Genomic DNA, 108,139 nt, shown 5'->3' with positions numbered 1-108,139 from the left:
TCCCCTGCCACGGCCACCGCCCGTCGATCTCGACCTCGAGACTGAAGCTCAAAAACGTCCGGATCAGCACGATCAGCCCGAGCACGAGGACGCTCTGCAGCGTCGGCTCGACCGCCACCGTGCGGATGATGTCGGCCGCCACCAGCAATTCGAGCCCGGTCAGGATCGACCGCCCCAGCGTCTTGCGGAACGCCGGCACGACATCGCGCTCGCCCGCCGCGCCGCCATCACCCAGCCCGCGCGCGACCATCGCGCCCGCCTTGGCAAAGGCGATCAGCGTGCCGATCACGATCACCGCGATCCCGGCGAATTCGAAGCCTTTGGCGACCATTTGCGCGATTGCCAGCATCGTCGCATCGGTCAGCATGATCGGCGCACCGCGCTTGTCCGGGGAATAGCCTGGATCACCATCTTCGCTCCTCTGTCCGCACCGCTGCCACGCTAGGGTGCCGCACCGCTTGGCGCGACCCCTTGAAAAAATGACTCAAAAGGGAACTATCATCACTGATGTAAGTTGTTTAGGTCCAAGTAACCACGCCAAACCTCGTCGAAGGAGTTCGTTGTGCCTGTCCGTGTCCTGATCGTCGAAGACGAATGTTTCGTCGCCGCCGATATCTGTGAAACCATCGAAGACGGCGGCTATGTCTGCGCCGGAATCGCTGACGACACCGCTTCGGCAATGCAGCTGGCATCGCCCGACATCGATATCGCACTCGTCGACGTCAACCTGTGCGACGGCGCGACCGGCCCGATGATCGGTGAACTCCTCTCGCGCGAATACGGTATCAAGGTGATCTTCGTGACCGCCAACCCGGCCCAGCTCGGCGGCGGCATTCCCGGCACGCTCGGTGTCGTGACCAAGCCTGCCGACGTCCGCCTGATCGACCAGGTGCTCGATTATGCGCTGCGCCGCGATTCGTCCCCGACCCCGACCCCGCCGCCAGGCTTCGTCGCCTTCGCCCACGCCGCCTGATCCGCCGCGCCGGCCCGCTTCGGGCTGGCTTCGTCCTTACCGCAGGCTGGTCTGGACCTTATCCTTCCGACACCGTCCAGGTAAACACACCGCCCTGGACCACTTCCGCGCCGGGCTGCGACGCCGAACGCCCGTCAACCGTCTGGATCGACAGTGTATGCACGCCGACCCGCGCCTGGACCGTGCAGAAAAGTCCCGCCAGCGCACGGCATCCATAATCGCCGTCGACATAGAAATCGGCGGCGGCCGTTGTCCGGTTTTCAAAGCTGATCTGCCCCCAGCCCTCCTGCGCGTCGGTCGCGACAGGGGTGGCAAGCACCATCGCGGCGATCAGGATCTGCGTCATACGCATGCCCGTTCTCCCGTATCCGCTCGGCCAGATCATAGCACTTTGCGCCGGCCGCAGCCATCGTGCGGCATCGCGCCGCGCTAGAGCAGGACCATCGCGCATTCGTACATGTTTTCGCGCGCCTCCGCGATCGTCCCGACGTCGAAATCCGCCGCCACGCCGAGCTCGGGCAGCTCGAGCCCGATCACAGTCCGGTTCGCTAGGCCCTCGATCACGCTGTCGGCGATCGGCACGCTGACCAGCAGCTCGCCCTCGGATTGCGACAGGTTTGCGCTCGATGTCGTTGCCTGCCCGCCGATCGTGACATGCGCCGGGGTCGACCCGGTCCGCAGCGGCCATCCCCGCCGCATGAACAGCATGCGATCGCTGCCGTCCTCGAGCAGTTGGAACTCGATGCCCTGCTGGCCGTCGCCGGTGGCGCGCACCATGAAGCACCGGTCGCTATCGTAATCGACTTTCCAGCCATCGATCATGAATGGCCCAATCGACTGGGCGGCGGCGGCCGGCGTCATGCCGATCAGCACCAGTCCGGTAAAAAAACATGTCAGAAGCCACGTCACACCAGCGTCAGGATAAGCTTTCATGCCATCCTCCCGTGTCACCGCCCACAGGCGCTGCCATACGCTTTTTTTCGTCGTCGCGCCATCGCCCTGCGGCGACCGGATCGGCTAGGTCGTCAGGCGCACCCGCTTGGCGCGGATCGTCATGTGCAGCCCCTCGCGCGGCCATTCGCGGTCGAAACTCCCGCCGAGCTGCTGCCTGACCGCCAGCTCGGTCAGCTTCGATCCGAAGCCTTCGTGGCTCGGCGCCTGTTCGATCGGCGGCCCGTCGCTCTCGGTCCACTCACACACCACCTCGTCGCCGACGCTCGCGACGGTAATCGCGACGCGTCCGTCGTCGTTCGACAGCGCGCCATATTTCATCGAGTTGGTCGCCAGCTCGTGGAACACCAGAGAGATCGGCGTCGCGCCGCGGTCGCTGATCTCGAAATCGTCGCCGTCGATGCTCAGCCGCCCCTCGATGAACGCGGGATAGGCAGCGAAAATCTCCCTGAGCATCCCATGCAGCGTCACCGCGACCATCTCGGGCCGCGAAAACTCGCTGTGCGGCCGGACGAACTCGTGCGCCCGGCCGAGCGCCGCGATGCGGCTCTGCAGGTCGCGCGCAGGGGCGCGAAATTCGGTGTTCGATCGTGCAGTCATCCCGATCAGCCCCGATATCACCGCAAAGATGTTCTTGATCCGGTGGCTCAGCTCGCGGCTCAACACATCGTTGTGCTGCGATATCGCCTTGGCCTCGTCGATATCGGTGCACGTCCCCATCCAGCGCAGGATCGTGCCGTCGGCATCGACGATCGGCGATGCCCGGCCGAGCACCCAGCGATAACCGCCGCTATGGTGGCGCAGGCGATACTCGACTTCATAGGGCTCGCCCGTCGCCAGGCTGTGGGTCCAGCGTTTCCACGCTTCGGGCTGGTCGTCCTCGTGGAACATCCCGGCCCAGCCTTCGCCGTCGGTCGAATCCATCGGCGCACCGGTAAACTCGTACCAGCGCGCATTGTAATAATCGTGATGCCCGTCGGCCAGCGTCGACCAGACCATCTGCGGCACCGAATCGGCGAGCGCGCGGAACGCGTCGCCGCCTTGCTGCAACGCGCCGACCTCGCCGAGCCGCCGCGCGAAGCTGCCGTCACCCAGCGTATCGGCACGCGTCGTCGCGTTGGTCGCGGTGTCATTTGTCGTCGTCATCGTTATCCGCCAGTCCGTCGCATCTGCGCCGCTGGGAAAGCGGCCTTGCGACAATTACTGGCAAACAAGCCCTTGCGATAGACGATTAATCCAACAATCGCGGTGCGCGGTCATAGCGGCCGCACGCGCGCCTCGCCTCTCCCGTTCCCGGCCAGCTCGCTGACCGCCCAGACGAGCGCGTCGGCGCGATCGGGCGAACGGCCCGGCCCGGCATAGCCGCCCGCGATCAGCATCCCGCACAATTGGTCCTCGAGCTCGGCAAAGCCGCCGACATGGACGACGCGTCCGGTTTCATAGAGCGCCGATACCGGCTCGGCGCGCGCCACCTTGCCGCGGCTCGCATGGACCAGCCGCACCGGCAGGTTCGCGTGCACCGCCTGCAGGACCGACTTCACCATGTCGCCGCCCTGGTTCGCCTCGGCCACCACCCGGTCGGCGCCGTGTCGCGCCGCGCACAGCGCAACCGCATTGGCCCATCCCTCGGGACTCAGGCCGCCTACGCTCGCATCCTCGATCACCGCGATCCGTCCGTCGCGCAACAGCGCGGCGGCAACGATCCCGCAGGCATCACCGCCCGCGCTCGCCGGCGGATCGACCGCAACGGCGACACGGGTTATGTCGATTATGACATTTGAACCAATTCGGCACTTCTCGATCATCGCGCGCGTCCATAACGCGCCTTCGACATCCTCGATCAGCTCGCCCAGCAGCTCCTGCCGCCCCAGCCGCGTGCCGCCGTAATCGCTCGCCAGCCCCGCAAGATAGGTCGGCGGCAAATTGGCCCGGTTCGCCCAGCTCGCGCCGCGCGTCACGATCGTCCGCCCGTCGCCTCTGGCCGCTTCGGCAACCAGCCGCCGGATCAGCGCCACCGGGCGCGGCGTGGTCGTCGCGACCGCCTGCGGATCGCGCCCCAGGCGCAGCGCCATCTTGAGGTTGTCCCACGCCGCTTCGGCTCCCGACCGCCCCTCGGCGTCGCATCCGCCCGCCCATTTGCCGATCTCGTCGGCCCAGGCATAGTGAAACTCGGCCCCGCGCAGGCTGTCGGGTTCGCCCGCCGAATAGAGCATTGCGGTCGCGCCCGACGGCCAGCTCAGGCGGCGAAGCGACGGTTCGTAACGCGGTTCTTCGCCCGGTGCGGCGATCCCCAATATGCCGCTGCGCCCTTCGACCATCACCGCGCGCGCCTCGTCGAGGCTGGCCGCGACCAGCGCGATGCGAAGGTCGCTCGACCGGCCGAACGCGCCGCGCCGCTCGGCCAGCGCGCGAACCCATTCGGCGCCCGCGCGCGTCTTGCCGAAACCGCGCCCCGCCATGATCAGCCAGGTCGCCCATGCCCCGTCGGGTGCCATCTGTTCGGGACGGGCATTATAGTCCCACAGGTTGAGCAGCCGCAGCATCCCGTCGCGGCCGAGCGCGTCGGCATACACCTTGTGTTGCGCCTCGCCGCGGATCGCGATGCCTTCGATGGTCGACCGCGTCGCGGCTTCACCGCGCAACGTCACCCCGTTCAGCTGCATCGCCGCACCCGCTGCGCAATCATGCCCCACCCGTTAGGCGATCGTGGATCTCCTGCAGCCGTGCGAGGAAGCGCGCGCATAGCTCGGCCTCGTCTTCGCATGCGCGCACCCTCGCCGCCTCGATCCGGTCGTGCGCCTCGCCATGCCGCTTGAGCAGTGCCAGCCCGACCGCGTCCGAATATTGGCGCACCGAACCGACCTGTTTCGCCCCGCGCCAGACGGGCTTTTCGACGCCTTCGATCGCGCGCCTGAGCAACTCGGCCTCGAGCACCGCATAACCCTGGTGAAGCGCCGCCGCCCATGCATCGCGAAACGCGCGATGGCTCTCGCGCCGGGCATAGATCGTGCTCGTCGCCAGCCCCGCTGCGCGCGCCGATGCCGATACGTTGGCGCTGTGCGCAAGACCCGACAGGAATATCCGTTCGGCCGTCTTGCTCCATGCGCGGTGGCGGCGCGGCGACACCACCGCGCGCGCCGAATGCTCGCCCGCGTCCTCCTCGCCGTCCACCGTGTCCGTCTCGTTCACCATAGGCCCCCGCCTGCTCCTCGCCCGTTCGCGCCGTCGCCGCACAGCCAAATGCGAACGGGCCGGACGTTGCCGCCCGACCCGTTCGCACCGCTTCAATGACTGCCCCCCGGCGACTCGCTTTTTCCCGATGTTCCTCTTATGTACCCAAACAGCGTGACGATGTCAACCTGTTTTTACCAGATAGGTTATATATTCCCTCTCCCCGATGGGGAGAGGCAACGTCGCCTTGGCAGCTTGCTGCCTAGGCAAGTGGAGAGGGGCCGCGACAACCACGCCCCTTCACCCCGCCCGGCCGGAACCGTTACGCCGCCGTTCCGTTATTCCCGCATGGACAACCACGATGCCAAGAACGGCAATCAGCTCGCCGCCGATCGCACCGATCTGGCCGAGGACCGCACGATCCTCGCCAACGAGCGGACCTTTGCCGGCTGGATGCGCACCGGCCTTGCCTGCATCGGCATCGGCGTCGGCTTCAACGTCCTGTTCGACACGCTCGCACCGACCTGGGTGCCAAAGGCGGTCGCGACCGCGTTCATCCTGATCGGCGTGTTCATCTTCTGGGCGGCCGAGCGCCGCGCCTGCAAGGTCCTCGCGCGCCTCGACACACACCATGTCAGCGAGTTCGGCGGCATCGACCTGCGCGCCATCGCCACCGTCCTCAGCGCCGGCGCACTCGTCGTCGCGATCGGCCTATGGCTGCTCAACTAGCGCGTTCGGCAATGCGAGCCGCCGCCTGAAGGCGCCCTTGCGCGGCACCAGGTCGGCCAGCACATAGCTGTCGAGCCGCTTGAGAAAATCCCCGAGCGCGAGCGTCAGCGCGCCCTGCAACCCGCACACCCCGGCGACCGGGCAGCCGTTTGCGCCCGCGTCGAAACATTCGACGAAGCCGCCCAGGCTCTCCATCTCGCGGACCAGCGCGCCGACGTTGATGGCTCCCGGGTCCTGCGCCAGCGAGATCCCCCCGCCGCGCCCGCGCCGCGCCTCGACCAGCCCCAGCTCGCCCAGCCGCCGCGCCACCTTGACGAGATGGTTGTGCGAAACGCCGTAGGCGCGCGCGATCTCGTCGACCGACGCCTGCCGCTCTTCGGCCGCCAGGAACATCAGCACGCGCAGCGCATAATCGGTGTGGAGGCTCAATCGCATAAAACATGCATATCATATATTGCTATTAACGCCAGCGCGGTTTAATTAGGTATCTCCAATACCACTTAACGAGTCGCCGCCATGTCCGCCACGCTCCCGTCCCCCAGGCCCGCCCATACCGACGCGCACCGCCACGCGCTCGCCGCGCGCACCGCCAAGCGCGACGCAGCGCTCGCGATCGGCATCGACGCGGCCTTCATCTCCGACCTCGTCGATCGCTTCTACGCCGCCGTCCGCGACGATGCGCTGCTCGGCCCGATCTTCGCGACACGGATCGCCGACTGGCCGACGCATCTCGGGCGTATGAAGGCGTTCTGGAGCTCGGTGCTGCACAACAGCGGCACCTATTCGGGCAGCCCGATGCGCAAACACCTCGCCATCCCCGGCCTCGACCGAACGCATTTCGATCGCTGGCTCACTTTGTTTCGCGCCACGCTCGATGGTCTCGCGCGCGATCCCGCAGCCGCCCCGCATGTCGAGGAGCGCGCCCGGATGATCGCGACCAGCCTGCTCAACGCCATCGTCATCAACCGCGACGGTCTTGCCGCCGCCCAAGGCCTGGAGGATTTCTGACATGCTCTACGAACACGATATCGCCGCGCTCACCCGCGACCATGGCGAGGTCGATTGCGCCCCGCCCGCCGATTTCACTGCGGCCGTCGCGCCCGCTCCCCGCATGGGCGAAGGCAGCAGCTTCGGCCTGCCCGGCTGGATCTGGGTCCTGCTGTTCGGCGCCTACGCCACGTTCTTCGGCGCGCTCGCGCTCGCCACCGCGCACGACGGCAGCACGGTCTTCGCGATCGTCGTCAGCGTCCTCTACACGATGATGTTCTTCGGCACTGCCGCCGTTCTCCAGGGCCTCGGCAAGCGCGGACGCCAGGGTTTCGAACGCGGCGATGCGGTGCTCGAAACCTGTACCGGCCCGATGGGCACCGCCAGCGTCGCGGCACAGGTGCTCACCGTGCCGGTATTGTTCGCGCTCTTCGCCATCGCGCTCGTCGTGATGCGCGCCAGCATCGGCTTCTGATATGACCCAGCCCGCTCCCGCCCCCGCGCCCGCACCCACGCCCGCTCCCGTGCCTTATGCCAGCTCGCCGGTGTTCGACGAGACCGACCTGCCCGCCAGCCTGCGCGCCGAACACCGGACGAAGCCCGGCACCTGGGGCGTCGCGCGCGTCATCTCGGGCAGCGTCGTCATGGTCTATGACGACAGCGGCGATCGCCTGACCCTCACCCCCGGCACCCCCGCCCTGCTCGCCCCCGACCAGCCGCACCACGTCGAACTCACCGGCCCCATGCAAATGCAGATCGACTTCTACCGCGAGCGCCCGGAGCTTTAGCGGGGGCGCCGCCAAACCCCTTGCCCCCGCCCCCCGCCATCGGGCAGGAGTACGCCAATACGGCGGAAAACTTCATTTCGATCTTCAAGCGCGGCGTGATCCGCACCTATCACCACGTGAGTGAAGCGCACCTTGCCCGCTACACCGCAGAGTTCGACTTTCGTTATAACACTCGCACAATCAGCGATTCGGAGCGCGCCGACCAAGCCCTTAGCGGCATCATCCGCAAGCGCCTGACCTATCGGCGGACTGACAGGCTCGCCGCCTGATTGGTTTGACCCGCCCCGTCAAATCGGCCAGCCTCGTAAGCGTTGGAGCCGCTAGGGAGCCATTATGCAGGTCATGGAAGCCACGCTTGCTTTTGTAGGCGGCAATAAGATCTTCAAATGCGATGTCGTGCGCCACGAAGGCGACTTGTGGCTCGTTCCAGAATGGCTCGACAACACCAGCGAAGGATGGAGCAAGCCAGCCCGAATAATTCGCCTACCTCACCCGCGACAGGAGAGCGGGAAAGGCCGCTATACGATACAGAGGCCAATACCCAAATGGTATCTGGACGGCCCTTGGCCGGAAGAATTAGCTGACAAACTGGTCGTCCATGATCCACCAATCCGGATCGTGGGCGGAACGGCATAGTCAGGCCGGTTTCTTCGGTTCGGTTTGAGGTGGCGGCCTATCTTTCGCCTTGTGCGGCGTTGGCGGTGTCGCCAGCATCCGCTTTAGAACCTCGTCCATCTCTTTTTGATCGGTGTCTGTCATGGAAATCCCTGTCGATGAAAACGACGCTCGCGACCAGTTCTTTATTGCCAGGGCAGAAGCGCTCAACGCCTACGCATTGATGGAAAAGGGCCTTACCTTCTTATTCGCACGAACCCTAGGCACCAACCCTCGCTATGCGACCCTGATCATATCCAAGATCAACAGTGCGCGCACCCGCAATGAGATTGTCCAGCGAGTGACGGACGATCACACCGCAAAAACCTTCCGACCATTCACAAATTCGATGTTCAAAATGATCGGAACAGTGGACGAACTCCGCAACCACTTGGTTCACTGGCATGTGGGAGAGCGGAACTCAGAGTTAATGCTGGTTCCGTCTGACGTTCTTACGAAATCAGAGGCTTGCATGACGGAAAATGAAATCGACGCGCTGAGAGCGAAATGCCTATTCATCGCTAACGCGCTCTCGGAGTTTGGTAACCACCTCGAAAATTGGGGCGCATCGCCAGCATTGCATGAAAGATTTCTTCTACCGTTAGTATATCCGCCGGAACCTGATGATCCACTAGGCCAGATGCATAAAGCACTCTTAGCCCCGCAGAAGCCATCTGCGGAGTAACCTCGATCTCAGTAAGCGCCGGCCTGTCGCTGCAAGATGTGGTCACGAGTCGCTCCTACGTGAAGTACATAACCCCATCCCCTCGACACGCGCGCCCTAACCCGCCACAACCCCCTATGCGCGAAACCCCCGAAAAACCCGTCTTCGGACCCGAGACGGCAAAGCTCGATCCGCCCAACCCGCCGCGCATCAAGTGGTGGCGCTCGGTCGCCAAGGCGATTTCGTGGCGCACCGTCGGCACGCTCGACACGCTCGTCCTGTCGTACCTGCTGATCACCTATCTCGGGCCGCTGCTCGGGCTCGCGGTGGCTCAGGGTGACGCGATACAGACCGCGAGCTATATCGCGCTGACCGAAGTCGTGACCAAGATGGTGTTCTATTACCTCCACGAGCGCGGCTGGGCGGCGGTCGCCTGGGGCAGCTTCATCGGCCCCGCCGGGCGCCGCCGCGAAACGCTGCGCCGGACGACGACCAAGACCGTGTCGTGGCGGACGATCGCCTCGCTCGACACGATCGCGCTCGCCTGGTTCTACACCGGCAATATCGGCACCGCGCTGTCGATCGGCGGGCTCGAGATCTTTACCAAGATGCTGCTCTATTTCGTCCATGAGCGGGTCTGGGGGCGGCTGCCCTTCGGCATTACCCACCGCCCGCCGGTGCCGCCGCCGCCGCATGCGCTCGCCGATGCCGCAGTGAAGAAAGCGGCCCCGCGCTCGGTCATGGCTGGCAGGCCCGCCTAGCCAGCCAGGATCGCATATTCCTTCGCGGTCCATTTGGCGAAGCTCGGGCGCGCCTTGATCCGCTCGAAATAGGCCTTCACCGCGTCGTGGCCGTCGCACCATTTCGCGCCGGCATGGTCCATGTTGTGCAGGCTCGACACGACCGCGAGGTCGGCGAGCGTGAGGGCTTCACCGACGAGGAATTCGCGCCCGTCCGCCAGCTCGCCCTGCAGGTAATCGCAGATCTTGGGCCATTGCTCGGCCTCGGCGGCATCGGCGGCTTCGCTGTCGCCCGCGCGGCCGAGGAATTTGGGCGCGACGATGCGGTTGAAGAACATCGCCCCGACGCAGGCGCCCATCACCGTGTCGGCGAACTCCTCGAACCAGATCGTCCGGCCGCGCGCCTGTGGCTCGGTCGGGATCAGCGCGGCGCCGTCCCTGGCCTCGAGATAATGGATGATCGCGCTCGAATCGGCGAGGCAGTAGCCGTCGTCGTTGATCGCGGGCATCTTCTTCAGCGGGCTCGCCGCGGCATAGCCCGGATCGGGGTCGCCGATGCCGACCGACTTCAGCTCGAACGCAATCCCCCGCTCCTCGCAATAGGCCAGCAACTTGCGCACAAAAGGCGAAAAACTCGAACCGTATATGATCATGGCAATACTCCCCGATAGGCGCGCGACGCTACCGTACAAGTTTTCTTTTGCAACTCTTTTCTAGCGATTGCGCGCGCGCTACGCGCCCTCTAATCCCGCGCGATGACCGAAGCGCCCTTCATCTCGCACAATCCGCCCGGCTTCCTGCGCCGCATCTATAACTGGACGCTCGAAAAGGCCGAACATCGCCACGCGGTGTGGTGGCTCGCGCTGATCAGCTTCATCGAATCGAGCTTCTTCCCGATCCCGCCACACCCTTTGCTCGGCCTGATGTGCCTCGCGCGCCCCGAACGCGCGGTCCGCTATGGTATCGTCTGCACGATCGCCTCGGTGCTCGGCGGGCTGTTCGGCTATGCCATCGGCTATTTCGTGTTCGAGGCGGTCGGCACGCAGATCCTGGGCGCGCTCGGCCTCGCGTCGAGCTTCCCGAGCGCAGCCTGCTATCTGCGCGAATATGGCTGGGAGCTCATCCTGATCAAGGGCGCGACGCCGATCCCGTTCAAGCTGATCACGCTGACCGCGGGCTTCATCCACCTCAACCTGTTCACCTTCCTGTGGGCGAGCATCGCCAGCCGCGGCTTCCAGTTCCTCCTCGTCGGCGTGCTGTTCCGGCTGTTCGGCGCGCCGATCAAGATATTCATCGACAAGTATCTCGGCTGGGTCGCGGGCGGCTTCATCGTCATCGTCGTCGGCGGCTTCTTCCTCGCCAGCGCGCTTACCGGCGGCAGCGGCGCAGCCGACACATGCAGCCGCGTCACCAGCATCGAACAACTCGACGCGATGAAGTAACGCCGTCTCCCGCCTGCGGGAGGGTCAGCACCCCTTGTCGGCGTGCAACCGGCAGCGCAGCTCGTCGCACTCGACCTGCAGCGTCGCATGCGCGATGCCGAAACGGTCGTGCAGCATGTCGGATGCCGCGCACAGGAAGGCATCGTCGCTCGCCCCATCGCCCCTCGCGCCGGGCCGGACGAGATGCGCGGTCAGCGCGGTCTCGGTCGTGCTCATCGGCCAGATATGGAGGTCGTGGACGCGCGCGACGCCAGGCATGGCGAGCAACGCCGCCTCGACTTCGCCGGTGTCGATATTGGCGGGCACCGCGTCGAGCGACATCGTGATCGCATCGCGCAGCAGGCCCCAGGTGCTCCACAATATGACCGCGACGATCGCGAGGCTGGTCACCGGGTCGATCCACGTCGCGCCGGTATAGACGATCCCCAGTCCGGCAATCACCACGCCGGCCGACACCACCGCATCGGCGGCCATGTGGAGGAACGCGCCCTTGATGTTGATGTCGCTCTTGCGCCCGCGCACGAACAACAGGGCGGTCGCGGTGTTGATCGCGATACCGATCCCCGCAACGATCATGATCGTCGCTCCGGGCACCGGCTGCGGATCGCCGAAACGCTGCACCGCCTCGAGCGCGATCGCACCCGCGGCAACGAGCAACAACACCCCGTTGAACAGCGCCGACAGGATCGAGCTGCGGCGATAGCCGTAAGTGAAGCGATCGGTCGCCGCCTTCTTGCCAAGCACGACCGCGCCCCAGGCGACAACCAGGCCGAGCACGTCGGACAGATTGTGCCCGGCATCGGCGAGCAGCGCGAGCGACCCGCTGAAGAATCCGTAGCCCGCCTCGATCGCGACGAAAACGATGTTGAGCGCGATGCCCAGCGCAAAAGCGCGCCCGAAACTGTCGGGCGCGCCATGCGCGTGGCTATGTCCGTGGTTGCCGCTCATGCCCCTCGCCCCACTTTGCGTTGCATCACACCCTCATCCAGCTCCGGCTAGGCGCACTGCGTGCGCCAACCCTCCACATCCTTCTCCCGCCTGCGGGAGAAGGATACGAAGCGTTCGAGCGAAGCGAGTTACGCGAAGTTGGATGAGGGGAAAAGCGCAACGCGATTCCGCATCCCGATCACGGCGCCTCGATGGCGATCCACACCTCATTGCGGCGCAGCGGTCCAGGCACGATCGGCGCGTTGTAATAGGCGTATTCGGGATCGCCGATGCTCTTGTAACCGCGTTCGGCAACCCAGGCCTTGAGCTCGCTGCGCTTGGCCGCGACGAGGTCTGCATCGCTGCCACGCCCGGCAAAACGGATGGCCGCGATGTGCCGCTTGGGCTGTTTGGCGAGGGCAACGCCGGCCGCGGGCTGCGGCAGCGTTTCGCGTGTATGCGCCTCGGGCATGACAAAGCGGACGCGCCATGACCCGTTGTCTTCGCTTGCCGCGCTCACCGGCACCGTCATCGCGATCTTTTCGTCGCTCTCCTCGCTCGGCGCGCGACCGCCGGGCTTGGCAAAGATATAGTTGGCCAGTGCACGGAAGCCTGAACCAAGCGCCTCGTCGCGACTGCCCGGCTGGACCGTCTCGGCAACGAGGTGGGCCTTGTAGCGGCGCAATTCGAAATCGCCGTCCTTGGCGAGCAGGTCGAAATCGGCCTCCTCCTGGTTGCGCTCGCGCCAGTAATAGAGGGCAAGCGCACCCGCCGCGATCGTTGCGGCACCGGCGAGAAACAGGCCGGCACCGACACCGGTCTTGGCGGCCGGGCTGCGCGACGGGGAAAGGCTCCCGGCCTTGACCCCCTTGGCCCTGGTGACCAGCCGGTCGGTGAAACCGTCGTCGATCTGGTTGAACAGCGTGCCGACCTTGTCGGCGGCGATCGCGGCATAGGCGCTCGCGGTTTCGCCGACCGTCCCGGCAATCTGGCCGGCGGTCTCGGTGGCGCTCTCGGTTAATTCGGATATCGTCTGTTTCGTGCTGCGGGTCATCGTCGCGCTCCTTGGCTTCGGTTGGAAAAAATCCTTCACCTCACCAATGGTTTGACCCGGCTATTCGTTCCGTAGCCTGGCTTCAGTCGACGGCGAACAGCGCCGCATCGTCGGCGAACGCCTTGAACTCGAGCGCATTGCCCGCCGGATCGCGCAGGAACATCGTGTGCTGCTCGCCGGCCTTGCCGGCAAAACGCACCGTCGGCGGGATGACAAAAGCCAGCCCCGCGCCGACCAGGCGTTCGGCGAGCGCCCGGAAATCCTCGAGCGTCAGCACGACCCCGAAATGCGGCACCGGCACGTCGTGTCCGTCAACCGGGTTGGCGATAGGGTCCCCCGTGTCTCCCAGGTGCGCAACGATCTGGTGGCCGAACATGTCGAAATCGATCCAGCTATCGCTCGATCGTCCCTCGCCGCAGCCGATGACATCGCGATAGAATGTGCGTGCCGCGTCGAGGTCATCGACGACGAAAGCATAATGGAAAGGTCGTAGGGTCATGACGCGCCTATGCCACCGACGGCGCGTCTTCGCCACACCCTCATCGACAGAAACACCTCCCCATTGCACCGCGCCCGTGAACCCGTCAAAAGCGCAGCGATGATCACCCCCACAAGCCAGGCCGCCGGCCCCACTTTGCTCACCCGCGCGGCGACCGCGATCCTCGCCCGCGCGCGCAGCGCCGCGCTCGTTGCGGGCGTGATCTCGGCGACCGGCTTCGCGCCGCTGTCGCTTTGGCCGCTGACGATCGCGGCTTATGCCCTGCTCATCGCCTTGATCGCCGATGCTAAAACCTGGCAACGCGCCTTGCTGGTCGGCTGGCTGTTCGGCCTCGGCCAGTTCACCCTCGGCAACAACTGGATCGCCACCGCCTTTACCTATCAGGCAGCGATGCCTGCCTGGCTCGGCTGGGTCGCGGTCGTCGCGCTCGCCATCTACCTTGCCATCTATCCCGCGCTCGCCACGCTCGGCGCATGGTCGATCGAACGCCGGTTCGGCGGCCTGCGGGTTCAGCGCGGCTGGCCGCTTGTGTTCGCCTTTGCCGCGATGTGGATCATCACCGAATGGCTGCGCAGCTGGGTCTTTACCGGCTTCGTCTGGAATCCGCTCGGCGTCGCGCTCGTCACGCCAGGACTTGCCGATGCCAGCGCGCTGCTCGGGACCTACGGGCTGGGCGGCGTCTTCGTCCTCGCCAGCGGCGGCTTCTGGCTGCTCGGTCGCGGTCGCGGGCGCGACGCGCTCGCACCCGGGCTGCTCGCCGCCGCGCTCATGATCGGCGGCTTCGCCTACCGCGTCTCGGCGGCGGACCTGCCGTCCCGCGCACCTGGCGGACAGCCCGTCGCCGTCACCGTCGTCCAGCCCGACATTCCTCAGGAAACCAAGGCGGACCAGAGCTTCGACGCGCTCAACTGGAGCAAGCTGGCAGCGCTCAGCGTCCGAAACCCCGACGCGCCGCCGCGCCTCCTCCTGTGGCCCGAGGCCGCGATCCCCGACTTCCTCGAAGGCGGCTATCCGGCGCGCTATTACGACATGGTCAATCTCGGCGGGAGCAGCGCAGCGCAATCGCGCGACCGTCTCGCCGCGCTGCTCGGTCCCCAGGACCTGCTCGTCACCGGTAGCGAGGATCTCGAGATCGGCGGCGGCCCGGGCGGCGCGCATGCGATCGGCGCGCGCAACAGCGTCACCGTCCTGACCCCCGATGCGCGCGTCATCGGCAGCTACGACAAGGCGCATCTCGTCCCCTATGGCGAGTATCTCCCGATTCGCCCGATCCTGTCGGCGATCGGCCTGTCGCGGCTCGTCCCCGGCGCGCTCGATTTCTGGCCGGGTCCCGGCGCGCGCACGATCGACCTGCCCGGCTTCGGCCGCATGGGCGTCCAGATCTGCTACGAGATGATCTTCTCGGGCCGTGTCGTCGATCGCGCCAACCGTCCCGATTTCATCTTCAACCCGTCGAACGACGCTTGGTTCGGCGCCTCGGGTCCGCCGCAGCATTTCGCCCAGGCCCGCCTGCGCGCGATCGAGGAAGGCCTGCCTGTCATCCGTTCGACCCCGACCGGCGTCAGCGGCATCATCGACGCGCACGGTCGGGTCGTTCACAAGCTCGCAATGGGCAACGCCGGCCGCATCGACGAGGTCATCCCGCCCGCGCGCACCGCGACGCCGTTCGCCCTCTTCGGCAATATCATCCCGCTGCTGTTCGCCGGCCTGTTGTTGCTGCTCGCGCTCGTGCCGACCATGCGACGGACTGCGACAAAAAACCCCTAGCCGTCATATAAAGCTTTCTTTATATGACGCGTGACCGGCTCGCCGACGGGCCGCACGATCAGCCAGACAGGACGGTTTTCCCAGCATGCGCGACAATTATCTCTTCACCTCCGAATCGGTTTCCGAAGGCCATCCAGACAAGGTGTCGGACCAGATCAGCGACGCGATCGTCGACCTGATGCTCGCCAAGGATCCCGAATCGCGCATCGCCTGCGAAACCATGACCACCACGCAGCGCGTCGTGCTCGCCGGCGAAATCCGCTGCAAGCCGATCTACGACACCGCCCGCTGGCCCGAAACGCACGGCTGGGCGCCCGGCGCACGCGACGAGATCGAGGCGACGGTACGCAACGTCGTGCGCGACATCGGCTATGAACAGGACGGCTTCCACTGGGAGACGCTCGAGTTCGAAAACCACCTCCACGGCCAGTCCGACCATATCGCCCAGGGCGTCGATGCCAACGGCAACAAGGACGAAGGCGCGGGCGACCAGGGCATCATGTTCGGCTTCGCCTGCGACGAGACCGAGGAACTGATGCCCGCCGCGCTGCACTACAGCCACCGCATCCTCAAACGCCTTGCCGACGATCGAAAGTCGGGCGCCGCGCCCTTCCTAGAGCCCGATGCCAAGAGCCAGGTTTCGCTGCGCTACCAGGACGGCAAGCCCGCCGCGGCGACCGCGATCGTCGTCTCGACGCAGCACGCCAAGGGTTACGACACCGGCGCCAAGGAAACCGAACTCAAGGATTACGTAAAGCGCGTCGTCGGTGAGATCCTTCCCGACGGCCTCATCTCCGACGAGACCGTCTGGCACATCAACCCGACCGGCAGCTTCGAAATCGGCGGCCCCGACGGCGACGCCGGCCTGACCGGGCGCAAGATCATCGTCGACACCTATGGCGGCGCCGCTCCGCACGGCGGTGGCGCGTTTTCGGGCAAGGACCCGACCAAGGTCGATCGTTCGGCCGCCTACGCTTCGCGCTATCTCGCCAAGAACATCGTCGCCGCCGGCCTCGCCAAGCGCTGCACGATCCAATTGAGCTACGCGATCGGCGTGTCCGAACCGCTGTCGCTCTATGTCGACACGCACGGCACCGGCACGGTCGACGATGCTGCGCTTGAAACTGCAATCGGCAAGATTACCCGCCTCGGCGGCCTGACCCCGCGCGGCATCCGGACGTTGCTCGGCCTCAACAAGCCGATCTACCGCAAAACCGCCGCCTACGGCCATTTCGGGCGCAAGGCCGAAGGCGACTTCTTCCCGTGGGAAAAGACCGACCTGATCGACGATTTGAAGGCGGCCTTGGGTTAAGCGCCCTACGCGGTCCCCTTATCCAGCTACGGCTAAGGCTCCTCCGTCGCCAAGCCTCGACATCCTTCTCCCGCTTGCGGGAAGTGTGTCTGGCTCTGGCACCCGACAGTGCCCCGCACTGTCGGCAAACATGCCGGGGGCATGTTTGGCCTGACGCTAGCCACACTGATACGAAGACTGTGAGCGAAGCGAACTAGTCGAAGTTGGATGAGGGGAAATGCGCAACGCCAGATTGATGTCAACCGCTACCCCTTGCGTCGCCCGCCGCGCTTGTGACCTGCGGTCATCGGATCGGGCTTCGCCGGCGGCGTCCAGCCATCGGGCGGGGTGCGTTTCGGCACCTGGCTACCGATCCCCATTTTGCCCGGCTCCTGTCGGCTGAGCCCGGCGAAATCGGCTTCACCTTCGGGCGCGCCCGCTAACCCGGCCTCAGCGGCGGCCATCCCCGCCTGTTTGGCGATCTGGATCGCGTTACGCAGCCGCGCAGCCTCCTCGTAATTTTCTGCCGCCGCGGCCTCGGCCATCGCGATCTCGAGATCGCTGAGCTGGCCGGGAAGCCCCGCGCTTGGGGGCGCCGCCTGCGGTGCTGGGGTCTTGGCCATGGGAATATCCTCTTGAACGATGGACTGCGCGGCGATCCGCCACGCGTCGCTAGGGCAACCATCGATGAGAACAATTGGGTCCGTGCGCCCCGCCTTAATATGACACCCGCCGACGTTATCGATGCGCGATGTCAGGCGACGGCGCGCAGTTCGAGCAAGCCATGGCGTCGCTCGACCTCGAAAGCACAATTCCGTCCCGCAGCCTTGGCGTGGTACATCGCCAGATCGGCCGCGCGCAGCGTGTCAGAAAGCGGCTGGTCGATTTCGCGAAACGCCAGGCCGACACTCGCAGTCACCTCGATCTGGTCGTGCGGATCGGGCAAGCGAACGCTGGCGATCGCCTGCCGTGCCGACAGGGCCAAAGCCGGTCCCGCCGCAACATTTTCATTCGTCAACAGCACCGCAAACTCTTCGCCGCCCATCCGCGTGACGGTGCCGAATCGTGACAGCTTGGCATCAAGCTCGCGCGCCGCGGCGATCAGGATCTTGTCGCCGACATCGTGCCCGTGATGGTCGTTGATCCGCTTGAAATGGTCGAGATCGACGACCAGCACCGCGCCATATCCTCCGACGCTGTTGGCATCGGTCAACTGGCGGTTGAGCGCACGGCGATTGCGAATTCCGGTCAGCGCATCGATCTCGCTGTCGAGCCGGTGCCGCTGGACGATATCGGTCCCGATCGCGAGCAGCAGAGCCATCGAGAATGCGACACCCAATATCCCGACCATCGTGAAGATCAGGAGCATATATTGCGACACCAGTTGGCCGCCCGGTGTCGCTTCGGGTGGGAACCAGAAATAGACCGCCATGCGAAACGGATAGAGCAACAGGACGACGACGATGATGCTCCGCATGATCTTGTCGAACGCGTCGATCGGTCCGCGCAAGCAGACCACCAGCGCTAAGGCAAAAATCGCAAACGCGCCCGAGTTGACGGCCAATATCCGCACCGGCGGCACATCGCCGATCCAGATCGACCACAGATGGATCGGCACCAGCAGCGCGAAAATGGAGATCAGGTAGATGCGTGGCAGCGACCGCTCATGGCGAACGAGCATCGCCTGCAGCATGCAGCCCGCTGCGACCCAGTGGCCAACACCTGCGACCCACAAGCTCAGTTCAGTCGAATCGGGTTTGGCGAGATCGGCGCTGATCGCGACAGCCAGCGCGACGACCCCCGCCGTCGCCCATCGCGGCGCGACCTCCGACTTGTACGCCATCGCAATCGTCGCGAAGGTAACCCCGAACAAAACGGAGAACGCGGGAATAAGCCACAAGATCGCCGAAACGCCCAACATCACCCCCTGCTAGAGTAAACAGACGAACTTTTGGTAAAAATTCGTCTGTTTTGTTCATTTTAGCCGCTGGCGGTCGCGCCTTCGGCCTTGCGCAAGTCATTATGGATTGTCGTTGCGGCGATGGCCGCCTGGCCCATCGCTACGCTGATCTGGTCAAGTGCGACGACGATGTCGCCCGCGGCATAAAGCCCCTTCATCCCCAGCCGCTGATGCTTGTCGGTCATGAGGCAGCGATCATCGTCGAGGTCGAGGCCGAGCTGCTCGGCAAGCTCGCTGTTCGCGTTCGAACCCAGCGCGGGATAAAGCGTATCGAACCGCTGCTCTTCGCCGTCGTCGAGCGTCACGGTGACCCATTGTTCTTCGAAGGCGAAGCCGGACGCGGGGCGCGTCTCCCACGTCACACCCGCATGACGCAGGTCGGCGCGATCATGTTCATCGAGGTCGCAGGCGATCAACGTCATCAGCGTCACCTGATCGGAATAGGTCTTGAGGAACAACGCTTCGGCGACCCCGTGGCCATCGGCGCCGACCACCGCGATGCGCCGCTCGCCGCCGATCTCGGACTCCCAGCCGCCCGCCTCATAGCCGTCACAGATCGGGCAGTAGCGCAGCGTTCCCGCTGCCAACGCGGCGTCGTGCGCCTCATCGTCGATCGGCGGCCGGCGATTGACCACACCGGTGGCGATCAGAACGGCACGCGCCGCGACCGAGTCGCCTTCGGCCAGCGTCAGGACGAAGCCGCCGTCGTTGCCGTTGTCATCCCCGCTGGCAATCTTCGCGACGCACCCGTTACGCAATTCGGCACCGAACTGCGCCGCCTGCAGCGCCATGCGCCTGAGCAGCTCGACGCCTTCAATGCCGTCGGGATGGCCCGAATGGTTGTGGCTGCGCGGGATCATTGCTGCGCGGCTCTTGCCTGCATCGATCAGGAGGACGCGTCGGCGATAGCGCGCAAGGTAGGTCGCGGCGGTCAGCCCGGCCGGTCCGCCGCCGACGATGATACAGTCATATGTCTGGGTCACTCGACCGTTATAGCTCACGCTCGCTTCGGCGACAGCGTTTTCGCCACCCGATCAGTCCTCGTCGCGATCCTCGTCTTCGCCGCCGACGAGGCGCTTGGCCAGCCGCTCGGCGAGCCAGCCGATCGCGGCCCCCATCAGGAAGTCGCTGATTGCGTTGGCCTTGCGCGGCGTGTTTTGCCCGGTGATCGCCATGCCCGCGAGCCGCGCAGGGATATAGGGAATAGGCGTTGTCGCTGACACCGCGCGCGCCACCGCGACCGTCGCCGCCCCGCTTCCCGTTGCGACCCCCTCGCCGTCGTCTTCGCCAGGACCTTTGGCCGACTTGGCGCCATGCTGCGACGCCTCTTCGGCCGTCTCCTCGCCGTGCGCGTGCACACCTTGCGAAAACAGCGTCCGCGCCCCGAATGCCAGGCCCTGCGCAATCACCATCCTGACGCCGGTGCGCGTCAGTTTCGCATTGCGCGTAACGAGCCCGAGGCCGAGCACCGCGCCATTGACCATCAGCAGCCGGGCATGATCGCCGCCATCGGCTATGGCTTCGGCGGTCTCGCCGACATCGGTATCTTCGGGTTCCACGTGCGAAGTGGCGACGCGGCTGGGCGTCGCCGTCGTTGCTGCTCGGTTATTGTGCGTGCGCGTTGCTGTTCTGGTCATGTATTCTCCTTACACGTTCAACGGATCGTCGTCCCGGCGCGTTCCCTTGCTATCCGTTTATTCCTCGACCTCGTCGCTGCGCCACGCTACCCGCGCGCCCCATGAGTGCAAACAAACCCGGTGATCCGACCACCCTGAGCCGCCTTTACGGGCGCGCCAAGGGAAAGAAGCTACGCGACCGGCAGCAACAGCTGGTCGACGAGCTGCTTCCCGCGATCGCCGTTCCTGCCGATGGCCCCGTCACCGCGACCGCCTTGTTCGGCCGCGACTGCCCGCTCCATTTCGAAATCGGCTTCGGCGGCGGAGAGCATATGGCGGGCCGCGCCGACCTGCTGCCCGATCATGGCTTTATCGGTGCCGAGCCCTTCATCAACGGCGTCGCGCAGGCGCTTGGCCATATCCGCGACGGCCGCGATGTCGGCACGCACGGCAATGTCCGCATCCATCACGGCGACGCGCTCGAGATTCTCGCGCGCATCCCCGACGGCAGCTTGAGCTTCGTCTACCTGCTCCACCCCGACCCCTGGCCCAAGGCGCGCCACGCCAAGCGCCGGATGATGAACCCCGGCCCGCTCGACATGATCGCGCGCAAGCTCAGGCCCGGCGGCGAATTTCGCTTCGGCACCGATCATCCCGTCTATCTTCGCTGGGCGCTGATGCAGATGCAGCCGCGAATTGGCGAAGACGGCGCCTTCGAATGGCTGGCGAACACACCGCAGGATTTCCTGCGTCGCCCCGGCGGCTGGCCCGAAACCCGCTACGAAGCCAAGGCGCGGCGGTTAGGGCACGAGGTCTGGTATTTCCGCTATCGGCGGCGTTGAGAGGGACTGGGCGGGGAAGCTGGGCCAAAAGGCTGACCGAACGAAAAAGAGCCGGCCACCCTCTCGGATGACCGGCCCTCGCCCCCAAAAAGGCTTGATTCGATGATGCAACGCTTCAGTTCGCTGCCTTGCTCATGTCGATCTTGTCGACCCAGGCGGGAAAGAAGGTGGGTTCGCGGTTCGACCAGCCGGGCGCGGTTGCGGCGGCCTCGCTGATCGACTGGAGCAGCGCGCGGCGCCGCTCGGGGTGGATGTGCGGCAAGGCGGCGGCGGCGCAGAATGCTCCGGGCAACCATGGCCGTGCCGCGGCACCGATCAGGCGCTCGTAGAGAAAGCGGAATGCCGCGAAATTGTCGATCCGGTTCTGGCCGAGGTCGAACGCGGCGACCGACACCAGCGGCGCCATGAAGGTCTCGACGGTCTCGATGCCGCTGTCGTCTGGGATCTCGCCGCGGATGCGGTCGAGCTTGCGATAGACGCGCGCCTGGACCTTGATGCTGGTTTCCTCGATGACGTCGCGCGACCACAAGGCGATCGCGTCGTCACGGTCGAGCCCGACGTCGAGCGCGCGGCGGATATAGCGCTGGGTTCCCTTCGGAAAACTCGCGAATTCCTTCATTTCCTCGAGGGCTCGGTTGCCCATCGCCGGCCTTGAACTGGTGGTCATCGTCGTACTCCCGCTCGTCTCACGTCCATCCCCATCGCCTAACAACCATGGCACGACGATGGTTAGCAAGCCGTTAACGTGATGTTTTCTGTCGGTTCAGGATAAGTTTGCGACATGTTGTTTCGATGCAACAGCGTTCCGACGCCTTGCATTGCCAGTGACAGGCTGCACGGTTAACGCGGGCGCATGCCCCATTCGACTCCCCGCCCCGTGATCAGCGCGACCGGCCTGTTCACCCCGCCCGACAGCATTTCGAACGAAGAGCTGGTCGCCAGTTTCAACGCCTGGGTTACAGCCGACAACGCCGCCCATGCCGACGCCATCGCGGCGCGCACGCGCCAGCCGCTCGCGCCAAGCTCGGTCGAGTTCATCGAAAAGGCGAGCGGGATCAAGGCGCGGCACGTCCTGTCGAAGGACGCGATCCTCGATCCCGAACGCATGTGTCCCGCCTTTCCCAGGCGTCCCGACGACGCGCTCTCGGTCCTTGCCGAGATCGGCGTCGCGGCAGCCCGCGATGCGCTCGCGCGCGCCGGCCGCGACGCCGGCGACGTGGGCGCGGTATTGTGCGCCGCTTCGAACATGCAGCGCGCCTATCCGGCGATGGCGGTCGAGATCCAGGACGCGCTCGGCATCGGCGAAAAGGCTGGCGGCGGTTTCGGCTTCGACATGAACGTCGCCTGCTCGTCGGCGACCTTCGCGATCCAGGTCGCGGCCGATTTCATCCGCGCCGGGACCGTTCGTTCGGTGCTGATCGTCAATCCCGAAATCTGCTCTGGCCATCTCAACTGGCGCGACCGCGACAGCCACTTCATCTTCGGCGACGTCGTCACCGCGATCCTCGTCGAGGCCGCCGACATCGCGCCAGCGGGTCACTGGGAGATCGTCGGGACCAGATTGATCACGCAGTACTCGAACAACATTCGCAACAATTTCGGCTTCTTGAACCGTGCCGAACCACCTCAGGAGGACCGCGACGACGGCGCCACCGACCGGCTCTTCGTCCAGGAAGGGCGCAAGGTGTTCAAGGAAGTCATCCCGATGGTCGCGCAGATGATCGCCGACGAACTCGATGTCCACGGTCTCGCCGCAACCGATATTCGCCGGATGTGGCTCCACCAGGCCAATGCAGGGATGAACCGGCTGATCGCCCAGCGCGTGCTCGGTCACGAGGCGAGCGACGATGAAAGCCCGACGGTGCTCGACCGCTATGCCAATACCAGCTCGGCGGGATCGATCATCGCCTTCCACGAACACAATGCCGACCTTGCGCCCGGCGATACCGGGATCATCTGCTCGTTCGGCGCGGGCTATTCAGCGGGTTGCGTCACGCTGCGCAAGTCGGTCTGACCGGCCAGGCGCTTTACGATCCCTATTGCGGCACCGGCTCGGGGTGCGGATCGGTCATCATCACCGGCGGCGGCTCCCGCCCAGCCTTTCTTGCGGCCTCGGCAGCGCGCTCGGCCGGGGTCTTCGCGGGGCTGTCTATCGCCTGCTGATTGGCGGGCTTCGGAGCATCGTCGCTGGCTGTCGCGGCCCGATCGTCAGGAGTTGCGACCCGGGCCACTGTCTGCGCATTCGCATCGGCGTCTTGCGGCGGCACCGTACCGCAGGCCGCCAGCGCGCCCGCCATTGTCAGCGCCGCGCAATAGTGCCTCGTCGCCGTCATCCGCATCAGTCGTCCTTCCGCTCGCTGTTATCGTCGAGGAGCAACTGGCTGCCCTTGGCCGCGACCGCCTTACGGATAATGTCACCGAAAAAGCCGAGCATCGGCGGCAAGTCGATCGTCACGTCGAGTGCATTGTCGAGTACGACGATCCGCGCCTTGACGTCCTGCCCCATCGCCGCGACGTTGAGCTGCATGACATCCTCGCCCGCCCAGTCGCTCGACACCGTCGCCATGCCACCGGGGATATGCCCCGGCAGTTCGCCGACGCGCGACTTTAAGCGTCGACGCGCCTCGTCCTTGCCGAGCTTGTGGGGGATCGCGACATGAACGGGGGCGCTCATCGGGCCACCTCCCGATTCTGGACAACACCGGCGCGATCGAGCTCGGACGCCAGCCGGCCGGTCAACCACAGGCCCCACATCCGGTAATCCGCCGCGAGCGACCACAAGGGATAGGTAAAGGTCGCCGGACGGTTCTTCTCGACTCCGAAATGCGCGCCCCAGGCAAAGCCGTAACCGACGACGGGCAGCGCGATCAGCCACAGGTAATGGCCGGTTATCGCAACATAGACGACCAACGCGATCGTCAGCGTCGTGCCTGCATAATGCAGCGCACGCGTTGCCGGGCGCGCATGCTCGCGCAGATAGAACGGCCAGAAATCGCTGAAACTGTCATATTCGCGCGCGCTCATCGCTTTCTCCCGACCTGTGGTGTCGGCAGGCTAGCCGCAATCGCCACGCCAGGAAAGCCGCAGGGCCAAATCGTGCATGCTACCGCATGGCGGTCGCGGCATCAGGCGCAATGGCGACTACGGCCTGATCCACCGTCTAAGGCTGGGTCGACGAGGGCGGATCGGATGCGTCCATCGAATCCTCGATGCCCTCTTCCAGATTCTCCTCGTCACGATCGGCGTCTTTGAGCTCGTCCTTGGGCGTCTGCGCCATGCCGTCGTCGTCGGCGCGCGTCGGCGCTTCGCCCTTCTCGCGTCGCGTCGCGGGTTCACCGGGCGCGACAGCCATGTCGGCCATCCGTTTTTCTTCGATCAGTTGCGTGTCCTTGGACTGCGTCGTGTCGGTCATGCTCGTCTCCTCTTGCAGGTACCAACCCGCCAAAGGCAGCGCAGTTCCGATTTTGCCCTGATGGCGCGAGTTGGGCGCTGCACTTGCATCGCGGCGTCAGTCCCCTTACCCCCGCGCTCCATGGAAAACGGTACAGTCATCTCGCTCGTCGGTTATTTCGCACTGATGCTCGCCATCGGCGTCTACGCCTGGCGCAAGTCCACCGCCAACGCATCGGAATATATGTTGGGCGGGCGCCGTCTCGGTCCCGGCGTCGCCGCCTTGAGCGCGGGTGCCAGCGACATGTCGGGCTGGCTGCTCATGGGCCTGCCCGGCGCGATCTACCTCGCGGGACTGTCGCAGGCGTGGATCGGCATCGGCCTCGTCATCGGCGCCTACGCCAATTACCGCCTCGTCGCCCCGCGCCTCAGGACCTATACCGAAGTCGCCAACGACGCGATCACCATCCCCGATTTCCTTGAGGAACGCTTCGCCGACAAGAGCCACGCCCTGCGCATCCTCTCGGCGGTCGTCATCATCGTTTTCTTCACGCTCTACACCTCGGCCGGCATGGTATCGGGCGGCAAGCTCGCGGCCTCGGCATTCGGCATGGATTACACCACCGGCGTCGCGATGACCGCCGCGGTGGTCGTCGCCTATACATTGTTCGGCGGTTTTCTGGCGGTCAGCCTGACCGACTTCGTCCAGGGCTGCATCATGTTCGTCGCGCTGGTCCTCGTGCCGGTCGTCGCCTTCGATCAGTTTGGAACGTTCGCCGACCTTGCCGCCTCGATCGGTCGGGTCGAAGCCGACAAGGGCATGGCGCCCGGCGCCTTTTCGAGCCTGTTTACCGGCACCACGGTAATCGGCATCATCAGCGCGGCAGCCTGGGGCCTGGGTTATTTCGGCCAGCCGCACATCATCGTGCGCTTCATGGCGGTCCGTTCGGTCCGCGACGTTCCGACGATGCGCCGGATCGGCATGGGCTGGATGATCGTCGCTCTGTTCGGTGCGCTCGGCACCGGCTTCGTCGGGGCCGCCTATGTCCGCAACACCGGCGGCAGCATCTTCGATTCCGAAACGATCTTCATCTATCTCAGCCAGGTATTGTTCAGCCCGCTCATCACCGGCTTCCTGCTCGCCGCGATCCTCGCCGCGATCATGTCGACGATTTCGAGCCAGTTGCTCGTCTCGTCGAGCTCGCTGACCGAAGATATCTATACGCTGATCAAGCGCACGCCCGCGTCGGATCGCGAACTGGTAACGATCGGGCGCGGCGCAGTGTTCGTCGTCGCCGTCGTCGCAGCCTTGCTCTCGTTCGATCCCGACAGCTCGATCCTCGGCCTCGTATCGAATGCCTGGGCAGGTTTCGGTGCCGCCTTTGGTCCACTGATCCTCGCCTGCTTGCTGTGGCGTCGCACGACGATGGCCGGCGCGCTCGCGGGCATCGTCGTCGGCGCGATCGTCGTCATCGCGTGGATCGCGCTCGGCCTGAGCGACACGATGTACGAGATCGTTCCGGGCTTCATCGCTTCGGGCTTCGCTATCTGGCTCGTCAGCCGCGCCACGCCTGCGCCATCGCCAGCAATCGACGCGACCTTCGACCGCGCGCGGCTCTATGCCGAAACCGGTGAGCTGCCCCATGCGCCGGGCGTGTCGGGCCATGCCGCGGTCGCCGCCCCGCCCGAGGCCATGAAGGACGCATGAAGAACCGACCGCTGCACCAGCGCACATTGTTCGGTATCGCCGGACTGTGCGATGGCTGGCGGCGCGAAAAGGCGTTCCGCAGCCAGGCGATTGCACTCGGCCTTGCGATCATCGTGCTGATCATCCTGCAACCTCCAGCCTGGGCGGCGGCGTTGCTGATCGCAGGGCTTGTCGTCGCGCTCGCAATGGAAACGATGAACGGCGCGGTCGAAGCGCTCGCCGATCGCCTTCATCCCGATCGCCACGAGGCGATCCGGATTGCCAAGGACATGTCGAGCGCCGCGGTCCTCATTCTCAATATCGCCAATGCGGTCCTTGCCGCGTGGCTGGTTCTCGAAAATATTACGCTTGGTTAACGGATTGGACACGCTTAGAAATTTCTGATAGCGCGCAAGATTGCGATGACTGGAGACTCCTCCGCAGACGAATCGATCACTGGCGGCCATGATGCTGCATGATCCGGTCTTGCGCCAGGTCATGGCCTATCTGCTGATAGCGTTGGTTTTTGCCGGAATGATCGCCTGGATCGTCGTCCACAATCGCCGCAAGCGCGAACGGCGGCGGACTCGCCGCTATTTTGATATCGATGACCGCACCGGACGTTAGCCGAAGATCGACCAGCCGGTCTTTTCGGCGATCAGCCTGAGCGCCGCCGATCCGAGCAGCGAGGTTCCTGCATCGCCCAGCCCGGGCGACCAGACCGCGATCGATGCGCGGTTGGGCACCACCGCCAATATCCCGCCGCCGACGCCCGACTTGCCGCAAAAGCCAACCTCGTAAGCGAACTGGCCCGAATTGTCGTAATGGCCGCAGGTCAGCATCAGCGCGTTGATCCGGCGGCAGCGCTCGGATGACACGACCGTCTGGCCGGTCACCGGGTCGGTCCCGTCGCAAGCGAGGAACAGGCCCGCTTCGGCAAGGTTGCGGCAGCTCAGCGCCAGCGCGCATTGCCGGAAATAGCCGTTGAGGATATCGGGCACCGCGTTGTTGAGGACGTCGAAGCTGGCCATGAAATACGCGAGGCTGCGGTTGCGGTCGCCGGCGGTCGATTCGGACATCGCGACCTCGCCATCGATCATGATCGTGTCGTCGCGGGCGATCGTGCGCAGCAGGGCGAGCAGCTCGGCGATCGCCTCGTCGACCGGGCGGTCATCGATCAGGTGGTCGGTGGTGACGATCGCGCCGGCGTTGATGAAGGGATTGCGCGGGATACCGTGATCGCGTTCGAGCTGGACGATCGAGTTGAACGGGTCACCCGACGGTTCGCGGCCGACGCGCTCGAACAGTTTCGGGCCGTGCCGGTCGAGCGCCAAAGCGAGGACGAAGACCTTCGAAATGCTCTGGATAGAGAACGGCTCGGCGGCATCGCCAGCGCAGTGCGTCTGCCCGTCGGGGGTGGCGAGCGCGATGCCGAACTTGGTCGGGTCGACGCGGGCCAGCGCGGGAATATAGTCGGCGACCTGTCCGGCGCCGCGGCGCGCCGCCAGCTCGGCCCAGGTCTCGTGTATGATTGCGGCAAGGTCCATCCCCGCCTGCTAGCCGTCCGCGACCCCCATTCCAACCCGTCGCCGCGCCCGGTGAGGCGATGCAGCGTGGTTCAGGCCGCCTGTCCGGGCCGTTCGACGATCCGAAACGGCGCGGTGCCGCGCGGCGGCGCGTCGGGGACGAATGGCGCACCGTCGATCCACTGCGCGGTCGCGACGACGAGCGCGGCGCCTTCGCTCTTGGCCTGGTACATCAGCGTGTCGGCAATGCGCAGCTCGGCGTCGAGCGCGACGGGGCCGGGCGGCAGCAACAGCACGCCGAGGCTGCAGCGCATTGCCCCGCTGCCCGCGCGCGGCACCGCGTTCATGCGCAGGTGGAGCCGCTGCGCGACCGATCGCGCGTCGGCTTCGCTGGCGGTCTGGAGATAGATGACGAACTCGTCGCCGCCGATCCGGGCGAACAGGTCGCCGTCGCGAATCGCGCGGCGGACATCGTCGGCAAAGGCCTTGAGCACGGCGTCGCCGGCGGCATGGCCGTGAATGTCGTTGAGCGCCTTGAACCCGTCGATATCGGCATAGGCGAGCAGGCTCCAGCTATCGGTCCGCGCCACCTTGGGGACGATTTCGAAGAACGCCTGGCGGTTGAGCGCGCCGGTCAGCGGGTCGGTCCGCGCGAGCAGCCATTCCTGGGCGTGCGATCGCCGCAAGCGGACGAGCAACAGGGTGATGAAGCTGATCGCGAGGATACGCATCGCGACGTTCCAGGCGACCGTCATGCCGCCCGAAGGATAGATTTGACCGCCGTTGATGACGAAACCCGCGCCGAGGAAGCCGAAACCGAGGACGAACGCCTGGCGCCCGCCGATGGTCAGCGCGGTGATTCCGATCAGGACGAGGTAAATCGGCCCGAACCACACCTGCGTGCCGGTCAGCGCATCGGCGGTGACGGCGAGCACGCTGCCCGCGCCGACGATCGCCCAGCCCTGCAAACGGGTCAATCGACCCGGCGAACCCAGACGCGTTGCGATCGCGTCGTGGAACCCGCTCCTGCGTTCGAATGCCGTTGTCATGCCGGCGCGATAGCACGCGGTACCTAAACATGGGTTAATCGCACGAAACGATTTTGCCGCGCGAAAGTTCGCAGGACAGCGCTAAACTGGACCGGTCCCCTGTGGCACCGCCCGCTCGCTGCGGTAATAGGCGAACAGCAGCCACAGCGAGAGCGCGCCGAGCAGGTGCCAGACGGCGTGGCCCTGGACCAGGCTGTGCGGCGCGCAGAGCGTCCCGTTCTGGTCGAGGATCCAGATCACGAAGGCGACGGTCATCGCGAGCAGGCCATAGAGGAACAGCCGCAAGCGCACGCCGGGGCGCAGCGGCCTCGCAAAGACCAGCTCGACGCATATCGCGACGAGCAGCAGCACCGCGAACAGCCAGCGGCGCACTTCGGGCGCAACGATCAGCAGCGCGATCAGCACGACGCACAGCGACGCGAACAAGGCTATCGCCCGCCCCTCGCGAATCCGCCGCCAGCGCGCCAGCGCCCAGACCAGCTCGAACGACCCGATCAGGTACATGCCGACGACGTCGAGGAACTGCCCCCACAAGGTCAAAGTCGCGTGCATCAGCGCCGACCCGACGCCGACGATGATCGCGGTCACGCCCAGGGCTCGCATCGCCAGCGGAGGCATCGCCGACCCCGCCTCCCGCGCGCCAGCCGCCCCGAAGGCCCCCGCCGACCCGATCATCAGCCAGCCAACCAGCACATAGGCAAACGAAGACCACGTCGCCGCCGGCTGGACGACGAGCGCGCCGGGGCGCGGGAATTCACAGAAACAATGCGTCGCGGTGCACGAAGCGGGAAGATAGCGCGCCCAGTCGGGGCCAAGTGCGATCAGCGCGGCGTATGTCGCGAGGGCGGAGAGGCCGGTGAAAATGAGGGCGATCGTTAACGACCGCCGTGTAATTCCGTACATCTTGCCCGCTCCCCTGCTGTGTGGAAAGCTAGCGCCACGACAGCGACTTAACAACGGTCGATAGTAAGGCGAGCGCTCAACTGCCTGGAAGCCAAAGCGACGAACTGACCACGTATCTTTTTACAGCGTTATGACCGCGATTGGGTCGCCAGCTGAAAAGGCTGCTTCGAACACATAATGTGCTCGAATCCGGCGGTCGACACCAAATGATTGCAGCAACCATTTCTGGAAAAGCGTGATGGAACCTGTCAGTTTGAGCGTCGGAAATACGGGAGCCAAAGAAATGACTGGCGACAACAGGAAGAGTGCGCTTTCGCGGTGGGATGACGAGGGTGGCGCGACGCCTTGCGGTCCTCAGGAAAACTTGGCCGCGGCGTGCGATAAATGGGATATCCCGCCGCTTTCGGATGCCGAGCTAATCCAACTGCGGATACGGGTCATCGCTTTGGAGAACATCCTGATTAGCCTGCTGTCGACCGCGTCAGAGGACCAACTGGGGCAGATTGCCCAGATGGCCGAATTCATTTCGCCGCGTCCTGAAAACACACAGCATCCCTTGACCATTCACGCGGCGACGCAAATGACCCAGCTTGTGGAACGGACCAGGCATTTTCGGCCGTAATGGAAAGACAGAGACGAACGGTCGCGGCGGTTTAGAGGGGCGCCGTGAATTGGCCCCAACATTCCGGCGATCTGAGTGCCCATCTTTGTCGTCGACGGGGCACGATATTTGAGGTTTCGAGCGAAAACGGGCATTTGGCTAAACGCAAACGGAACAAATCCGGGCACAAAATGGCTGCTTCTGGGCCGCCAGCTGCTGTGCGCCTAACGATCCAGATCCGGTCATCCAACGCCCGCAAAAAGCATAAGATTAGTTGGCCACGCAGTCCTTCTTGCTATCTTCGAAACAGCAGAGCGATTGCGGCGACCAGTTCGTCATCGCCCAAGGTCAGGCTTGATGTGCCCATGGAAAGTTCGGTTCGCATCGCCGTCTCCCCATCGATCTGCTTCAGATTACCAAAAAGCCAAATGCCCAATTCTCGCGCAACGCGGTCACGAGCCTCCAGTAGCTCATCCTCCTCGCCTTCCAGCCTGAGATGAAACATGCTCGTTTGCGGAGCGTCAGGTATCACGCATGCGCGCGCATGGACGCTAAAGAGCGCCGCGACCTTTCGGGCACGTTCAATCAACAGCGGCATACGTTCGAGGCAATCGGCAAGGTGCATGCGTGCAGAAACGATGTTGGCCACAGCCGTGTATAATGTTCCGCCCTGCCGTCTCTGCCAGGTTGCTGCCTCGTCGATAAAGTCCTGGGACCCGAGCAGCATCGCACCAGGAAGCGCGCCAACGTCCTTGTAAAAAGAGATATAAACGGAATCGAAAAGAGCGGCGATCCCAGACAGGCTGCGCCCGTAAGCTGGCCCTGCTTGCCACACGCGCGCACCATCAAGGTGCAGGCGAATGCCCTGGTCTCGACAAAGCTCACTTAGCTCGACCAATTCTTCCCACGTCGGCAATTGGCCGCCGATTTCGCGGGCTGGAAGCTCGACTAGCAGGCTAGCGAGGCCTGTTTCGTGAGCAGCACCGCCGGGAGCGAGGACTGCTTGCACATCGGCTGCTGTCGTTGGTCGGCCTGGATCGCCAATCAAGTGCGCGCTGAGGCCATGGAGATATCGGTAACCGAGCTCTTCGTGCAACTGGAGGTGCGAGGTCGGATGGAAGGCTGTGGTTGGGTTACCTGCCCGCTCGCTCCAGATGCGAAGAGCGATCGGCTGAGCCATGCATCCCGAAGGCATGAAGCGCGCGGCCGGCATGCCAAAGAGCGCAGCGACTTCCGCCTCGAAGTCTTCAACAAGCGCGCCCTTCCCGTACACGTCTGGCTGCACCCCAGGCGTCAGGTCTTCCTTGGAGCCCTGGTCGCCATGTTCGCGCAGCCACGCAGCGATCGCGTCGAATTCGTCGGCTGGATGTGTTGGCCCGCCACCAGAAAGATGGCGGCAGGTGAGACGCAAGCGCGTGCGCTCTGTCTCCAGTGTCTTGATTTGGTCCATCGGCAGGTCCTTGCGGCTCGCCAGCGCTGACCGCAAGACCTCGCTCTCTTTTAGCTCAAGCTCTGTACGCTTTTGCTCAACCTCGTGCGGGATGGGTCGCGCTTCCCCTTCGCCGCGCTAGCGACCGGGGCGTCCTTCCGATGCCGCCGCGCTCGGCGGCGGTGCAGCGAAGGGAGATGCCCGCCTAGACAGCATTCATCACCGGCATCGGGTCAGCGCCGGTAATGCTGGGGATCTCATGGACGATGAGGACGCTGGTGCCCGGTTGCCGGTCGGTCATGACGATCCGCGCCTGGAGCTGGCGTGACAGGGCCTCGATGATGCTCGTGCCGAGGCCCGCCCTGGCCGGGCCCTTCTTCTTGCGCATGCCAACGCCGTCGTCTGCAACCTCCAGACTCCAGCAGCCGTTCGCGACCGTGTAGCGGACGGTGATCGTGCCGCCCGAATCGATCGGATAGGCGTGCTTGAGCGAATTGATGACCAGTTCGGTGACGATCAGGCCAAGGCTGACCGATATCGCCGCGGGAACGCTGACGTCGTCGACATCGGTCTCGATCGAGAGCAGCTCCGGATCGGCGATCATCGACGCCCCGAGGCTGAGGCAGAGCTGGGCAAGATAGGGCCGCAGCGCCACATCGTCGGCGCCCTTTTGCGACAATTGCTCCTGGATCGCAGCGATCGACAGCACGCGATTCTGCGCCATCTGCAAATGGCTGCGAGTTTCGTCATTGGTCACCCGGCGCGCCGACTGCATCAACACCGAGGCGATGATCTGTAGGCTGTTGGCAACCCTGTGCTGGACTTCCTGCAACAGGAGCAGGTTATCGGCGACCAGCAGCTTCAGCTCCTTCGCAGAGGCGCGGGCGACGGTCGTGTCGGCAACCGAGAGCAGCATGCGGATGGTGTCGGTCTTGCCGTAATCGAGTTTATGCGCCGACAGTTCGAGACTGCGCGCCTCGCCACCGTCGCGACCCTTCAGGTCCATCTCGTATTTATCGACATCGGCGCCGCCCGAACTGGTCGCGGTGAGCAGCGATTCGAGGCGCGGCAAGGCCCATTCGCCGTCGCCCATCGCGAGCACCGAATTGCCCACGACCCGTGCCGCTTCGAGCCCGAACGCACGGCAAAACGTGCTGCTGGCGGCAAGCACTGTCAGATCGCCGTCGAGCATCAGCAACGGCGTATCGGACGTCGTCACCATGGCCTGGGCGAGGCTGACCGCCGGGTCGAGAAATGGCGTGAGATCGGAAGGCATAACAGCCTCTCTGGGGCGGGCCGGGGGACCGCGGTGCGCGGAAAAGTCCGGGTGGGTCGGCAAGATCGGAGTGGCGCAAAATTGGGTTTTTGCTTCAGGCGCAGGACGTTCTCTGCTGGCGCCTGTCGTAGCTACCACACTTAAGGTCAGGTCTTGCGCGAAATCGCCGCGATGCCGGATTAAACCGACGTGGAATGCCTCGCATGCGCGGTTCGCTCGAAGGCAGGTGGTCCAGCCGGGCGGCGCGGATTACCCGTACCACCCCCTTCCCCGATCCCCCTCCCCCTGCTAGAGCGCGGGCAACTCACGAATCCCTTGCTTTCGTGCCGGATGGGTCGCCCTTCCCTTCGCTGAAACAGCGACCGGGTCGCGTTGCCGATGCCACCGCGTGCGACGGCCCAACGAAGACAGGTGGCCCCTCATGACCGATACCCTCAACACCCGCGACACCCTCACCGTCGGCGACGCATCCTACGGCTATTACAGCTTCGCCAGGGCCGCCGCGGCTCTGGGCGGAAACGCACAGGCCAATATCGACCGCCTGCCCTTCTCGATGAAGGTGCTGCTCGAAAACATGCTGCGCTTCGAAGACGGCGGCGCGACGGTTTCCACCGAAGACGCCGCCGCGGTCGTCGCCTGGGCCGCCGATCCCAAGAGCACGAAAGAGATCCAGTATCGCCCCGCGCGCGTGCTGATGCAGGATTTCACCGGCGTACCGTGCGTCGTCGATCTGGCAGCGATGCGCGATGCGATCACCGCGCTTGGCGGCGATCCGGCCAAGATCAACCCGCAGGTCCCCGTTCACCTTGTCATCGATCACTCGGTCATGGTCGACGAATTCGGCACGCCCAAGGCCTTCGAAGACAACGTCATCCGCGAATATGAACGCAACATCGAACGCTATGAGTTCCTCAAATGGGGATCGAAGGCGCTCGACGATTTCGCCGTCGTGCCCCCGGGCACCGGCATCTGCCACCAGGTCAATCTCGAGCACGTCGCGCAATCGGTATGGACCGGCAAGGACAGCGCGGGCGCGGCGATCGCCTATCCCGACACCTGCGTCGGCACCGACAGCCACACGACGATGGTCAATGGTCTGGGCGTGCTCGGCTGGGGCGTCGGCGGGATCGAGGCCGAGGCCGCGATGCTCGGCCAGCCGGTATCGATGCTGATTCCCGAAGTCGTCGGCTTCCGCCTGACCGGCGCGATGGCAGAGGGCATCACCGCGACCGACCTCGTGCTGACCGTCACGCAGATGCTGCGCGCGCACGGCGTCGTCGGGCGCTTCGTCGAATTCCACGGCCCCGGGCTCGACGTCCTCAGCCTCGCCGATCGCGCTACGATTTCGAACATGGCACCCGAATATGGCGCGACCTGCGGCTTCTTCCCGGTCGATGCCAAGACGATCGAGTACATGCGCCTGACCGGCCGCTCGGAGGAACAGATCGCACTGGTCGAGGCCTATTGCCGCGCACAGGGCATGTGGCGCGAAGCCGGCGAGGACCGCGACTTCGTCTTCACCGACAGCCTCGAGCTCGACATGACCGACGTCGTCCCCAGCCTTGCCGGACCCAAGCGGCCACAGGACAAGGTCGCGCTGACCGGCGTCGATGACCTGTTCAACCGCGATCTCGCCAGCGTCTACAACCGCGAGAAGGCGGTCCGCGTCCCCGTCGAAGCGGGCGCGGCGGCCGATGGCGCCAACAGCGGCGCCGATCCCTATGGCGCATCGACGCACGACCGTGTCGCGCCTGCCGGACAGGAAGGCACGATCGGCGACGGCGACGTCGTCATCGCCGCGATCACCAGCTGCACCAACACCTCGAACCCCACCGTCCTGATCGCTGCGGGCCTCGTTGCCCAAAAGGCCAACGCGCTCGGCCTCACCGCCAAGCCGTGGGTCAAGACGAGCCTCGCGCCGGGATCGCAGGTCGTCACCGATTACCTCGACAAGGCGGGATTGTCGGAAGAGCTCAACACGCTCGGTTTCAACCTCGTCGGCTATGGCTGCACGACGTGCATCGGCAATTCGGGGCCGCTCGCGCCGCCGCTGTCGAAGGCGATCAACGACAACAACCTCGTCGTCGCATCGGTCCTGTCGGGCAACCGCAACTTCGAAGGCCGCGTTTCACAGGACGTCCGCGCGAATTTCCTCGCCTCGCCGCCGCTCGTCGTCGCCTATGCGTTGAAGGGTTCGGTGACCACCGACATGGTCTCGACGCCTCTCGGGCAGGACCGCGACGGCAACGACGTCTTCCTCGCCGACATCTGGCCGACCAATGCCGAAGTCCGCGCCAAGGTCGACCAGTTCGTCAACCGCGACATGTTCATGGCGCGCTATGCCGAGGTTTACACCGGCGACGACAAATGGCGCGCGATCGACGTTGCGGGATCGGCGACCTACGCCTGGCGCGCGGGTTCGACCTACATCGCCAACCCGCCCTATTTCGACGGCATGGAAATGACCCCCGCGCCCGTCGGCGACATCCGCGATGCCAGGTGCCTTGCGCTGCTCGGCGATTCGATCACCACCGACCACATCTCGCCCGCCGGCGCGATCAAGGTCGCCAGCCCCGCGGGCCGCTACCTCATGGAGCACCAGGTCGCGCGAACCGACTTCAACAGCTACGGTTCGCGCCGCGGCAACCACGAGGTCATGATGCGCGGCACCTTTGCCAACATCCGCATCAAGAACGAAATGGTCCCCGGCGTCGAAGGCGGCATGACCAGATACGACGGCGAGACGATGGCGATCTATGACGCCGCGATGAAGCATAAGGCCGATGGCACGCCTCTCGTGGTCGTCGCCGGCAAGGAATACGGCACCGGCTCGAGCCGCGACTGGGCCGCCAAGGGCACGATCCTGCTCGGCGTGCGCGCGGTCGTTGCCGAAAGCTTCGAGCGTATCCACCGGTCGAACCTCGTTGGCATGGGCGTGCTGCCGTTGCAGTTCGCCGAGGGCGTGACGCGCACAACGCTCGGCCTGACCGGCGACGAGAGCTTCACGATCGAAGGCGTCGCCGATCTAAAGCCGCGCCAGACGCTCAACGTACGCGTGACCCGCGCCGACGGCACGAGCGAAGTGTTCGAGACGCTATGCCGGATCGATACCGCCAACGAGCTCGAATATTACTATAACGGCGGCATCCTGCAGTATGTGCTGAGGAAGCTTGCGGCTCAGTAAAATGGGGGGGCGGATTCGAACGACTCTGTTTGGACCGGAGGCATGGGCTGCTATCGCGCCTCTCGTTATCATCAATCTTATAAATGAGATTGGTAGCCGGACGGGCATGTTTGAATTTTACGAGACAACAGGTCTCACATATTTGCTCGCCGCTGTATACGTCATCGGTGTCGTTTTCGGTATGTTAAACGACTGGCGTGACCATCGTCGTAACGACGATGGTGGGCGCTGACGGGCTCGAACCGCCGACCCTCTCGGTGTAAACGAGATGCTCTACCAACTGAGCTAAGCGCCCCTATCGGGAAGCGCCGATTAGCCGTGCGGCGCGCGCCGCGCAAGGCTTACGCGGGCAGCAGCGATCCGATTGCCAGCATGTCGGCGAAATAGGCATGCATGGCCTGCGCGGTTTCGTCGCTCAGCGCGATGAACACCCGCCGCCCGTCGCTCGGGTCGCTGCGCCGTTCGAACAATCCGGCCTCGGTCATCGTCTTGATCCAGCGCAGCGCGGTCGTCGCGGGCACCGCCGATGCGATGCACAGGCTCGACACCGAAACCGGCAAGCGGTCGATCCGCGCGACCATCAGGTCTAGCAGCATGTCCCACGCCGGATCGCCGAACAGGTCGCTGGGGAAATGCTTGTCGCGCAGGCGGCGCATCCGGATCATCTTGCGGATATCGAGCGAGGTGACCCCCGCCCGACGCTGACCGCTGAATGAATCGAGGGCGGGCTGATAGCCATAGCCGCGCGCGGGATCGGCGACGCTGCCGTTGCCATTGCCGGCGAGACCGGACCCATCGGCCGATGCGCCGGTCGGTCCCGCGCCATCTCCCGCCATGCGATCGGCCGCCGCGTCGGTCAGATTGGCCAGCGCATGGGCGATCCGGCCGACTTCGTCGCGCAGGCGCGCCAGCTCGTTCGCGTGCGTTTCGCCGCCGCTGTCGAACGCCGCTGCAGCCAACCCGCTCGACGCCGCTTGCAGTGCGAGCGAGCGGTCGAGCGCAGTGGGATCGGCAAGGATCGTACAGCGGCTGTCGCCGAGCGCATCCCACGCCCAGTCGAGCGCGGCAGCTCCGACCGCTTCAACCACGAACGCCGTCGCGGGGCGATCCGCGATCTCGGTGCGGAGCGCATGCGTCCATGCATCCGAGGGCGCGTGCGTAATGCCAATCCACACCAAAGCGCTTTCGAGCATCGCGGCGGGGGCCGGCGGCGGTCCGTCGATCGCGATCGTTCGCACGATGCGAATTGCGTCGGGCAGCGGTTGGTCGAGCCGCGGCAGAAAGGCGGCGTCGGCGATGACGATCACCCCGGTTTCGTCGCTTCGCGGAAAGTCGCGTTGGTACATATCGAATGCCGGCGCGCCCATTACATCCTCCCTGTGTTTCGACCCTGTCTTTCGACCTTCCTGTGTTTCAAACCACCGTTTCGGCGCCAGCGTGCACATGACAAGCACGAGTATGGCCGCTTCGGACCGGGGCCGGCGAAGCAAAGTCGCCGTAACAAACAGATATCGTCCGCTTCGGGAACATATCCGGAACGGATGAGGTTTTCAAGATGGCGCTTGGTTGAGCCGATCTGGCGCGGATATGGCCTAGTCTTCCGCCATCGCCAGGATCGTGCGCCATTCGTCGGGCGAGACCGGGCAGACCGACAGGCGCGACTGGCGCAGCATCGCCATCTCACCGAGCCTGGGTTCGGCCTTCATCTGCGCGAGGCTGACCGGGTGGGTGAGTTTCTCGACCGGCTTGACGCTGACCGCGACCCATTTGTCGGGCCATTTGTCGGGCTGTTCGGCGGTCGGGTCGGGATAGGCGGCGCGGCTGACCTGCATGATCCCGACTGCGGCCTTGCCGGTGATGCTGTGATAGAACAGGACTTGGTCACCGACGCGCATTTCGCGCATGAAATTGGCGGCCTGGGCATTGCGGACGCCGTCCCACCTGCCCTCGCCCTCGGCGACAAGGTCGTCCCAGCTATAGGCGTCGGGTTCGGATTTCATCAGCCAGTGGCGCGGTTCGGTCATGGCAGTCGCCTAGCCCAAAGCGGCCCTCGATGGAAAGAGGGCCGTCCCCGGGCCGGTTGATCCGGCCAGGGAGGCGGCCCTCAGGCGATGCGCGCCGTGAGCGGGGGGATATGCGCGCGCCGCATCGGCAAGACCTCAAATATCATCCAGGACCAGGCGAAAGCAGCTTGTCGATGGGGTGGATCATCCCGTTCCCCGCGGCAATGTCCGTCCCGCCAATAGTGGCCACTTTGCCAGTAGCGTCGGTAACAGTGATCATATCACCTTCTGCCTTGACTGTCAGGTCCGAACCCGCGAGCGTCTTAACAACTGCAGATCCCTCGCCTTTCTTTACCAAAGCACGCAAATCCGACACTTGCAGCGCCCCGTTGACGACATGCGAATTGACGATGCCGGCCAGCCGCGCCTTGTTCTCGGGCATCGTCAGCGTATCGAACTGGCCATTTGGCAGCTCGTCGAACGCCGAGTCGGTCGGCACGAACAGCGTATAGGGTCCGCCGTGCGTGAGCACCTCGCCGACCCCCGAAGCGGTCAGCGCCGCCATGAATTTCGTCGTGTCAGGGAGTCGCCGGATACTTTCGACGACGGTGTTGGCGATCGCCTCTTCGTTGGCGGCAGGCAGCGCGAGCGATTCGACATCGGAAGCAATGACCGCATCGGCCTCGTTGCGCGCCGCCTTGTCGCCGCATCCGGCCAGGGCCAGTGCACAGGCCAAAGCGATGCCAATATTCCCACGTGTCGCGCCCATCGATCGTCCTTCTCTCTATCGTAATCGCGCCCGATCGCACGTCGAGCCAACGTCTCTATATTCCGCCGGGTCCCGAACGTCGCCTGAACGCATCGCCTCTTTTTCCGGTAACGGCATTGCTGTAGCGGATATGGCACAGCAACCCAGAATTATCGAATAGGATATCATCATGTCGGATCAGGTGCCGGTCATCTCCATGCGCTTGCCGCAACGCGAATTCGCCGAGGCGTTCGGTGCCTCGTTCGAACGCTTCGGCTTTGCGATGGTCGAAGATCACGGGCTCGATCAGGAACTGGTCGACCAGGCGTGGGAAAAGACGCGCGAATTCTTCGCCCTGCCCGACGCCGAAAAACGCGCCTATGTATTGCAGGGCCGCGCTGGCGCGCGCGGCTATACGCCGTTCGGCACCGAGATCGCCAAGGACGCGCAGCACGTCGATCTCAAGGAGTTCTGGCACGTCGGTCGCGACCTGCCCGAAGGCCATCCGCTGTCCGACAGCATGCCGCCCAATATCTGGCCCGATCGCCCCGCTGGCTTTCGTGATGCGCTCGAACCGCTGTTCGGCGAATTCGACCGTGTCGGGGGGCAATTGCTCGCCGCGATCGCGATCTATCTCGGGCTCAACGACGACTGGTTCGAAGGGCCGGTCAGCGACGGCAACAGCGTGCTGCGGCTGCTCCATTATCCCCCCGTCGACGGGACCGCGCCGGGCATTCGCGCCGGCGCACACGAGGATATCAACCTGATCACGCTGCTGCTCGGGGCCGAGGAAGCGGGCCTCGAGATCAAGGGGCGCGACGGCGAATGGCTGCCGGTCAATCCGCCGCAGGGCGCGCTGGCGGTCAATGTCGGCGACATGCTCCAGCGGCTGACCAACCACCGTCTTCCCTCGACGACGCACCAGGTCCGCAATCCCGACGCGGGTCGTGCGAGTAAGGCACGGTACTCCATGCCTTTTTTCCTTCATCTGCGCTCGGATTTTCCTATTCGCACGCTGCCCGGATGTATCGATGCCGAGCATCCCAACCGCTATCCAGACGCTATCCTGGCCGACGATTATCTGCGCGAACGGCTGATCGAGATCGGCCTGATGAAGGCCTAGTCCTCGAACATAGACGCCGTCACAGATAGACGAAATCGCGGTCCCATGCCTTGAGCCCGGCACCGCCATCGACGAACACCGTCTGCCCGGTGACGTGCTCGGCACGCGCGAGATAGAGCACGGCATCGGCGATGGCCGCGGGCGTCGGGTGATCGGCCAGCGGCAGCATCGCGCCGACCCGGCGCCATTGCTCGGCATCATAATCGTCGGTCGGCAGCGTCGGCCCGGGGGCGACTGCGTTGACGCGGACATGCGGCGCAAACGCGACCGCCATCGTCCGCGTCGCCTGCCACAAAGCCTGTTTGGCGATCGTGTAGGCGAACTGGTCGGGCACCGGGTTGGCGACCCGCTGATCGAGGATATTGACGACCGCGGCGGGTCGATCGGCCTGCGTCGCCGCCGCGGCAACGGCTTGTGCCAGCGCAACGGGGGCGAGGCAGTTGACCTGCATGTTGCGGCTCAGCGTTGCAGCATCGGCGGCGCGCCAGTCTCCCTGTTCGAACAGCGAGGCATTGTTGACCAGCAGCGTGGGCGCGCAGCCGAAATGGTCGCTGACCGCATCGAACAGCGCGGCGACTTCGGCTGGCACGGCGAGGTCGGCGTAGAACTGCGCATGGTCGGTGCCGCTTTTGCCCAGCGCATCGCGCAACGGCGCGTCGGGCTCCCCTTCGCTGCGGCCGTGCAGCGCGAGGCGATAGCCCGCCGTGGCGAGCTGCGCAGATATCTGTGCGCCGACCCGGTGCAATCCCCCGGTGACGAGGGCGAGCGGCGGCGCAGCGACCATCAGCGCCGCGTCCGCCGCATCGTGATGCCGATCTTCTCGCTCGCTTCGGCGATCGCCAGCTTGACGATGCTGACCGTCACCGCGGTGACCTTGTCATCCTGCAGGAAGATCGTCTCGATGATATGCTCGGCGACCGATTCGATCAGCGTGAAGTGCCGGTCGCGCGGGATCGCGCTGGTCGCGGCGTGTTTGAGATCCATATAGTTCTTCGACGCCGACAGCGGCGTGTCGGGGGCATAGCGATCGGCAATCGCAAGCTCGGCGCGCACCGCGATGCGCAGCGGCTGCGGCAAATGCGTCTCTTCGGAATAGATGCCCGTCAGCACGTCGATTTCAAGGTCGTCGACGGCGAGGATCAGCGTGTCGGATTGGGTCAAGTGCGGGACCTTTTGGCGTGGGCGGTGCGACCAGCGCATAGCCGGGCCGACGCGCGCGGTCGAGGGGCTGGCACGCCGGAGCGTAAGCGCCTTTGCGTCGCCGCGCGCTTTTGCGTATTCGCGTGAACCATGGCCCAGCCGATCCAGCCCCCGCCGCCCGAATTTGCCGCAAGCTCGCTCGCCGAGCTCGCGCGCTTTGCCGAGGCGGGAACGCTACCGCCGGTCGATCGATGGCAGCCGACCCATTGCGGCGACAGCGAGATGCGGATCGCCGCCGACGGAACGTGGTTTCACCAGGGATCGCCGATCGGCCGCGCGGCGATGGTGCGATTGTTCTCGACCGTGTTGCGGCGCGAGCCCGACGGCAGCCACGTCCTCGTTACGCCTGTCGAAAAGCTCGATATCGTCGTCGATGACGCGCCGTTTACCGCGGTCGAACTGCGCGCCGAGGGCAGCAGCAAGGATCGCCGGCTCGCCTTTCGCCTCAACACCGGCGACATCGTCGTCGCGGGTCCCGAGCATCCGCTCCGCTTCGCCGAGCACGACGATGGCCCGCATCCCTATCTCCACGTTCGCGGGACGATCGGCAACGGGCTCGAGGCGCTGATCGTGCGCAGCGTCTATTACGAGCTTGTCGGGCTGGCGCTGGCAGATGACGACGATGCGCCCGCACTGTGGAGCGACGGCGCGCGATTCTCGCTGGATCCAGCCTCGTGAGCCTGCCCGAAGCGCTGCGCCGCGCGCTCGCCGAGGGCGCGCACCGGGCTTCGCCGCAGGTTGGCGACGAGCGCCGGTCGATCGCGCCGCCGAGCGTCGATCCGGTCGCGGCGGCGGTGCTGATCGCCTTTATCGACCGGCCGCGCCCCGCGATCATCCTGACGCGCCGGACCGAAATGCTGCGCAAGCATCCCGGCCAGGTCGCCTTTCCCGGCGGGCGGATCGACCCCGGCGAGGATGCCGTCGCCGCGGCACTGCGCGAGGCCGAAGAGGAAATCGCGCTGCCGCGCGACCGGGTCGAGGTCATCGGGCTCGGCCCGACCTACATCACCGGGACCAATTTCCACGTCACCCCGGTGATCGCGACGGTCCCCGACGGCGTCATTCTGAGACCCAATCCCGACGAGGTCGCAGCAGTGTTCGACATCGATGCCGACGCGCTGTTCGCCCCCGCCAACCGCGAAAGCCACGAAGGCGAATGGCAGGGCGCGACGTGGCGCTATTACCGCATCGTCGGCCATGCCGAGACGGTCTGGGGCGCGACTGCGGGCATCGTCATCAATGTCGCAGCCCAGCTCGGCCTCGACAGCGACCCGGCGCGGTTCAACCGCGACGCCGGGCAGCGGTTGCAAGCATGACGGCGACCAAGCTTCCCGCCGCCGATTGGACGCACGACCCGCGCCTCGCCCGGCTCGTCGCCGCGCTGAGCGCCGATGGCGGCGCGGTGCGTTATGTCGGCGGCGCGGTGCGCGACACGATCGCGGGGCTTCCGGTGAGCGACGTCGATCTGGCGACCCCGCTCGAGCCGGTCGAGGTCGTTGCACGCCTCAAAGCCGCCGACATCAGGGCGGTCCCGACGGGCATTGCGCATGGCACCGTCACCGCGGTCGTCGAGGGCAAGCCGTTCGAAGTGACGACGCTGCGCCGCGATGTTGCGACCGACGGACGGCGTGCCACCGTCGCCTTTGCAACCGACTGGCGCGACGACGCCGCGCGGCGCGATTTCACGATCAACGCGCTCTACGCCGACCCGCAGAGCGGCGCGATCAGCGATTATTTCGGCGGGCTCGACGATCTTGCCGCGGGCCGCGTCCGCTTCATCGGCGACGCCGCCGCGCGGATCGACGAAGACCATCTGCGGATCCTGCGCTTCTTTCGCTTCCATGCCCGGTTCGGCACGGGCGCACCCGACAAGCAGGCACTGGCAGCGGTTATTGCCAAGGCGGAGACGATGCGCGCGCTGTCGCGCGAGCGGATCGCGAGCGAAGTGCTGCGCCTGCTCGCATTCGACGATCCGCGCGCGACGCTGGAGCTGATGGTCGGGCATCGGATCTTTGCGCCGATCGTGCCCGAGATCGACGCAGCATCGCTCGTGCGGCTCGATACGCTGATCAGCAACGAGCGGGCATCGGGGTCCAAGGCCGACGGCGTCCTGCGCCTGATCGCACTGGCGCCGATCGCCCCCGACGAGGCCGCATCGATGGTCGGGAGGCTCAAGCTGTCGACCGCCAACCGTCGTCGCGCCAAGTGCGCGCGCATCGCCGGGGCGCGACTATCGGACGATCCGCGCCACCTCGCCTATCGCATGGGCATCGAGGCGGCGCGCGACGGCTGGCTGTTGTCGGACGATCGGTCGGCCGCAACGCAGGCGCTTGCCCGGCTCGCTGGCTGGACGCCGCCGGACCTGCCGATCAAGGGCGGCATGATCGTGGCGCGCGGGATTGCCGCCGGGCCGTTGGTGGCGCAGTTGCTGGCAGAGGTCGAGAATCGGTGGGTCGCCGAGGATTTTCCCGATGATACGCGCGCGCGCGAAATCCTCGATCAGTTGCTCGAGGAAAGCTTCCAGTAGGTGAACGCCTTGTCGGCGCTGATCGGCTTCGAATAATAAAAGCCCTGTCCGTAGGTGCAGCCGAGCAGCGACAGCGCGCGCGCGATTTCCTTGCATTCGATGCCCTCGGCGGTCGTTTCCATGTCGAGCGAGTCGGCGAGACCCTGGATCGTCCGCAGGATCGCTGCCTGGTCCTGATCGTCGGTCAGGCCGCTGACGAAACTCTGGTCGATCTTGAGCACGTCGATCGGCAGTCGCTGGAGATAGGCGAGGTTCGAATAGCCGGTGCCGAAATCGTCCATCGCGACGCGCGCCTTGAGCGACTTGAGTTCGGCGAGCACCGCCATCGCGCGGTCGGGATCGCCGATGATCGCGCTCTCGGTCAGTTCGAGCATCAGCCGGTCGCCGGCAATGCCCGAGCTGGCGAGCGCACGACGAACGACCTCTGCGACATCGTCGCGGGCGAGCTGGATCGCCGAGACGTTGACGCCGACATAGACGGGAATTTCATGGCCCAGCTTGCGGTCCCATTCGGCGAGCGTCTTCGCCGCGGTCTCGATCGCCCAGCGGCCGAGGGGCACGATCAGGCCCGAATCCTCGGCGATCGGAATAAAGTCGACGGGCGCGATTGCACCGTCCTTGTGGTCCCAGCGCGCCAAGGCCTCGAAACCGGCAACGCGACCGGTCTTGAGTTCGACGAGGGGCTGGAAGGCGAGTGTCAGTTCGTCGTTTTCGATCGCCTCGCGCAGCTGCGTTTCGAGGCTGAAACGGTCCTTGGTAACGGTCCCGACCTGCGGTTCGTAGATCTCGGTCCGGTCGGTCTGCTTGGCGCGCTTCATCGCGATCTGGGCGTGGCGCATGACATTGTCGACATCGACATCGCCGTTGCGCTGGATCGCGCAACCGATCGCACAATCGATGCTGATCTGCAGTTCGGACAGGCGGCACGGATTGTCGAAACAGCCGCGCACGCGCCGGGCGATTTCGCGGACATCGACGCGTCCGTTGGCCACCTTGGCGAAAATCGAGAATTCGTCGCCGCCAGTCCGCGCGAGGAAATCGCCGGCGCGCAGGTTCGACTGGAGCCGGCGCGCGACGGTGATCAGCAGTTCGTCGCCGGCGAGCGGCCCGATCGCCTCGTTGATGCGGCTGAAGCGCGCAAGGTCGATCGCGAGGATCGCGAATTCCTGTTTCTGCATCGCCGGTCGCTTGAGCATCTTGTCGACCGCGTCTTCGAAGCCGCTGCGATTGGGCAGGCCGGTCAACGCGTCGGAGACCATTTCGCGCCGCAGATTGCGTTCTGTGCGGACCTGGTTGGTGCGGTCGAGCAACGACAGCACGACGAGGTCGAGATCCTTTTCACCGCGCGGCAGGCGCGCCGCGGTGACATCGTAATCGCGTCCGGCGACATCGCCGCCGCCGCGCCAGGTAAACTGGGCGGTGGGGACGTCGCCCGAGGCGAACATCTTGAGCAGGGTCGTCAGTTCGGCGAAATGCTGCGTCCCGGTCGTCTGGAGATCGAGATCGCGGAAGTGATCGTTGGGAGAGACGACATCGAAATGGCCGTCGGCATGGAGCTCGACGACCGCCGCCGCAATCGGCAGCGCATCGAGCAGGCGATCAGAATATGATTCCTCTCGCGCCGAGTAACCCGCTTCCGGATCAGGCAAAAGATGCTTTATGGACGCCTTCTTAGGCACGTACCAACCCCGTTTTGCCGCCGGAAAGTGACTTCCGAGCGACGACCCTAGGGCGAGGCCGTAAAATAAGCGTTACGCGGGGTGGGTTATTGTCACCGCCCTATTCAAAGCGATTGTCGCGGGGAAAGCCGTTGGGCGGCATCCGCCCCCCCGCGCCGCGTGCAACCCGCCACGCGGTCAGGTCGGCCTCGGTCCGCGTACGCCCGCTGTCGCCGCCCATCGCCCAGCTCAACCCGTCTTCGAAACGGAAAGTAATCGCGTCGGACAGGCCGCCGTCGCGATAGCGTTGCAGCATGACCCCCTGGCCGCGCGCCATTTCGGGCAGTTCGGCAATCGGGAAGACGACCAGCTTGCGATTGTCGCCGACGACCGCGACGTAATCGTCGGTTGCGCCGATCGGGCGGACGCATTTCAATCGCACCTTGGGCTTGAGATTGACCGTCTGGCGACCCTTGCGCGTTTCGGAAACCGCGGCTGACACCGGCAGGACGAACCCGCGCCCCGCGCTCGATGCGACTAGCAGCCGTTCGGCCGCGGCGACCGGCAGCATCGCGACGATCGCCGCATCGCTGTCGATATCGACCAGCAACCGCAAGGGTTCGCCGAACCCCCGGCCACCGGGCAGCCTGTCGGCGCCGAGCGTGTAGAAGCGGCCATTGTCGCACGCGAACAGGATCTTGTCGGTGGTCTGCGAATGCACCGCGAAGGCGAGCGTGTCGCCATCCTTGAACTTGCCCGCGTCGAGGCTGGCGAGGTCGGCATGGCCCTTCATCGCGCGAATCCAGCCGCGCTGTGACAGGATCACCGTCACCGGTTCGCGTTCGATCATCGCTTCAAGCGGAATTTCGCGTGCCGGCGCGGCCTGCTTGATCGTCGTGCGGCGCGCACCGAGCGCGGTTTCGGGTCCGTAGGTCTTGTGCAGGGCGGCGAGGTCGCGCTTCATCCGGGTGCGCTGACGGGCGGGGCTTTCGATTAGCTTGACGAGCTCTTCGCGTTCCTTTTCGAGCGCATCGCGTTCCGAGCGGAGTTCCATTTCCTCGAGCCGACGCAACGAGCGCAGCCGCATGTTGAGGATCGCCTCGGCCTGGCGGTCGTTGAGCTCGAATTCGGCCATCATGACGGGCTTTGGCTCGTCCTCGGTGCGGATGATCTCGATGATCCGGTCGAGGTTGAGAAAGGCGATGATGTACCCGCCGAGCAGCTCCATCCGGTCGTCGATCTTGCCGAGCCGGTGGCGCGAACGATTGACCAGCACTTCGAACTGGTGCGCCAGCCAGTTCGCCAGCACCTCCTTGAGGCCCATCACGCGCGGCGTGTGCGTCGCGTCGAGGACGTTCATGTTGAGCGAGATGCGCGTTTCGAGATCGGTCAGCCGGTAGAGGCTGTCCATCAGCACCTGCTGATCGACGTTACGGCTTTTCGGCACGAGGACGATGCGGATTTCCTCGTCCGATTCGTCGCGCACGTCCTCGAGGATCGGCAGTTTCTTGTCGACGATCAGCTGGGCGATCTGTTCGATCAGCTTGCCCTTCTGCACCTGGTACGGGATTTCGGTGATGACGAGCTGCCAGCTGCCCGTACCCGAGCCCTTTTCGACCTCGCCAAAGCGCGCGCGCACACGCAGGCTGCCGCGCCCGCTTTCATAGGCCGCGGCAATCGTTTCGGGACCGTCGACGATGAGGCCGCCGGTCGGCAAATCGGGGCCCTGGACATGCTCCAACAACTCGGCGGTCGAAGCATCGGCGTTGTCGATCAGCAGCATCGCCGCGTCGATCAGCTCGGCGGCGTTGTGCGGCGGGATGCTCGTCGCCATGCCGACGGCGATACCGCTGGCGCCGTTGGCGAGCAGATTGGGGAACAGCCCGGGCATGATCTCGGGTTCGTGTTCTTCGCCGTTATAGGTCGGCTTGAAGGCGACGGTGCCTTCGTCGAGCCCGGCCATAAGGTCGACCGCGACGCGCGTCAGCCGCGCCTCGGTATAGCGGAAGGCGGCGGCGCCATCGCCGTCGATATTGCCGAAATTGCCCTGGCCGTCGACGAGCGGGTAGCGCAGCGCGAACGACTGGGCGAGGCGAACCATCGCGTCATAGACCGACTGATCGCCGTGCGGATGGTATTTGCCGATCACTTCGCCGACGACGCGGGCGCATTTCTTGTAGCCCTGCGCGGGGTCGAGCTTGAGGCCGCGCATCGCCCATAACAGCCGCCGCTGGACCGGTTTCAATCCGTCGCGCAGGTCGGGCAGCGAGCGCGCGGTGATCGTCGACATCGCGTAGACGAGGTAGCGCTCTGACAGCGCACTATCGAACGGGGCGTCGACGATGGCGTCGAACGGGTCGGGAGCGGTATCGGTGATCGTGTCGGACATGATCGGCGGTTAGCAAGCACGGGCTGCGCTGCAAAGGGGAAGCCGCCGAATTGACATCGGTGTGGCAAGCTGGTCGACACTGTCGCCATGTTCGCCGAACTATCGATTGCGACCGTGATGGTCTTGCTGACCGTGGTGATCCACGGTGCCGGGCTGTTCGGCCTGTCGCGCGTGCTGCGCCTCGAGGCGCGCGAAGAGGCGGCCGCGCATATCCATCCGATGTCGCCGCGCGGGATGGCGATGACGCTGCTCCTCGTGTTCGGCCTGATCGCGCTCCATGGCGTCGAGATATGGGCCTATGCGCTGCTTTACCTGGCGATCGATGCACTCGACCTGCTGCGCGAGGCGGTCTATTTCTCGACCATCACCTATGCGACGATCGGCTATGACGACCACAGCATCGCACCCGGCTGGAAGCTGATCGCGGCGATCGAAGGCGTCAACGGCGTCATCCTGCTCGGCTGGTCGACAGCGTTCTTCGTCCGCGTCGTCGCGCGCATGGGGCGCGACTGAGCCGCGCGGGAACGCGGTCCCGACTGCCGGGTTATTCCTCTGTAGCCAATGGCGAGACAAAGGAGATGGATCATGCCGGCAACATCAAAGGCCCAGCAGAAGGCGGCGGGCGCCGCCCTTTCGGCGAAACGCGGCGAGACCGACACATCGGAGCTGAAAGGTGCATCGAAATCGATGTATGAATCGATGAGCGAAGACGAGCTCGAGGATTTTGCCGAGACCAAGCGCAAGGGCCTGCCCGACAAGAAGGGCGACTGAGCCGACACCCCGTGCGCTAATCGCTGGTCAATCTCGAAGCGATTTGCCATGTCCGGCTCTTGACCCGCGCAATGCGGGCTTGGGAGAGGACATGGCCGACCAGACCGACCGAATGGAGGCCCCGGCCCCGATCGCCGAAACGACCGCGCCCGCGCGCACCCCGCTTTACAGTTATTACGTGCTCACCGTCCTGATGGTGATCTACGCGTTCAACTTCCTCGACCGCCAGGTGATCACGATCCTCGCGCCCTCGCTCAAGGCCGACCTCGGACTGAGCGACGCGCAGCTCGGCCTGTTGTTCGGCACTGCCTTTGCGCTGTTCTATGCATTGTTCGGCATCCCGCTCGCGAAGCTCGCCGACGGCTGGCATCGCGTCCGGACGATCTCGCTCGGCCTCGGCTTCTGGTCGGCAATGACCGCGGTCAGCGGCATGGCGGGCAATTTCGCGCAGCTCGGCAGCGCGCGGGTCGGCGTCGGCATCGGCGAGGCGAGCGCGGGCCCCGCGGCCTATTCGCTGATCCAGGATTATTTTCCCAAGGCCAGGCGCGCGACCGCGATCGCAATCTATTCGGCGGGCATCTATCTCGGCGTCGGGGCAAGTCTCGCGCTTGGCGGCGAAATCATCTCCTACTGGGACGCCACGTACACCGAGGCGACGCGCCCGTTCGGCATTGCCGGCTGGCAGGCGACCTTCCTCGCATTCGGCATTCCCGGGCTGCTGCTTGCGTTGCTCGTCCTGACGACGATCCGCGAACCCGTGCGCGGCGCGATGGATGGCATTCCCTCCCCTGCGGTTGCACCGCGACCGTTCCGCGCGGTCGGGCGCGAGATGGCGGCGATGTTCCCGCCGTTCAGCATGATCGCGATTGCGCGCGGACGCGAGAATGCGCGCGGCGCGCTGATCGCAAACATCGCCACGTTCTTTGCGATCATCGTCCTCGCGGTCGTCCTGATCGGCTGGACCGACGGGATGTTGCCGGTCGCCAAACGCGCGGTCATCGCGACCATCGGCGGCGCCGGCATCACGACCAACATGGTCCAGTGGGGCGCGATCGCGATCGGCGTCTATGGCAGTTTCAGCTGGCTGCAGTCGCTGTCGCATCGCGACCCGGTGGCGAACCGGTTGATCGGCAACCGCACATTCGGCGCGCTCGCGCTGGTCGGCGGGCTCGCCAGCTTTGCCAGCTACGGCCTGTCGCCCTTCATCTTTGTCTACATGGTCAACGTGTTCGGGGTTGGCCCCGAAGAGGGCCGCACGCTCGGCTGGATCCTTGCCAGCGCGGGTATGCTCGGCGTGTTCGTCGGCGGCTGGGCATCGGACCGCGCGCGGCGCATGCATCCCGCCGGGCGCCTCTACATGGTCATTGCCGCGCTCTCGATCAGCGCGGTCCTGCTCTATTTCCAGTTCACCACCGAATCGCGACAGCTGTTCCTGACCTTGCTGTGGATCGTCAACTTCCTCCAGATCATGTGGCTCGCGCCGATCGCCGCGACGACGCAGGACATGGTCTTGCCGCGGATGCGCGGGACCGCCGCCGCGGTGTTCTTCCTCGGCACCAACATCATCGGCCTGGGCATGGGGCCCTATACCGTCGGGCTGATCGCCGACGTTACGGGTGACCTGCGCTTTGCGATGCTGTCAGTCTTGTTCGTCGCGCCGGTGACGATCGGACTGCTGCTCTATTCGGCAAGGCGCCTGCCCGCGGTCGAGGCGAGCGTGATTGCCCGGGCACGCGAGGCTGGCGAAGCGGTCTAGCCTAAGGGTTCGCCCGCGTCAGGGCGCGCCGAGGACTCCGCAGGCAATCCGCGCGCCGATGTCGCCGCTTGGGTCGGTCTTGAGGTCGTCGGGACCGGCATGGACGACGATCGCTGAACCGTCGGCGTCGAGCAGACCGGAGGCGCTGGCACCGGCTATCGCGAAATCGACGATACCCTTGCCGTCGGCACCGATCGTCAAATTGGGCAGGTCGCCCTGATGCGGGCCGGCGGGATTGTCGAAGCCGTGCTGCGCCCCGGTCGGGTTCCAGTGACCTTCGGCAGTCTTGAAATCGGGCGCATCGCACTTGCCGACGCTGTGGACGTGCAGCCCATACTGGCCGGGCATCATTCCCGTCGCCTGGACGTTGACGACCAGGCCGCCGGTTTTTTGCGTCACGCGAGCCATGCCGCGGGGCGTTCCGTCGGCAGCAGCCAACCGAGGCTGCGCGACGACCGGCGCCGCCATCTGCGACGCCGCATTGCCGGGGTTTGCAGCGGTGTCCTCGGCCGAGGGCTGGCAGCCAGCGACGATGTCGAGAATCGGTGCGAATGCGACAGCGGAACGGATCTTCATGGGGAGTCTCCTGACATGGTTCAGCCGGTCAACGCCTCAAGCGCGAAGTTGGTCCCTCGCCTAGAAGCTATGGGCATATTGCTCGTTGCCGATGAAGCCCATGCTCTCGATCGACTTGCCCTTGATGATCGCCAGCGCGCGGTCGACGACGATGAAGTCGGCATCGGGATGCGGCCGGACCTGCAGTTCGGGCTGGATCGTGAATCTCTTGGTCTGATCGAGATAATAGCCAAGCTGATCGAGCGCGATCGGCACGCCGTTCCACGCAAGCGCGTTGGTCCGGTCGATCGTCAGCGTGTTCTTGAACGGAAGGGTTGGCGCGGGATCAATCGGCACGGTTGGCAAATCGATTTTCACCGCGTGCGTCTGTGGCGGGATCGTGATGATGAACATGATGAGCAGAACGAGCATGACGTCGATCAACGGCGTCGTGTTCATCGCGAACATGGGGCGATCGGATTGCGGTTGTGCGCTGGCCATTTTCCACCTCCTCTGCAGTGTATGTTGTTATAACATATCGCAATTAGACATGCTTGCATAACAATAATGCAGGCCCGCCATTGCCCCCCGGCTGCGGGCACAAAAAAGGGCCGGTTTCCCGGCCCTCTCGAGTAGTCGTCAGTTGCGTCTAACTAGAAGACGCGACCGTATTGTTCATTGCCGACGAAGCCGAGCTTCGTGACGTTCTGTTCCTTGATCACCTTGAGCGCGCGATCGACGATCAGGTAATCCGACTCGGGATGCGGCTGGAACTGCAGCTCGGGCTCGACCGGGAACTGCTTGGTCTGGGCGAGATATTCGCCGAGCTGCTGCAGGTTGATCGGCGTACCGTTCCACGCGAGCTGGTTGCTCTCGTCGATCGTCAGCTTGTTCTTGATCGGATCGATGTCGGGCGCGGGCGAATTGTCCGGCGTCGGCAGATCGATCTTCACCGCGTGCGTCTGCGGCGGGATCGTGATGATAAACATGATGAGAAGGCAGAGCATGACGTCGATCAACGGCGTCGTGTTCATTTCCATCATCGGTTGGTCGGGATCGCCGCCCATTGAAATTGCCATGGTTCAGTCTCTCCTGAAATTCTTCAAATGCGATCAGTCGCGGGCGCGCAGGGCGGCCGCGCCGGTCGGCTGCGAGATGAAACCGATCTTCTGGAAGCCGGCATATTGCATGGTGTAGATCACGCCGCCGATGCACTTGTACGGCGTCGCGACGTCGCCACGGATATGCACTTCGGGGAAATTCTCGTCGGTGATGTTTTCGACACCGCCGATGGCTTCGAGAAGATCCTTGAGCTTCTTCTGTCCCTTCTCGAGCAGCTGCGTCGAATCGATCGGCGTGTTGCCCCAGAACACCTGGCATTCGCCGGAACCGTCGGGCACGCCGTCGCCGTTCGAATCGGGCGTACGGACCGAAAGCAGGACATTGTCAGGCTTGGTCGTCGTCGGCTCGAACGCCACGTCGGGCAGCCTGAGGTCGACCGTTTCCAACACGACCGGAATGGTAATGAGGAAGATGATGAGCAGAACCAACATGACGTCGACGAGCGGCGTCGTGTTGATGTCGGACATCGGGCCGTCTTCGGCCCCTCCCATACTGATTGCCATGAGCGCTCTATCCTATTCTTGCATGCCGCCACGGCACCAGTCGGGCCAATGGCTGTACTAGTAGCAGCGGAGCCGCGAGAGCCTGAAAGGCACCTCGCGGCTCGCTATAACGGTCGATCAGACCTTTTTGGTCGGCACGCCACCAGTGGTTGCCTGGCCGACCGGCTTCGGTGCGGCGGCAGCCGTGGTGCTGCGTGCGGGGGCTGCTGCACTCGCGGCGACAGGGCGAACCTGCCCATTCGACATGATGCTGCCCTGGATGTCGTTGGCGAAGGTCGACAGATCGCGTGCGATCTTCTTGTTACGCGCCTGGAGCCAGTTGTAGGCGAGCACCGCGGGAACCGCGACGATCAGGCCGACGGCGGTCATGATCAAGGCTTCACCGACCGGGCCGGCAACGGTGTCGATCGATGCCTGGCCGCTCGCACCGATCTTCACGAGGGCGCGCAGGATGCCGACGACGGTACCGAACAGGCCGACGAACGGTGCGGTCGAACCAACCGTAGCAAGGAACGAAAGGCCGCCGTTGAGCTTGGAGTTCACCAGGTTCTGCGAACGTTCGAGGCTGTTGTGCATCCAGTCATGCGCTTCGACGGGATCGGTCAGCTTGGTGTGCTCCTGCTCGGCGCGCAGTCCGTCGTCGACGACCTGGCGATAGGCGCTGTCCTTCTCGAGCTTGCTCGAGCCGTCCTTGAGCGACGGCGCGCGCCAGAAGCTCTGCTGGACCGAACGGCCCTGCTTCAGGATCTTGTTCTGTTCGAACAGCTTGGTGAACAGGACGTAGAGCGTGCCTGCGAACATGATGACGAGCACGCCAAAGGTGATCCAGGTAACCGGGCCACCTTCGATGAGAGCCGGAATCAAACCGTATTGAGGGCCAGCGGCCCCGGCGGGCGCGGCTGCGGCTGCGGTAACGATAGTGGTGAACATTAGAAATTCCCTCTCAGGTCAAAATCAGTTGAAAACAAAGCGCGGACTAGCCGTCGATGCGCCAGGTTATGCGGTTGGAATAGCTACTGGTAGTGGGATTGCCATCGCGGTCGAGTGCCGGTTTGAAGCGCGCTCGCCGGGTTACCAGCTTGCAGGTTTCGGCATCGAGATCGCTATGGCCACTCGACGATGTCACCGTGCAGCCGCTGACGCGACCGTCCGTGCCGATCGTAACCCGAAACCCGGTCGTACCTTCACGCTCTTCACGCTCGGCGCGGCTCGGATAGTCGGCATTGGTAGCCCAACTGCCGGCATTGTTCGACGGAGCCGCAGCACGCGACTTGTCGACGGTCGGCGCTGGCGGCGCGGGAGGCGCCGGCGGCGTGACAACGGGCGTCGGCACGAAAATGCGCGGCGGCGTCGGCGTCGTGTCGCGAATGACGTTCGGCGTCGGACGCGCGATCGGCGACGGTGGAATGACCACCTGCGGCGGCGGCGGCTGCTGCTGCTCGGGCGGCGGCGGCGGCGGCTCTTCAGGCGGTGGTGGCGGCTCTTCCTTGACGTCGACAACGTCGAGCTTCTCCGAGATTTTCTTGATGACATTCACATCAAGTCCGACCGCCAGTCCCCAAATAACGAGGGAAACCAGAGCGGCCATCATCACGAGCGAAGCCGCGCGGCTCTTCGGGTCTACGCGATCTCCATAAGCCATAAGCGTACGCTACTCCTCAAATGTCCCCAACGGGCCGTTGCGAATCAACGCCCCGAATCGCGGTAAGTTTCCGTTTAACGACCCAGATGGCCAAAAACAGCGGTCTTGCCCACCGCATGTTCGAGCGATGGTTCCTATCGCCAGCGTCACGAGTTCGCAAACGCTTTATCGCAGGTTCAGACTTGCCGCTCTATAAATCGTTGAAAGACGCTATAGATTAAGCGCTCATCGCACAGGCCAGCCTGCCATTTTACCAGCCATAAGGATACTCGCCCGGCATGATCTATCCGCTTACCCTCCTCATCGCGGCTGCTTTCACGCCCGGACAGACGGCCGTTCAGGGGCCCCGGCCGGCGCCTGTCGCGGGGTTGGAGCCGCGCACGGTCGCTGCGTCGGGACCAAGCTATGCCGACCTCGTCGACCTGTCGGATGCGGCCCGCCTGGTCGCCATGGCGACGGTGCGATCGGCCGTCGCGGTCGAGCGCGAACGTTCGCCGGGGCTGCGCCCGGGGACCGTCAGACTCTATATCGAGGCCGATGTCGACAGCGTGATTCGCGGAACTGCAGGGCTGCCGAAACGGATCGTCTATCTCGCCGACGTACCGCTCGATTCGCGTGGCAAGGCACCAAAGATCAAGAAACAGCGCATGATATTGTTCGCCACCGGTACCGCGCCGACCGGGCAGCTCCAGCTCGCCGCACGCGATGCGCAGATCGCCTGGTCGCCCGCGACCGAGGCCATGGTCCGGTCCATCCAGCGCGATCTCGTGACCGCCAACGCCCCGCCGATCGTCACCGGGATCTCAAGCGCCTTCTTCGTTCGCGGATCTTTGCCCGGCGAAGGCGAAACGCAGATTTTCCTCAACACCGCCAGTGGCGACCCCGCTTCGCTCAACGTCCTTTCGCGGCCCGGACAGGCGCGCCGCTGGGCGGTTGCGTTTGGCGAGATCCTCGACGAATCGGCGAGCGTGCCGGTGGCCGGCACGCTCGGCTGGCAGCGGCTCGCGTGCGGGCTGCCGGCGAGCCTGCCCCCCGGCAGCCTCCAGGGCCTCGAACCCGCCCAGGCCCAGGCAGCCCGCAGCGACTATCGCTTTATCCTCGATTCGCTGGGACCCTGCGGGCGAACGCGTCCGACCGAGTGAGCCCGCGAGTGGGCTGGTGGGCATGGCGGCGCACCCCTGCTCTCGACACCGTCGGCGTGCTTGCCTAAGCGGGCGACGCACATTGCGTTTCGCCTCATGACGGGGCGTTTCGCCTCACGAAAGGGAACCCTATGCCTGCCGCCACCCCGGTATCCGCCAGCAAGCTGCTCGACCGCGTTCTCGTCCTCGAAATGGTCCGTGTGACCGAAGCGGCTGCGATTTCCGCCTCGACGCTGATCGGGCGCGGCGACGAGAAGGCCGCCGATGCTGCGGCGGTCGAAGCCATGCGCGCCGCGCTCAACGAGCTGGCGATCCGTGGCACCGTCGTCATCGGCGAAGGCGAGCGCGACGAAGCGCCGATGCTGTTCATCGGCGAGAAGGTCGGCTGCGGCGACGACGATGCGCCCGCGATCGACATTGCGCTCGACCCACTCGAAGGCACGACGATCACCGCCAAGGCGGGCCCCAATGCGCTCGCCGTCCTCGCCATCGCCGAAAAGGGCGGGCTGCTGAACGCGCCCGACGTCTACATGGACAAGCTCGCGGTCGGCCCCGGCTATTCGCCCGGGATCATCGATCTCGACAGGTCGGTGCGCGAGAACGTCACCGCCGTCGCCAAGGAAAAGGGCGTCGATCCGTCAGAAATCATCGTCTGCGCGCTCGACCGCCCGCGGCACGCGAAGCTGATCGCCGAACTGCGCGAAATCGGCTGCGGCATCATGCTGATCCCCGACGGCGACGTTGCCGGCGTCATCGCGACGACCGACGAGGAAACGACGATCGACATGTACATGGGCACCGGCGGCGCGCCCGAAGGCGTTCTCGCGGCCGCGGCGCTGCGCTGCGTCGGGGGCCAGTTCAAGGGCCGCCTGTTGTTCCGCAACGATGACGAACGCGCCCGCGCACGCAAATGGGGCATCGAAGACCTCGACAAGCAGTACGACCTCGACGAACTGGCGATCGGCGATTGCATCTTCGCTGCCACGGGCGTCACCGACGGCAGCCTGCTCGACGGCGTCAAGCGCCTGCGCGGCGGCAAGATCACCACCGAAAGCGTCGTCATGCGCGCCTCGTCGGGCACCGTCCGCTGGGTCAAGGGCGAGCATCGCGGCGGCTGATCACGCGCGCACTGGCGGCGCGTACCGATTGGCCGTATCGATCGCCTATGACAGCTGACAACCTATTGCCCGCCGCTCCTGCCGCTGCGTTTGCCGCCGCCGACCCAGACACGTCGCTTACCCGCATCGAATCCGGCTATCGCACCGTCTTGCGCGTTCAGCAGGCGGTGACCTGGATACCAATAGCGATTGCCGCGATCGTCCTCGACGCGATCTTCCTCGACGGCACGCCTCTACGTTGGTTGCCGAGCGTCCTCGCGCTCGGCCTGGGCGCAGTCTTCATTCTCGTTATCCCGGCGCGCAGATATCGCCGAATCGGTTATGCGTTGACCGACCACACGATCCGCATCGTGCGCGGCTATCTGTTCCATATCGATACCGTCGTGCCGTTCGTCCGCGTCCAGCATATCGATGTCGCGCGCGGACCGATCGAACGCGTGTTCGGGGTCGCCTCGCTCGTCGTCCACACCGCGGGCACGCATAACAGCATCGTCACGCTGCCGGGACTGGCGCCCGCCACCGCAGCGGCGCTGCGCGACACGATCCGCGGTCATATACGCTCCGATTACGCATGACCGCAGCGGGGGCAACCGACACGGCGATCGACTGGCAGGCACCGCAGCGACTGCATCCGGCCTATTTTGTCACCGGCCTCGGCAAGGCGGCAAAGGGGTCGTTCGGCCTGATCGCCGCGGGCGCCTATTTCGGCATGTCGGGCCGCTGGTGGCTGCTCGGCGCGATGGCGATCCTCTATGTGGTGGTCACGCTGGCGTCGCTGGGCCTGCGCTGGATGCACTTTTCCTATCGGGTGACCGACGAGGATATCGTCATCGAGAGCGGGCTGATCAGCACGCAGCACCGCGCGATCCCGTTCGAACGGATCCAGGACGTCAATATCGAACAGGGGCCCGTCGCGCGCCTGCTCGGCATCGCGCGGCTCAAGCTCGAAACCGGCGCGGCGGCGACCGGCGCGGTCGAGGACGGCGTGCTCGAAGCGGTCAGCATGGAAAGGGCCGCCGCGCTGCGCGACCTGATTCGCGCCCACCGCGCGGGCGCCGTTGCCCCGCCCGGCCAAACCCCGGTCGAGGCTGCCCGGGATAGCGACCGCAGAATCTTCGCCATGACCCCAAGGCGCGTCGTCGAAGCGGGACTGTACAATTTCTCGCTGGCAATTTTCGCGGTGCTCGGCGGCCTGCTCCAGCAGGGCGGCGACCTGTTGGGTTTCAACCCGTTCAAGCGCGCCTTCTGGAATTCGCTGGTCGATTCGGGTTCGCCCCTGGCCGACTATCTGCTGGCGCATCGCTGGGTCAGCGCGCTGGCCGGGATCGTGACGCTGGTCGTCGTCGGGCTCGCGACCGGCGTCATCCGGACGCTGTTGCGCGATTACAATTTCCGCCTGACGCGCACCGAGACGGGCCTGCGGCGCCAGCGCGGACTGTTGACGCTGACCGATGTCATCATCCCCGTTCGCCGCGTCCAGGCGGCGATCGTCGGCACCGGGCCGATCCGCGCCCGCGCGGGCTGGCACTCGCTCAAGCTGCAGAGCCTGGCGCGCGACGAGGCCAAGCAGGGCGATCACGAGGTTGCCCCCTTTGCGCAGCTCGACGAGATCGCCCCGATCCTCGCCGAAGTCGGCATGACCTTGCCGCCCAAGAATACCGTCTGGCAGCGGATCGCGTCGGCCTATGCCATCGAATATGCGCTGTGGCTCGCGCTGCCCCTCGCCGCCACGCTGATCGTCGCCGCGTTCGGTATCGTGCCCGCGTTGTTCGGCAGCGCCGCGCTGGGCATCGCAATCGTCGGGCGCGCGCTCGCCTGGCGGCGCTATCGCTACGGTTATGACGGCGAGCGCATTCTCATCCGGCGCGGCTTCTGGCGGCAGCGGACGATCATCCTGCCGATCGCCAATATCCAGAGCGCCGATATCGCGCACAATTTCGTCACGCGTGCCTTCGGCGTGGCGTCGCTGACCTTCGGCGTGGCGGGCGGCAGCGGATTTTCTCACCATCGAATCGCCGCCCTGCCGCTGGCGACAGCTTATGCCCTGCGATCGGACCTGCTACAGCGCGCGGCATGACCTTCGTCCTCGATATCGAACACTCCATTTCCGGCCTGCCATGGACCTGGCGGCAAGGATCGACCGACGGCCGCGATGCCGGCTTTCGTCCAGACGATCTCGTCACGCAGATCCTGCTCGCGCGCGGCTGCCCGCGCGACGATCTCGAGCCGCACCGCAATCCCAAGCTGCGCGACTTCCTGCCCGACCCGTCGGTGTTTCGCGACATGGACGCGGCGGCGACGCGGATTGCCGACGCGGTCGAACGCGGCGATGCGGTGACGGTGTTCGGCGATTACGATGTCGACGGCGCGACCTCGGCGGCGCTGCTCATCCGGCTGCTGCGCGATCTCGGCCTGAGCCCGGACCATTATATCCCCGACCGGCTGATGGAAGGCTATGGGCCAAGCGGCGAGGCGCTGGTCGCGATCGGTGCCGGCGGTGCCGACCTGGTCATCACGGTCGATTGCGGCGCACAGGCCTATGAAGCGCTGACAATGGCGAAAGAGGCGGGAGTCGAGGTGATCGTCGTCGATCACCACCAGTGCCTCGCCGAGCTCCCCGAAGCGCTCGCGTTGGTCAATCCCAACCGGCTCGACGAAAGCGCCGAGGGCGCTGCACACGGCCATCTCGCCGCGGTCGGCATGGCGTTCCTGCTCGGCGTCGCGATCGTTCGCGAACTGCGCAAGCGCGCGTTCTTCGCCGACAAGTCGCACGAACCCGATCTGATAAAGCTGCTCGATATCGTCGCGCTGGGCACCGTCGCCGACGTCGCCAAGCTCGTCGGGCTTAACCGCGCGTTCGTGGCCCAAGGCATCAAGGTGATGCGCGAGCGGCGCAATGTCGGGCTGGCCGCGCTGATCGACGCCGCGCGGCTGTCGCGCCCGGTCGAGTGTCGCGACCTCGGCTTTGCGCTGGGTCCGCGGATCAATGCGGGCGGACGCGTCGGCAAGGCCGATCTCGGCGTCCGCTTGCTGACCACCGAAGACGGCGACGAAGCGCGCGAAATCGCCACCGAGCTCGACCGGCTCAACGAGGAACGCCGCGCGATCGAGGCGCAGGTCCAGGATGAGGCGACCGCGCTAACCGAGGGCATGGGTGGCCGCTCGGTCGTGCTGGTGGCAGGCCGCGGCTGGCATCCCGGGGTGATCGGTATCGTCGCGGGCCGATTGAAGGAGAAGCTCGACCGCCCGGCGATCGTCATTGCGATCGACGAACACGGCGTCGGCAAGGGATCGGGCCGCTCGATTCCCGGCGTCGATCTCGGCGCGGCGATCCTTGCGGCGAAGGAGGCCGGTTTGCTCGTCGCGGGCGGCGGTCACGCGATGGCGGCTGGCCTGACCGTCGCCGCCGACCAGGTCGACGCGCTCGCCACGTTCCTCGAGGAGCGAATCGGTGCGGCGGTTGCGGCCGCATCTGGAGCGCGCTCGCTCGTCCTCGACGCGGTGCTAGCCCCAGCGGGGGTCAATCCCGATTACATTACCGCGATCGAAGCGGGCGGACCCTATGGCATGGGCTGGCCCGCACCGCGGATCGCGACGGGGCCGGTGCGCATCGTCAAATGCGACATCGTCGGCAACGGCCATGTCCGCGCGATCTTTTCGGGCGACGACGGCCGACGGATCAAGGGAATCGCCTTTGGCGCGGCCGAAAGCCAGCTTGGCCAGACGCTGCTTCACGCGCCGCGCGACCGCAAATTGTGGATCGCGGGGCGCGCCAAGATCGACGATTGGGGCCCGACTCCGGCCGCCGAACTGCTCCTCGAAGACGCCGCATGGGCGCAGTGAGAGAAGCTTTTCGGGAGAGCGCTTGACCGAATCCGCACCCGCCCCTAAAGCGCGCTTCCGCAAGCGTTTCGCGCGCGGCCCCTTCGTCTAGCGGTTAGGACGCGGCCCTTTCACGGCTGAAACACGGGTTCGATTCCCGTAGGGGTCACCAGCGATGCATTTGACCGGCCTTGGCGGCCTGTCCTCATCGGACGGCGCCAGCGGCCCCTTCGTCTAGCGGTTAGGACGCGGCCCTCTCACGGCTGAAACACGGGTTCGATTCCCGTAGGGGTCACCAGCTCAAACCATCGAACCGCTGCTCATCTTCGCATTGCGCGCGCGGTATCGTATGCCCGCTCCCTATTCGATTCGCGAGCGCGGGCTGTGAGCAGACTATTTCTCATCCTGTGTTGCTTCGCTCATACACCTGTGCCATGTCGTTCCTTCAGCGGGGAGAATGACGTGGAAAAGTTCGGCGCCTGGATCAAGCGGCATAAGATATGGTCGGCGATCATCGCCCTGGTGGTGGTCTTCATCGTCTACAAGGTCGTCGTCCCCACCCCGCCCGATTACGAATATGTCACCGAGGCCGCCGATCGCGGCGAGGTCGTCCGGACAGTCTCGGCGAGCGGCAAGCTGCGCGCGCTCAACACGATCAAGGTCGGGTCCGAAATCTCGGGCCAGGTGACGCAGGTCTATGTCGATTTCAATTCGCCGGTAACCGCCGGCCAGGTCCTCGCCCAAATCGACCCGACGCGAATTCGCGCGCGTGTCCAGCAGGCGCAGGCGCAGGTCTCGCTGGCCCGCGCGGCGCTCGCCCAGGCCGATGCCGCGATCATCCGCGCCCGCACCGATGTCGAGGTGCAGCAGCGCCAGTTTTCGCGCGCGCAGGAGCTGGTGAAGCAGGGTTTCGTCTCGAAGGCGGCGCTCGACCAGGCGCAAAACGCGCTGTCGACCGCGCGCGCCGCGATGAGCACCGCGCAGGCGCAGGCGCAAAGCGCCCGTGCGCAGATATCGCAAAGCAACGCCGAACTGTCGTCGGCGCGGCTCGACCTCAGCCGGACGCGGATCGTCGCACCGACCAGCGGCGTCGTGATCAACAAGCTGGTCGAGCCCGGCACGACGGTTGCTGCCAGTTTCCAGACGCCAAACCTGTTCGAAATCGCTGCCGATACGTCGCGGATGCAGGTCGAAGCCTCGGTCGACGAGGCCGATATCGGCCAGATCCGCGACGGGCAGACGGTCCAATTCACCGTCGACAGCTATCCCGAGGACACCTTCAAGGCGATCGTCCAGCAGATCCGCAAGTCGGCGACCGAGACCGCCAATGTGGTCAGCTACCTCGTCATCCTCGACGTCGACAACAAGGACGGCAAGCTGCTCACCGGCATGACCGCCAACGTCGATATCGTCACCGGCCGCAAGGCGAACGTCATCCGCGTGCCCGTAGCCGCGATGCGCTTCCGACCTCGCGAGGCCGACCGGCCCAAGGACAAGGACGATGATGCGGCGGCGAAAAAGCCCGTCGCCAAATCGGACAAGCGCCCGTCGCGCACTGCCGAATTGTGGATCGCCGGGGCCGATCCCTACAAGCCGACCAGACGCGCGGTCGTCATCGGCCTCGAGGGCGAGGATTATGTCGAGATCGTCAAGGGCATAAAGCCGGGCGAGAAAGTGCTGGTCCGGTCGAAATCGCTCAAGGACGACAGCGGCGACGACAGTGGCGACGCCAGCGACGAAAACGATACCGAGGTCAACGTCAGCTGATGGTGCCGCCGCTCGTAGAAACGCAGGACCTGGTCAAGGAATACGTGCTGGGCGGCGAAACCGTCCACGCGGTCAACCATGTGTCGCTCAAGATCGAACGCGGCGAGTTCGTCGCGATCATGGGGGCGAGCGGATCGGGCAAGTCGACCTTCATGAACATGATCGGCTGCCTCGACGTGCCAAGCTCGGGCGAGGTTCTGATCGACGGCATCGCGACGCGCGAGATGACGAGCGACGCGATGGCCGAGCTGCGCAATAGCAAGATCGGCTTCGTCTTCCAGCAGTTCAACCTGCTCGCGCGGACCAGCGCGCTCGACAATGTCGCGGTGCCATTGATCTATGCCGGGGTCAGCGGCGAGGCGAGGCGCGAACGCGCCCGCGCGACGCTGACGCAGATGGGGCTCGCCGACCGGCTCGACCATTCGCCTGCCAAGCTGTCGGGCGGCCAGCAGCAGCGCGTCGCGATCGCCCGCGCGCTCGTCACCAACCCGCTGATGCTGCTCGCCGACGAACCGACCGGCGCGCTCGACACGCACACCTCCGAAGAGATCATGCACGTCTTCCAGACGCTCAACGATGAAGGCATCACCGTCGTCCTGGTCACGCACGAAGCCGACATCGCCGATTACGCCGCGCGGCGGATCGTGTTCAGGGACGGCGAAGTGATCGAGGACGGTCCGGTCGCCAACCGCCGCCGCGGACGCGCCGCATGACGAGCATCGCGACACGGCTGAGCAGTTACGGCATCAATGTCGCGATCGCGCTGACCGCGCTTCGCACCAACCTGATGCGATCCATCCTGACGACGCTTGGCGTGATGATCGGCGTGCTCGCGGTGACGCTGGCGGTCGCGGTCGGGTCGGGCGCCAAGGTGTCGGTGATGGAATCGATCAATTCGCTCGGTTCGAACATGGCGCTGGTGTTTCCGCGCCCCGATACCGAGGGCGGCCGCGGGACCGAGGATCGCGGACGGCTGACGATGCGCGATGCCCGCGCGATCGAGCGCGAAATCGACGGCGTCAGCGCGATCGCACCGCAATTGCGATCGTCGATCCAGCTCGTCGCGACGGGACGCAACGCATCGACCGCCGCCATCGGCGCGACGCCCGGATACGGCATCGTGTCGAACATTACCGCCGAACGGGGCCGCTTCATCACCGATGCCGACGTCAATTCGGCGTCGCGCGTCATCGTGCTTGGCCCGACGGTCGCCAAGAAACTGTACGGCGATTTCGATCCCGTGGGCGAACGCGTACGCGTCAACCGCGTGCCGTTCACGATTATCGGCATACTCGAATCGAAGGGATCGAGTTTCGGCAACGACAATGACGACATCGCGATCGTCCCGATCAGCACCGCACGCCAGCGTTTCGCCACCGACACGCTCGCCGGGCCCGACGATCTCCACATGCTGTTCGTCGGCTTTCAGGACGGATTCTCGTTACGCACCGCGAAACGCGAGATGACCCGGCTGATGCGCGATCGCTATCGCGTCCGCGACAAGGAGATCAGCCCCTTCACGATCCGCACGACCGAGGAATTCATGCAGGAAACCGCGCAGGTGACCGCGATCTTCCAGGCAGTACTCGTCGCGATCGCATCGATCTCGCTGCTTGTCGGCGGCATCGGCATCATGAACATCATGCTCGTCAGCGTGACCGAACGAACGCGCGAGATCGGCCTGCGCATGGCGCTTGGCGCCAAACGCAGCGACATCCGCAACCAGTTCCTCGTCGAGGCGGCGGTATTGTGCATGATCGGCGGGGTGATCGGCCTGATCCTGGCGATCGCAGCGGCAGCGGCATTCGAAAAGGCGGTCGATTTCCCCGCACCGATCGGCATCGCGACGAGCATCGGCGCGATCCTGTTTTCGGCGCTGATCGGGTTGATTTTCGGCGGCTGGCCGGCGGTCCGCGCGTCGCGCCTGTCACCGATCGAGGCGCTCCGCAGCGAATAACCTGAAACGCGATCGCTGTGCCTGGTCGAAATTGTCGGTGCTGAACGCCCCGCCCGTCACCCGAAACCCATACAGGGACATAGGTTCCAGTCATGGAGAACGGACGGGACAGGCAAGCTACGCCCGCCGTCGCGATCCGGATGCAGCGTCGCGCATTCGGACACCGCCGCGCCGCAATCAGATTTCGACGAGTGCCGCCGCCATGACGGGGGCCGAGCTCGGCGCGCTGTGCGGTACGCCCTGGCGCGGCTCGTAGGTGATTGCCAGCATCGCACCCTCGACTGCCATCGCCGCCTCGGCACTGGTCAGGTCTCGTTCCTGCGCGCCATTGGCCGGGAGCATCCCGAGCGAATGCGGCGTTCCGCCGGCGGGGATGATCCACAGCTCGGGAGCCATGTTGTCGGCGAGTTCGACGCCCATTTTCGTGGCTTTCATCGCCATGCGTTTCGTCACCGGATCGATTCGCGTAGTGAGCGCGGCGCCGCCTTCGTCGCCGTTGAGCTGGGCAATCAACTGGGGCGAAGCCTGAGCCGGCGCCGCGGGATCTCCGCCCATGAGGTCGGGCGTGCCGACGTAAAGCAGCAGTGCAACGCCTGCCAGCGCTGCTGCCGAGACCATCGCGGCCAGGTTCCAGCGCCTCGTGGCCGGGCGTCGTTCGGCGAGCCGCGCAACCTCGCCGCCTGACGCATCGGCGGCGAGCCGCCGATCGATCGCGCGCCACAGCTCGGCCGGGGGCGATTGCAGCGATCCGTCCGCCTGCGTGTCGAGCAAGCCGGCGAAATGGGCATCCCAATAGGCCGCCTGCGCGGCAAAGCCGGGATCGGCGAGCACGCGACGCTTGGCGTCGGCAAGCTCGGCGCCCTCGAGCAGGCCGAGCGCATATTCACCCGCCAGCACGACGGGATCGAAACCTTCGGGAGCGTCAGGGTCGGTCATCGCCGAGGCACTCCTTCATTCTCGCCAGACCGCGGCGGATCCAGCTTTTCATCGTTCCCAGCGGCACGCCGCGCCGGTCGGCGAGTTCGGAATAGGTAAAGCCGCCGAAAAAGGCCTCGCGGATCGAGCGTTTCTGTTCGCCTTCGAGCGTGTCGAGACAATCGACGACGCGCGCGCTGTCCTGTCCCTGTTCGACCAGTGCATCGGCACGCGGCGCGGAGTCTTCGAAGTCGGCGAGGACATCATCGGATACCTCGTCGCGGCGACCGCGTTTACGGATCGCATCGATTGCAGTGTTGCGCGCGATGGCCGCGAGCCACGTGATCGGGCTCGCCTTGGCGGGATCGAACCGCCCGGCGCGGCGCCAGACCTTTACGTAAACGTCCTGCAACACATCCTCCGCCAACTCCCGATCACGGGAGATACGAAGGCAAATGCCGAAAAGCTTCGCCGAGGTCGCGTCATAGACCGATCGCAGCGCCGCCCGGTCGCCGCGCGCGACCTGCTCGAGCGCCTCGACGAGGCGCTGACGGTCGCTATCGCCGGTCGAGGATGCGAAACTGCTCACGCCGACGTACCTAGCGCGGTGGCAAGGAAATGCCAGCTCGATAAGGCACGATCAAAAGCAGGACCTTCAAACGCGCTACGGTTGCTGAACGTCTCGTATCGCCGGCTGCCCTGCGATACACTCACGCGACCGCGGGATCCGCCGCACGCGGCAGCTTGACGACAAGCGCCCACAGGCTGGCCCAGGCCGCGCCGAACATCCAGCCCGCGAGGACGTCGCTCGGCCAGTGCACGCCGAGCGCGACACGCGATATCCCGATTGCCAGTGTGAGGAGGATTGCCGCCATCAGGACGAACAGGCGGGTCCGCAGATCGGGTTCGATCCGCATGAACAGCGCCGCGATGGTCAGATAGACGATCGCCGAATTGGCCGCGTGGCCGCTGGGGAAGCTGGCCGAATGCTCGATCACCAGATGGTCGACAAGGATCGGCCGCGGGCGAACGAAAAACCCCTTGAGCAGCGCCACCGCGACACTCCCGCTGATCGTCGCGCCGAGCAGGATCAGCGACGTCCGATAGGCCTTTTTCAACGCCATGAAACTGGCCGAGCCGATGATCACGATGGTCAACATCGTCGCGCTGCCGAGCGTGGTCAGATCGAGCATCGTCTGGCGCAGCCACACCGGACCCGCCATCGTATGAAGGTCTCCGGGGGTACGAAACGCGAGCAACAGCGACGTGTCGATCGCCTTGAGGTCGCCCTCGGCGACCTCGAACCAAAGCCACAGGAACATGAGGACCATCGCCGACACCGTGCCGATCAGCAGGATCGGGCGGAGCGGCAGGTTGCGCTCGGATCGTAAGTCGCTGGTTAGCGTCATGGTGACGGCGGCTCCTCTGCTCTATCAGGATGACCGAAACCGGTCAGCATTGCTCGAAGGCTATCAGCACGATCGCAAGCCGTGCGACAAGGCCGAAGACGATGTCGTGCAAAGCGCGCTGGCGCGATGCAACGGCGATGAATTGATCTCAGTCAGTTCGGGGACAGCGCGGTGGGACTACAGCGCCATTGGAGGTGGGCAATGCGGATTTGTTTCTTCGGAAAAATGGGTGACGTCATTGGCCGAGAGGTCGAGATCGAAATCCCCGCTTCGACCGCCACGGTGGCCGGGCTGCGGCGGCTGCTCGCCGAACATTTTCCCGCTGCGGCCGGTGCATTGGGCGAGGCCAGGCTGCGCGCCTGCATCGCCGATGCAATGGTCAATGACAGCCATTCGATCGCGGGCGTCGAGCGGGTCGAGTTTTTTCCGCCGCTGTCGGGGGGATGACGGTGATTTTGACATGCCGGTTGGCCGAATCCTCATTCGACCCTTGGGAGGAGCTGAGGCAATTCGCCCAAGCGGCGCAGGGCGCGGGCGCCATTTCGAGCTTTACCGGCACGGCGCGCCCGTTGAGCAGCAACGGCGAGCCGGTCGACGCGATGTTCCTCGACCATCATCCGCGTATGACGTTGTCCTCGATGCGCGAGATTGTCGATGCTGCCGCCCGCTTTGGCTGCGATTACCGTCTCGTCATCCATCGCTGCGGCGTGGTATTGCCCGGCGAGCCGATCGTTCTGGTCGCTGCAGCCTCGGCGCATCGCCGCGCAGCGATCGAGGCGGTCGAATACATGATCGATCGGTTGAAGACCGATGCGGTCTTCTGGAAACGCGAGGATCGCCCCTCGGGCTCGGCCTGGATCGAACCGCGCGCCGAGGATCACGCAGCACACGCAAGATGGGAGCAATAATGGCCGGGATCGATGACACGCTGGAATTCCATCCACTCAATATCGCGGTGCTGACCGTGTCCGACACGCGCAACGCGAGCAACGACAGTTCGGGCGGATATCTGGCGGACAGCCTCGTCGCGGCCGGACATGCCTTGGCCGGGCGGGCAATCGTGGTCGACACAGCCGAAGCGATCGCCGCGCAGGTCACGCAATGGGCCGATGATCCGGCGATCGACGTCATCCTGACAACCGGCGGCACCGGCTTTTCACCGCGCGACGTGACGCCCGAGGCGATCCGCCCCCTGTTCCGGCGCGAGATGGACGGGTTTTCGGTGCTGTTCCATCTGGCGAGCCGCGAAACCGTGGGCCTGTCGACGTTGCAATCGCGCGCCTGTGCCGGGCAGGTCGGCGACAGTTTCGTGTTCTGCCTGCCGGGATCGACCGGTGCCTGTCGCGACGGCTGGACGATGGTCCTGCGCGACGAACTCGATAGCCGCTATCGCCCCTGTTCGCTCGCCGGGCAGATCCCGCGCCTGCGGGCGGTGTGCGCATGATCAGCTTCGACGAGGCATTCGCAGCGGTACGCGCGGTCGCGTGCCCGACCGGGAGTGCGGTGATCCCGATCGGCGAGGCCGAGGGGCGCACGTTGGCCGCCGCAGTCCATGCCGAGGTCGATTCGCCGTGGTGCGACGTGTCGGCAATGGACGGCTATGCGGTGCGCGACGCCGACCTTTCCGCCCTGCCCGCGCGCTTACCGGTTGCGACGCGCAATTTCGCCGGCAGCGGCAGCGGCGGGACGCTGGCAGCCGGGACGTGCGTGCGCATCTTTACCGGCGCGCCGGTCCCGCTCGGCGCCGACCGCGTCGTGATCCAGGAACATGTCGAAACCGACGGCGACACAGCGGGGTTCGCGCGGCCGCTCTCGCCAGTCCGTCATATCCGCCCGCGCGGCGGCGATTTCGAACGCGGCGCGCTGCTGCTCGAGGCGAACCGCAGGATCGGCTATCGCGAGCTGGTCGCGATCGCCGGGGGCGACGTTGCCGAGGTTGCCTGCTGGCGGCGACCACGCATCATGCTGCTCGGCACCGGCGACGAACTGGCCGCGCCGGGCGAGGCAAAGCACCGTGCGGGAGCGGTTCCCGAAAGCGTCTCGCTGGGGGTCGGCGCGCTGGCGCACAGATGGGGCGCGCACAGTCTTGGCGCGATCCGCCTGCCCGACGAGCTGGCGGCGATGGAACGTGCCGCGGAGGATGCCGTCGCCTCGGCCGACCTCGTCATCGTCACCGGTGGCGCATCGGTCGGCGAAAAGGATTTCGCCAAGGCGATGTTCGAGCGCCAGGGGCTCGACCTCATTTTCTCCAAGGTCGCGATCAAGCCGGGCAAGCCGGTCTGGTTGGGCCGGGCGGGCGGCGCGCTGGTGATGGGACTGCCCGGCAACCCGACATCGGCGATGGTGACCGCGCGGCTGTTGCTCGCCCCGCTGATCGCGGGGCTATGCGGGCGCGATCCCGGCGAGGCGCTGCGCTGGAAATCCATCGCGCTCGCCGCCGCCCTGCCACCGTGCGGATCGCGCGAGACCTTTGTCCGTGCGGCGTGGAAGGACGGCCGCGCCGTGCCGCTCGACAATCAGGATTCGGGCGCCCAGCGAAGCCTCGCCGCCGCCGACCTGCTGCTGCGACGGCGCGCCGACACAGACGCGATCGAGGCAGGCGTGATGGTCGAGGCGGTCAGCTTCTAGACGCGCCAGAGCGCTTCGGCGCGCGCGAGTTCCTCGGCGTCGTTGATTGTCGCTCAGAAATCGATTATTTCTCAGATGCTTGCGCGACCCTTAAAGGGTGGCTGGGGCGGCAGGATTCGAACCTGCGCATGCCGATACCAAAAACCGGTGCCTTACCGCTTGGCTACGCCCCATCACGCTTCACCGATCGATCGCGGTGAAGCGCCCCATATCGCGGCCCCGTCGCGATGGCAACGCCGTCGTCGGCGCACGCGGCGCCGGGGTTCATCCGATCGATTCGACCCAGTTGTGGCGATCGGGCGCGCGGCCGTACTGGATATCGACGAGCCGCTGGCGCAGCCGCTGGGTCAGCTGGCCTGGGCCGCCCGAGCCGATCGTGAAGACGCTGTCGCCGTCGCGCACTTCGCCGACCGGGGTGACCACCGCGGCGGTCCCGCAGGCGAAACTTTCGACGAGCCGGCCACTCGCCGCATCGGCGCGCCACTGATCGATACCATAGCGTTCTTCGCGCACCGTCAGCCCCTCGTCGCGCGCGATCGTGATCAGGCTGTCGCGGGTGATGCCGGGCAGGATCGTGCCACCGAGCGGCGGGGTGACGAGCGTGCCGTCGTCCATGACGAAGAACAGGTTCATGCCGCCCAATTCCTCGACCCATTTGCGTTCGATCGCGTCGAGGTAGACGACCTGGTCGCAGCCGCGCTCGATCGCCTCGGCCTGGGCGACGAGGCTGCCGGCGTAGTTGCCGCCGCATTTCGCCTCGCCGGTGCCGCCGGGTGCAGCGCGGACGTAATTGCGGCTGACCCACAATTTGATCGCCGTGGGATCGCCGCGGAAATAATTGCCGACCGGCGAGACGATGACGAGGAAGCGGTATTCGGAAGCCGGCCGGACACCGAGTCGGACGTCGCTCGAGAACATGAAGGGACGGATATAGAGCGCGCCGCCGGGGACGCCGGGGAACCAGTCGGCGTCGGTCGCGACGACCTGCCGGACCGCTTCGAGGAACAGCGCCTCGGGAATTTCGGGCATCGCCATGCGCCGCGCCGAGGCGTTGAAGCGGCGCGCATTCTCCTGCGGCCGGAACAGCGCCATCGCGCCGTCGGCGGTGCGATAGGCCTTCATGCCTTCGAAGATTTCCTGCGCATAATGCAGCACCGACGTCGCCGGGTCGATCTGCAACGGGACGCGCGGCGTGATCCTGGCATCGTGCCAGCCCTGCTCGGTATTCCAGACCGCCGACGCCATGTGATCGGTGAAGATACGGCCAAAACCGGGATCGGCGATCCGATCGGCGCGATCGGCGTCGGACACCCGGGCGGGGTGCGGCTCAATGGCAAGGGCAGGCAAAGCGGGAGCGCGGTCGGGCATGGGATTCCATCGTGAGAGAGGCGTGCGCGCCTCTTGCCAAAGCGTGGCGGCCCGCGCAAGTTGGGTGCGGCGGGCAAGCAGGAGAAACCCAATGATCCGGGCGCAATGGAACGGCAAGGTGATCGCCGAGAGCGACGACACATTGGTTGTCGAGGGAAACCATTATTTCCCGTGCGACAGCGTCGCGCAGGAATACCTCCGCGACAGCACGACGACCTCGCACTGTCCGTGGAAGGGCGAGGCGCATTATCATTCGCTCGAGGTCGATGGCGAAACCAACCGCGACGCCGCCTGGTATTATCCCGACCCCAAAGCGGCCGCTGCCGAAATCAAGGGACGCATCGCGTTCTGGAAGGGCGTCGAGGTCGGCTAGGATTCTGGCTGGGCTAGCGTTGGGCGCGCATCGGCGCTAGCAGTTGGCACCATGTCCACAACCTATCAGATCGACACCGCGACGAGCCGTGCCACGCCGACTCCCGCACCGATGAAACGCCTGACCGTGCCGGCAATCAAGCGGCGCAAGTTTGGAGGCAAGACCGACGAGCCGCTTGTCATGCTGACCGCCTATACGGCGCGCCAGGCGCAATTGCTCGATCCGCATTGCGACCTCCTGCTGGTCGGCGATTCGCTCGGCCAGGTGATCTACGGCCTGCCCTCGACGCTGGCGGTCACCCTCGATATGATGTGCGCGCACGGCGCCGCGGTCGTGCGCGGCAGCTTTCACGCCTTGGTCGTCATCGACATGCCGTTCGGCAGCTATGAGGCCTCGCCCGAGCAGGCGTTCACCTCGGCTAGCCGCGTCCTCGCCGAAACCGGCGCCGCAGCGGTCAAGCTCGAAGGCGGCGAGGCGATGGCCGAAACGATCCGCTTCCTGACCGAGCGCGGCATCCCGGTAATGGCGCATGTCGGGCTGACGCCGCAGGCGGTCAATGCGCTCGGCGGTTATGCGGCGCGCGGCAAGAGCCAGGAAGAACACGCCAAGATCGTTGCTGACGGCAGAGCAGTGTCCGACGCGGGTGCCTTTGCTGTTGTCATCGAAGGCGTGCTTGAGCCGATCGCCGTCGCGCTGACGCAGACGCTCGATATTCCGACGATCGGCATCGGTGCATCGGCCAAGTGCGACGGACAGGTGCTGGTGACCGAAGACATGCTCGGCATGTTCGAACGCACCGCGCGCTTCGTCAAACGCTATGACGATCTTGCGACGCGCATTTCGGAAGCGGTCGCGACCTATGCCGACGAAGTCAGGTCGCGTTCATTCCCGACCGCCGATCAGACCTATCGCGCCAAGACCTGAAGCGCAGCGGCTAGGCCTTTTCCTTTAGCGACCGCGCCGCTAAGGAGGCGCACGATCAACCCCCTTTCGGAGAATCCAGTGGCGCTCAAGCCCGAACAGGACGATGTCTTCCTTCGCGAAGTCGACGACGCGGTCCGCAAGGACCAGTGGGCGACCTTTGCCAAAAGCTATGGCGCGATTATCGCCGTCGGGATCGTCGTCTTCCTCGCCGCATTCGGCGGCTGGCTCTATTACGGCCAGCACAGCGAACGCAAAGCCGGCGAACGCGGGGAAACCTATGTCCAGGCGCTCGACCGGATCGAGGGCGGCAACCCCAAGATCGCCGCCGACGCGCTGGCCGAACTGAAAACCTCGGGCAAGGCGCCCTATGATGCGGTCGCACGCTTTACCCAGGCCAATGTCGCGCTCGAAGCGGGCGACGCGAAACGCGCCGCGACCTTGCTCGGCGAAATTGCCGCGGACGCATCGGTCGACCAGGTCTTCCGCGACCTCGCGACGGTCCGCCAGACCGCGGTCGAGTTCGACACGCTCAAGCCCGACGCGATCATCGCGCGGCTGAAGCCGCTGGCGGTTGCCGATTCGCCGTGGTTCGGTCCCGCCGCCGAAATGACCGCCATCGCCCACCTGCGCAAGAAAGAGCGCGGAAAAGCGGGGCAGATCTTTGCCGATATTGCCGCCCATAAGGGTATCGATCCGAGCCTCAAGTCGCGCGCCGTGCAAATGGCGGGCACGCTGGGGATCGACGCGGTGACCCAAACCGATTCCAAGCCCCAACCCGCCGGTCAACCGACAGGATAATCCATGACATCACGTCCCATTATCGCCCTCCTGCTGGCCAGCGCCCTGCTGAGCGGTTGCAGCGTATTCAAGAAGACCCGTATCGACACGCCGACGCTGGGCGACCGGATCAACGTCCTGTCGGGCGAAAGCGCGGCCGAGGTCGATCCTGCGCTGGCCAATGTCGCGGTCACGGTGCCGCTGCCCGAGGTTAACGCCGACTGGGCGCAGCCCGGCGGCAACGCAATGAAGGCGATGGGCCACGTCGCCCTGCCCGCCAGCCTGACGCCCGCGTGGAGCGTCCAGATTCCCGGCAGCACCAATCGCGTGAAGCTCGCCGCAGCCCCCGTCGTGTCGGACGGAAAGCTTTATGTCGTCGACGTCGACGCCACGGTCCATGCCTATGACGCAGCAAGCGGCGCGGTCCTGTGGACCTCGTCGATCGCCGGCGACGACCCCGATGTGCGCAACGCGCTGTTCGGTGGCGGGGTCAGCGCTGCCGGAAACCGCGTTTTCGCGACCAATGGCGCAGGCGATGTCGCAATGCTCGACGCGACCACCGGCGGCATCATCTGGAAGGTCCGCCCGTCGGGGCCGCTGCGCGGTTCGCCGACGCTGTCGAACGGCCATGTCTATGTCATGGCGCAGGACAACCAGCTGTTCGCGCTCAACCAGACCGACGGTACGCAGGTCTGGCAGGCGACCGCATCGATCGGTGCCGGCAGCGTGTTCGGCGTCGGTGCGCCAGCCGCCGGCCAGGGCACCGTGGTCGCCGGATATTCTTCGGGCGAACTTTATGCCTATCGCTACGAGAACGGTCGCGACCTGTGGGGCGACGCGCTGGCGCGGACCAGCTTCGCGGTCTCGGTCGAATCGCTGACCGACGTCGACGCCTCGCCGGTGATCGATCGCGGCCGCGTCTACGCGCTCGGCAAGGGCGGCCGCATGGCAGCCTATGAGCTGGTCACCGGCCAGCGCCTCTGGGAGCTCCCCATCGCCGGCATATCGACCCCGTGGGTCGCGGGCGAATGGGTCTTTGTCGTGACCGACCAGGATCGCCTGCTGGCGGTCGCGCGGACCACGGGCAAGGTTCGCTGGATCAGCCAGCTGCCGAGCTATCGCAAGGAAGAATCGAAGAAGGGCAAGATCCGCTGGACCGGGCCGATCCTTGCGGGCAACCGCCTGATCCTGGTCAGCACCTTGGGCCAGATGATCCAGGTCAACCCGACCGACGGCAGCATCATTGGCCAGACCGAGGCCGGCAAGACGTTCGGCCTGTCGCCGGTGGCCGCCAACAACATGCTCTACCTGCTCGACGACGAAGGCCGCCTCACCGCCTATCGGTGAGCGGAGCAACACCAATACGGGAAGGACGTTTCGCATGCCGGGCGGAGAAGACAATGACCGCACGGAGCAGATTCCGTCCTCGTTCGGCAGCGCCGCGCCGCGCCTGCCGATGCTCGCCATCATCGGCCGACCCAATGTCGGCAAGTCGACGCTGTTCAACCGGCTGGTCGGCAAGAAGCTCGCGCTGGTCGATGACCGGCCCGGCGTCACCCGCGATCGCCGCGAGGGCGAGGCCGAGCTGATCGGCATGAAGTTCCGCGTGATGGATACCGCGGGCTATGAAGACGACGATCCGGCCAGCCTGCCCGGACGGATGCGCGCGCAGACCGAGGCCGCAGTCGCTGGTGCCGACGCCGCCCTGTTCGTGTTCGACGCGCGCGCCGGCCTCAATCCGCTCGACGAGGAAATCGCCCGCTGGCTGCGCACCAGCGACACGCCGATCATCCTTGTCGCCAACAAGGCCGAGGGCAAGGCGGGCGACGCCGGGATAAACGAAGCCTATGCACTGGGCCTCGGCGATCCGATCCAGCTGAGCGCCGAGCACGGCGAGGGCATGGTCGAACTGTTCGACGCGATGCGCCCGCATCTCGAAGACAATTTCGATCCCGGCGAGCCACTCGAAGCGCTCGGCGACGACGAACAGGGCCCGCTCAAGCTGGCCATCGTCGGGCGTCCCAATGCGGGCAAGTCGACGCTGATCAACCGTATATTGGGCGAAGAACGCCTGATCACCGGCCCCGAGGCAGGAATCACCCGCGATTCGATCAGCATCGACTGGCTGTGGGAGCATGATGGGCAAAGCCGCGAGGTCCGCCTGATCGACACCGCGGGCATGCGCAAGCGCGCGCGCGTCCAGGACAAGCTCGAGAAGCTGTCGGTTGCCGACGCGCTCCACTCGATCGATTTCGCCGAAGTCGTCGTGCTGCTGCTCGATTCGACCAAGGGGCTCGAGCTACAGGATCTCAAGATCGCCGACCGCGTCCTCGAGGAAGGCCGCGCGCTCGTCATCGCGCTCAACAAATGGGACGTCGCCGAGGACGGCAGCAAGCTCTACCAGGGCGTCCGCGCGGCGCTCGAGGAAGGCCTGGCACAGGTCAAGGGCGTGCCGCTGCTGACGCTGTCGGGCGCCACCGGCAAGGGCATCGACACGCTGCTTGCAGCCGCGTTCGAGACGCGCGACGCGTGGTCGAAACGGATCACGACGGGCCAGCTCAACCGCTGGCTCGAACGCGCGCTCGAGGCCAATCCCCCGCCCGCTCCCAAGGGCAAAAGGATCAAGCTGCGCTATGCCACGCAGGCCAATACGCGCCCGCCGAGTTTCGTCGTGTTCGGCACCCGCGTCGACGAGCTGCCCGAAAGCTATCGCCGCTATCTGATCAACGGATTGCGCCGCGAACTGGGGCTGGGCGCGGTGCCGGTGCGGCTCACTCTGCGCGCGCCGAAAAACCCGTTCGACAAGAAATCCGGCGACTGACCGCGAGCGATCGCGGGGCGCGCGTAACGCCCCATTAACCCAGATTCGATAAGGCGATGACTGGATCGACGCACGACTGCGCCGAAGACGGGGAAGCTTTATGGGCACAGAGCCCGAACAACTGGTCGACTGGACCGTCTATCGCGCTGCACGTTCGGGCCTCGGCGGCGGCTTCGTCCGCATCCTCGGTTATTTTCGCGAGGACGGCATCAAGTCGGTCGCCGCGATCGAACAGGCGATGCGCGAGAAAAACGCCGCCGCGCTGGTCCTCCCGTCGCACACGCTCAAGGGCGAATCGCGCCAGTTCGGCGCCGACCGGCTCGCCAGCCTGGCCGAGGATATCGAGATGTTCGCGCGCGAATGCGTCGAGGATCGCAGCCCACCCGACGAATATCTGCAAAAGGTCGTCGCGCTGCGTCCGCTGTTCGAAGAAACGCTCGACGCGCTCGAGACCGAGGCCAATCCACTGGTCCAGCGCCAGCGCCCCGCCTTTGGCCGGTCGGCCACCAACGACCAGCTGCTCGGCCGCGGCTGAGCCTCAGGCGCCGCCGACCGGTGCGCGCCGCAGCATCGGCTGGAAACGCCAGCGCGACAGGCTACGCCACAACCATTCGAACGGGCCGTAGGTATAGCGATCGAGCCAGGGTTTCGACCAGGCCAGCATCGCCGCCCACATCGCGAGGACGAAGAGTTGCAGCGCGAGGCGGTGGAATTCGCCGAACAGCGACAGGCCATAGCCGTAGAAGATCGTCGTCATCACCAGGCTGGTCACCAGATAGTTGGTAAACGCCATCCGCCCCGTTGCCGCGAGCCGCGCGTCGAGCCGGGCGTAGCGCGCTTGCCGGATGACGAGGATGACCAGCGCCGCCCAGCCGATCGCCATCATGACATCGAACGGCATCGACAGCACGAGGGTCGCAAACAGCGTCGATACGCCGCTGTAACCGTCTGACAGCTGGTACCAGGCCAAGAGCAGGTTGGCGGGGATCGCGACGCCCCAGCAGGCAATAAGCCACTTGCGGTAGCGGGCGCTGTCCCACTGGCCGGTAAAGAAGCCCGATTTGAACATGATCATGCCGATCAGCATCAGCCCCAGCGTCTCCCAGCCGAAGGCCATGAAGCCGGCAAACGGCTCGGCGGTCTTTTCGAAGATCCGGTTGCCCGCGATCGTCCTGTAGTCCGAACGATACAGCGTACGCGTGGTAGCGACATCGGGACTGTGCGGCCCAAACTTGTCGTTCATCTCGACGATCGCCCGGGCCATGGCGGCGGGCGGTTCGACGACGCCGGCGCGCATCAGCGCGGCGCTGCCGAAAAACGATCCGAAATACAGCGCCGAGACGATCAGCAAGCCGATCGCCCAGCGCCGCAGCGCCTGGATCGAAAGGTTGCGAAAGAAGAACAGCAACATGCCGCACAGCGCATAGAGAACGAGGATGTCGCCCCACCAGATCAGGTAGAAATGGGCGAGGCCGAGGATCAGCAGCCAGACCATGCGGGAATAATGGACCTTCGCGCCGCTGAGGCCATAGGCCAGCGCGCGTTCGATCACGAGCAGCGTCGAGGCGCCGAACATCATCGAGAACAGGCCGCGCATCTTGCTGTCGAAGAACAGGAAATCGAGCAACCAGACGAGGACATTGCCGCCCGTGTCGTCGCCCACCGCGGCGGGGTTGGTATAGCCGGGGTCGGGGGTGGCGAAAGCGTAGATGTTCATCGCCAGAATGCCCATCACCGCCACACCGCGGATGGCGTCGAGACTGGTGAAACGCTGCAGTCCGGCAGGTGTTGTCGTCGCCATGATGTTCGCCTCCCCCTGCGGCGCCGGCGCTAGAGCCAGGAGGCGATGCGGTCCAGCGGCTTCTTGTGCGTCGCATGGAGCGGGATCGTCGCACTGTCCGCAACCTTGCCGACGACGAGGACCATCATCGGCTTTTCGGATCCCGGGCGGTCGCACAGCGCGTTGAGGAACTTCATCGGGTTGGGCGTGTGCGTCAGCGTCGCGAGGCCCGCCGCGTGGAGCGCCGCGATCAGGTAGCCGGTGGCGATGCCGACGCTTTCGGTGACGTAGTAATTCTGCTTGTCGTCGCCCGGATCGATGCCGCCGCGGCGCTGGCCGAAGATGCAGATCAGATAGGGCGCGGTTTCGAGATAGGGCTTGGTCTCGTCGGTGCCCAAGGGCGCGAGTGCGTCGATCCACTCCTGCGACGCCTTGCCGCCATAGAATTCGCGCTCCTCGACCTCGGCCGCCTCGCGCAGCGCGCGTTTCTTCGCGGCGCTTTCGATTACCGCGAAATGCCACGGCTGGTGGTTGGCGCCCGACGGAGCGGTGCCGGCGGCGAGGATCGCCTGTTCGATCACCGCGCGCGGCACGGGCGCGTCGGAGAACATCCGGCAGCTGTGGCGCGTGGCGATCGCGTCGCGGAAGGCGCTGGCGCGCGCGATGCGCTCCGCGTCACTCAGCTCTGGCAGCGCTTCATAGGGGACGGTGGCGTGCGGTTTCATCGTGCTGTCTCCTCCCCGGCACGGGGAGGAGGACCGTCCGGCAAAGCCGGATGGTGGAGGGGAATGCGCCGCGCTTCGCATGTAGCAGCGATCGCCTCCACCGCCGCATCGACATCCCGCACGATATCGCCAGCCCGAATCCGCATGATTTCGATCCCCTGTTGATTCAGCACAAGCTCGCGCCGCGCATCGCGTTCTGGGCGATCGCCCATGTCATGCGCCACGCCATCGACCTCGATCCCGAGCTTCGCCGCCGCGCAGTAAAAATCGAGCACATATGGTCCGCAAGGATGTTGGCGACGGAATTTGAAACCTGCCGGACGCGCGCGCAAGCGGACCCACAGCGTCGTTTCGGGAATGCTCAAGGCGCGGCGCAGTTTGCGGGCGCGAACGACGGTCTGGCGAGGCGGCTTGATCACGACACTTGTCATGCCTCTCGATATCAAACGCGTCCAGTCTCCTCCCCGCTTGCGGGGAGGGGGACCAGCCGCAGGCTGGTGGAGGGGAATGCGCTGAGGTTCGTGGAGTACCGCACAAGCCAGCGGCAGCGCGCGACGCCTCCCCTCCACCCCCGACTGCGTCGGCGGTCCCCCTCCCCATGAATGGGGAGGAGACTAAGCCAGCGCCGCGTCGCTGCCCATGAGTGCGGGGAAGAAGGATTCGTGGGCTTTGCGCAGGTCATCGAGAGGGATTTCGCTGCCCGACACGGTGATCGCTGCGCCGCCGGTGGTGCCGATGCGCGCCACGAAAATGCCCGCAGCCTTTGCAGCAGCCATCACCGCGTCGGCATCGTCGGTTGCGACGACGAAGCGCGCCTGGTCTTCGCCGAACAGGATTGCGGCAGGATTGGGAACGTCGGGCAAGTCGAGCGCGGCACCCTGGCGACCGGCCAGTGCCATTTCGGTGATCGCGACGAGCGCGCCGCCATCCGAACAATCGTGCACCGCGTTGACGAGGCCGCGCGTGACGAGATCGCGGACGAAGTCGCCATGGCGTGCCTCGATCGCAAGGTCCACGGGCGGCGGCGCGCCGTCTTCGCGGCCATGGCATTCGCGCAGCCACAGTGACTGGCCGACCTGCCCCGCGCTGTGGCCGATCAGGATGATAGCCTGTCCCGCCGATTTGAACGCGATCGTCGCCATGGTGTCGATGTCCTCAAGGACGCCGATCGCGCCGATTGCGGGAGTCGGCAAAATTGCGCTGCCACCGCCGGTGGCCTTGCTTTCGTTGTAGAGGCTGACGTTCCCCGACACGATCGGCATGTCGAGCGCAATGCACGCCTCGCTCATGCCCTTCAGGCAACCGGTCAGCTGCGCCATGATCTCGGGGCGTTCGGGGTTGGCGAAGTTGAGGCAGTTGGTCGTCGCGAGCGGTTTCGCGCCGACCGCGCTCAAATTGCGATAGGCCTCGGCGATCGCCTGTTTACCGCCTTCATAAGGGTCGGCATAGCAATAGCGCGGGGTACAGTCGGTGGTGATCGCGAGCGCGCGGTTGGTGCCGTGGATGCGCACCACCGCGGCGTCGCCGCCGGGGCGCTGGAGCGTGTCGGCGCCGACCTGCGTATCGTATTGTTCCCAGATCCAGCGGCGGCTGGCGATGTCGGGGCTGGCCATCAGCTTCAACAGGTCGGCGCCGATGTCGGAGCTTTCGGGAATGTCGCCGAGCGGTTTGACGTTGGCCCAGGCCTTGTAATCCTCGGCGCTCATGCTCGGCCGGTCGTAGAGCGGCGCGTCGTCGGCGAGCGGGGCGAGCGGGATGTCGCAGACCACCTCGCCGTGATGCTCCAAGACCATGCGCCCGGTATCGGTGACCTCGCCAATGACCGCGAAATCGAGTTCCCATTTGGTGAAGATCGCCTCTGCCTCGGCCTCGCGCCCGGGCTTCAGCACCATCAACATGCGTTCCTGGCTTTCGGACAGCATCATTTCGTACGCGGTCATGCCGCTTTCGCGCTGCGGCACCGCGTCCATGTCGAGCCGGATGCCGACACCGCCGGCCGAGGCCATCTCGACGCTCGAGCTCGTCAGGCCCGCCGCGCCCATGTCCTGGATCGCGACGATCGCGTCGGTCGCCATCAGTTCGAGGCACGCCTCGATGAGCAGTTTTTCGGTGAACGGATCGCCGACCTGGACGGTCGGGCGCTTGGCCTCGGCATCCTCGGCGAAATCGGCGCTCGCCATCGTCGCGCCATGGATCCCGTCGCGGCCGGTCTTCGAGCCGACATAGACGATCGAATTGCCGATGCCCGACGCGGCCGAATAGAAAATCTTGTCCTGGTCGGCGATGCCGACGGTCATGGCGTTGACGAGGATATTGCCGTCGTAGGCGGGGTGGAAATTGACCTCACCGCCGACCGTCGGCACGCCGACGCAATTGCCGTAGCCGCCGATGCCGTGGACGACGCCGGCGACGAGGTGGCGCGTCTTGGGGTGGTCGGGCGAGCCGAAGCGCAGCGCGTTCATGTTGGCGACGGGACGCGCGCCCATCGTGAACACGTCGCGCAAGATACCGCCGACGCCGGTTGCCGCACCCTGATAGGGTTCGATGTAACTCGGGTGGTTGTGGCTCTCCATCTTGAAGATCGCGGCGAGTTTCGTGCCGTTCGGCCCGGCGCCGATATCGACGACGCCGGCGTTCTCGCCGGGGCCGCAGATGACCTGCGGGCCCGTCGTCGGGAGCTTCTTGAGATGGAGGCGCGAGCTCTTGTAGCTGCAATGTTCGGACCACATCACCGAGAAGATGCCGAGCTCGACGATATTGGGCTCGCGCCCGAGCGCCGCGAGGACGCGGGCGTATTCCGCTTCGTTGAGGCCGTGTTCGGCGACGATCTGCGGGGTGATGGCGGGCGAATTGGCGGGCGGGACGGGAGTTGCTGTGGTCATGCGCCGCGCCATAAAGCGCGGTGGCCTTCACGCCAATGAAAAAGGGGCCGGTCGCCCGGCCCCTTGTTAGACGTCGGAAGAGAACGCTTAGGCGATCAGGCCTTGCAGAGCTGCGCGTTCTTGCCCGGAACTTCGATCGTGACGCTGTCGCCCGTACCCGAAAGCGAATAACCTTCGGCGGTATAAGGTGTTTCGGCATCGGGGCGCGTCAGCTGCGTGGCGGTGCCCGCGACATTGTCGGTGCGGATGTTGGCGTTCATGCTGCCCGCGAGATCGCCCGAGTTCGACAGGAAGTCGACATAGACGACGCTGGCATCGCGGCAGCGGTAGATTTTCGACGCGACGACTGCGGGCGGCAGCGTCACGGGCGCGGCGGTAGTCGCCTCGTTGGCCGCCGCAGCAGCAGCAGCTGCGTCGTCGGTCTTGGAGTTGTTACAAGCGGCGAGCGCGAGCGCGCTGGCGGCGAGGGTGAGGATTGCGAGGGGTGTTTTCATGACCGCGCGTCTTTCGCGTCTGAGCATGGCGCCGTCAAGCATGATCGTGGTGCAGCGCACCACGAGGCGTGCGACAGCCGCCTTGACCGCCATGCGCCGCAGCGTCATTGCTGGCGACCATGTCCGAACCCGTTCCCGTCGAAACCCTGTCGTTCGAAGCGGCCATGGCCGAACTCGAAACGATCGTCCGCCAGCTTGAAGCCGGGGACGCGCCGCTCGACGCCTCGGTCGATCTCTATTCGCGCGGCGAAGCGCTCAAGAAACATTGCGAGGCACGACTCGCAGCGGCGCAGGTGCGGATCGAAATGATCACCACTGGCGCGGGCGGCCAGGCGACCGGCACCCAGCCGTTCGACGCCGATTGAGCGGACCGATGGCCGACCAGGAAAATCCCGACGCCGCCAACGACGCCAGCGCCAAGACGATCCTCGCCTCCGCGATGGCGCAGGTATCCGATTCGATCGACGCGCATTTCGACGCAGTCCTGACGGTTCCCGACGACGCGCGCGCCCGGCTCGTCGAAGCAATGCGCCATGCCGCGATCGGCGGCGGCAAAAGATTGCGCCCGCTGCTCGTCGTCGCATCGTGCGACCTGTTCCATGTCGACCGGCAAAGCGCGCTGAGGATCGGCACCGCGATCGAGGCGATCCACGTCTACAGCCTGGTCCACGACGACCTGCCGTGCATGGACGATGACGACATGCGGCGCGGCAAGCCGACGGTTCACAAGGCGTTCGACGAAGCGACCGCGGTGCTGGCGGGCGACGCGCTCCACGCGCTGGCGTTCGAAATCCTCGCCGACGAACGCACGCATCACGATCCGTTCGTCCGCTGCGAGCTGGTCGCCGAGCTCGCCCGGGCAAGCGGGCAATCGGGCATGGCGGGTGGCCAGATGATGGATCTTGCCGCCGAGAGCGCGAGCTTCGACCTTGCCACCGTTACCCGGTTGCAGCAGATGAAGACCGGCGCGCTGATCGCATTCTGCGTCGAAGCGGGCGCGATCATGGGCAAATTGTCGCCCGAGGGGCGCGCGCCACTGCGCGGCTATGCCCGCGACATCGGCCTCGCCTTCCAGATCGCCGACGACATCCTCGACGTCGAAGGCGACGAGGCGCGCGCGGGCAAGGCGCTGCACAAGGACGCCGCGGCGGGCAAGGAGACCTTCGTTTCGGTCATGGGCCTGGCCCGGGCGCGCGAACAGGCCCACGCGCTGGTCGATCAGGCGATCGGCCATCTCGCCGGTTTTGGCCGCGAAGCCGACCTGCTGCGCGCCATCGCACGCTTCGTCATCGAAAGGGACCGCTGATGCTGATCGGAGTCTATCCCGGAACGTTCGACCCGATCACGCTGGGCCATATGGATATCGCCCGGCGTGCGGCGAGCCTGGTCGACGAGCTCGTCATCGGGGTGACGACCAACCCGAGCAAGTCGCCGATGTTCAGCCTTGAGGAGCGGATGGCGATGGTGTCGCGCGAAGTTGCCGAGATCGGCAGCCATGTCCGCGTCACCGCGTTCGATTCGCTGCTGATGAAGTTCGCCGAGCGCGAAGGCGCGCGCGTCATCGTCCGCGGGCTGCGCGCGGTCGCCGATTTCGAATATGAATACCAGATGGCAGGGATGAACCAGCAGCTCAACGACGACATCGAGACGATCTTCCTGATGGCCGATGCCGCGTTGCAGCCGATCGCGTCGAAACTGGTCAAGGAAATCGCGATGTATGGCGGCGATATCACGCCGTTCGTCACGCCGCCGGTGCGCGACGAAGTCGTCGCGCGGGTAGAAAAGATTGGACGCAAAGGGTCATGAGCCGTTAATCGCCGTCGCCCGATAGGTTCGTGCGCCTATTCACCAGGTCCCGTCCGGGCCGCCCTGCAACAGACCAGAGACCCATCCATGACGCTGCGCCTCAACACCCTGATATCCGCCGCCCTGATCGCCGCCGCAAGCGTGTGCGCGCCCGTCATGGCGCAGGAGGCCGCACCGGCGACCGAGGCCAAGCCGCCGGTCAAGACCGATGTCGCAGCGGTCACCCCGGCCGAATATGCCAACAACCCCGAATGGATGCTCGCGCTCGACCTGTCGACCGGCGGCCGCGTCGTCATCCAGCTGCGCCCTGACGTCGCGCCCAACCACGTTGCCCGGGTCAAGGAGCTGGCGCGCGCGGGTTTCTATGACGGCATCATCTTTCACCGCGTGATCGACGGCTTCATGGCGCAAACCGGCGACCCGACCGGAACCGGCCAGGGTGGCAGCTCGATGCCCGACCTCAATGCCGAACTGTCGGTCTATCCGCATTTGCGTGGGACCGTCGCGATGGCGCGCCCTGCCGATTTCAACGGCGCCAACAGCCAGTTCTTCATCATGTTCCAGCCGCAGCTCAAGATCGACCGGCAGTACACGACCTTCGGTCGCGTTGTATCGGGCATGCAGTATATCGACGCGGTCCACCGTGGCGAACCGCCCGCAAACCCGTCGCGCATCGTCCAGGCATCGGTCCTTGCCGACGGCAAGCCGATCCCGCCGCCGGCGATGCTGACCGAGCGTGCCCCCGCCCCGGCCGCGCCCGCGATCACCGCCGACGATCTCAACGCGCCGATCCCGCCGCGCCAATAAAGGCACCGCGCCGCGCTTGCCGCCGCGACGGTAATCCGGCACGGGCACCGCGTCATGCGTGTTGATCTGTTCGATTTCGACCTGCCGCCCGAGCGGATCGCGCTGCGCCCTGCCGCACCGCGCGACCAGGCGCGCATGCTGTGCGTCACCCCCGATAGCCTGAGCGACCACCGCGTCGCCGATTTGCCCCAGCTGCTGCGCGCGGGCGATTGCCTCGTCTTCAACGACACGCGCGTCATCCCGGCCAGGCTCGAAGGCGTCAGGCTGCGCGACGGCAATGCCGCGCAGATCGGCGCGACGCTGCACAAAAGGCTGGCTCTGCGCGAATGGCAGGCGTTCGTGCGCAATGCCAAGCGCGTTCGCGACGGCGAGCGCATCGATTTCGGCCAGGGCGTCACCGCGATCGCCTCGGCCAAGGCCGACGACGGCAGCATGACGCTGAGCTTCGAGGGCGACGAGCCGGTCGAGACGCTGCTCGCGCGGGCCGGCACGATGCCCCTGCCCCCCTATATCGCAGGCAAGCGACCGACCGACGCGCGCGATGCCGAGGATTACCAGACGATGTTCGCCGACAAGGACGGCGCGGTCGCCGCGCCGACCGCCGCGCTGCACTTCACGCCTGACCTGATGACGGCGCTGGCCGATGCGGGCATCGCGCACGAAACGCTGACGCTGCATGTCGGGGCGGGCACCTTCCTGCCGGTCAAGGCCGACGATACCGATGATCACGCGATGCACGCCGAATGGGGCCTGATCGACCAGGCGACCGCCGGCCGGCTCAACGCGGTGCGCGCGCGCGGCGGACGGGTGATCGCGGTCGGCACGACCTCGCTGCGATTGCTTGAAAGCGCGGCCAATGCGGCGGGCATGATCGAGGCGTTCGAAGGCGACACCGCGATCTTCATCACGCCTGGCTATGCCTTTCGCGGGATCGACGGGCTGATGACCAATTTCCACCTGCCGCGATCGACGCTGTTCATGCTGGTGTCGGCGTTGATGGGGCGTGAGACGATGCAGGCCGCCTATGGCTATGCAATCGACCACGACTACCGCTTCTACAGCTATGGCGATGCCAGCCTGTTGCTGCCGGGCTAGCTTTTAACCCGACCATTTCGGAACCGTAGCGAATGCCGGTTGGTTGACGGGTCATGCTCGACGCCACGACGATCATCAACCAGCAGATGCAGAACGCCTATACCGGCTTCATCGCGCTGATCCCCGCGCTGGTCGCGGCGGTGTTCCTGGTCGTCATCGTCTGGGTCGTCGGACGGGTGGTGCGGCGCGGGGTCGTCAGGCTGGCCAGCCGGCGCGGACGGCCCGACCTCGGCCAGTTGCTCGGCTCGCTGACCTTCGGGGCGATCATGGTGCTGGCGCTGCTGTCGGCATCGGCGATCGTCTTTCCCACCGTCCATCCCGGCGACATCGTCGCCGCGCTCGGCATCGGATCGGTCGCGATCGGGTTCGCCTTCAAGGACATATTGCAGAACCTGCTCGCCGGCCTGCTGCTGCTTATCCGCCGGCCCTATCGCCGCGGCGACCAGATCGTCGTCAAGGGATTCGAGGGCACGGTCGAGCACATCGAAAGCCGCGCCACGCTGATCATGACCTATGACGGGCGCCGCGTCATCATTCCCAATGGCGACGTCTATACCTCTCCCGTGATCGTCAACACCGCCTTCGATTTCCGCCGCGACCAGGTTGATATCGGCATCGGCTATGCCGATTCTCCATCGCAGGCGGCGCGCTATTTCCTCGAGGCAATCGCAGCGGTCGAGGGGGTCGAAAGCGATCCCGCGCCGCAGGTGCTGCCATGGGCGCTCAACGATTCGACGGTCGACCTGCGCGCGCGCTGGTGGACGTCATCGCACCGCACCGACCAGGTCCTGGTCCGATCGCGCATCGTCCTTGCGATCTATGAAGCGGCAAAGGCGCATGGCATCGACCTGCCCTTCCCGACGCAGGTCATGCTGTTCCACGACCAGACCGAGGAAAGCGACGGAGACCGGGCCCGCCAGCGCGAAGGCTGGCCGGCGGGCGACGCGCCGCCCAGGCCGCGCCGGTTCAAGAGCGAGATACTGGAAAGCGACGAAAAACCCGCCGCTTGATCTGGGTCAGTGGACACGGGACGATAAAGAACATATGCCGAACATATGGCCCGTCTCGACGTTCAGCAAAAGCTCGAAATCCTTGCCGATGCGGCGAAATACGATGCCTCATGCGCGTCGTCGGGGTCGACCAAGCGCACGTCCAAGGGCGGCAAGGGAATTGGGTCCACGACGGGGGCCGGCATCTGCCATGCCTATACCCCCGACGGGCGCTGCATCAGCCTGCTCAAGATCCTGCTGACCAACAGCTGCGTGTTCGATTGCCATTATTGCATCAACCGCAAATCGTCGAACGTACGCCGCGCGCGCTTTACCGCGAGCGAAGTCGTCGACCTGACGCTGGCGTTCTACAAGCGTAACTATATCGAGGGATTGTTCCTGTCGTCGGGGATCATCCAGTCGTCGAATTACACAATGGAGCAGCTCGTCGAGGTCGCGCGCCAGCTGCGCGAGGTCCACGACTTTCGCGGCTATATCCATCTGAAAACGATCCCCGATGCCGATCCCGATCTGGTCCACCAGGCGGGCCTTTACGCCGACCGCGTCTCGATCAACGTCGAACTGCCGACGACGAGCGGACTTGCCCGGCTCGCTCCCGAAAAATCGGCCGAGCGGATCGACGGCGCGATGGCGAAGATGAAATCGGACATCATCGACACCAAGGATGCGCGCAAGAAATACCGCCACGCTCCGCGCTTTGCGCCCGGAGGGCAATCGACGCAGATGATCGTCGGTGCCGACAGTGCGAACGACAGCGACATCATCGTGCGCGCACGCGGCCTGTATCATGACCATGCGTTGAAGCGCGTCTATTACAGCGCGTTCAGCCCGATCCCCGATGCGAGCAGCGTGCTGCCGCTCAAACGCCCGCCGCTGATGCGCGAACACCGGCTCTACCAGTCCGACTGGCTGATGCGATATTACGGCTTCGAGGCAGGCGAGATCGTTTCCGCGACCGACCCGGTGACGGGTATGCTGCCGCTCGATATCGATCCCAAGCTCGCCTGGGCCCTCGGCCATCGCGATGTCTTCCCGGTCGACATCAACCGCGCGCCCAAGGCGATGCTGCTGCGTATTCCTGGCCTTGGCGTCCGCGCGGTCAGCGGTATCATCGCGTCGCGCAAGTGGCGCAGCCTGCGCCTCGCCGACGTCGCTCGCCTGACCGTCTCGATCGCGAAAATCCGCCCGTTCATCGTCACCCCCGACTGGCGCCCGACGCTGCTGACCGATCGCGCCGATCTGCGTGGGCTGGTCGAGCCGAAAGCCGAGCAGTTCGAATTATTCGCCGCCTGATCGCGGTCGATGCAACGATCGCGCGGTGCGCTCGTTGGGATTGGGGAACGAAACCGGGAGCACGAACATGGCCGAAGCCGAAATCTTCAAGGACCTCAAAGCCGATCACGAGACGCACCGCACGCTGCTCGATCTCATCGAAAAAACGCACGGCGACAGCGAGGGGCGGCGCGAGCTGTTCGAGCGCTTCCAGGTCGAAGTGCGCGCGCACGCTGCCGCCGAGGAGGAATCGCTTTATGCGACGATGCTCGGCAAGCCCGACCTCAACCAGGACGCCAAGCACAGCGTGTCCGAGCACAAGGAAATCGAGGACATCATCGCCGAATTGTTCGAGATGGACATGTCCTCGCCCGGCTGGCTGACGCGTTTCAAGACGCTCAAGCACGACTATCTCCACCATATCGACGAGGAAGAGGAAGAGATGTTCCCTGCTGCGGCGAAGGGGCTGAGCGAGACCGAAAAGGCGCGCATCGCCAAGGTTTTCGATAACCGCAAGCCGAAGGAAAAGGCCAAGGCGAAAGATGTCGACCCCGGCGACGACAGGGAGTGATGACGGGTCGCTAGGCACCGGCCCGGCGGGCGCGCTGCGAGCGGTGACGCTCGCTGCGCCCGACGATTTCGAAGGCTGGCGTAGCGCGGCGCGAGCGTTGGCGATCGCCGACATCCCGCCCGACCGCGTCGCCTGGCAGGTGGCGGGCGAGGAACAGGACCTGTTTGCGCAAGCCGCCGATGCGGCGCCGCCGACCGCGACCGCGCGCAGCCGCGCACTGACCGTCCCGCAGCAGTTCATCGACCTTGCCCGCAGCGCGGTCTGTCACCGCAATCCCGAACGCTTCGCGCTGCTCTATACCGCCCTGTGGCGCATCCAGCGCGACCCGGGGATTGCGCACGACCGCGCCAACCCGTTGATGAAGCAGATCGACGAACTCGCCAAATCGGTCCGCCGCGATAGCCACAAGATGCGCGCCTTCGTCCGATTTCGCGAGATCGAGGACGATGACGATGACGGCCAGGAACGGTTTGTCGCCTGGTTCGAACCCGAACACCATATCGTGCGGTCCAACGCGCAGTTCTTCGTTGATCGCTTCGCCAATATGCGCTGGTCGATCCTGACGCCCGAACTGTCGATTCACTGGGACGGGTCGACCCTGAGCGAGGGGCCCGGCGCAGCCAAGGCCGATGCGCCGCCCGACGACGCGATCGAGGACGTCTGGAAAAGCTATTACAAGAGCATCTTCAACCCCGCGCGCGTCAAGATTGGCGCGATGACCAAGGAGATGCCGCGCAAATACTGGCAGAACATGCCCGAGACCGCGCTGATCCCCGGGCTGATCGCGGGTGCGCAGGCGCGCGAGAGCGGGATGATCGCGACCGCAAGACAAGTGCGGCTGGCGCCCGGTTCGAACCGCGCGGCGGCGTGGGCTGCGTTGCGCGACGAAGCGTTGCGGTGCACGCGCTGCCCGCTGCACGCCTGCGCGACGCAGACCGTGTTCGGCGAAGGGCCGGTCGATGCGCAGCTGGTCTTCGTCGGCGAACAGCCGGGAGATCAGGAGGATCTGGCAGGACACCCGTTCGTCGGCCCCGCCGGACAGCTATTCGATCGTGCGCTCGCCGAGGCCGGAATCGACTGCGCCACGACCTACGTCACCAACGCGGTCAAACATTTCAAGTTCGTCGCGCGCGGCAAACGACGCATCCACCAGTCGCCCACGGTCGGCGAAATCGATGCCTGTCGCTGGTGGCTCGACGAGGAGCGCGCGCTGATCGCACCGCACGTCACCGTTGCGCTGGGGGCGAGCGCGGCGCGTGCGCTGTTTGCGCGCCCGATGCCGGTCGGTGAATCGCGTGGCCGGCCGCATGCATTGCCCGACGGAAGCGCGGCGTGGATCACCGTCCATCCGAGCTACCTGCTGCGCCTGCCCGATGATGAAAGGGCGGCGGCCTATGCGGAATTCGTTGACGATCTGGCGATGGTTGCCGCGCAGATCGGATAGGGCCGGACTGTGTTATTCATGCAACACAATCCCCCGTTTAAAGGATTTTCCCGGCTCGGTGGAGAAAAATGTCGCCCCGTTCATTGTGCCGACAGCCGGTCACCCTATCTGGCATTTCTCCGGTCGCCAGTTGCGACCAGTTTCACAGGAAAAAGACACATGAAGAAAATCGCATTCATCGCCGCTGCCGCAGCGGTCGCATTCGCCGCTCCCGCCATGGCGCAGGATGCCCCGCAGGTCAGCACGTACATTGGCGCAACCGCCGGTTACCACGATCTCGGCATCAAGGACGATCTTCGCGGCGTCGGCATCACCAACCCCAAGGATGGCGGCTTCATCTACGGCGTTACCGCCGGCGTTGACGTTCCCGTCGGCGACCAGGGCGTGACGATCGGCCTCGAGGGCAACTACAACCTCGGTACCGACGCGATCGACAGCGACTATGGCATCGCCACCAAGCTGGGCTTCCGCACCGGCAACACCAAGCTGTTCGTCAAGGGCGGCTATCAGTGGATCAACCTCGACGTCGATCAGCTGACCGGTGGCCAGCTGACCGAAGCGCAGTTCAAGGCGCTCGGCCAGAGCGATACCGTTGATGACTACCTCGTCGGCGTTGGCGCCGAATTCAACGTCGGCCCGCGCACGGTCCTGACCGCGGGTGTCGACAGCGTCTCGTTCGACACGGTTCGCGGCACCGTCGGCCTCGGCTTCAAGTTCTAAGCCAACCGACAGCCCAACGATCGCGGGGGTCGGCGCAGCACGCGCCGGCCCCCGTTTTCGTATCGCTCGAGGTGCCGGCCATGCTTGCATGCGCGCACGCTTCGTCTAGGACGCCGCTGCGATGACCCATTCCCCACCCTTTGCCTTTTCGATTGCCGCGACCGACGGCGCCGCCCGCACCGGCACGATTGGCATGGCGCGCGGCGATATCCGCACGCCCGCCTTCATGCCCGTCGGCACCGCCGCGACGGTCAAGGCGATGCGCCCCGCCGAAGTGCGCGCCAGCGGCGCCGACATCATCCTCGGCAATACCTATCACCTGATGCTGCGCCCCGGGGCCGAGCGCATCGCCCGGCTCGGCGGGCTGCACGCCTTCATGGCGTGGGATCGCCCGATCCTGACCGACAGCGGCGGATACCAGGTGATGAGCCTGTCCGACCTTGCCAAGGTCACCGAGGACGGGGTTTCGTTCAAGAGCCACCTCGACGGCGCCCGGCACATGATCACGCCCGAACGCTCGATCGAGATCCAGCGCCTGCTCGGCTCCGACATCGTCATGGCGTTCGACGAGCTCGTCCGCACCGATAGCTCGCGCGAGGCGCAGGCGGCGGCAATGGAGCGATCGATGCGCTGGGCGCGGCGATCGCGCGAGGCATTCGACACGATCGACACCGGGCTACCGCGCGGGGCGATCTTCGGCATCCAGCAGGGCGCGCTCGACGAGGGGCTGCGCAGGGCCTCGGCCGATGCGCTGACAGCGATCGGCTTTGACGGCTATGCGATCGGCGGCCTTGCCGTCGGCGAAGGGCAGGAAGCGATGTTCGGCGTGCTCGATTATGCACCGGGCCAGCTGCCCGCAGATGCGCCGCGCTACCTGATGGGGGTCGGCAAGCCCGACGACATCGTCGGTGCGGTGCTGCGCGGCGTCGACATGTTCGATTGCGTCCTGCCGACGCGATCGGGGCGCAACGGACAGGCGTTCACCTGGGGCGGCCCGGTCAACATCCGCAACGCGCGCCATGCCGAGGACCAGGCGCCGCTCGACGCGCGCTGCAACTGCCCGGTCTGCACGACGTGGAGCCGCGCCTATCTCCACCATCTGGTGAAGTCCGGCGAAATGCTCGGTGCGATGCTGATGACGCAGCACAATCTTCATTTCTACCAGGCGCTGATGCAGGCGCTGCGCGATGCGATCGCGCAAGCGCGGATCGGCGAGTTTGCGCGTAGCTTCGTCGCCGACTACCGCGGCGGCTAGCGAACGGCGAGGACGGTCAGCTCGATCGCGTACAGGCCGCTACCGGCGTCGTGCGTGAAGGGCTTCCTGAGCTGGCGTGACAGGCCGGTCATGATCCGTTCGTAGCGCGCCACCATCAGCGAATTGAATTTCTCGCAACCGGCAAGGCCGACCGATTCGATTGTCAGGCGCGCCAGCGTCGGTTCGCCCGCGTCGCGTTCGACCGCGATCGCGATCGGTGCATCGGGATCGCAGAGCGACGACAGTTCAGCCAGTTCGGTCACCAGGAAGGCAATCGGCACGGCGACGTCCTGGCTGACATAGATTTCGTCGACGTTGACCGAAATCTGCGGAAAGCCTTCATCGCCATGCCCGCTGGCGCGCAGGTTGCTCGCCAGTTCGCTGAGCAGCGGGCGCAGCGCGTGGCCCGTGGTTCCTTCGCTGCCGGCAAAATGATTGCGGTGGACGACCGAGATGGCATCGACCCGGCGCTGGATCGTCCGATAGGCTCGCTTTGCCTCGTCGGTCGTCGCCGAGCGGCTGTGCAGGCTGATCAGGCTGCCGATCACCTGCAGGTTGTTTTTCACGCGGTGGTGGACTTCTCGCGTCAGCGCGGTCTGACGTTCGAGCCCCTTGGCGAGCTCGGCCTTGTCGGCGGCGACGGTTTCCGACAGCGCGCTGAAATCTTCCTCGAGCTGGACGATTTCGCGGGCGATCGCGAGGCGCCGCCGTGGCCGCAGGAATACGGCGCCGGGGCGATAGGCGGCAACGCTGCGGTGCAGCCGGCTGAGCGGGCGCATGATGAAGAAACCGAGCAATGCCCAGCTCAGTACCGCTCCAGCGACCCAGATCGCGATCGGCGAGAGCAACGAAACGACTTCGTTACCGCTGAATGCGGCGCGATAGGTCGTCATGACGAGCGAATGGCCCGTTTGCCCGATCGGTCGTTCGATCGCCTGCGTTATGCCGGGCAGTTCGGCACCAAGGCCGTCGCGGATATCGAGCCTGCCGTCGCGCCCGGTGATCGCTATATCGTGCGCCGGGAGATTGGCGATATCGTCTTCGGCAATCGCGGCAAGGGCGTCGCTGTTGTACGACAGGACCGCCGCATAGGGCGTACCCTGTTCGTCGAACCGGACCGAGGACACCAGCCGACCGGACGCATTGTCGATCCCCAGAAGTCCCTCGATCGGAACCTTGGGCACTGCATCGTCGCTGAGGTAGGCGACCGCGCCAACGGGGCACAATTCGCGCGAAAAAGACGGCGCAACGATGTAAATCCGCGGAGCCGCGATATCGGCCGGGCTCAACGCAATGCCAAGGTCGGTGCAGATGCGCCGCGCCTGGTCGGGGAACAGGTCGCCAAGCGGAATGCCGACCAGGCTGCGTCGCACGACCGCACGATCGGCGGCCAGCCCGTTGCCGAGATTGCGGCTCATTTCATTACCGGCGACGCGAATGAGGCTGGTCCGGTCACGCTCGGCGTTGTGCGTGCCCTTGATCGTCGCCGCCACGCCGAGGATGCCGAGCGGGGCAAGCCCGATCAACAGCGCGAGGAGAATCTTGATCTCGGTCGAAAAGCTGCTCCAACGCTCCCAGCCCGAACGGGACGCGGCGGGCGCTTCGCTGGTCGGGGCGTTCATGACGATCTCCGCCGGCGTGTCGTCCGGCTCAAGGACATTGGTTCAGCCGAGCTTCTTAAGCAGCTCGAGCATCTCGTCGGGTACGTCTTCGGCGATGGTTTGCTGATAGGCCTGGCGCAGCGAATGGGCGAGCGAGTCCTTCGCTCCGCCGCTATCGCCCTTGCTCCGTTGTCGGTCGCCCTGTGAATCTTTCTTACGATCGTGTCCCATGCCCGACTTTTGCGTTCCCCCGCGCTTTTCAGATGTCATTATGCGTCCAGAATCTTTGCAAAACATAGCCTCATTGCGCGGCAATAATCTAGATCAATATTTTTGCTTAGATGTCGGAAACCAAATGGCGCGTCGTTTGTTCCATAAATTCGCCCTCGATCCTTAACGGGTTACGAAATCGCGACGAACCGCTATCCAAGGGCGCGTTGCGGGACTAGGGTTGACCGAAGTATTTGCAGGTTTTGCATTGGGGAGAATTAGATCACTATGTCACTCGGACAGCAGCTCGCGCCGCACCTTCCATTCCTGCGGCGCTACGCGCGTGCCCTGACCGGCAGCCAGAGCCACGGCGACAATTTCGTCCGTGCGACGCTCGAAGCCGTGGTCGCCGCGCCCGACGAATTCCCGCGCGATGTCGAGCCACGGCTCGGCCTCTACAAGACCTTCCAGGCCATCTGGCAGTCGACCAGCGACGATCGTGAGGGCGACAGCGCTGGCGAGGTCGGCAGCAGCTCGGAAACGATCGCGCAAAGCCGCATGGCGCGCCTGACCCCGGTCAGCCGCCAGGCATTGCTGCTGACCGCGATGGAAGGCTTTTCGAACGAAGATGCCGGCTATCTGATCGGCGAAAGCCCCGCCCGCGTCGACGAGCTGATCGACGAAGCGCTGAGCGAAATCGAGCGCCAGACGCGCGCCACCGTCCTCATCATCGAGGACGAGCCGATGATCGCGATGGACCTCGAAACGATCGTCCGCGATCTTGGCCACGACGTCACCGGCATTGCCGTGACGCGCGACGAAGCGGTTGCGCAGGCCCGCGAAATGCCGCCGGGCCTCGTCCTTGCCGACATCCAGCTGGCCGACGACAGTTCGGGCATCGACGCGGTTGGCGACATATTGTCGGAAATCACCGTGCCGGTGATCTTCATCACCGCGTTCCCCGAACGCCTGCTGACCGGACAACGGCCCGAGCCGACCTTCCTGATCACCAAGCCGTTCCAGCGCGCGACGGTCAAGGCGGCGATATCGCAGGCGCTGTTCTTCGATCGCTCGACCCTGCCCGAGTGATCGTCGCGCCAGCCCCTTCCCATCCCCCTCGGAGCTCCCGTCCCCATGGATCCTGAAGTCAACAAAACCACCAACGACGCCCGCGCCGGCAACACCCCGCATATCGTGCGCTATGTCCTGGCCATTTCGATGCTGTTGGCGGTGCTCGTGCTCGGCGCGCTCGTGTTGCTGCGCTAATCCGATCGGCACCGACATTTTCATGCTGCACTTCAATTTGATCGCGCAAACACTAAATGTGTTTCACGTGCCCGGCGATTTCGCCAGGGCGCGCAACGGGGGTTGCCGGTGAGCGACAAGAAACCCGGCGTCCGCGACGCCAGTGAAACGACCGATACCAAGCCCGTCGAGGACGTCTTCGAGACGCTCTCCGACGACGATTTTCGCGTCGAGCTGGGCAGCGTCATTCCGCATCTGCGCGCGTTCGGCCGTTCGCTGTCGGGCAATCGCGATACCGCCGACGACCTCGTCCAGGAGACGTTGCTCAAGGCGTGGGCGGCGCGGCGACGCTTTCGCGCGGGCACCAATATGCGCGCGTGGACCTTCATCATCCTGCGCAACCTGTTCCTGTCACAAATGCGCCGCTCGCGCTTCAAGGGCGAATGGGACGACCTGGTCGCTGAAAAGACGCTCGCAGCGCCCGCCTCGCAGGACCGGCACGTCGATCTGTCGGACATGCATCGGGCACTGCAAATCCTTCCACAGGCGCAGCGCGAAGCGTTGATCCTCGTCGGGGCGGGCGGTTTTGCCTATGAAGAAGCCGCCGAAATCTGCGGCGTCGCAGTCGGCACGATCAAGAGCCGCGTGGCGCGTGGGCGCACCGCGCTTGAAGACCTGATGCAGTCGGGCAAGCTTCCGGCGCGTTCGACGAGCGCGACCAACGCCGAAACCGCACTTACCCAGATTCTCGAAGAGGTCGACAGCCTCAGCCGCCATTAGGTCCCGGCCGGTGCCTAAGCGTTGATACGCTTGAGCCGCTCGACCAGATCGCCGAGGTCGCTGGGCATGTCGCCCAGGCTGCCGAACGACTTCTTGAGCGCGCGCGAAATGCCGTCGGCACGCGACGGCAAGGTCACGTAGCGCGGCACCCGGATCGGATGCTCGGTGCGTTCGCCGCTGGAAGGGTTCGGGGCTGTCATACCGGTACAACGCACTTTCGGCCCGCTGGTTGCCTTAGGTTAACCGAATTCCGGTCGGGGTTGGATAGGTTTGGCGCAATTCTGCCGATTCGCACATCAACGAATTGTGCCGCGAACGATCGCGGCCTAGGATCTGCGGCATGACTTCGTCGCGCCTCAATGCCCTCGACCGCGCGCGTCGCCACGCACCGTTTCTCGATACGCTTGCTGCCGGTCACCCCGACGACGTCGAACGCTTTCTCACCAAGGGCGCGACAGATGCGCTGGCCGCGCTTGACCTGGCAGACTCGCAGCGGCCGATTGCCGACCAACTGCGCCATCATCGCCAGCGGCTCGCGCTCGTCGTCGCACTCGGCGATCTCGCGGGCGAACTGTCGCTGTCCGCAGTAACCCGTGCGCTCAGCGATTTCGCCGATAGCGCGCTCGATCGCGCGATTGCCGCCGCGGTCGAGCGGCTGTGCCCCGGCGCGCCGGTCGAAGGCTTCGCGGTCCTCGCGCTCGGCAAGCTGGGCAGTCGTGAGCTCAATTATTCGTCCGACATCGACCTGATCCTGCTCTACGACCCCGATACCGTCCCGCGCCGCGCGCGCGACGAACCGGCACAGGCGGCGCTGCGCATCGCGCGCGACATGGTCGAGACGCTCGCCGCGCGGACCGACCTTGGCCGTGTCTTTCGCATCGACCTCAGGCTGCGCCCGACGCCCGAGGTCACGCCGATCGCGCTCGGCTTCGATGCCGCGCTGTCGCATTACGAGACGCACGCGCTGGCCTGGGAACGCGCCGCCTTCATCCGCGCGCGCGCCGCGGCGGGCGACCATGCGCTGGGCGAGCGCTTCCTGGCCGCGCTGTCGCCGTTCGTCTGGCGGCGCGCGCTCGATTTCGGGCAGGTGCGCGAGATCGGCCGGATCAGCGAGCGGATCCGCGACCATTACGATACCGGCCACCGCTTCGGCGCGGGCTATGACCTCAAGCGCGGGCGCGGCGGCATTCGCGAGGCCGAGTTTTTCGCGCAGACGCACCAGTTGATCCACGGCGGCCGCGATCCCGCGCTGCGGCTTGCGGCAACGCGTCCCGCGCTCACTGCGCTGGCCGAGGCGGGGATCATCGCACCCGACGCGGCGGTCACGCTGAGCGAAGGCTATGCGCTGCTGCGGACGATCGAGCACCGGTTGCAGATGATCGACGACCGCCAGACGCACAGCCTGCCAGACGATCCTGAACGGCTCGATGCGGTCGCCCGGCTGCATGGTCTCGACGACGGCGCCGCGCTGCTCGCGTTGCTCGCCCCCCCGGTCGAGGCGATCGGCGGATTGTTCGATACGCTGATCGAGACGGACGACCGCCCTCGCCTGCCACGATCACCCGACGGGCTGATCGAACGTCTCGCCAAGGCCGGCTTTGGCGATGCCGAACGCGCCGGCCGCATCGTCGAGGGCTGGCGTGCGCGTCGCTATCCCTCGCTGCGGAGCGCGGCGGCGCAGCAGGCGCTCGAGGACATGCTCGCCGAGATCGTCGACCGGCTCGCCGCCGCGAGCGACCCCGATGCCGCACTGCTGCGGCTCGACGCGATCCTCGCCCGGCTGCCGAGTTCGCTCAACCTGTTCCACCTGCTCGAAGCGCGCCCCAGGCTGCTCGACCTGCTTTCGGCCATCCTGGCGCACGCGCCGACGCTGGCGCAGGATCTCGGCGAACGCAGCGATCTGCTTGACGGGTTGATCGATCCGGCGACGGCGAACCCCCGGCTCGATCGCGACGAGCTGGCGGGGCGGCTCGACCAGGCGTGCGCCGCCGACGATTACGAACTGGCGCTCGACCGGGTTCGCGCGATCGTCGGCGAATATCGCTTCGCCACCGGCGCGGGCATCATCGCCGGCAACGACCCGCTCGACGCGATGCGCGATTACGCCACGATCGCCGAGGCGGCGACGCATGCGCTGGCGCGGCGCGCGGTCGCCGAGTTTGCCGAGGTGCACGGCCAGGTGCCGGGCAGCGAGCTGGTCATCCTCGCGCTCGGACGCTTCGGCGGCGGCGCGCTGACGCACGCCAGCGATCTCGATGTCGTGTTCCTGTTCACTGGCGACTTCGCCCGCGAATCGGATGGGGGGCGCCCGCTCGGCGCGACGCGCTATTATAACCGCCTCGCCCAGCGCGTGATCGGCGCGCTGTCGGTCCCGACCGCGACCGGCGGCCTGTACGACGTCGACACCCGCCTGCGACCGTCGGGGGTGCAAGGGCCGCTGTGCGTTTCGGTCGACAGCTTCCTCGCATATCAGCGCGGGGCGGCATGGACCTGGGAGCATATGGCCCTCACCCGCGCGCGCACAGTATTCGGCTCGGACGAAGCGCGAAGCCTGGTAAATGAAGGCGTGCGCAGCATCCTGCTCGAGCCACGCGATTCGGCTCAGCTTATCTCAGATGCGGTAGCGATGCGGCGCGATATCGCGCGCAACAAGCCGCCCAAGGGACCGTTCGATGCCAAGCTGATCGCCGGCGGGCTGATCGATTTCGAATTCGCCCTCCATTGTACCCAGCTACGCACGGGTATCGGCCTCGATCCCGATCTGCGCCGGGCGCTGGCGAGCCTGATCGCCGCAGGCGAAGCACCGCCCGCCATCGCCGAGGCGCACGACCTGCTCACCCGGCTGCTGGTCACGCTCAGGCTCGTCGCGCCGTCGCTCGCCGAGCCTGCCCCGACCAGCCACGCGTTGATCGCGCGGGCGTGCGGTCAGGCCGACTGGCCCGCTCTCCTTGCCGCCTATGCCGATGCGCGGCACAAGGTCGGCGACTGGTGGGCGGCAGTCGGCGGCGCCGACGCCATCACGCAAGGAGACTGAATATGGATATCGGCGATCGGCTGCCTGAGATCACACTCGAAGACCAGGCAGGCGAAAAGGTCGCGCTGGCGGCGATCGGTGCAGGACCATTGGTGGTCTATTTCTATCCCAAGGACGACACGCCCGGTTGCACGACCGAGGCCAACGACTTTACCGCGCTCGCTCCCGAATTTTCCGCGGCGGGCGCGCGCGTCGTCGGAATATCGCGCGACAGCGTCGCCAAACACGCCAGGTTCACCGCCAAGCACGATCTGGGCGTGCGCCTGCTGTCCGACGAAGACGGCGCGGCGTGCGAAGCGTTCGGCACATGGGTCGAGAAATCGCTCTACGGCCGAAACTATATGGGAATCGAGCGCGCAACGTTCCTGTTCGATGCCAAGGGGGTGCTCGTCCGCGCCTGGCGCAAGGTCCGTGTCAAAGGCCATGCCGCCGCCGTGCTCGAGGCCGTCAAGACGTTCTGACCGCCGCCGGGAATCGCTTCGCCGGGGCTCGCCCAGCCCTTACCTTTCGTTAGGAAAATCGGGGATTTTGGGCATTTTACAGCCAAAGGCTGCATACGTTTCAACCGTTCAACGCAATCATCCTGCAACTGAACGCAAGAACGCGGTCGAACAGTTGCCACATTAACATCTCCGCCGCACAACGATTGGCGAGCGGGGACGAAAATATTCGCCCATGGGAATTTCGAGGATGCCAAGCAGGACCTTTTGTGTCCTGCCGCGATTGGCGACAGACACATGGGGTTATCGAGTGAACGTTTTGACCAAGAACATGTTCCGCGCCGTTGCACTTTTTTTCGCAGCGAGCCTGACCGCCGTCCCGGCGCTGGCCGATGAAGCAGCCAATGCTGCCGAAGCATCGGAAACCGCGATGACCGCATCGTTCACCGCCGCCGCCGCGCGGTTGAAGGACCAGGCACCCGACCAGCGTTTCTCGCAGCTGTTCAACGCCTGGGAGCGGATGGACGGCCCGCAGAACGCTTCGGCCGCCATCGCCATCCCGTCGCGCAAGCCGGTCGATGCAATGCGCCTCAGCTCAAATTTCGGAACGCGTTCGGATCCCTTCAACGGCCGCGCCAAGGCGCACAAGGGGATCGACATTCCCGGTGCGATCGGCTCGCCGATCTATGCCACCGCCGACGGCATCGTTGCGATGGCACAGTGGTTCGGCGGCTACGGCAACTTCATCAAGCTGACTCACGGCAATTCGATCGAAACGCGCTACGGCCACATGTCGAAGCTCAACGTCCAGCCTGGCGAGCGCGTCCACAAGGGCCAGATCATCGGCTTCATGGGTTCGACCGGCCATTCGACCGGCAGCCACCTGCACTATGAAGTCCGCATCGACGGCACCGCGGTCAACCCGATGTCGTTCGTCACCCCCGGCGAAGTGATGCTCGCATCGCTCGACACCGGCGCCGGCGGCCCGGGCACCGACGATCACGACGACGATTGATCGCGCCGGGACCCCAGCTCCCCGCCTCCCAATTCCGACGATAGCTTGCCGCGACGCCGCTGCGATCCTATCTTGATCGCATGACAGCCTCCCCCCAGATTTCCGACCCTGCGCCTTCCGACTGCGTAACGCTGAGCGAGGCTGCGGCCACGCGCGTTGCCGCGATTGCCGCCAAACAGGGTCGCCCCGCGATGCTGCGCCTCTCGGTCGAGGGCGGCGGCTGTTCGGGTTTCACCTACAAGTTCGACCTCGCCGACACCCCCGAAGCCGATGACAGCGTCACGCATACCGGCGCGACGGGCCTGATCGTCGATGCGATGAGCCTCGACCTGCTCAAGGGTTCGGTCGTCGATTTCGTCGAGAACCTGGGCGGCGCATCGTTCCAGGTGACCAATCCCAACGCCGCCGCCGGCTGCGGTTGCGGATCGAGCTTCTCGGTCTGAGTTGACGCTCGACGATTGATTAGCGGGAAGCCGCCGCCTAGGACTGCGGCCATGCGGATCGCCAGCTTCAACATCAACGGGATCAAGGCGCGCCTGCCGCGGCTGATCGAATGGCTCGAGGAAACCCGGCCCGACATCGCCTGCCTGCAGGAGATCAAGACCGCCGACGAGGGCTTTCCCGAAAGCGCCTTCACCGACATCGGCTATCAGGCAATCTGGCATGGCCAGAAGGGCTTCAACGGCGTCGCGATCCTGGCGCGCGGCGACGACAAACCGGTCGAGGTCCAGCGCGGGCTCGACGGCGAGCCCGACGACGTTCACAGCCGCTATATCGAGGCCGATGTCATGGGGCTGCGCGTCGCCTCGATCTATCTGCCCAACGGCAACCCGCAGCCGGGTCCCAAGTTCGATTACAAATTGCGCTGGATGGAGCGGCTCCGCACGCGGGCGCGCGCGATCCTTGCCGAGGAGGTTCCGGCGCTGCTGATCGGCGACTACAACGTCATCCCGCACGACGACGACACCTATTCAATTCCGGCGATGGCCGACGACGCGCTGATGCAGCCCGAATCGCGCGCCGCCTACAACCGCATGCTCGGCGACGGCTGGACCGACGCGCTGCGCACGCGCAATCCGGCGGGCGGCGTGTGGACATACTGGGATTACCAGGCCGGCGCCTGGCCGCGCGACGCGGGCTTTCGCATCGACCATATGCTGCTCAGCCCGCAGGCCGCCGACCGCATGACCGACGCGCGCGTCGACAAGGAATATCGCGGTCGCGAAAAGGCGAGCGACCACGCACCGGTCTGGGTCGAACTGCGCTAAAGCGCCTTTTCGTAGAGATCGTAGACCTTGTTGACGGTGCATTCGAGCGTTTCGGCGATCGCGTTCATGCCCTGGTTGTCGTCGAGGATCCAGCCGATCTCTCCGCGCGTTGCGCCGTACCGCGCGTTCGCCACTTCGTTGGTGGTGTCGATCAGCATGAAGGCGAGCTGGCTCGCCATGCGCGAGGCCTGAAGGCGTTTGACCACCCCCATCAGCGGCACACGCACCGTGCGAACCTGCGGCTTGCGCAGCCACCACAGCAGCTTCGCCCAGCCGAACGGCAACAGGCTGCCGCCGAGGTCGGCGAGCTTTTCGTTGATATCGGGCAGCGTGATCATGAAGGCGACGGGTTCGCCGTCATATTCGGCGACGCGGACAAGGTCCTCGAACACGATCGCCTTCAGTTTCTTGCCGGCATAGGCGATCTCGGCATCGGTCAGCGGCACGAAACCCCAATTGTCCGACCAGGCATCGTTGAGAATGCCGAGGATCAGCGCCGCTTCCTCGGCGAAGCGCGATTTGTCGACGGTGCGGATCGAGATGCGGTCGTTGCGGTTGCCCGATTCGATGATCCGCCGGATCAGCGGCGGGAACGGCCGCGTGATGTCGAGCTCCCAGGTCTTGAGCTGCTTGATGCTGGAATAGCCCGCGCTTTCGATCCACGCCTGATATTCGGGGCGATCATGACCCATCATGACGGTGGGCGGATGGTCGTGACCGAAGGTCAGCAGGCCCGGCTCGTCCCAGACCGACAGGCTGATCGGCGCAACGACACGGGTCATGTCGCGCGCGCCGAGCCAGCTCTCGGCGCGCGCGATCAGGGCGTGCGCCGCCTGTTCGTCCTCGGCTTCGAGCAGCCCCCAGTTGCCGGTGCCGGGGCCGAACCCCTGTTCCGCTGGCTGTTCGAGCGCGAGCGCGTCGATATGCGCCGAAATGCGCCCCACCGCGCGCCCGTCGCGATAGGCGAGGAACAGTTGCGCGACACCGTGTTCGAACCACGGGTTCTGCTTGGGGTCGAGCAAGGCCGCGACCTCGCTCCTGAGCGGCGGCACCCAGTTGGGGTCGCCGCGATTGAGGCGAAAGCCCAGCTCGATGAACTCGCGGCGGTCGGCCTTGCCCTTGACCGCACGGATTTCGGGGCCGGCCCAACGATCGGACATACGGGGTACTCCACCAGGGTTGGAAAACGGATCGGAAAGGAGCCGCTAGTGTCTCGGCAGCGCCGATTTTGTCAACAGCACTGGCGTCCCGCAGGGGCCAGCGCTTGCGGATACCGGCGGCCGCCATCATATGGCCACGTTCATCTTGTTTAGACTAGCCTTACAATTCACTGGGCGAAACAAAGCGATGGATATGAACCCGAGCCTTCCCCTTGCAGACACCGGCACTGCGCTTGGCGCGGCCCCGGTCCGTGCGCCCGTCGTCGACGACAAGGACCTGATCCGCACCGCGGCGAAGATCACGCGCGAATTCAATACGGCCCGGCCGGCGATCTACTGGAGCGACCTGATCGCTTCGGTCGTGGTCGGCTATGGCGCGCTGGCGGCGGCAATCTTCGCGCCCTCGACCGGCTGGATGATCGCGGCGATGATCGTCTCGGTCCTCGGCCTCTACCGCGCCGGCAGCTTCATCCACGAGCTCACCCACATCAAGCACAGCGCGGTGCCGGGCTTCCGCTTCGGTTGGAACGCGCTCGTCGGGGTGCCGCTATTGTTGCCGTCGTTCATGTATGAAGGTGTCCACAGCCTGCACCATGCCAAGACGCGATATGGCACGAGCGAGGATCCCGAATATCTGCCGCTCGCGCTGATGAAGCCGTGGACGGTGCCACTGTTCGTGTTGATCGCGGCGCTGGGGCCGATCGCGCTGCTCATCCGTTTCGCCGTGCTGGCGCCGCTGTCGCTGGTCATCCCGCCGCTGCGCCGGATCGTTGTCGAACGCTATTCGGGACTGGTCATCAATCCCGATTTCCGCCGCCGTCCCGCCGAAGGTGCGCTCAAGACGCAATGGATCGCGCAGGAAATCGCCGCGAGCATCTGGGCGATCGCGCTGATCGCGCTCGTCGCGACGGGCATCGTGCCGCTGCGCGCGGTGCTGATCTTCCTCGGCATATTGTCGGGTTCGGTCGTCATCAACCAGGTCCGCACCCTGGTTGCGCACCTGTGGGAAAACGAGGGTGAACCGATGAGCGTGACCGCGCAGTATCTCGACAGCGTCAACGTTCCGCCGCCATCGACCCTGCCCGTGCTGTGGGCCCCGGTAGGGCTGCGCTATCATGCGCTCCACCATCTGCTGCCCGGCCTGCCCTATCACGCGCTCGGCAAGGCGCACCGCCTGTTGTCCGAGGCATTGCCACAGGAATCGAGCTTCTATCGTGCCAATCACCAATCGCTCTCGCGTCTGGTTCACGGGCTGGTGCGCAGCACCTTCGGCGATCGCAGCACGCGCAACTGAGCGCAGGCGCGGGTCCTATTCCTCGGTCCGTACCAGCACCGCTTCGCCGATCAGGAAGAACAGCAGGAACGGCCCCCAGGCGGCAATGATCGGCGGATAGACGCCGAGATTGCCCATCGCGATGCCGAAATTGTCGGCGACGAAATACGCGAAGCCGAGCGCCATGCCGATCACCGCGCGCAAGACCAGCTGTCCCGAGCGCGCCAAGCCGAAGGCGGCGACCGCGCCGAGCAGCGGCATCAGCATCGACGACAATGGCCCCGAGATCTTATGCCATAAAGCGGCCTTGAGCGCGGTCGTCGGACGCCCGGCGGCATCGAGCTGGTCGATCGCGCGGCTGAGCGGACCGAAGGCAAATTCGTCGCCATCGACATTGGCCATGGTGAAGCGATCGGGGCCGACGCCTTTGCCAGCGTAGAACGTGCCGAGATCGGTCACCTTGCCCGAGGCGAGATCGTAGCGGCGCGCCTCTTCAATGCGCCAGCCGTCGCCGCTCGGCGTCGCACGATCGGCGCGCACTTCGGACACCATTGCATGGTTCTTTCGCTCGAAGATGCGGACCTGGCGCAGGATTACCTGCGCGCCGTGAACGTGGACCTCGCCGACCTGGATGAGATTGTCGCCGTCGCGCGCCCAGACGTTGAACTTCACGTTGGTTTCGCGCGGGATCGTCCCGTAATCGACCTTTTGCCACTGGTCGAGCGAGGCATTGGCGCGCGTCACGACGCGTTCGTTGAAGCCGAAGGCGACGCCCGCGACGACCAGGCTAGCCAGCAACAGCGGCGCGAGCACCTGGTGTGCCGACATGCCACCGCCCTTCATCGAGACGACCTCGCTGTTCTGGTTCAGCGTCGCGAGCGTGACGATCGTCCCGAGCAGGACCGAAAACGGCAGGAAGCGTGCGACAATCTGCGGCACGCGCAAGCCCAGATAACGCAGGATCTCCTCCTGCCCGTTGCCCGCGACGGCAAGGATCTTGCCCGATTCGCCGAGCAGGTCGAGCGCCTGGAGGATCAGCACGAGCATCACCAGCACGGCGAGCGTGCGCGTCAGGAACATCCGCGCGACATAGAGCGCGAGCGTGCGCGACGGGAAGAAATGGAGCTGCTCGATCCTCATGCCGCCTGTCCCCCGCGCCGCATCCTGACCAGCTTGCGCAACCGCACGCCCGCCTTGGCAAAGACGCGTTCGAGCGCGCCGATCGGCTGTCCCCCGGGCACCACGGCGATCGTCCGGTACATCCAGAAAACGAGACCGGCGAACAGGGCGAAGGGAACCCACAGCGCTATCAGCGGATCGACGCCGCCCTGAGCACCCAGGCTCTCGGCATATTCGTTCACCTTGTGATAGGTCACGATGATCACGATCGACAGGAATATCCCGAGCGACGAGGTCGATCGCTTGGGCGGAATCGCCAGCGCCAGCGCGAGGAACGGCAGCAGGAACATCGTTACCACCTCGACTACGCGAAAGTGGAAATTGGATCGCGATTCGAGCCGCGTCGCAAGCGGCTGCGAACTGTCGTGTCCGACGCGCACGAGTTCGGGCAGGGTCAGCTCGCGGTTGGCGTTGCCGCGCCCGCGAAAGCTCTCGATCTTGGGCAGGTCGATGGGAATGTCGTGCTGGGTGAACGACAGCGTCCGCGGCGTGCTGAACTTGGGCGAATCGTGCACCAGCGAGCCGTTGGTCAGCCGCAGGATGATCGTGTCGGGATCGGCCGAGGCGAGGAACTGGCCGCGTTGTGCGGTCGCCGAGAGACTCGTTCCGTCGGCGGTTTCGGCGCGCAGGAAGATGCCGCTGAGGTTGCGCCCCTCGTCGTGGCTTTCCTCGATCCGCAGCGTCACGCGTTTGCCCAGCTTGGTAAATTCGCCGACCTTGATCGACGCGCCGAGCGCACCCGAGCGCAGTTCGAACTGCAGCCCTTCATAGGCATAGCGGGCGAGCGGCTGGGCATAGCCGACAATCGCCAGGTTGAGCGCAGCGAGCCCGACGGCATAGAGCATCGGCACACGCAGCAGCCGCGTATAGCTCAGCCCGACCGCGCGGAAGATATCGACCTCGTTGGTGAGGGCGAGGCCGCGAAAGGCGAGCAGGATGCCGAGCAGCAGCCCGATCGGGATGCCGAGCGAGAGATATTCGGGCAGCAGGTTGACCAGCATTTTCCACACGACGCTGACCGGGCCGCCTTCGGATGCGACGAAGTCGAACAGGCGCAGCATCTTTTCCAGGACGAGCAACATCGCCGCGACAAGCAGCGTCGCGAGCAGCGGAAATGCGATCCGTTTGGCGATGTAACGGTCTGTCGCGGTAAGGAATATCAAGTTTTGGTCGCCCGCTCACCATGATTTGGCCGCAAACTTCCCCGATATGGGAAGCAACAGGGGCCATAAGTGCATATCGGCGCCCGCGCGAACACGCGCGTCCGCCTATACCGATACGGAGACTCAAGGTCATGTCTAAATTTGGAATGCTATCGGTCGCTGCGGCGACCATCGCGCTGGCGGTACCCGCCGCTGCTGATGCCGTCATCCTCGGCCCCGACGCCGCCACGTGCGCCAATGGCAATCGCGGCGTCATCGTCAACGTCACCGGCTTCAAGCAGCGCAGCGGCAAGGTTCGCGTGCAGCTGTATGCCGCCAAGTCGTCGTTCCTCGACAAGGGCGCGTGGATTGAGCGGGTCGATGTCGCGGTGCCCGCTGCGGGGACCGCCGCAATCTGCGTGCCCGTCCCGAGTGCGGGCAAATACGTCGTTTCGGTCCGTCATGATCTCAACGGCAACGGCAAGTCCGACATGAAGGACGGCGGCGGCTTTTCGGGCAATCCCGACGTCAAGCTGGGCGACCTCATCAGCAAGCGCAAGCCGAGCCTGGCGCAGACGAGCTTCGCCGTCGGCGAATCGACCGCCAAGATCAATGTCGTGCTCAATTATGTGCGCGGCCTGTCGTTCGAACCGGTCGGCTGACGCTGACCCGCCATGACCACCGTCGCGCTCCTCTCGAATCCACGCTCGACGGGTAATCGCGCGCGGCTGCCCGAGGTCCGCGACTTCTGCGCCGCGCATCCCGACATCTTCCATTACGAGGTCGAGGACGCCAGCGAGATCGGCAAGGCGCTCGCCTCGATCGCGCTGGTCAAGCCGAAGGTGATCGCGATCAACGGCGGCGACGGCACGGTCCAGTCGGCGCTGACCGAACTCTATACCGGCGCCTATTTCGATGGCCCGCCGCCGCCGATCGCGGTGCTGCCCAATGGCAAGACCAACCTCATCGCACTCGACCTCGGCGCGCATGGCGATCCGATCGTCGCGCTCAAGGAAGTCCTGCGGATCGCGCGCGACGACCTTGATGCCCATATCGTCCAGCGCAAGCTGATCTCGCTTTCCGACGGCAACGGCATGAAACCGGTGCTCGGCATGTTCCTCGGCGGCGCGGGCCTGGTCGATGCGATGCTCTATTGCCGCCAGCGGATCTATCCGCTCGGCCTGCCCAACGGGATCAGCCATTTCCTCGCGGTGTTCGCCGCGCTGCTGACCGCCCTGGTCCGGGCCAGCGGGCGCTTCCTGCCGCCGATGGCGCGGCCGGTGCAGATCACCACCGACCGCCGCGCGGCGATCGGCGGCCGCTTCTCTCTGGTGATCGTTACGACGCTCGAAAAAATGCTGCTCAACAGCCAGATCGGCAGCGGCGACGGGCGCGGCGAAGGCATGATGAAGATGTTCGCGATCGACCAGAACGCCCGCTCGCTGGTGCGCGGCCTGTGGGCCTCGGTCGCCGGCAAGCTCGGCCGTAGCCAGTTCAGCGGCGTCTATTTCGAACAGGGCGACACCGTCCGGATCGACGGCGCGGGATCGAGCGTCATCCTCGACGGCGAACTCTACCAGGCGCACGGCAACGACCCGATCATGCTGAGTTCGACCGCCCCCGTTCCGTTCCTCCGCCTCGTCGCGTGAGCGCGCTGGCGCGGCTCGTCGCCGACGAGCTCGGCATTCCGGTCGATCCGCGTGTTACAGCGATGGCAGAGGCGATCGCGGCCCGTTTCGGTCCGGCATCGCGCGCCGTCCTGTTTTACGGATCGTGCCTGCGCGAGGCCAATCTCGACGGGCTGATGCTCGATTTCTATTTGATCGTCTCCGACTATCCCGCCGCCTATGGCAGGGGGTGGAAGAGCTTCGCCAACCGCGTCCTGCCGCCCAACGTCTTCCCGTTCGAATACGGCGGGCTGGCAGCCAAGATCGCTGTGCTGAGCGAGGCCGATTTTCATCGCCTCAACGGGCCCGAGACACGCAACGTATCGGTCTGGGCGCGTTTCGCGCAGCCGTCGCGGCTCGTCTGGCGCGCAAGCGACGACGCCCACGATCGGGCGATCGCCGCTGTCGCGCGCGCGGCGCCGACGCTGCTGTGGGCGGCCCAGCCCTTGTGCGGTGCCGACTCCGACCCGCTCGCACTGTGGCGCGCCGCGTTCGCATTGACCTATGGCGCCGAACTGCGCGCCGAGCGCAACGACCGGAGCGGGTCGGTCGTCGATGCCGATGCGGAACGCTACCGCGCTTTCACCGAGCCTGCGCTCGCCGCGATGGAAAAGCCTATTCAACCGAAACAAGCTGCCGAAAGGCAGTGGGCCAGGCGCCGCCGCGAGGGCAAGCTGCTGACGCTCGCGCGGCTTGCCAAGGCGACGACGACCTATGCCGGCGGCGTCGATTACCTCGCGTGGAAAATATCGCGCCATTCGGGTCGGGCGGTCGCAATCCAGCCGTGGCAGCGCCGCCACCCGATCCTCGGCGCGCTGACGCTATTGCCGCGCCTCATTCGCAGCGGCGCGATCCGCTAGAGGGAGACGGGGAAAGGGCAAGACGCACAATGTCGACGCCCCCCCGAGCCATCTCAGCCTCGGCGCGACCGCCGTTCCGCAGCCCGCATTTACTGATGGGATGGAGTGGTGCGAAGCCTATGGCGCTCGCCCCGGCGACGAAGCTATTTATTACGGCTGGTGAGGGGACGGAGCATAGGGCACGGTAAGTGCGTCGTCGGCGCGACTGTTAACGACCCACTTGCTGACATTAGAGGGGTTGGGCCATCATGAGAGGCAACGCTGCAAAGGGAGCTTCAAACTTGAA

121 protein-coding genes and 4 tRNA genes (1 of these 125 cut by a window edge) are annotated in these 108,139 nt (G+C 65.4%); 69 read left to right on the top strand and 56 right to left on the bottom strand.

From position 1 onward, the window contains the following. Window positions 1-367 carry the 5' portion of a DUF1622 domain-containing protein gene (locus tag FSZ31_RS10815; RefSeq protein WP_236643780.1) on the bottom strand. Its footprint begins 11 nt before the window's first position, so only the first 367 of its 378 coding nucleotides appear in the window; the start codon lies at window positions 365-367; its stop codon lies off the left edge, out of view. Window positions 368-562: 195 nt separating this feature from the next. Between FSZ31_RS10815 and FSZ31_RS10810 the strand changes: the two genes are divergently transcribed. Beyond that, on the top strand, window positions 563-973 hold the full coding sequence (locus tag FSZ31_RS10810) for a response regulator (protein WP_147123398.1): 411 nt from the start codon (window positions 563-565) through the stop codon (window positions 971-973). A 58-nt stretch (window positions 974-1,031) separates the two neighbouring features. Here FSZ31_RS10810 and FSZ31_RS10805 read toward each other — a convergent pair whose 3' ends face one another. From FSZ31_RS10805 to FSZ31_RS10785, 5 genes are all read right to left on the bottom strand, one after another. After that, complete coding sequence (locus FSZ31_RS10805) at window positions 1,032-1,325, bottom strand: hypothetical protein (protein ID WP_147123397.1); 294 nt, start codon at window positions 1,323-1,325, stop codon at window positions 1,032-1,034. Between the two features lie 77 nt (window positions 1,326-1,402). Beyond that, on the bottom strand, window positions 1,403-1,906 hold the full coding sequence (locus tag FSZ31_RS10800) for a hypothetical protein (RefSeq protein WP_147123396.1): 504 nt from the start codon (window positions 1,904-1,906) through the stop codon (window positions 1,403-1,405). 84 nt (window positions 1,907-1,990) lie between these two features. Beyond that, window positions 1,991-3,070 carry a sensor histidine kinase gene (locus FSZ31_RS10795; protein ID WP_147123395.1) on the bottom strand — a complete coding sequence of 360 codons (1,080 nt, stop codon included), beginning with the start codon at window positions 3,068-3,070 and terminating at the stop codon, window positions 1,991-1,993. A 110-nt stretch (window positions 3,071-3,180) separates the two neighbouring features. Then, entirely contained in the window at window positions 3,181-4,467 is a 1,287-nt protein-coding gene (locus FSZ31_RS10790; protein ID WP_147123633.1) for a DNA-packaging protein, read from the bottom strand. Between the two features lie 139 nt (window positions 4,468-4,606). Further along, window positions 4,607-5,116 carry a hypothetical protein gene (locus FSZ31_RS10785; RefSeq protein WP_147123394.1) on the bottom strand — a complete coding sequence of 170 codons (510 nt, stop codon included), beginning with the start codon at window positions 5,114-5,116 and terminating at the stop codon, window positions 4,607-4,609. Window positions 5,117-5,443: 327 nt separating this feature from the next. Between FSZ31_RS10785 and FSZ31_RS10780 the strand changes: the two genes are divergently transcribed. Beyond that, entirely contained in the window at window positions 5,444-5,824 is a 381-nt protein-coding gene (locus FSZ31_RS10780; protein ID WP_147123393.1) for a YidH family protein, read from the top strand. Here FSZ31_RS10780 and FSZ31_RS10775 read toward each other — a convergent pair. Next, a complete protein-coding gene (locus tag FSZ31_RS10775; RefSeq protein WP_147123392.1) occupies window positions 5,807-6,259 on the bottom strand; it encodes an RrF2 family transcriptional regulator in 453 nt (150 codons plus the stop codon). The two genes, FSZ31_RS10780 and FSZ31_RS10775, sit on opposite strands and share 18 nt — an antisense overlap. A gap of 81 nt (window positions 6,260-6,340) precedes the next feature. Between FSZ31_RS10775 and FSZ31_RS10770 the strand changes: the two genes are divergently transcribed. The 5 genes from FSZ31_RS10770 to FSZ31_RS10750 all read left to right on the top strand — a co-directional run bounded on the left by FSZ31_RS10770 (window position 6,341) and on the right by FSZ31_RS10750 (window position 8,235). Continuing rightward, on the top strand, window positions 6,341-6,832 hold the full coding sequence (locus tag FSZ31_RS10770) for a group III truncated hemoglobin (RefSeq protein WP_147123391.1): 492 nt from the start codon (window positions 6,341-6,343) through the stop codon (window positions 6,830-6,832). 1 nt (window position 6,833) lies between these two features. After that, entirely contained in the window at window positions 6,834-7,286 is a 453-nt protein-coding gene (locus tag FSZ31_RS10765) for a hypothetical protein (protein ID WP_147123390.1), read from the top strand. 1 nt (window position 7,287) lies between these two features. Further along, the gene (locus tag FSZ31_RS10760) at window positions 7,288-7,599 is read left to right on the top strand and encodes a DUF1971 domain-containing protein (protein ID WP_147123389.1); all 312 of its coding nucleotides are present in this window, start codon (window positions 7,288-7,290) and stop codon (window positions 7,597-7,599) included. 20 nt (window positions 7,600-7,619) lie between these two features. Then, complete coding sequence (locus FSZ31_RS10755) at window positions 7,620-7,868, top strand: transposase (RefSeq protein ID WP_201739172.1); 249 nt, start codon at window positions 7,620-7,622, stop codon at window positions 7,866-7,868. A 73-nt stretch (window positions 7,869-7,941) separates the two neighbouring features. Next, the gene (locus tag FSZ31_RS10750; RefSeq protein WP_147123388.1) at window positions 7,942-8,235 is read left to right on the top strand and encodes a hypothetical protein; all 294 of its coding nucleotides are present in this window, start codon (window positions 7,942-7,944) and stop codon (window positions 8,233-8,235) included. Here the strand turns inward: FSZ31_RS10750 and FSZ31_RS13065 are convergent, their stop codons facing one another. Next, complete coding sequence (locus FSZ31_RS13065) at window positions 8,236-8,358, bottom strand: hypothetical protein (RefSeq protein ID WP_268934279.1); 123 nt, start codon at window positions 8,356-8,358, stop codon at window positions 8,236-8,238. It lies immediately after the preceding gene. Here FSZ31_RS13065 and FSZ31_RS10745 point away from each other — a divergent pair. Together FSZ31_RS10745 and FSZ31_RS10740 are read left to right on the top strand one after the other, a co-directional pair. Further along, a complete protein-coding gene (locus tag FSZ31_RS10745; protein ID WP_147123387.1) occupies window positions 8,357-8,938 on the top strand; it encodes a hypothetical protein in 582 nt (193 codons plus the stop codon). The two genes, FSZ31_RS13065 and FSZ31_RS10745, sit on opposite strands and share 2 nt — an antisense overlap. 116 nt (window positions 8,939-9,054) lie before the next feature. Then, window positions 9,055-9,678 (top strand): DUF2061 domain-containing protein, encoded by a 624-nt coding sequence (locus FSZ31_RS10740; protein WP_147123386.1) that lies wholly within the window; start codon window positions 9,055-9,057, stop codon window positions 9,676-9,678. Here the strand turns inward: FSZ31_RS10740 and FSZ31_RS10735 are convergent. Beyond that, entirely contained in the window at window positions 9,675-10,310 is a 636-nt protein-coding gene (locus tag FSZ31_RS10735) for a glutathione S-transferase family protein (protein WP_147123385.1), read from the bottom strand. The two genes, FSZ31_RS10740 and FSZ31_RS10735, sit on opposite strands and share 4 nt — an antisense overlap. Window positions 10,311-10,412: 102 nt before the next feature. Between FSZ31_RS10735 and FSZ31_RS10730 the strand changes: the two genes are divergently transcribed. Beyond that, window positions 10,413-11,099, top strand: coding sequence for a YqaA family protein (locus FSZ31_RS10730; protein ID WP_147123384.1), 687 nt, complete (start codon window positions 10,413-10,415; stop codon window positions 11,097-11,099). A gap of 24 nt (window positions 11,100-11,123) precedes the next feature. Here FSZ31_RS10730 and FSZ31_RS10725 read toward each other — a convergent pair whose 3' ends face one another. The 3 genes from FSZ31_RS10725 to FSZ31_RS10715 form a co-directional block, all read right to left on the bottom strand. Continuing rightward, entirely contained in the window at window positions 11,124-12,047 is a 924-nt protein-coding gene (locus FSZ31_RS10725; RefSeq protein ID WP_147123383.1) for a cation diffusion facilitator family transporter, read from the bottom strand. A gap of 178 nt (window positions 12,048-12,225) precedes the next feature. Beyond that, complete coding sequence (locus FSZ31_RS10720) at window positions 12,226-13,080, bottom strand: SOUL family heme-binding protein (RefSeq protein WP_147123382.1); 855 nt, start codon at window positions 13,078-13,080, stop codon at window positions 12,226-12,228. 82 nt (window positions 13,081-13,162) lie between these two features. Next, entirely contained in the window at window positions 13,163-13,579 is a 417-nt protein-coding gene (locus FSZ31_RS10715) for a VOC family protein (RefSeq protein WP_147123381.1), read from the bottom strand. 99 nt (window positions 13,580-13,678) lie between these two features. On the opposite strand from FSZ31_RS10715, the gene lnt reads away from it, so the two are divergent. Beyond that, window positions 13,679-15,346: an apolipoprotein N-acyltransferase gene (gene lnt, locus FSZ31_RS10710; protein WP_147123380.1), complete on the top strand. Its 1,668-nt coding sequence runs from the start codon at window positions 13,679-13,681 to the stop codon at window positions 15,344-15,346. 85 nt (window positions 15,347-15,431) lie between these two features. Further along, complete coding sequence (gene metK / locus FSZ31_RS10705; RefSeq protein WP_147123379.1) at window positions 15,432-16,658, top strand: methionine adenosyltransferase; 1,227 nt, start codon at window positions 15,432-15,434, stop codon at window positions 16,656-16,658. Window positions 16,659-16,903: 245 nt separating this feature from the next. On the opposite strand, the gene FSZ31_RS10700 is transcribed toward metK, so the two are convergent. From FSZ31_RS10700 to FSZ31_RS10685, 4 genes are all read right to left on the bottom strand, one after another. Further along, complete coding sequence (locus FSZ31_RS10700) at window positions 16,904-17,260, bottom strand: UvrB/UvrC motif-containing protein (protein ID WP_147123378.1); 357 nt, start codon at window positions 17,258-17,260, stop codon at window positions 16,904-16,906. Between the two features lie 131 nt (window positions 17,261-17,391). Then, a complete protein-coding gene (locus FSZ31_RS10695) occupies window positions 17,392-18,480 on the bottom strand; it encodes a GGDEF domain-containing protein (protein ID WP_161596011.1) in 1,089 nt (362 codons plus the stop codon). Window positions 18,481-18,617: 137 nt separating this feature from the next. After that, window positions 18,618-19,580, bottom strand: a complete 963-nt coding sequence (locus tag FSZ31_RS10690) for an NAD(P)/FAD-dependent oxidoreductase (RefSeq protein ID WP_147123376.1) — start codon at window positions 19,578-19,580, stop codon at window positions 18,618-18,620. A 51-nt stretch (window positions 19,581-19,631) separates the two neighbouring features. Continuing rightward, complete coding sequence (locus FSZ31_RS10685) at window positions 19,632-20,234, bottom strand: hypothetical protein (RefSeq protein WP_147123375.1); 603 nt, start codon at window positions 20,232-20,234, stop codon at window positions 19,632-19,634. 101 nt (window positions 20,235-20,335) lie between these two features. On the opposite strand from FSZ31_RS10685, the gene trmB reads away from it, so the two are divergent. Then, window positions 20,336-21,055, top strand: coding sequence for a tRNA (guanine(46)-N(7))-methyltransferase TrmB (gene trmB / locus FSZ31_RS10680; protein WP_147123374.1), 720 nt, complete (start codon window positions 20,336-20,338; stop codon window positions 21,053-21,055). Window positions 21,056-21,170: 115 nt separating this feature from the next. On the opposite strand, the gene FSZ31_RS10675 is transcribed toward trmB, so the two are convergent. After that, window positions 21,171-21,722: a hypothetical protein gene (locus tag FSZ31_RS10675; protein WP_147123373.1), complete on the bottom strand. Its 552-nt coding sequence runs from the start codon at window positions 21,720-21,722 to the stop codon at window positions 21,171-21,173. Window positions 21,723-21,908: 186 nt separating this feature from the next. Between FSZ31_RS10675 and FSZ31_RS10670 the strand changes: the two genes are divergently transcribed. Beyond that, the gene (locus tag FSZ31_RS10670) at window positions 21,909-23,069 is read left to right on the top strand and encodes a beta-ketoacyl-ACP synthase III (RefSeq protein ID WP_147123372.1); all 1,161 of its coding nucleotides are present in this window, start codon (window positions 21,909-21,911) and stop codon (window positions 23,067-23,069) included. A gap of 22 nt (window positions 23,070-23,091) precedes the next feature. Here the strand turns inward: FSZ31_RS10670 and FSZ31_RS10665 are convergent, their stop codons facing one another. The 4 genes from FSZ31_RS10665 to FSZ31_RS10650 form a co-directional block, all read right to left on the bottom strand. Further along, entirely contained in the window at window positions 23,092-23,394 is a 303-nt protein-coding gene (locus FSZ31_RS10665) for a hypothetical protein (RefSeq protein WP_147123371.1), read from the bottom strand. Further along, window positions 23,394-23,729, bottom strand: a complete 336-nt coding sequence (locus FSZ31_RS10660; RefSeq protein ID WP_147123370.1) for a polyhydroxyalkanoic acid system family protein — start codon at window positions 23,727-23,729, stop codon at window positions 23,394-23,396. The genes FSZ31_RS10665 and FSZ31_RS10660 overlap by 1 nt, the downstream gene beginning before the upstream one ends. Beyond that, window positions 23,726-24,079 (bottom strand): DUF962 domain-containing protein, encoded by a 354-nt coding sequence (locus FSZ31_RS10655; protein ID WP_147123369.1) that lies wholly within the window; start codon window positions 24,077-24,079, stop codon window positions 23,726-23,728. The genes FSZ31_RS10660 and FSZ31_RS10655 overlap by 4 nt, the downstream gene beginning before the upstream one ends. A gap of 136 nt (window positions 24,080-24,215) precedes the next feature. Then, window positions 24,216-24,467, bottom strand: coding sequence for a hypothetical protein (locus tag FSZ31_RS10650; RefSeq protein ID WP_147123368.1), 252 nt, complete (start codon window positions 24,465-24,467; stop codon window positions 24,216-24,218). 120 nt (window positions 24,468-24,587) lie between these two features. Here FSZ31_RS10650 and putP point away from each other — a divergent pair, with 120 nt between their 5' ends. The 3 genes from putP to FSZ31_RS13060 all read left to right on the top strand — a co-directional run bounded on the left by putP (window position 24,588) and on the right by FSZ31_RS13060 (window position 26,759). Then, on the top strand, window positions 24,588-26,153 hold the full coding sequence (putP, locus tag FSZ31_RS10645) for a sodium/proline symporter PutP (RefSeq protein WP_147123367.1): 1,566 nt from the start codon (window positions 24,588-24,590) through the stop codon (window positions 26,151-26,153). Then, a complete protein-coding gene (locus FSZ31_RS10640; protein ID WP_147123366.1) occupies window positions 26,150-26,509 on the top strand; it encodes a diacylglycerol kinase in 360 nt (119 codons plus the stop codon). Before putP ends, FSZ31_RS10640 begins: the two co-directional genes overlap by 4 nt. A 121-nt stretch (window positions 26,510-26,630) precedes the next feature. Beyond that, the gene (locus FSZ31_RS13060; protein WP_268934278.1) at window positions 26,631-26,759 is read left to right on the top strand and encodes a hypothetical protein; all 129 of its coding nucleotides are present in this window, start codon (window positions 26,631-26,633) and stop codon (window positions 26,757-26,759) included. On the opposite strand, the gene FSZ31_RS10635 is transcribed toward FSZ31_RS13060, so the two are convergent. The 3 genes from FSZ31_RS10635 to FSZ31_RS10625 form a co-directional block, all read right to left on the bottom strand. Beyond that, window positions 26,756-27,679: a glutaminase gene (locus FSZ31_RS10635; RefSeq protein ID WP_147123365.1), complete on the bottom strand. Its 924-nt coding sequence runs from the start codon at window positions 27,677-27,679 to the stop codon at window positions 26,756-26,758. The genes FSZ31_RS13060 and FSZ31_RS10635 overlap by 4 nt on opposite strands. Window positions 27,680-27,750: 71 nt before the next feature. Beyond that, the gene (locus FSZ31_RS10630) at window positions 27,751-28,707 is read right to left on the bottom strand and encodes a GGDEF domain-containing protein (RefSeq protein WP_147123364.1); all 957 of its coding nucleotides are present in this window, start codon (window positions 28,705-28,707) and stop codon (window positions 27,751-27,753) included. 81 nt (window positions 28,708-28,788) lie between these two features. Further along, complete coding sequence (locus tag FSZ31_RS10625) at window positions 28,789-29,610, bottom strand: ceramidase domain-containing protein (protein ID WP_147123363.1); 822 nt, start codon at window positions 29,608-29,610, stop codon at window positions 28,789-28,791. A 238-nt stretch (window positions 29,611-29,848) separates the two neighbouring features. Between FSZ31_RS10625 and FSZ31_RS10620 the strand changes: the two genes are divergently transcribed. Continuing rightward, entirely contained in the window at window positions 29,849-30,232 is a 384-nt protein-coding gene (locus FSZ31_RS10620) for a hypothetical protein (protein WP_236643778.1), read from the top strand. Between the two features lie 274 nt (window positions 30,233-30,506). Here FSZ31_RS10620 and FSZ31_RS10615 read toward each other — a convergent pair whose 3' ends face one another. Both FSZ31_RS10615 and FSZ31_RS10610 read right to left on the bottom strand, forming a co-directional pair. After that, window positions 30,507-31,661 carry a threonine aldolase family protein gene (locus FSZ31_RS10615; protein WP_147123361.1) on the bottom strand — a complete coding sequence of 385 codons (1,155 nt, stop codon included), beginning with the start codon at window positions 31,659-31,661 and terminating at the stop codon, window positions 30,507-30,509. A 184-nt stretch (window positions 31,662-31,845) separates the two neighbouring features. Then, window positions 31,846-32,916 (bottom strand): sensor histidine kinase, encoded by a 1,071-nt coding sequence (locus FSZ31_RS10610; protein ID WP_147123360.1) that lies wholly within the window; start codon window positions 32,914-32,916, stop codon window positions 31,846-31,848. A 421-nt stretch (window positions 32,917-33,337) separates the two neighbouring features. Here FSZ31_RS10610 and acnA point away from each other — a divergent pair, with 421 nt between their 5' ends. Then, on the top strand, window positions 33,338-36,100 hold the full coding sequence (gene acnA, locus FSZ31_RS10605; protein ID WP_147123359.1) for an aconitate hydratase AcnA: 2,763 nt from the start codon (window positions 33,338-33,340) through the stop codon (window positions 36,098-36,100). Between the two features lie 219 nt (window positions 36,101-36,319). On the opposite strand, the gene FSZ31_RS10600 is transcribed toward acnA, so the two are convergent. From FSZ31_RS10600 to FSZ31_RS10585, 4 genes are all read right to left on the bottom strand, one after another. Next, window positions 36,320-36,395: transfer RNA gene (locus tag FSZ31_RS10600), tRNA-Val, on the bottom strand. A 46-nt stretch (window positions 36,396-36,441) separates the two neighbouring features. Continuing rightward, window positions 36,442-37,467 carry a winged helix DNA-binding protein gene (locus FSZ31_RS10595; protein WP_236643777.1) on the bottom strand — a complete coding sequence of 342 codons (1,026 nt, stop codon included), beginning with the start codon at window positions 37,465-37,467 and terminating at the stop codon, window positions 36,442-36,444. A gap of 225 nt (window positions 37,468-37,692) precedes the next feature. Continuing rightward, window positions 37,693-38,124 (bottom strand): EVE domain-containing protein, encoded by a 432-nt coding sequence (locus FSZ31_RS10590; RefSeq protein ID WP_236643776.1) that lies wholly within the window; start codon window positions 38,122-38,124, stop codon window positions 37,693-37,695. 142 nt (window positions 38,125-38,266) lie between these two features. Next, the gene (locus FSZ31_RS10585; RefSeq protein ID WP_147123358.1) at window positions 38,267-38,872 is read right to left on the bottom strand and encodes a fasciclin domain-containing protein; all 606 of its coding nucleotides are present in this window, start codon (window positions 38,870-38,872) and stop codon (window positions 38,267-38,269) included. Between the two features lie 169 nt (window positions 38,873-39,041). On the opposite strand from FSZ31_RS10585, the gene FSZ31_RS10580 reads away from it, so the two are divergent. Next, a complete protein-coding gene (locus FSZ31_RS10580; protein WP_147123357.1) occupies window positions 39,042-39,974 on the top strand; it encodes an isopenicillin N synthase family dioxygenase in 933 nt (310 codons plus the stop codon). Between the two features lie 19 nt (window positions 39,975-39,993). Here the strand turns inward: FSZ31_RS10580 and FSZ31_RS10575 are convergent, their stop codons facing one another. Both FSZ31_RS10575 and FSZ31_RS10570 read right to left on the bottom strand, forming a co-directional pair. Beyond that, on the bottom strand, window positions 39,994-40,758 hold the full coding sequence (locus FSZ31_RS10575) for an SDR family oxidoreductase (RefSeq protein ID WP_147123356.1): 765 nt from the start codon (window positions 40,756-40,758) through the stop codon (window positions 39,994-39,996). Then, on the bottom strand, window positions 40,758-41,135 hold the full coding sequence (locus tag FSZ31_RS10570; RefSeq protein WP_408021659.1) for a dihydroneopterin aldolase: 378 nt from the start codon (window positions 41,133-41,135) through the stop codon (window positions 40,758-40,760). Before FSZ31_RS10570 ends, FSZ31_RS10575 begins: the two co-directional genes overlap by 1 nt. 129 nt (window positions 41,136-41,264) lie before the next feature. Between FSZ31_RS10570 and FSZ31_RS10565 the strand changes: the two genes are divergently transcribed. The 3 genes from FSZ31_RS10565 to FSZ31_RS10555 are packed head-to-tail and all read left to right on the top strand — an operon-like array spanning window position 41,265 to window position 43,701. After that, window positions 41,265-41,852, top strand: a complete 588-nt coding sequence (locus FSZ31_RS10565) for a DUF1285 domain-containing protein (RefSeq protein ID WP_147123354.1) — start codon at window positions 41,265-41,267, stop codon at window positions 41,850-41,852. Next, entirely contained in the window at window positions 41,849-42,490 is a 642-nt protein-coding gene (locus FSZ31_RS10560) for a CoA pyrophosphatase (protein ID WP_161596010.1), read from the top strand. Before FSZ31_RS10565 ends, FSZ31_RS10560 begins: the two co-directional genes overlap by 4 nt. Beyond that, window positions 42,487-43,701: a CCA tRNA nucleotidyltransferase gene (locus FSZ31_RS10555; protein WP_147123352.1), complete on the top strand. Its 1,215-nt coding sequence runs from the start codon at window positions 42,487-42,489 to the stop codon at window positions 43,699-43,701. The genes FSZ31_RS10560 and FSZ31_RS10555 overlap by 4 nt, the downstream gene beginning before the upstream one ends. Here FSZ31_RS10555 and FSZ31_RS10550 read toward each other — a convergent pair. Together FSZ31_RS10550 and parC are read right to left on the bottom strand one after the other, a co-directional pair. Next, window positions 43,674-45,350, bottom strand: coding sequence for a putative bifunctional diguanylate cyclase/phosphodiesterase (locus tag FSZ31_RS10550; RefSeq protein WP_236643775.1), 1,677 nt, complete (start codon window positions 45,348-45,350; stop codon window positions 43,674-43,676). The two genes, FSZ31_RS10555 and FSZ31_RS10550, sit on opposite strands and share 28 nt — an antisense overlap. Window positions 45,351-45,480: 130 nt before the next feature. Further along, window positions 45,481-47,748, bottom strand: coding sequence for a DNA topoisomerase IV subunit A (gene parC / locus FSZ31_RS10545; protein WP_201739171.1), 2,268 nt, complete (start codon window positions 47,746-47,748; stop codon window positions 45,481-45,483). Between the two features lie 87 nt (window positions 47,749-47,835). Here parC and FSZ31_RS10540 point away from each other — a divergent pair, with 87 nt between their 5' ends. The 3 genes from FSZ31_RS10540 to FSZ31_RS10530 all read left to right on the top strand — a co-directional run bounded on the left by FSZ31_RS10540 (window position 47,836) and on the right by FSZ31_RS10530 (window position 50,275). Continuing rightward, a complete protein-coding gene (locus FSZ31_RS10540; RefSeq protein ID WP_147123351.1) occupies window positions 47,836-48,261 on the top strand; it encodes an ion channel in 426 nt (141 codons plus the stop codon). A gap of 72 nt (window positions 48,262-48,333) precedes the next feature. Further along, complete coding sequence (locus FSZ31_RS10535; protein WP_147123350.1) at window positions 48,334-48,519, top strand: DUF3008 family protein; 186 nt, start codon at window positions 48,334-48,336, stop codon at window positions 48,517-48,519. A gap of 91 nt (window positions 48,520-48,610) precedes the next feature. Continuing rightward, the gene (locus FSZ31_RS10530) at window positions 48,611-50,275 is read left to right on the top strand and encodes a spinster family MFS transporter (protein WP_236643774.1); all 1,665 of its coding nucleotides are present in this window, start codon (window positions 48,611-48,613) and stop codon (window positions 50,273-50,275) included. 18 nt (window positions 50,276-50,293) lie between these two features. On the opposite strand, the gene FSZ31_RS10525 is transcribed toward FSZ31_RS10530, so the two are convergent. From FSZ31_RS10525 to FSZ31_RS10500, 6 genes are all read right to left on the bottom strand, one after another. Next, complete coding sequence (locus tag FSZ31_RS10525; RefSeq protein ID WP_147123349.1) at window positions 50,294-50,851, bottom strand: superoxide dismutase family protein; 558 nt, start codon at window positions 50,849-50,851, stop codon at window positions 50,294-50,296. A 60-nt stretch (window positions 50,852-50,911) separates the two neighbouring features. Continuing rightward, entirely contained in the window at window positions 50,912-51,331 is a 420-nt protein-coding gene (locus FSZ31_RS10520) for an ExbD/TolR family protein (RefSeq protein WP_147123348.1), read from the bottom strand. Window positions 51,332-51,483: 152 nt separating this feature from the next. Then, window positions 51,484-51,909 (bottom strand): ExbD/TolR family protein, encoded by a 426-nt coding sequence (locus tag FSZ31_RS10515; RefSeq protein WP_147123347.1) that lies wholly within the window; start codon window positions 51,907-51,909, stop codon window positions 51,484-51,486. 33 nt (window positions 51,910-51,942) lie between these two features. Continuing rightward, entirely contained in the window at window positions 51,943-52,455 is a 513-nt protein-coding gene (locus tag FSZ31_RS10510) for an ExbD/TolR family protein (RefSeq protein WP_147123346.1), read from the bottom strand. Between the two features lie 117 nt (window positions 52,456-52,572). Next, entirely contained in the window at window positions 52,573-53,385 is an 813-nt protein-coding gene (locus FSZ31_RS10505; protein WP_147123345.1) for a MotA/TolQ/ExbB proton channel family protein, read from the bottom strand. A 46-nt stretch (window positions 53,386-53,431) separates the two neighbouring features. Next, the gene (locus tag FSZ31_RS10500) at window positions 53,432-54,097 is read right to left on the bottom strand and encodes an energy transducer TonB (protein WP_147123344.1); all 666 of its coding nucleotides are present in this window, start codon (window positions 54,095-54,097) and stop codon (window positions 53,432-53,434) included. 278 nt (window positions 54,098-54,375) lie between these two features. Between FSZ31_RS10500 and FSZ31_RS10495 the strand changes: the two genes are divergently transcribed. The 10 genes from FSZ31_RS10495 to FSZ31_RS10450 all read left to right on the top strand — a co-directional run bounded on the left by FSZ31_RS10495 (window position 54,376) and on the right by FSZ31_RS10450 (window position 63,903). Then, window positions 54,376-55,239, top strand: a complete 864-nt coding sequence (locus FSZ31_RS10495) for a hypothetical protein (RefSeq protein ID WP_147123343.1) — start codon at window positions 54,376-54,378, stop codon at window positions 55,237-55,239. 131 nt (window positions 55,240-55,370) lie between these two features. Then, on the top strand, window positions 55,371-56,357 hold the full coding sequence (gene glpX / locus FSZ31_RS10490) for a class II fructose-bisphosphatase (protein WP_147123342.1): 987 nt from the start codon (window positions 55,371-55,373) through the stop codon (window positions 56,355-56,357). Between the two features lie 47 nt (window positions 56,358-56,404). Beyond that, window positions 56,405-56,932, top strand: coding sequence for a PH domain-containing protein (locus FSZ31_RS10485; RefSeq protein WP_147123341.1), 528 nt, complete (start codon window positions 56,405-56,407; stop codon window positions 56,930-56,932). Beyond that, on the top strand, window positions 56,929-58,434 hold the full coding sequence (locus FSZ31_RS10480; protein ID WP_147123340.1) for a PH domain-containing protein: 1,506 nt from the start codon (window positions 56,929-56,931) through the stop codon (window positions 58,432-58,434). The genes FSZ31_RS10485 and FSZ31_RS10480 overlap by 4 nt, the downstream gene beginning before the upstream one ends. Next, window positions 58,431-60,200: a single-stranded-DNA-specific exonuclease RecJ gene (gene recJ, locus FSZ31_RS10475; protein WP_147123339.1), complete on the top strand. Its 1,770-nt coding sequence runs from the start codon at window positions 58,431-58,433 to the stop codon at window positions 60,198-60,200. The genes FSZ31_RS10480 and recJ overlap by 4 nt, the downstream gene beginning before the upstream one ends. Window positions 60,201-60,276: 76 nt before the next feature. Continuing rightward, window positions 60,277-60,351: transfer RNA gene (locus FSZ31_RS10470), tRNA-Glu, on the top strand. A gap of 51 nt (window positions 60,352-60,402) precedes the next feature. Continuing rightward, window positions 60,403-60,477, top strand: a tRNA-Glu gene (locus tag FSZ31_RS10465). Window positions 60,478-60,641: 164 nt separating this feature from the next. Beyond that, window positions 60,642-61,946 carry an efflux RND transporter periplasmic adaptor subunit gene (locus FSZ31_RS10460; RefSeq protein WP_161596009.1) on the top strand — a complete coding sequence of 435 codons (1,305 nt, stop codon included), beginning with the start codon at window positions 60,642-60,644 and terminating at the stop codon, window positions 61,944-61,946. Then, window positions 61,946-62,659, top strand: coding sequence for an ABC transporter ATP-binding protein (locus FSZ31_RS10455; protein ID WP_201739170.1), 714 nt, complete (start codon window positions 61,946-61,948; stop codon window positions 62,657-62,659). Before FSZ31_RS10460 ends, FSZ31_RS10455 begins: the two co-directional genes overlap by 1 nt. After that, window positions 62,656-63,903, top strand: coding sequence for an ABC transporter permease (locus FSZ31_RS10450; RefSeq protein WP_147123337.1), 1,248 nt, complete (start codon window positions 62,656-62,658; stop codon window positions 63,901-63,903). The genes FSZ31_RS10455 and FSZ31_RS10450 overlap by 4 nt, the downstream gene beginning before the upstream one ends. A 177-nt stretch (window positions 63,904-64,080) precedes the next feature. On the opposite strand, the gene FSZ31_RS10445 is transcribed toward FSZ31_RS10450, so the two are convergent. The 3 genes from FSZ31_RS10445 to FSZ31_RS10435 form a co-directional block, all read right to left on the bottom strand. Then, the gene (locus FSZ31_RS10445; RefSeq protein WP_147123336.1) at window positions 64,081-64,839 is read right to left on the bottom strand and encodes an anti-sigma factor; all 759 of its coding nucleotides are present in this window, start codon (window positions 64,837-64,839) and stop codon (window positions 64,081-64,083) included. Then, on the bottom strand, window positions 64,826-65,407 hold the full coding sequence (locus tag FSZ31_RS10440; protein WP_147123335.1) for a sigma-70 family RNA polymerase sigma factor: 582 nt from the start codon (window positions 65,405-65,407) through the stop codon (window positions 64,826-64,828). Before FSZ31_RS10440 ends, FSZ31_RS10445 begins: the two co-directional genes overlap by 14 nt. Before the next feature lie 121 nt (window positions 65,408-65,528). Further along, window positions 65,529-66,227, bottom strand: a complete 699-nt coding sequence (locus FSZ31_RS10435) for a phosphatase PAP2 family protein (protein WP_147123334.1) — start codon at window positions 66,225-66,227, stop codon at window positions 65,529-65,531. Between the two features lie 225 nt (window positions 66,228-66,452). Between FSZ31_RS10435 and FSZ31_RS10430 the strand changes: the two genes are divergently transcribed. The 4 genes from FSZ31_RS10430 to FSZ31_RS10415 are packed head-to-tail and all read left to right on the top strand — an operon-like array spanning window position 66,453 to window position 68,855. After that, window positions 66,453-66,674: a MoaD/ThiS family protein gene (locus FSZ31_RS10430; RefSeq protein ID WP_161596008.1), complete on the top strand. Its 222-nt coding sequence runs from the start codon at window positions 66,453-66,455 to the stop codon at window positions 66,672-66,674. A gap of 20 nt (window positions 66,675-66,694) precedes the next feature. Next, window positions 66,695-67,135, top strand: a complete 441-nt coding sequence (locus tag FSZ31_RS10425; protein WP_236643773.1) for a molybdenum cofactor biosynthesis protein MoaE — start codon at window positions 66,695-66,697, stop codon at window positions 67,133-67,135. Further along, on the top strand, window positions 67,135-67,671 hold the full coding sequence (locus FSZ31_RS10420) for a molybdenum cofactor synthesis domain-containing protein (RefSeq protein WP_147123331.1): 537 nt from the start codon (window positions 67,135-67,137) through the stop codon (window positions 67,669-67,671). The genes FSZ31_RS10425 and FSZ31_RS10420 overlap by 1 nt, the downstream gene beginning before the upstream one ends. After that, a complete protein-coding gene (locus FSZ31_RS10415) occupies window positions 67,668-68,855 on the top strand; it encodes a molybdopterin molybdotransferase MoeA (protein WP_147123330.1) in 1,188 nt (395 codons plus the stop codon). The genes FSZ31_RS10420 and FSZ31_RS10415 overlap by 4 nt, the downstream gene beginning before the upstream one ends. A gap of 98 nt (window positions 68,856-68,953) precedes the next feature. Here FSZ31_RS10415 and FSZ31_RS10410 read toward each other — a convergent pair. Both FSZ31_RS10410 and FSZ31_RS10405 read right to left on the bottom strand, forming a co-directional pair. Continuing rightward, a tRNA-Gln gene (locus FSZ31_RS10410) sits at window positions 68,954-69,028 on the bottom strand. Window positions 69,029-69,119: 91 nt separating this feature from the next. Beyond that, a complete protein-coding gene (locus FSZ31_RS10405) occupies window positions 69,120-70,223 on the bottom strand; it encodes a branched-chain amino acid aminotransferase (RefSeq protein WP_147123329.1) in 1,104 nt (367 codons plus the stop codon). 91 nt (window positions 70,224-70,314) lie between these two features. Here FSZ31_RS10405 and FSZ31_RS10400 point away from each other — a divergent pair, with 91 nt between their 5' ends. The 6 genes from FSZ31_RS10400 (at window position 70,315) to FSZ31_RS10375 (ending at window position 75,653) form a co-directional block, all read left to right on the top strand. Beyond that, complete coding sequence (locus FSZ31_RS10400) at window positions 70,315-70,596, top strand: DUF427 domain-containing protein (protein ID WP_147123328.1); 282 nt, start codon at window positions 70,315-70,317, stop codon at window positions 70,594-70,596. A 51-nt stretch (window positions 70,597-70,647) separates the two neighbouring features. Then, complete coding sequence (gene panB, locus FSZ31_RS10395) at window positions 70,648-71,520, top strand: 3-methyl-2-oxobutanoate hydroxymethyltransferase (RefSeq protein ID WP_147123327.1); 873 nt, start codon at window positions 70,648-70,650, stop codon at window positions 71,518-71,520. Window positions 71,521-71,598: 78 nt separating this feature from the next. Continuing rightward, window positions 71,599-72,318, top strand: a complete 720-nt coding sequence (locus FSZ31_RS10390; RefSeq protein WP_161596007.1) for a tetratricopeptide repeat protein — start codon at window positions 71,599-71,601, stop codon at window positions 72,316-72,318. A 3-nt stretch (window positions 72,319-72,321) separates the two neighbouring features. Next, on the top strand, window positions 72,322-73,644 hold the full coding sequence (locus tag FSZ31_RS10385; RefSeq protein WP_147123325.1) for a PQQ-like beta-propeller repeat protein: 1,323 nt from the start codon (window positions 72,322-72,324) through the stop codon (window positions 73,642-73,644). A 109-nt stretch (window positions 73,645-73,753) separates the two neighbouring features. Continuing rightward, window positions 73,754-75,118, top strand: coding sequence for a ribosome biogenesis GTPase Der (der, locus tag FSZ31_RS10380; RefSeq protein ID WP_147123626.1), 1,365 nt, complete (start codon window positions 73,754-73,756; stop codon window positions 75,116-75,118). Window positions 75,119-75,218: 100 nt separating this feature from the next. After that, window positions 75,219-75,653 carry an Hpt domain-containing protein gene (locus FSZ31_RS10375; protein ID WP_147123324.1) on the top strand — a complete coding sequence of 145 codons (435 nt, stop codon included), beginning with the start codon at window positions 75,219-75,221 and terminating at the stop codon, window positions 75,651-75,653. A 3-nt stretch (window positions 75,654-75,656) separates the two neighbouring features. On the opposite strand, the gene FSZ31_RS10370 is transcribed toward FSZ31_RS10375, so the two are convergent. The 5 genes from FSZ31_RS10370 to FSZ31_RS10350 form a co-directional block, all read right to left on the bottom strand. Then, window positions 75,657-76,919: a DUF418 domain-containing protein gene (locus tag FSZ31_RS10370; protein ID WP_147123323.1), complete on the bottom strand. Its 1,263-nt coding sequence runs from the start codon at window positions 76,917-76,919 to the stop codon at window positions 75,657-75,659. Between the two features lie 29 nt (window positions 76,920-76,948). Next, window positions 76,949-77,623, bottom strand: coding sequence for a nitroreductase family protein (locus FSZ31_RS10365; RefSeq protein WP_147123322.1), 675 nt, complete (start codon window positions 77,621-77,623; stop codon window positions 76,949-76,951). Next, on the bottom strand, window positions 77,620-78,054 hold the full coding sequence (locus FSZ31_RS10360) for an endonuclease domain-containing protein (RefSeq protein ID WP_201739169.1): 435 nt from the start codon (window positions 78,052-78,054) through the stop codon (window positions 77,620-77,622). Before FSZ31_RS10360 ends, FSZ31_RS10365 begins: the two co-directional genes overlap by 4 nt. Window positions 78,055-78,237: 183 nt before the next feature. Then, on the bottom strand, window positions 78,238-80,505 hold the full coding sequence (gene purL, locus FSZ31_RS10355) for a phosphoribosylformylglycinamidine synthase subunit PurL (RefSeq protein ID WP_147123320.1): 2,268 nt from the start codon (window positions 80,503-80,505) through the stop codon (window positions 78,238-78,240). 95 nt (window positions 80,506-80,600) lie between these two features. Next, entirely contained in the window at window positions 80,601-80,999 is a 399-nt protein-coding gene (locus FSZ31_RS10350) for a hypothetical protein (protein WP_147123319.1), read from the bottom strand. Between the two features lie 119 nt (window positions 81,000-81,118). Here FSZ31_RS10350 and FSZ31_RS10345 point away from each other — a divergent pair, with 119 nt between their 5' ends. From FSZ31_RS10345 to tgt, 11 genes are all read left to right on the top strand, one after another. Beyond that, window positions 81,119-81,364 carry an exodeoxyribonuclease VII small subunit gene (locus FSZ31_RS10345; RefSeq protein WP_147123318.1) on the top strand — a complete coding sequence of 82 codons (246 nt, stop codon included), beginning with the start codon at window positions 81,119-81,121 and terminating at the stop codon, window positions 81,362-81,364. A gap of 74 nt (window positions 81,365-81,438) precedes the next feature. Next, window positions 81,439-82,305 (top strand): polyprenyl synthetase family protein, encoded by an 867-nt coding sequence (locus tag FSZ31_RS10340; RefSeq protein WP_408021662.1) that lies wholly within the window; start codon window positions 81,439-81,441, stop codon window positions 82,303-82,305. Next, window positions 82,305-82,805 (top strand): pantetheine-phosphate adenylyltransferase, encoded by a 501-nt coding sequence (coaD, locus tag FSZ31_RS10335; protein ID WP_147123316.1) that lies wholly within the window; start codon window positions 82,305-82,307, stop codon window positions 82,803-82,805. The genes FSZ31_RS10340 and coaD overlap by 1 nt, the downstream gene beginning before the upstream one ends. An 87-nt stretch (window positions 82,806-82,892) precedes the next feature. Further along, the gene (locus tag FSZ31_RS10330; RefSeq protein WP_236643772.1) at window positions 82,893-83,612 is read left to right on the top strand and encodes a peptidylprolyl isomerase; all 720 of its coding nucleotides are present in this window, start codon (window positions 82,893-82,895) and stop codon (window positions 83,610-83,612) included. Window positions 83,613-83,666: 54 nt separating this feature from the next. Then, window positions 83,667-84,707 (top strand): tRNA preQ1(34) S-adenosylmethionine ribosyltransferase-isomerase QueA, encoded by a 1,041-nt coding sequence (queA, locus tag FSZ31_RS10325; protein ID WP_147123315.1) that lies wholly within the window; start codon window positions 83,667-83,669, stop codon window positions 84,705-84,707. Between the two features lie 53 nt (window positions 84,708-84,760). Beyond that, window positions 84,761-85,717: a mechanosensitive ion channel family protein gene (locus tag FSZ31_RS10320; RefSeq protein ID WP_147123314.1), complete on the top strand. Its 957-nt coding sequence runs from the start codon at window positions 84,761-84,763 to the stop codon at window positions 85,715-85,717. A 45-nt stretch (window positions 85,718-85,762) separates the two neighbouring features. Further along, window positions 85,763-87,010, top strand: a complete 1,248-nt coding sequence (locus tag FSZ31_RS10315; protein WP_147123313.1) for a putative DNA modification/repair radical SAM protein — start codon at window positions 85,763-85,765, stop codon at window positions 87,008-87,010. Window positions 87,011-87,077: 67 nt separating this feature from the next. Continuing rightward, window positions 87,078-87,560, top strand: coding sequence for a hemerythrin domain-containing protein (locus FSZ31_RS10310; protein ID WP_147123312.1), 483 nt, complete (start codon window positions 87,078-87,080; stop codon window positions 87,558-87,560). 34 nt (window positions 87,561-87,594) lie between these two features. Then, the gene (locus FSZ31_RS10305; protein ID WP_147123624.1) at window positions 87,595-89,004 is read left to right on the top strand and encodes a UdgX family uracil-DNA binding protein; all 1,410 of its coding nucleotides are present in this window, start codon (window positions 87,595-87,597) and stop codon (window positions 89,002-89,004) included. 159 nt (window positions 89,005-89,163) lie between these two features. Beyond that, the gene (locus FSZ31_RS10300) at window positions 89,164-89,724 is read left to right on the top strand and encodes an outer membrane beta-barrel protein (protein ID WP_161596006.1); all 561 of its coding nucleotides are present in this window, start codon (window positions 89,164-89,166) and stop codon (window positions 89,722-89,724) included. A 121-nt stretch (window positions 89,725-89,845) separates the two neighbouring features. Next, window positions 89,846-90,979, top strand: coding sequence for a tRNA guanosine(34) transglycosylase Tgt (gene tgt, locus FSZ31_RS10295; protein ID WP_147123310.1), 1,134 nt, complete (start codon window positions 89,846-89,848; stop codon window positions 90,977-90,979). On the opposite strand, the gene FSZ31_RS10290 is transcribed toward tgt, so the two are convergent. Together FSZ31_RS10290 and FSZ31_RS10285 are read right to left on the bottom strand one after the other, a co-directional pair. After that, window positions 90,976-92,601: a sensor histidine kinase gene (locus tag FSZ31_RS10290; protein WP_147123309.1), complete on the bottom strand. Its 1,626-nt coding sequence runs from the start codon at window positions 92,599-92,601 to the stop codon at window positions 90,976-90,978. The two genes, tgt and FSZ31_RS10290, sit on opposite strands and share 4 nt — an antisense overlap. 42 nt (window positions 92,602-92,643) lie before the next feature. Beyond that, window positions 92,644-92,850 (bottom strand): NepR family anti-sigma factor, encoded by a 207-nt coding sequence (locus tag FSZ31_RS10285; RefSeq protein WP_147123308.1) that lies wholly within the window; start codon window positions 92,848-92,850, stop codon window positions 92,644-92,646. A 228-nt stretch (window positions 92,851-93,078) separates the two neighbouring features. Here FSZ31_RS10285 and FSZ31_RS10280 point away from each other — a divergent pair, with 228 nt between their 5' ends. From FSZ31_RS10280 to FSZ31_RS10275, 3 genes are all read left to right on the top strand, one after another. After that, complete coding sequence (locus tag FSZ31_RS10280; RefSeq protein ID WP_147123307.1) at window positions 93,079-93,879, top strand: response regulator; 801 nt, start codon at window positions 93,079-93,081, stop codon at window positions 93,877-93,879. A 45-nt stretch (window positions 93,880-93,924) separates the two neighbouring features. Next, on the top strand, window positions 93,925-94,056 hold the full coding sequence (locus tag FSZ31_RS13055; protein ID WP_268934277.1) for a hypothetical protein: 132 nt from the start codon (window positions 93,925-93,927) through the stop codon (window positions 94,054-94,056). Between the two features lie 108 nt (window positions 94,057-94,164). Then, window positions 94,165-94,815: a sigma-70 family RNA polymerase sigma factor gene (locus FSZ31_RS10275; RefSeq protein WP_147123306.1), complete on the top strand. Its 651-nt coding sequence runs from the start codon at window positions 94,165-94,167 to the stop codon at window positions 94,813-94,815. A 14-nt stretch (window positions 94,816-94,829) separates the two neighbouring features. Here FSZ31_RS10275 and FSZ31_RS10270 read toward each other — a convergent pair whose 3' ends face one another. Further along, on the bottom strand, window positions 94,830-95,015 hold the full coding sequence (locus tag FSZ31_RS10270) for a hypothetical protein (RefSeq protein ID WP_147123305.1): 186 nt from the start codon (window positions 95,013-95,015) through the stop codon (window positions 94,830-94,832). 140 nt (window positions 95,016-95,155) lie between these two features. Between FSZ31_RS10270 and glnE the strand changes: the two genes are divergently transcribed. The 5 genes from glnE to xth all read left to right on the top strand — a co-directional run bounded on the left by glnE (window position 95,156) and on the right by xth (window position 100,572). Continuing rightward, window positions 95,156-97,849 (top strand): bifunctional [glutamate--ammonia ligase]-adenylyl-L-tyrosine phosphorylase/[glutamate--ammonia-ligase] adenylyltransferase, encoded by a 2,694-nt coding sequence (gene glnE / locus FSZ31_RS10265; RefSeq protein WP_147123304.1) that lies wholly within the window; start codon window positions 95,156-95,158, stop codon window positions 97,847-97,849. A gap of 2 nt (window positions 97,850-97,851) precedes the next feature. Further along, complete coding sequence (locus FSZ31_RS10260; protein ID WP_147123303.1) at window positions 97,852-98,310, top strand: peroxiredoxin; 459 nt, start codon at window positions 97,852-97,854, stop codon at window positions 98,308-98,310. Between the two features lie 289 nt (window positions 98,311-98,599). Further along, window positions 98,600-99,304, top strand: coding sequence for a M23 family metallopeptidase (locus FSZ31_RS10255; RefSeq protein ID WP_408021658.1), 705 nt, complete (start codon window positions 98,600-98,602; stop codon window positions 99,302-99,304). Between the two features lie 80 nt (window positions 99,305-99,384). Beyond that, window positions 99,385-99,747: a HesB/IscA family protein gene (locus tag FSZ31_RS10250; protein ID WP_147123302.1), complete on the top strand. Its 363-nt coding sequence runs from the start codon at window positions 99,385-99,387 to the stop codon at window positions 99,745-99,747. Window positions 99,748-99,798: 51 nt separating this feature from the next. Further along, window positions 99,799-100,572, top strand: a complete 774-nt coding sequence (xth, locus tag FSZ31_RS10245; RefSeq protein WP_147123301.1) for an exodeoxyribonuclease III — start codon at window positions 99,799-99,801, stop codon at window positions 100,570-100,572. Here the strand turns inward: xth and FSZ31_RS10240 are convergent. Next, window positions 100,569-101,732: an N-acetyltransferase gene (locus FSZ31_RS10240; protein ID WP_147123300.1), complete on the bottom strand. Its 1,164-nt coding sequence runs from the start codon at window positions 101,730-101,732 to the stop codon at window positions 100,569-100,571. The genes xth and FSZ31_RS10240 overlap by 4 nt on opposite strands. A 193-nt stretch (window positions 101,733-101,925) precedes the next feature. Between FSZ31_RS10240 and FSZ31_RS10235 the strand changes: the two genes are divergently transcribed. Next, window positions 101,926-103,026 carry a fatty acid desaturase family protein gene (locus FSZ31_RS10235; protein ID WP_147123622.1) on the top strand — a complete coding sequence of 367 codons (1,101 nt, stop codon included), beginning with the start codon at window positions 101,926-101,928 and terminating at the stop codon, window positions 103,024-103,026. Window positions 103,027-103,041: 15 nt separating this feature from the next. On the opposite strand, the gene lptG is transcribed toward FSZ31_RS10235, so the two are convergent. Further along, on the bottom strand, window positions 103,042-104,145 hold the full coding sequence (gene lptG / locus FSZ31_RS10230; protein ID WP_147123299.1) for an LPS export ABC transporter permease LptG: 1,104 nt from the start codon (window positions 104,143-104,145) through the stop codon (window positions 103,042-103,044). Next, window positions 104,142-105,347 (bottom strand): LPS export ABC transporter permease LptF, encoded by a 1,206-nt coding sequence (lptF, locus tag FSZ31_RS10225; RefSeq protein ID WP_147123298.1) that lies wholly within the window; start codon window positions 105,345-105,347, stop codon window positions 104,142-104,144. The genes lptG and lptF overlap by 4 nt, the downstream gene beginning before the upstream one ends. Window positions 105,348-105,478: 131 nt before the next feature. Here lptF and FSZ31_RS10220 point away from each other — a divergent pair, with 131 nt between their 5' ends. Genes FSZ31_RS10220 through FSZ31_RS10210 form a run of 3 tightly spaced genes read left to right on the top strand, consistent with a single transcriptional unit; the run spans window position 105,479 to window position 107,853 of the window. After that, window positions 105,479-105,988, top strand: a complete 510-nt coding sequence (locus tag FSZ31_RS10220; protein WP_236643771.1) for a DUF2141 domain-containing protein — start codon at window positions 105,479-105,481, stop codon at window positions 105,986-105,988. A gap of 12 nt (window positions 105,989-106,000) precedes the next feature. Next, entirely contained in the window at window positions 106,001-106,975 is a 975-nt protein-coding gene (locus FSZ31_RS10215; protein ID WP_147123297.1) for a diacylglycerol/lipid kinase family protein, read from the top strand. Further along, complete coding sequence (locus FSZ31_RS10210; RefSeq protein ID WP_147123296.1) at window positions 106,972-107,853, top strand: hypothetical protein; 882 nt, start codon at window positions 106,972-106,974, stop codon at window positions 107,851-107,853. Before FSZ31_RS10215 ends, FSZ31_RS10210 begins: the two co-directional genes overlap by 4 nt. Window positions 107,854-108,139 lie beyond the last annotated feature (286 nt).

The sequence above is a fragment of the Flavisphingopyxis soli genome (assembly GCF_007995095.1).
Lineage (GTDB): Bacteria > Pseudomonadota > Alphaproteobacteria > Sphingomonadales > Sphingomonadaceae > Flavisphingopyxis > Flavisphingopyxis soli.
The sequence above is the reverse complement of the archived record's forward strand: the minus strand, read 5'-3'. Positions and strand labels throughout refer to the sequence as shown.

Bases quoted from the DNA above. Each gene is read 5' to 3' on its own strand.
- FSZ31_RS10805 (WP_147123397.1), bottom strand. From the start codon at position 1,325: ATGCGTATGACGCAGATCCTGATCGCCGCGATGGTGCTTGCCACCCCT.
- FSZ31_RS10800 (WP_147123396.1), bottom strand. From the start codon at position 1,906: ATGAAAGCTTATCCTGACGCTGGTGTGACGTGGCTTCTGACATGTTTT.
- FSZ31_RS10795 (WP_147123395.1), bottom strand. From the start codon at position 3,070: ATGACGACGACAAATGACACCGCGACCAACGCGACGACGCGTGCCGAT.
- FSZ31_RS10790 (WP_147123633.1), bottom strand. From the start codon at position 4,467: ATGCTGCGGCTGCTCAACCTGTGGGACTATAATGCCCGTCCCGAACAG.
- FSZ31_RS10785 (WP_147123394.1), bottom strand. From the start codon at position 5,116: ATGGTGAACGAGACGGACACGGTGGACGGCGAGGAGGACGCGGGCGAG.
- FSZ31_RS10780 (WP_147123393.1), top strand. From the start codon at position 5,444: ATGGACAACCACGATGCCAAGAACGGCAATCAGCTCGCCGCCGATCGC.
- FSZ31_RS10775 (WP_147123392.1), bottom strand. From the start codon at position 6,259: ATGCGATTGAGCCTCCACACCGATTATGCGCTGCGCGTGCTGATGTTC.
- FSZ31_RS10770 (WP_147123391.1), top strand. From the start codon at position 6,341: ATGTCCGCCACGCTCCCGTCCCCCAGGCCCGCCCATACCGACGCGCAC.
- FSZ31_RS10765 (WP_147123390.1), top strand. From the start codon at position 6,834: ATGCTCTACGAACACGATATCGCCGCGCTCACCCGCGACCATGGCGAG.
- FSZ31_RS10760 (WP_147123389.1), top strand. From the start codon at position 7,288: ATGACCCAGCCCGCTCCCGCCCCCGCGCCCGCACCCACGCCCGCTCCC.
- FSZ31_RS10750 (WP_147123388.1), top strand. From the start codon at position 7,942: ATGGAAGCCACGCTTGCTTTTGTAGGCGGCAATAAGATCTTCAAATGC.
- FSZ31_RS10745 (WP_147123387.1), top strand. From the start codon at position 8,357: ATGGAAATCCCTGTCGATGAAAACGACGCTCGCGACCAGTTCTTTATT.
- FSZ31_RS13065 (WP_268934279.1), bottom strand. From the start codon at position 8,358: ATGACAGACACCGATCAAAAAGAGATGGACGAGGTTCTAAAGCGGATG.
- FSZ31_RS10740 (WP_147123386.1), top strand. From the start codon at position 9,055: ATGCGCGAAACCCCCGAAAAACCCGTCTTCGGACCCGAGACGGCAAAG.
- FSZ31_RS10735 (WP_147123385.1), bottom strand. From the start codon at position 10,310: ATGATCATATACGGTTCGAGTTTTTCGCCTTTTGTGCGCAAGTTGCTG.
- FSZ31_RS10730 (WP_147123384.1), top strand. From the start codon at position 10,413: ATGACCGAAGCGCCCTTCATCTCGCACAATCCGCCCGGCTTCCTGCGC.
- FSZ31_RS10725 (WP_147123383.1), bottom strand. From the start codon at position 12,047: ATGAGCGGCAACCACGGACATAGCCACGCGCATGGCGCGCCCGACAGT.
- FSZ31_RS10720 (WP_147123382.1), bottom strand. From the start codon at position 13,080: ATGACCCGCAGCACGAAACAGACGATATCCGAATTAACCGAGAGCGCC.
- FSZ31_RS10715 (WP_147123381.1), bottom strand. From the start codon at position 13,579: ATGACCCTACGACCTTTCCATTATGCTTTCGTCGTCGATGACCTCGAC.
- lnt (WP_147123380.1), top strand. From the start codon at position 13,679: ATGATCACCCCCACAAGCCAGGCCGCCGGCCCCACTTTGCTCACCCGC.
- metK (WP_147123379.1), top strand. From the start codon at position 15,432: ATGCGCGACAATTATCTCTTCACCTCCGAATCGGTTTCCGAAGGCCAT.
- FSZ31_RS10700 (WP_147123378.1), bottom strand. From the start codon at position 17,260: ATGGCCAAGACCCCAGCACCGCAGGCGGCGCCCCCAAGCGCGGGGCTT.
- FSZ31_RS10695 (WP_161596011.1), bottom strand. From the start codon at position 18,480: ATGGCGTACAAGTCGGAGGTCGCGCCGCGATGGGCGACGGCGGGGGTC.
- FSZ31_RS10685 (WP_147123375.1), bottom strand. From the start codon at position 20,234: ATGACCAGAACAGCAACGCGCACGCACAATAACCGAGCAGCAACGACG.
- trmB (WP_147123374.1), top strand. From the start codon at position 20,336: ATGAGTGCAAACAAACCCGGTGATCCGACCACCCTGAGCCGCCTTTAC.
- FSZ31_RS10675 (WP_147123373.1), bottom strand. From the start codon at position 21,722: ATGACCACCAGTTCAAGGCCGGCGATGGGCAACCGAGCCCTCGAGGAA.
- FSZ31_RS10670 (WP_147123372.1), top strand. From the start codon at position 21,909: ATGCCCCATTCGACTCCCCGCCCCGTGATCAGCGCGACCGGCCTGTTC.
- FSZ31_RS10665 (WP_147123371.1), bottom strand. From the start codon at position 23,394: ATGCGGATGACGGCGACGAGGCACTATTGCGCGGCGCTGACAATGGCG.
- FSZ31_RS10660 (WP_147123370.1), bottom strand. From the start codon at position 23,729: ATGAGCGCCCCCGTTCATGTCGCGATCCCCCACAAGCTCGGCAAGGAC.
- FSZ31_RS10655 (WP_147123369.1), bottom strand. From the start codon at position 24,079: ATGAGCGCGCGCGAATATGACAGTTTCAGCGATTTCTGGCCGTTCTAT.
- FSZ31_RS10650 (WP_147123368.1), bottom strand. From the start codon at position 24,467: ATGACCGACACGACGCAGTCCAAGGACACGCAACTGATCGAAGAAAAA.
- putP (WP_147123367.1), top strand. From the start codon at position 24,588: ATGGAAAACGGTACAGTCATCTCGCTCGTCGGTTATTTCGCACTGATG.
- FSZ31_RS10640 (WP_147123366.1), top strand. From the start codon at position 26,150: ATGAAGAACCGACCGCTGCACCAGCGCACATTGTTCGGTATCGCCGGA.
- FSZ31_RS13060 (WP_268934278.1), top strand. From the start codon at position 26,631: ATGGCCTATCTGCTGATAGCGTTGGTTTTTGCCGGAATGATCGCCTGG.
- FSZ31_RS10635 (WP_147123365.1), bottom strand. From the start codon at position 27,679: ATGGACCTTGCCGCAATCATACACGAGACCTGGGCCGAGCTGGCGGCG.
- FSZ31_RS10630 (WP_147123364.1), bottom strand. From the start codon at position 28,707: ATGACAACGGCATTCGAACGCAGGAGCGGGTTCCACGACGCGATCGCA.
- FSZ31_RS10625 (WP_147123363.1), bottom strand. From the start codon at position 29,610: ATGTACGGAATTACACGGCGGTCGTTAACGATCGCCCTCATTTTCACC.
- FSZ31_RS10620 (WP_236643778.1), top strand. From the start codon at position 29,849: ATGGAACCTGTCAGTTTGAGCGTCGGAAATACGGGAGCCAAAGAAATG.
- FSZ31_RS10615 (WP_147123361.1), bottom strand. From the start codon at position 31,661: ATGGACCAAATCAAGACACTGGAGACAGAGCGCACGCGCTTGCGTCTC.
- FSZ31_RS10610 (WP_147123360.1), bottom strand. From the start codon at position 32,916: ATGCCTTCCGATCTCACGCCATTTCTCGACCCGGCGGTCAGCCTCGCC.
- acnA (WP_147123359.1), top strand. From the start codon at position 33,338: ATGACCGATACCCTCAACACCCGCGACACCCTCACCGTCGGCGACGCA.
- FSZ31_RS10595 (WP_236643777.1), bottom strand. From the start codon at position 37,467: ATGGGCGCGCCGGCATTCGATATGTACCAACGCGACTTTCCGCGAAGC.
- FSZ31_RS10590 (WP_236643776.1), bottom strand. From the start codon at position 38,124: ATGACCGAACCGCGCCACTGGCTGATGAAATCCGAACCCGACGCCTAT.
- FSZ31_RS10585 (WP_147123358.1), bottom strand. From the start codon at position 38,872: ATGGGCGCGACACGTGGGAATATTGGCATCGCTTTGGCCTGTGCACTG.
- FSZ31_RS10580 (WP_147123357.1), top strand. From the start codon at position 39,042: ATGTCGGATCAGGTGCCGGTCATCTCCATGCGCTTGCCGCAACGCGAA.
- FSZ31_RS10575 (WP_147123356.1), bottom strand. From the start codon at position 40,758: ATGGTCGCTGCGCCGCCGCTCGCCCTCGTCACCGGGGGATTGCACCGG.
- FSZ31_RS10565 (WP_147123354.1), top strand. From the start codon at position 41,265: ATGGCCCAGCCGATCCAGCCCCCGCCGCCCGAATTTGCCGCAAGCTCG.
- FSZ31_RS10555 (WP_147123352.1), top strand. From the start codon at position 42,487: ATGACGGCGACCAAGCTTCCCGCCGCCGATTGGACGCACGACCCGCGC.
- parC (WP_201739171.1), bottom strand. From the start codon at position 47,748: ATGTCCGACACGATCACCGATACCGCTCCCGACCCGTTCGACGCCATC.
- FSZ31_RS10540 (WP_147123351.1), top strand. From the start codon at position 47,836: ATGTTCGCCGAACTATCGATTGCGACCGTGATGGTCTTGCTGACCGTG.
- FSZ31_RS10535 (WP_147123350.1), top strand. From the start codon at position 48,334: ATGCCGGCAACATCAAAGGCCCAGCAGAAGGCGGCGGGCGCCGCCCTT.
- FSZ31_RS10530 (WP_236643774.1), top strand. From the start codon at position 48,611: ATGGCCGACCAGACCGACCGAATGGAGGCCCCGGCCCCGATCGCCGAA.
- FSZ31_RS10525 (WP_147123349.1), bottom strand. From the start codon at position 50,851: ATGAAGATCCGTTCCGCTGTCGCATTCGCACCGATTCTCGACATCGTC.
- FSZ31_RS10520 (WP_147123348.1), bottom strand. From the start codon at position 51,331: ATGGCCAGCGCACAACCGCAATCCGATCGCCCCATGTTCGCGATGAAC.
- FSZ31_RS10515 (WP_147123347.1), bottom strand. From the start codon at position 51,909: ATGGCAATTTCAATGGGCGGCGATCCCGACCAACCGATGATGGAAATG.
- FSZ31_RS10510 (WP_147123346.1), bottom strand. From the start codon at position 52,455: ATGGCAATCAGTATGGGAGGGGCCGAAGACGGCCCGATGTCCGACATC.
- FSZ31_RS10505 (WP_147123345.1), bottom strand. From the start codon at position 53,385: ATGTTCACCACTATCGTTACCGCAGCCGCAGCCGCGCCCGCCGGGGCC.
- FSZ31_RS10500 (WP_147123344.1), bottom strand. From the start codon at position 54,097: ATGGCTTATGGAGATCGCGTAGACCCGAAGAGCCGCGCGGCTTCGCTC.
- FSZ31_RS10495 (WP_147123343.1), top strand. From the start codon at position 54,376: ATGATCTATCCGCTTACCCTCCTCATCGCGGCTGCTTTCACGCCCGGA.
- glpX (WP_147123342.1), top strand. From the start codon at position 55,371: ATGCCTGCCGCCACCCCGGTATCCGCCAGCAAGCTGCTCGACCGCGTT.
- FSZ31_RS10485 (WP_147123341.1), top strand. From the start codon at position 56,405: ATGACAGCTGACAACCTATTGCCCGCCGCTCCTGCCGCTGCGTTTGCC.
- FSZ31_RS10480 (WP_147123340.1), top strand. From the start codon at position 56,929: ATGACCGCAGCGGGGGCAACCGACACGGCGATCGACTGGCAGGCACCG.
- recJ (WP_147123339.1), top strand. From the start codon at position 58,431: ATGACCTTCGTCCTCGATATCGAACACTCCATTTCCGGCCTGCCATGG.
- FSZ31_RS10455 (WP_201739170.1), top strand. From the start codon at position 61,946: ATGGTGCCGCCGCTCGTAGAAACGCAGGACCTGGTCAAGGAATACGTG.
- FSZ31_RS10450 (WP_147123337.1), top strand. From the start codon at position 62,656: ATGACGAGCATCGCGACACGGCTGAGCAGTTACGGCATCAATGTCGCG.
- FSZ31_RS10445 (WP_147123336.1), bottom strand. From the start codon at position 64,839: ATGACCGACCCTGACGCTCCCGAAGGTTTCGATCCCGTCGTGCTGGCG.
- FSZ31_RS10435 (WP_147123334.1), bottom strand. From the start codon at position 66,227: ATGACGCTAACCAGCGACTTACGATCCGAGCGCAACCTGCCGCTCCGC.
- FSZ31_RS10430 (WP_161596008.1), top strand. From the start codon at position 66,453: ATGGGTGACGTCATTGGCCGAGAGGTCGAGATCGAAATCCCCGCTTCG.
- FSZ31_RS10420 (WP_147123331.1), top strand. From the start codon at position 67,135: ATGGCCGGGATCGATGACACGCTGGAATTCCATCCACTCAATATCGCG.
- FSZ31_RS10415 (WP_147123330.1), top strand. From the start codon at position 67,668: ATGATCAGCTTCGACGAGGCATTCGCAGCGGTACGCGCGGTCGCGTGC.
- FSZ31_RS10405 (WP_147123329.1), bottom strand. From the start codon at position 70,223: ATGCCCGACCGCGCTCCCGCTTTGCCTGCCCTTGCCATTGAGCCGCAC.
- FSZ31_RS10400 (WP_147123328.1), top strand. From the start codon at position 70,315: ATGATCCGGGCGCAATGGAACGGCAAGGTGATCGCCGAGAGCGACGAC.
- panB (WP_147123327.1), top strand. From the start codon at position 70,648: ATGTCCACAACCTATCAGATCGACACCGCGACGAGCCGTGCCACGCCG.
- FSZ31_RS10385 (WP_147123325.1), top strand. From the start codon at position 72,322: ATGACATCACGTCCCATTATCGCCCTCCTGCTGGCCAGCGCCCTGCTG.
- der (WP_147123626.1), top strand. From the start codon at position 73,754: ATGCTCGCCATCATCGGCCGACCCAATGTCGGCAAGTCGACGCTGTTC.
- FSZ31_RS10375 (WP_147123324.1), top strand. From the start codon at position 75,219: ATGGGCACAGAGCCCGAACAACTGGTCGACTGGACCGTCTATCGCGCT.
- FSZ31_RS10370 (WP_147123323.1), bottom strand. From the start codon at position 76,919: ATGGCGACGACAACACCTGCCGGACTGCAGCGTTTCACCAGTCTCGAC.
- FSZ31_RS10365 (WP_147123322.1), bottom strand. From the start codon at position 77,623: ATGAAACCGCACGCCACCGTCCCCTATGAAGCGCTGCCAGAGCTGAGT.
- FSZ31_RS10360 (WP_201739169.1), bottom strand. From the start codon at position 78,054: ATGACAAGTGTCGTGATCAAGCCGCCTCGCCAGACCGTCGTTCGCGCC.
- purL (WP_147123320.1), bottom strand. From the start codon at position 80,505: ATGACCACAGCAACTCCCGTCCCGCCCGCCAATTCGCCCGCCATCACC.
- FSZ31_RS10350 (WP_147123319.1), bottom strand. From the start codon at position 80,999: ATGAAAACACCCCTCGCAATCCTCACCCTCGCCGCCAGCGCGCTCGCG.
- FSZ31_RS10345 (WP_147123318.1), top strand. From the start codon at position 81,119: ATGTCCGAACCCGTTCCCGTCGAAACCCTGTCGTTCGAAGCGGCCATG.
- FSZ31_RS10340 (WP_408021662.1), top strand. From the start codon at position 81,439: ATGGCGCAGGTATCCGATTCGATCGACGCGCATTTCGACGCAGTCCTG.
- coaD (WP_147123316.1), top strand. From the start codon at position 82,305: ATGCTGATCGGAGTCTATCCCGGAACGTTCGACCCGATCACGCTGGGC.
- FSZ31_RS10330 (WP_236643772.1), top strand. From the start codon at position 82,893: ATGACGCTGCGCCTCAACACCCTGATATCCGCCGCCCTGATCGCCGCC.
- queA (WP_147123315.1), top strand. From the start codon at position 83,667: ATGCGTGTTGATCTGTTCGATTTCGACCTGCCGCCCGAGCGGATCGCG.
- FSZ31_RS10320 (WP_147123314.1), top strand. From the start codon at position 84,761: ATGCTCGACGCCACGACGATCATCAACCAGCAGATGCAGAACGCCTAT.
- FSZ31_RS10315 (WP_147123313.1), top strand. From the start codon at position 85,763: ATGGCCCGTCTCGACGTTCAGCAAAAGCTCGAAATCCTTGCCGATGCG.
- FSZ31_RS10310 (WP_147123312.1), top strand. From the start codon at position 87,078: ATGGCCGAAGCCGAAATCTTCAAGGACCTCAAAGCCGATCACGAGACG.
- FSZ31_RS10300 (WP_161596006.1), top strand. From the start codon at position 89,164: ATGAAGAAAATCGCATTCATCGCCGCTGCCGCAGCGGTCGCATTCGCC.
- tgt (WP_147123310.1), top strand. From the start codon at position 89,846: ATGACCCATTCCCCACCCTTTGCCTTTTCGATTGCCGCGACCGACGGC.
- FSZ31_RS10290 (WP_147123309.1), bottom strand. From the start codon at position 92,601: ATGAACGCCCCGACCAGCGAAGCGCCCGCCGCGTCCCGTTCGGGCTGG.
- FSZ31_RS10285 (WP_147123308.1), bottom strand. From the start codon at position 92,850: ATGACATCTGAAAAGCGCGGGGGAACGCAAAAGTCGGGCATGGGACAC.
- FSZ31_RS10280 (WP_147123307.1), top strand. From the start codon at position 93,079: ATGTCACTCGGACAGCAGCTCGCGCCGCACCTTCCATTCCTGCGGCGC.
- FSZ31_RS13055 (WP_268934277.1), top strand. From the start codon at position 93,925: ATGGATCCTGAAGTCAACAAAACCACCAACGACGCCCGCGCCGGCAAC.
- FSZ31_RS10270 (WP_147123305.1), bottom strand. From the start codon at position 95,015: ATGACAGCCCCGAACCCTTCCAGCGGCGAACGCACCGAGCATCCGATC.
- glnE (WP_147123304.1), top strand. From the start codon at position 95,156: ATGACTTCGTCGCGCCTCAATGCCCTCGACCGCGCGCGTCGCCACGCA.
- FSZ31_RS10260 (WP_147123303.1), top strand. From the start codon at position 97,852: ATGGATATCGGCGATCGGCTGCCTGAGATCACACTCGAAGACCAGGCA.
- FSZ31_RS10250 (WP_147123302.1), top strand. From the start codon at position 99,385: ATGACAGCCTCCCCCCAGATTTCCGACCCTGCGCCTTCCGACTGCGTA.
- xth (WP_147123301.1), top strand. From the start codon at position 99,799: ATGCGGATCGCCAGCTTCAACATCAACGGGATCAAGGCGCGCCTGCCG.
- FSZ31_RS10240 (WP_147123300.1), bottom strand. From the start codon at position 101,732: ATGTCCGATCGTTGGGCCGGCCCCGAAATCCGTGCGGTCAAGGGCAAG.
- FSZ31_RS10235 (WP_147123622.1), top strand. From the start codon at position 101,926: ATGAACCCGAGCCTTCCCCTTGCAGACACCGGCACTGCGCTTGGCGCG.
- lptG (WP_147123299.1), bottom strand. From the start codon at position 104,145: ATGAGGATCGAGCAGCTCCATTTCTTCCCGTCGCGCACGCTCGCGCTC.
- FSZ31_RS10220 (WP_236643771.1), top strand. From the start codon at position 105,479: ATGTCTAAATTTGGAATGCTATCGGTCGCTGCGGCGACCATCGCGCTG.
- FSZ31_RS10215 (WP_147123297.1), top strand. From the start codon at position 106,001: ATGACCACCGTCGCGCTCCTCTCGAATCCACGCTCGACGGGTAATCGC.